Source organism: Acinetobacter sp. GG23, assembly GCF_057766365.1.
Map to the genome: position 1 here is coordinate 57,672 of NZ_JBYMDJ010000009.1, position 89,950 is coordinate 147,621.

The following is an 89,950-nucleotide window of genomic DNA, read 5'->3' on the forward strand; positions in this document are numbered from 1 at the left end:
GTCAAATCGGACATGCACTTAACCCAGTGGTTATGTTGGGCGGTCAAGGTTTGACTGAAAATGTCATCGAAGAAACAAACCGTGCTTTAAATGATCATGAACTGATTAAAGTTAAAATTGCCGGTGAAGATCGCGAAGCACGTGTTGCTGCAATTAACGAAATTGCTCAAGTGACTGGCGCTGAGATAGTACAAACGATTGGTAAAATTGCGTTGCTTTATAAAAAAGCTGCAAAACAAAATCCAAAACTTTCGAATCTTGTACGCCACGCACATTTGTCTAACTAAGCTTTATGGCCAGTTACGAACTTAATGCTTTCGATCGTCGCTTTCAATCCATCTCGTTAGTGGGAGCGATTGAACAACAAGGTCCATATGGTATAAATGTAGGCTATTGGTTACGTGATCCAAATCAATTCATGCAGTGGCCTGATTTGGTGCAAGGTAATCTACGTCAAGATTTCTTATGGGAACATACCTGTTATGAAATTTTTATTGGCGTGCATGGTGAAGATTTCTATCGGGAGATCAACCTCTCCCCTTCACAAGCTTGGCAGGCGTATCAATTCGAAGAATATCGTTATCCTGAAGATATGCCTCCGCAAGCTGCAGATGACATTGAACTCAATCAACTCAAACGTACACATTACGGTTTAAATGTAAGTCTGGATTTAACCGAATTTATGTTAAAGCATAAATTACAATGGTCAAATATGTTCTTGGGTTTAAGTGCTGTACTTAAAACTTCGCAAGGTACCCAATACTACGCAATGCAACATAGCAGTCCGAATGCAGACTTTCACAACAAACGTGATTGGCTACATCAGTTTTAAACCAGAACATTGATATTTGAAAAATAAAAAAGTGAGGCAGACGGCCTCACTTTTTTATGCTTTCAATTTTATGTTTTCAATACTTGGGTTCAGGAAATATTGTATATCCCTCTCTTAGTTTTGCATTTTGCATTTTGCATTGAACAATAAATCAGCTTTTTAATGTTGGTTTTTCTTCAGCTTTAACAGAAACCTTTTTCCATGCATCTAAAGTATGCTCTTTTGAACGCTTGAAGGTTTCAGTTAAATGATCTTTATGTTTAACAGAAATCTGGCTTACATCCTCTTTTAATTCTTTACCCAATTTGGATAAATCCTCAATCACTGCATTGAATTCGGTTTTCACAAACTCCTTCAACTCAGTTAAATCTTTTTGTGAAAAATTCAGTTGTTTTTTAATGGTATCAATGCGTTGTAACAGATCCTGTTTCAGATTTTGAACTTGATCTTGTACATTGGCCTGCAGTTCTTTGGCATCAGCCTTAATATTTTCAGCCGACTCAGTTACTGTTTCGGTTACCTTTTGCTTTGCCTCTTTAGATGCTTGCTCCAACTTTTCAGCACTATCAGCAACTACCTCTTTTAAGGCAGGTTTAGCTTTAACTTGTTTTTGTTCTGTAGTCATGGCCTTGTTCCTATCGTTATTGGATGAGAGCTATAGACTAGTCGATTTGATAAAATTTAAGTTTTGATTTGTCAGACAATTATTATTTGCTTACATTTTACATACACTGTCTACAAACAGACTTTTGTTTAAAACACAAGGTATTTATCTTTCATATTCGGGATAAATAGCATGGACTTCAACAGGTCGACTGCGTATAATGCCGTGTTAAGTTCAAGCGAGCAGACATAGGGAGGGTTGGTTAAAAAAATAGCCTTCCTTTTTTTTCGTCTTCTCGCTTTTTTACAGCCTAAATTTCAGGAGCTTTGGTTTGAGCACTCCCGCCATTTTAGCCCTCGCAGATGGAACGATCTTTAAAGGTACGTCTATCGGTGCATCGGGTAGTACGACTGGTGAAGTCGTTTTTAATACAGCAATGACTGGCTATCAAGAAATTTTGACTGACCCGAGTTATGCACAGCAACTTGTGACTTTGACTTACCCGCATATTGGTAATACAGGTTGTAATGATGAAGACGCTGAGTCAGGTCGAATTCATAAAGTATGGGCAAACGGTTTAATTATCCGTGACCTTCCTTTATTGCATAGCAACTTCCGTGCGAATCAATCTTTGGGTGAATATCTTCAACAACATAATGTTGTTGCAATTGCCGATATTGATACACGTAAATTGACCAGAATTTTACGTGCCAAGGGCGCGCAGAATGGTTGCATCCTTGCCGGTGAAAACATTACAGAAGAAGAGGCTTTAGAAAAAGCACGTGCATTTGGCGGTTTAAACGGTTTAGACCTGGCGAAAGAATGCTGTGACCCGGCCGGTTTTGAATGGACTGAAGGTTCTTGGGCACTTGGCCAAGGCTTCTCTCAACCTGAACTTAAATTCCATGTGATTGCATATGATTACGGTGTCAAAACCAACATCTTACGTATGCTGACAGATCGCGGATGCAAACTAACTGTAGTTCCAGCTCAAACGCCTGCAGAAAAAGTTCTCGCATTAAATCCGGATGGTGTGTTCTTGTCGAACGGTCCTGGCGATCCAGCTGCATGTGATTATGCAATTGAAGCGGTAAAAACGATTGTTGAAACCACCAACTTACCTGTATTTGGTATCTGTTTAGGTCACCAGATCCTTGCGCTTGCTTCTGGTGCTAAAACTGTGAAAATGCCTCACGGTCACCACGGTGCAAACCATCCTGTACAAAATCTTGAAGATGGTACAGTGATGATTACTTCTCAAAACCACGGCTTTGCAGTGGAAATTGATACTCTACCTGCAAACCTGAAAGCGACGCACATCTCATTGTTCGACCAAACCCTCCAGGGTATGCATCGCACGGATAAACCAGCGTTCAGCTTCCAGGGTCACCCTGAAGCGAGTCCTGGTCCACATGACTGTGCCCCTTTGTTCGATCATTTCATCGAACTTATCGAAGCGTCTAAGAAGTAATTAAGGAAGCGATCATGGCTAAACGTACAGACATTAAAAGCATCTTAATTATTGGTGCGGGTCCGATTGTGATCGGTCAGGCATGTGAGTTTGACTACTCAGGTGCACAAGCATGTAAAGCCCTTCGTGAAGAAGGCTACCGTGTTATTCTGGTGAACTCTAACCCAGCAACCATTATGACCGACCCGTCAATGGCTGATGCAACGTATATCGAACCGATTACTTGGCAGACCGTTGCACAAATCATTGAAAAAGAGCGTCCAGATGCTGTCCTACCGACTATGGGTGGTCAAACAGCATTGAACTGTGCGCTTGCACTTGATGAACACGGTATTTTAGAAAAATACAATGTTGAATTGATCGGTGCGAGTAAAGATGCCATTGAAATGGCTGAAGACCGTAAACTGTTTGATGACGCGATGCGTCGTATTGGTCTTGAATGTCCACGTGCTGCTGTTGCAAGCACCATGGAAGAAGCATTCGAAATCCAGGCAAAATTAGGCTTCCCTTCGATTATTCGTCCATCATTCACTATGGGTGGTTCAGGCGGTGGTATTGCTTACAACCGTGACGAATTCATTGAAATCTGTGAACGTGGTTTCGACCTGTCGCCGACTCACCAACTTTTAATCGATGAATCATTGATTGGTTGGAAAGAGTACGAAATGGAAGTTGTTCGTGACAAAAACGACAACTGTATTATCGTATGTGCGATCGAAAACTTTGACCCTATGGGCGTTCATACAGGTGACTCAATCACAGTTGCCCCTGCGCAAACATTGACCGACAAAGAATACCAAATCATGCGTAATGCATCGATTGCCGTTCTGCGTGAAATTGGTGTGGAAACAGGTGGTTCGAACGTTCAATTCGGTATTAACCCGAAAGACGGTCGTATGGTTGTGATCGAGATGAATCCGCGTGTATCACGTTCATCTGCACTTGCATCTAAAGCAACGGGCTTCCCGATTGCACGAATTGCAGCGAAACTGGCTGTGGGTTACACCCTTGATGAATTGAAAAATGACATCACTGGCGGTGCAACACCTGCGTCATTCGAACCTGCAATTGACTATGTAGTAACTAAGATTCCTCGTTTTAACTTCGAGAAATTCCCACAAGCTGAAGCAATTCTAACTACACAGATGAAATCTGTGGGCGAAGTGATGGCGATTGGCCGTAACTTCCAGGAATCTTTGCAAAAAGCGCTTCGTGGTCTTGAAGTGGGCGTATGTGGTTTTGACGAAAAACTCGAAGTCGGTGCTGATGGCGCACGCGAGAAAATTCTTCAAGAACTTAAAGTACCTGGTCCAGAACGTATTTGGTTCATCGGTGACGCATTCCGTCATGGTTTCACTTTAGACGAAGTGTTTGCAGCAACCAACATCGACAAATGGTTCTTGATCCAAATCGAAGACATCATCAAAACTGAAAACCAAATCAAAACCTTAGGTTTTGGTGATTTGAATGCGGACAATATCCGTTCGTTCAAACGCAAAGGTTTATCAGATCTTCGCATTGCAGATTTGATGGGCATTTCACAAAAACAATTCCGTAAACACCGTTGGAACTTGGGCGTAACCCCGGTTTACAAACGTGTCGATACCTGTGCAGCAGAGTTCGAATCTGATACTGCTTACATGTATTCAACTTACGACGAAGAATGTGAAGCAAATCCATCGAACCGCGACAAGATCATGGTCATCGGTGGCGGTCCTAACCGTATTGGTCAAGGGATCGAGTTCGATTACTGCTGTGTACACGCAGCGCTTGCAATGCGTGAAGATGGTTACGAAACCATCATGGTGAACTGTAACCCTGAAACGGTTTCAACTGACTATGACACTTCAGACCGTTTGTACTTTGAACCGATTACTCTGGAAGATGTGCTTGAAATCGTGCGTATCGAGAAGCCTAAAGGCATTATCGTGCAGTACGGTGGTCAAACGCCGCTTAAATTGGCTCGTGCTTTAGAAGAAGCCGGTGCACCAATTATCGGTACATCACCTGACGCGATTGACCGTGCAGAAGACCGTGAACGTTTCCAGCAAATGATTCAACGTCTGCAGCTTCGTCAACCAAGTAACAGCATTGTAAAATCTGCTGAAGAAGGTATGGCTGAAGCATCTAAAGTGGGCTACCCACTGGTTGTTCGTCCTTCATACGTACTTGGCGGTCGTGCGATGGAAATCGTATATAACGACGACGAATTGAAACGCTACTTACGTGATGCAGTTCAAGCCTCTAACGAAGCACCTGTATTGCTGGATCACTTCCTTGATGATGCAACTGAAGTCGATGTTGACTGTGTATCCGACGGTAAAGATGTGGTCATTGGCGGGATCATGCAGCACATTGAACAAGCGGGTATTCACTCGGGTGACTCAGCATGTTCTATTCCTCCTTATTCTCTATCTCAAGAGATTCAGGACGAAATGCGCCGTCAAACTGTTGCCATGGCGAAAGAGCTTGGGGTAATTGGTTTGATGAACGTACAGTTTGCGGTTAAAGGCAACGACGTTTATATTCTGGAAGTGAACCCACGTGCATCACGTACTGTGCCTTTCGTTTCTAAATGTATCGGTGAGTCTTTAGCGAAAGTGGCTGCACGTTGTATGGCGGGCCAGTCTTTGGAATCTCAAGGATTTACTAAAGAGATTATCCCGACTCACTTCGCTGTAAAAGAAGCGGTGTTCCCATTTGCAAAATTCCCGGGTGTTGACCCAATTCTTGGCCCTGAAATGAAATCTACGGGCGAAGTGATGGGTGTGGGTACAACTTTTGGTGAAGCATTCTATAAAGCTGTGTTAGGCTCGAATGATCGCTTGCCTGGTAAACCAACTGAAGGCGAAGTAAAACATGCATTCTTGTCTGTACGCGAGTCAGATAAACCGCATGTTGCACGTATTGCACAACAACTTGTTGATTACGGTTTCAAACTTGTAGCAACAAGTGGCACGCATAAAGTGATTACTGAAGCTGGTATTGAATGTGAACGTGTGAATAAGGTAACCGAAGGTCGCCCTCATATCGTAGATCGCTTGAAAAATGGCGAGATTCACCTCATTATCAATACATCTGAAGGTAAACAAGCTCAGCAGGATTCGTTCTCGATCCGTCGCTCTGCGCTTCAAGGTAAAGTGTATTACACCACAACCTTGAATGGTGCTGATGCTGTATGCCAAGCTTTAGCAATTAAATTGCCGATGGATGTATACCGCTTGCAAGATTTAACAGTAGGTTAATAAATTACCGATAAGTCCCGTCACCTTATTGGTGGCGGGATTTTTTCATTTATAAACCATTCATTTTTATACTCACTTAGAGGGACAACAATGCAACGTTATCCTATGACTCCTGAAGGCAAACTTGCCTTAGAGAAAGAATTACATCAGTTAAAAAGTATTGATCGTCCACGTATTATTGCAGCCATTGCTGAAGCGCGTGAACATGGGGATTTGAAAGAAAATGCGGAATACCATGCTGCCCGCGAGCAACAAGGTTTCTGTGAAGGCCGTATTCAGGACATCGAAGGTAAACTCGGTGCAATGCAAGTGATTGATGTTAAAACACTTGAACAAAACGGTCGGGTCGTTTTTGGGGTGACAGTAACGATTGAGAACTTGGACACTGAAGAACAAAAGACTTATCAAATTGTAGGCGATGACGAAGCAGACTTTAAGATCAACAAGATCTCTGTGAACTCCCCTATTGCTCGTGGTCTTTTAGGCAAAAGCGAAGGCGATGAAGCAAAAATTCAAACACCAAATGGTGAAGTGGAATACGAGATTGTGAAAGTTGAATATCTTTAACTTTAAAGATTGAATACTTTTAAAGCCCCTCTAATGAGGGGTTTTTTATTGCAAAATCTTCATTTCATCTTTAACTTATAGACTAATCACCAGATAAATAAAAAATGGATGATCGCGTTATACAAGCTTTTTACTATGCAATAGGTGGTTTGATACTGGGTATTGCGATCGCCATAAAATGGTCATATTTCATAGACATGCATACCAATTCCGCACTTATTATCTTTATTACTACAATCAGCTCTGCAATTTTAGGTTTTCTTTTTCCTAATAGTATAAAAGGCTTATTTATAAGTCTGTGGAATTTTTTTAGATAAAATTTTTCATAATTTTAATTTTCTTCCTTACTCTCTCCCAGAATAAGATCGTAATCATTACAAACTAAAATTCACAATTAAAGTTCCCTGTCATTAAAGGAGAAGGTTAAGGAGAGATTATAAAATTCAGCTATAATCCCTCAACCTCCCCTACCACACATTTATCTATGGATAATCTGATCAATTCCCCTGTCAAACACTGGTGCGAGTTCGAATTCATCTCTAAAACGGTGAAGAATTCGAATATTCACATTAAGGGAAATTACAGTTATTACAGCGCTTATTGGGATCAAGGTTTTGAGCGTTGTGTAGTGCGTTATTTACATGACAAGCCTGCAACTGTGGAGAAACCGATTGATCAGCTATATATCGGTAACTTTGTTTGTTTTGGGGCAGAATGCGTGATTATGATGGGTGGCAATCAGTTGCACCGTACTGACTGGATTTCAGCCTTTCCGTTCGATACACGCAGTTTTGTGCCTGCTGGAGACACAGTTATTGGCGATGGTTGCTGGATTGGCAGTCGCGCCATGATTATGCAAGGTGTAACGCTTGGTGAAGGTGCAGTTGTGGCAACAGGCGCAGTCGTGACAAAAGATGTACCACCTTATGCTGTTGTGGGTGGTGTGCCTGCCAAAATTATTAAATCTCGCTTTCTTGAAAAAGATATTGAAAAACTGCTTTCGCTTAAAATTTATGATTTGGATGAAAAGCAGTTTTTAAAGATGCGTGAGCAGTTGCAGACGGATGATGTTATATCGCTACTGCATGCCTTTAATGCGCTTGAATAAAAGGGATTAGTGTCAAACTCCGCTGTTTATATTCGTCGATTTTATTATTTTTAAGCCAGCTTATATTCAAATAACTTAAACGCCATTCATAATAAGCCAATCCTACATCTCTATAGCTGATCTTAAGTATGGTCGCCTTCTGATCTTCACAATAATTATTCTTTTCATCTTCCATATCTCGATAGCAGGAGAGTTGATTCTGGTATTCGTAAAAAGGTAAATGCTTAAAGACCAGTTTTGTTTTTCCTTTTGGAAGTAATTGAATAAAGTCCACATTTTGCTCACCACTATCATCCCCCAAAGAGTTTGAAATCCCACCATAAATTAAGGCAACGGCATAATTATGCTTATTTAGAGGGTAAAGTGCAGGATGGAGATAAATGATCGACTTATGATTTTCCTGAATTGCAAATACAGGTTTATGCTGATCTAAATCCCAATGCTGCATAATTCGATATTGCTCACGCTGCTTTAAAAGCTGTGTGATTCGTAATTTATCTTCTATCAAATAATAATATTTATTTTTTGCAATATTTACTGACCAGAGTTGAGCATGTATTTCATGACATTGGGATTCTAATTTTTGGCAAATTTTTCTTATTTCAGTTGCAGAAATATCTTCTTTTTGAAAAGGCAATGCTCGAATTGAATTTTTAGCAAAAACAGGCAAAGTAATACATAAAATCAATATATTTAAGATGATTTTTTTTATCATTATCAATATTCTTGGTATGGTTTTATTTGAGCGATTGTAAGGTATTTCAGGTCTACCTCCAAGTACACCTCACAGTTAAGGCATAAAAAAATCCACTCAATCGAGGGGTCTTTTTCATAACATGGTAGCTTTGAAAAGACCTGAATCCATGACCAAAGCATACGAGTGTAGGGTTCTAATCAACCGAGCTACCCTGTAATTTTTTATAGGTAGTAGGTTGAATAATTAAACTTTCCGATCCCACAAGTCGCCTTCCCAAACGTCTTGAATATTTTCAAAATTATCATGCTGCCAATTCAATTGCTTTATTTTCAGTCATTTCTACTTCATTATTAATAATTTAATACACTTATGATATGACAATTCTCAAAGTCAGTTTGCCTATATTTTTACATATAATTTCAAATTAAAAATCTGCTTACAATTTCATCAGACTTTAGTTTTAAACCTACTAATTTTCTATCCAATCCATGTTAGATTAACTTATAAAAATATTTAGCGGAGTTAATTATCCCTATGAAATTACTAGGTTTTATTCCATCAGGAATACAGCTAGTATTGGAGTGTAAATTGTTTTTATAAACCATAAATCATAGTGTTAAAAGCATCCGTGCAAGTAAAGATTATAAGGAGAAACACATGTCATATCATAATATTTTAGTTCCAGTTGACGGTTCAGAAACTGCATATGCAGCGGTAGCAAAAGCAGCTGAATTTGCGAAAGCATTTGGCAGCAAAGTTACAGTGGTACAAGTTTTATCACTTGACCCTTACATTGCAGCGGAATATATCTCTGCCAATCAAACCAATGATTTAATCGAACGCGCCCGTACCGCAATTATTGAATCCCTTGATGCTGCAAAAGCAAAATTTCATGAACAAGGCATTGAAGTAGAAACCAAACTACTGGAAGGACAAGTGGTTCATCGTGAAATTGTCAAAGCTGCCGAAGAGAATCATGCAGACCTGATTATCATTGGTTCACATGGTCGTACTGGCTTCAAAAAACTTTTCCTCGGCAGTGTCGCACAAAGCCTGTTGGGTGAATCCCATATTCCTGTACTGATTGTGCGTGAATAATAATGATCTTGGCCTTTCCCATCTCTGTCTAAAGGTGGGAAATCGCTAACTCCTAAGCATTTATTACTATTATTACTCATTTATCCATTGATATTGTTTTAAATTAATCTTGTCTCCAATCACCATCACTCCTTCTTCCAATAATTTTAAGCGTTGAATATTGTCACCATGATGATCAAGCTTACTTAGGCTAATTTTTCCTTGCGAATTAATCACTCTATGCCAAGGAATTTCTGCATCTGCCTCCAAATGCTTTAAAACATATCCTACTAAACGTGCATGTTTGGGCAATCCTGCCATCTTTGCAATTTGTCCGTACGAGGCCACTTTCCCATAAGGAATGAGAGCCACCACCTGCAAAATTTGACGGGCTAATTCATCACTAGAACGACTTGAATGTTGTGGCATAGATCGTCCTTCAATTATCCAATTTAAACTTGTGAACATAAAAAAACCTTTTAAAAGGCTTTTTTTATCAGCGTTAACGATTAGAAATTATCTGGACTTTCCAAGCGTTTCACAGCCTGTACCTTTTCCGGATTATGCATCACAGCAACCCCATCTTCAGCTTTTTCATCAATTAAGGCATCTGGGTTATATACTGTAATAGTTTCATTACCATTGGCGTCTTCACCCACAATATACTGAAAGCCTTTCTTGTTCATTTTATGACACATGCGTTGATACCAACCTTTAAAACCCGTCGTTTCTTCATTCGGGTTGTAATAGAACGCATTCATAACGGCGGGTAAACCGAGGCCACAAACCAGACCAGAAAGTAATACTGCAATAAAGGTATAACCAATTAAGATACTGCTATATTCGCTTAACTGCGGAATATTGGCTACTGCCAGAATCAAGGCAAGCGAAATTCCTCCGCGCACCCCGCCCCAAGATAATATAGCCAGACTGCCGTTATAACTTTTGTTTCTAAAACTCGGGAAAAATGCAAACGACAGATAGTTAGCAGCAAAGCGCGAAGCATGCAAAATAATAAAGGCAACAATACCGCCTAAAATGAGACTAATGCTTAAATCTAAAATAAACAGTTCCAGACCAATCAGCGTAAACAGGAATGAATTGATAATGCCTTCGACAGTATGCCAAAAATGGTTAACTTCACGAATTTCACGTTCTTGCAGAATTTCTTTCCATTTATTCCCCACCACTAAGCCACCAATGACGCAGGCAATAGGTGCAGAAGCATGTGCAAATAGGGCAACCAGATACGAGCCACAGGCCAGTAATGCCGTAGTTAGAATTAAAGACTCCATTTCATGTTTACCACGAAGCAATCTTAAAATTCCCAGACCAAAGGCCCAGCCAATAATGACCGCCACCACGATTTCGTAGAGCAAGGTTTCTAAAGTGCCAAGAATAGTAAAGTGTTCACCCTGCAATACATTCAACAAAGTCATGAATACAGCGATACACATGGCATCATTAAACAGTGACTCCCCTTCGAGTTTCACAATCAGATGATGAGGAGCACGCACTGAACTTAAAACACCTTTCACCCCAATCGGGTCAGTTGCACCAAGCGCAGCGCCTAATAACAGCAGAACCAGTATGTCGACATGCTTACCTATCAGGAATTGATAGCCATATAAAGTCATGCCAAAAAAGACTGCACAAAGTACCAGAGCAATACTGGCCAAAATACTAATCGGCTTCCAATGGCTTTTTAAATCGGATACTTTAAATTTTAAAGCTGAAGAGGTCAGAATAAAACAAATTACCCCATTAATTAAAAAGTCATAAAAATCAATATGACGAACCGCTTCTTCAATATTGTGAATATTAATTGTTATAAACTGATTACCGCTGAGTAAACTTGCGCCCCATTGTAAAATAAACACAAAAATCGCCGACACAATCGGTACACCAATCGCTTGCGGGAAACCCAGAATACGTTTATTAAAAATTGTCGTGGCAATAGAAAGTGCAAAAATGACAGTAAAGACTTGAAGAAAAAAGAAATTTCCCATTAAGGTTCCAATTTTAGCGATTCATTGGAATAAAGCGAATTTATCCAACTATTTCCCAGTAAAATAATTCATTAGATAACATTTATGAACTGAATCAGTTTAACGATTTTTTGTAGAGCAAACAAAATAGTTAAGTTTTTTTACATATTTTTAGCAATGATTTAATATAGACAAACATCTCAGCGTTTAGTGTAGCCACACTTTTTTTAATCTCCACATTAAGTTGAATTTATTCATGCATCAAACAGTGAAAACCATCTTTCGACTTTTTTTTGCAGTTGTCATTTTTCTCATTACCTTGGCTTTATTTTTCAGTGCCTATTCTAAAATCAAAGAAATTTTGCAAGCAGATCAGCAGTTCCAGCAAGCCAAACATATTTCACTCAAGTCGAGCGCTCAAGAGCAATTGGTTTTGGTTTCCAATAATAAACGCCCCGATCAAGCGATTTTTATTTTGATTGCCCAAAATGGTTATATTGCTAAATTAAACTGCATCCATTATCTGCAAAATATTTGTACCGATGAATATAACCAGTCACATACCCGACAAATCCAGCAGCTCGATTTATTAAAAGTGGGTCAGCAGCATTATATTGAAAATATTACTTATCAAGACAGCCGTACCCAAAAGCAGCAACAATGGTCTTATTCCAAGCAACAAATTCAGCAATTTTATCAGGTGGACATTGCTAGTTTAAAATACATTGTTTTTAGCATCCTTCTATTTGCACTAGCGGCACTGTATGTCTCCATTCGGATTCTCCGCAACTTTAAAAATTTTTTAACGCGTTAACAAGCCCAATAAAAAAGAGGATATGGAATCCTCTTTTTTAATCACTTTAAATAGCTTGATTGAAGGTATCGCAATCATTGATATTTCCCGATTTCAAACCAGTTTGAAACCATTTCATGCGCTGTTCGCTACTACCATGGGTAAAGCTGTCTGGTACAACCTGTCCTGTGGAACGTTTCTGTAAATAGTCATCTCCAATTTTGTGCGCTGCATCCATCGCTTCTTCAATATCGCCTTGTTCCAGGAATTGGGTACGTTGCTGATTATGATTGGCCCAAATTCCGGCAAAGCAGTCCGCCTGTAATTCCTGACGCACAGAGAGTTGATTACCCTGAACTTGACTAGATTGAGCACGTGCTTTTTGCACCTGATCTGAAATGCCTAACAGGGTTTGAAGATGATGTCCCACTTCATGCGCAACCACATAGGCTTGAGCAAAATCGCCGGCCTGATCTTGGCGGGATAATTCAGTGCTGTTCTGTTCACCGGAAATCCCCATTTGCTGACGCATATCTTTAAAGAAGGCCGTATCGATATAGACTTTTTGATCTGTTGGACAATAAAAAGGTCCCATCGCAGATTGTGCTGTACCACAGCCTGAATTCACCACCCCACTAAACATCACCAATTTAGGTGCCACATATTGGCTATTCAGTTGCTGCTGAAATACCTGAGTCCAGGTATCTTCGGTATCCGCCAACACTGTGCCAACAAAATCCATGGCTTCTTGCTGTTCTGGAGTTGGATTATCCAAGCCTCTGGTTTCAGCCAATTGTGATTGTGAGGTCACCTGTTTGGTGGCTTGATAAGCTTGCTGCGGGTCAACGCCAAAAAATTTCCAGGCTACGAACGCAACCACAAGTCCTAAAATACTAATACCACCTGCTTTCGCACCAGCTCCACCACGACGGTCCTCGACATTGGTACTTACACGACGTCCTTTCCAGCGCATAATGATATTCCTTCTAGTATGCTTTAATTAATTTTAGCGAGTTTTCTGATTATGCCTGCTTTGATTTTGGCCAAAACTTTTGGATTGTTGTAATCACTACAAAAACCAGTAAACCAGCTACAAAACCGATAGCAAGGTTGATTAAAGTCGGAGTAAGTGAACCAATAATATTGCCGACCGTAGGAATATGCTGAATTTGATCGACTGAATCTTCAGTAAAATGGTGTAATTGCGGAATAGCATGAGTAATAATACCGCCCCCCACCAAAAACATGGCAATTGTTCCAACAATGGTCAGGGTCTTCATTAGTTTAGGTGCAAAAGCCAGCAAACCATTACCTATACTTTGCTTTAGATGAGATGTCTGTTTGGTTAAATACAATCCCAGATCATCAATTTTTACAATCATGGCTACAAAGCCATAAACACCTACTGTCATTAAAATGGCGATAACTGACAGCACGAGAACTTTGGTACCAAAAGCAGCGGTAGCAACCGTACCCAGTGAAATCACCACAATTTCGGCTGATAAAATAAAGTCGGTACGAATCGCACCTTTGACTTTGTCTTTCTCGAACTTTGCCAAGTCGGTTTCAATGGCAGTAAATTCCGCTTCAGCAGCTTCTTTAGTTTTGGCTTTTTTATGCTGCAAACTGTGCAGCACTTTTTCCACCCCTTCATAACATAGAAATAACCCTCCAATCATTAATAAAGGGGTAATCAGCCAAGGAGCAACCACACTAATCAGTAAAGCTAAAGGAACAAGAATTAGCTTATTAACAAAAGAACCTTTGGCAACGCTCCAAACTACCGGAAGTTCACGCTCAGAACGTACACCGCTCACCTGTTGGGCATTGAGTGCCAAATCATCTCCCAACACTCCTGCAGTTTTTTTTGCCGCTACTTTGCTCATGACAGCAACGTCATCTAAAACAGTGGCAATATCATCTAATAATATTAATAAGCTACTCGCCATTATTTTTATCCTTAAAGTTACTATTCAATATCTTAAATAGAAATAGTTAAAAAAACTGTATCAACTTCATTAAATTATTCTTATTTTTTTCTATGTTCTGTTTTCATTGCGTCTGACATTCAAAAACATTATGCCGTACAATATGGCAAATTCATCGGCATATAAATGTAGTGCTAACTACTTTGGAATAGATAGATAATGAGTAATCAAGACAAGCGTCCTGTTATTTTGACTGGCGACCGCCCAACTGGACAACTTCATTTAGGTCATTTTGTAGGTTCTTTACGTTCACGAGTAGGGCTACAAGATTCTCACCATCAACATCTCCTCCTTGCTGATGCTCAAGCTTTAACCGATAACGCAGATAACTTTGAAAAAGTACGTCGTAATATTATTGAAGTGGCGACTGACTATTTAGCTGTGGGTATTGACCCAACCAAAACAACGATCTGTGTTCAATCCTGTTTACCGGCATTGAATGAACTGACCATGTTGTATTTGAATTTTGTCACGGTGTCACGCTTAGAGCGCAATCCAACCATTAAATCTGAAATTCAGATGCGGGGTTTTGAACGTGATATTCCTGCAGGTTTCCTTTGTTACCCTGTAGCACAAGCAGCTGACATTACCGCTTTTAAAGCGACAGTAGTTCCTGTGGGTGAAGATCAGATTCCCATGATTGAACAAACCAACGAAATTGTCCGTCGCCTGAATCGTCAAATTGGCTATGAGATTTTGCCTGAATGTAAAGCGCTGCTTTCAAATGTAGGCCGTTTACCTGGTTTTGATGGTAAAGCAAAAATGTCTAAATCTTTGGGCAATACCATTGTGTTAGATGCTTCGGATAAAGACATCAAAAAAGCAGTCAATGCGATGTATACTGACCCGAATCATCTTCGTGTTGAAGATCCGGGTCAGGTTGAAGGTAACGTGGTATTTACTTACCTCGATGCTTTCGATACTAATAAAGAAGAACTTGAAGAGTTAAAAGCTCATTATCGTCGTGGTGGTTTAGGTGATGGTACGGTGAAAAAACGTCTTGAAGGGGTTTTAAAGGAATTAATTACGCCCATTCGCGAACGTCGTATGGAACTGGCAAAAGATCCGGACTACATCATGGATATTTTAAAAACCGGTACTGATAAATGCCGCGATATTACCCAGCAAACCCTGGACGAAATTAAATCGGGCTTAGGGGTTTTCCACTTCTAAAGCAACTGATCTAAACAAATAGCCTTTCTTATAAAGAAGGGCTTTTTTATGCTAAAATAATGAGCAATAAATCACACTAACCAATAGTTATTAACCTGAATTTACACAACTTAACTGAAAACCTCATGAAATGACTGATCATTCATTTTATTATACTTTTAGTGCTTAGAGCTCATTAGAGTTCTAACATTCTCCTTAACCGAAACTGTGCAAACAGATTCGTTGTTCTACGCAGTGATCACCCCAATCATTGCGTATTTTTTTGTCTAAAATCTTTCTTATAAAAAATTTGAAAATTAGTACATAACTTTGATTATTTAATCCATATTTAAAAATAAGCTCAGATAAAAAAATCCTACATCTACGGGGTTCTTTATTTGCAGCTATACAAAAACCCTCGACACTTATATCTTGATCATTATCAATTTGTAAATCTCCCTCCCCATTTACACAATTTTTTGCATCCCCGCTCCCACCACCAGTATTAAACGCTAAGGCAGCTTGATATTGTGATTTTTGCTTATCTCCAAATGTGTGCGGGATATTCTTTTAATCCGATTCAGCAAATAAACTTATTTTAAAGTTATTATTATCCGCTTTAATTGCAGCTTGAACTGAATCAATGACTTTCTGTTGTGTATTATCTGATTTTTTTTGCCAAAACAATTGCACGCTGAATCTCGTCCTCATTCATTGGCCAAGTTGAGATACTGATGTGAATAACGATGAAGGCCTGCTGATTTAATCGGTTTATATCTGTTCTCAAATGATCCTCATTTAAAACACGTCCCTGAGCAAAAATTGTTGGTGATGCACTCATCATCATTGCTATAAATAGTATTTTCAACAAAAATTTTATTTATATTATAAAGCCTTAACCCTATAGGCACCTTATTTTCTTTAAGCCTTATTTCCAATATTTATAGTTTAGTGTGGTTATAATTATCCATAAAAAAACCCGCTCTAAAGCGGGTTTTTTGATATTCACAACTTAGTTTTTATGACGCATATGCGGGAATAAAATCACATCACGAATACTTGCTGCATCAGCAAATAACATGACCAAGCGGTCAATACCAATACCTTGACCTGCTGTTGGAGGAAGACCATATTCCAGTGCTTCAATGAAGTCTGCATCGTAATGCATCGCTTCATCATCACCTGCATCTTTCTCTGCAACTTGCGCTTGAAAACGTTCAGCCTGGTCAATCGGGTCATTTAATTCCGAGAAACCATTGGCCAATTCACGACCACCAATAAAGAACTCAAAACGGTCTGTAATGTGTGAATTGGTGTCATTACGGCGTGCAAGCGGCGAAGTTTCTGCTGGGTATTCTGTAATGAAAGTTGGCTGGCGAAGTTTAGTTTCTACCGTTTCTTCAAATACGATGGTTTGAAGTCTACCCAGACCAAAACCTGGTTTTACCTGTTCTTTCAATTCTTCCTGAATAAATTTAGCCAAGAACTCACGATCAGAAACATTTTCTGCTGTGAGTTGCGGGTTATGTTCAAGAATCGCATCAAACATCGAGATTTTCTTGAATGGGCCTTTGAAGCTGAAGACTTCACCTTGATAAGGCACATCAGTAGAGCCCAAAATATCAATCGCTAATTTTTCAAGCATATTTTCAGTCAAAGCCATCAAGTCTTTGTAATCGGCATAGGCTTGATAGAATTCGATCATGGTAAATTCTGGATTATGACGTGTCGAAATCCCTTCATTACGAAAGTTACGGTTAATTTCGAACACACGTTCAAAACCACCTACCACCAGACGTTTTAAGTAAAGCTCAGGCGCAATACGTAAGTACAATGGCATATCTAGTGCATTATGATGTGTTTCAAATGGACGCGCTGAAGCCCCACCTGGAATCACATGCATCATTGGCGTTTCAACTTCCATGAAGCGTTCATTGGCTAAATACGCACGCATCCCCGAAACCACTTTGGCACGGATTTCAAAAGTTTTACGTGTTTCTTCATTCACCATCAAATCAAGATAACGCTTACGATATTTGACTTCGGTGTCATTTAAACCGTGGAATTTATCTGGAAGTGGACGAAGTGATTTAGTTAAAAGCTCAAAATGTTCAATGTGAACATAAAGATCACCTTTACCCGAACGACCGATATAACCTTCAACCGCAATAATATCACCCAGGTCTAAACCTTTGATGGTAGCAACGACTTCTGGATCTAATTCTTTACGTGCAACATACAGTTGAATACGGCCAGTCATATCCTGAATCACCAGGAATGAACCTCGGTTCAGCATCACACGACCTGCAACTTTTACATAGACGCGATCATCTGCTTCAATTTCTTCTTTAGACTTGTCAGCAAATTGTTCTTGTAGATCTTGAGCATAATGTTCACGCTTAAATGTATTGGGCCAAGGGCTGATTCCCTTTTCCTTAGCATGTGCTTCAATATGCTTTAACTTGGCATGACGCTGTGCAATTAAATCGTTTTCGGAAATGTGTTGTTCAGAAGTCGATTGAGCGTTATGTTGCGTCATCTCTGCCTCGAATATGTGTAAAAAACGGAAGTTGCATAGCATAGCAGATTTAGTAAAATTTCGTATGACTTATTGCCAAACAAAAGCATTGATTTACTAAACCCAAATTCCTTAATTCATATTTTAAGCTTCAGCTAATTGCTTAACGATTTCAAATCCTCGCTTTAATCCATTATTCATCAATTCCACATGATCTTTAGAGGTTTCTAGCTCCACACCCAATATTGTTTGGCCATTAAAATCTTTAAGCTCATATTTTTCTAAGACACCGCTCCATTGTTTAACTTCTTCGCTATCTAGATCTTCAAGGCCGTCTTGCAACATTCCCAAGTGTTTAAAGGTCACGCTTTTAAATTCATCAAGTTCAGTAATTGTTGATACCATGCCTTCCCCATTGGCATCTAAGAATACCGTTTTACCATTGACGGTCCAGTCGGAATGCATGGATGAACCAGGTGAAAAATATTGTGTCCATTGCATATACGTTTCAGGATTCCATAAAACCTGCCAAACTTTTTCTGGCGTTGCAGCAATCAAAATTTCATATTTTAAAATTTCCATAGCTTTGCTCCCTAAAGTCATCGTCTACCTTTAAAATTATCCATCTTTATTTTTTCAGCAAATAAATCATTTGTTACTTAAATATCAATTCAGCCCAAAATATTTATAACCGAATATTTTTAATCAATAATTTATTTTGTAAGCTGTTTTATTCTATTTGGTCTAATGAGTGTCTTAGACCAAAAGCTAAGTTGTTTCTCTGGCACAGTCACCTACAATAAATTCAAGCAAAATAGTTGAAAACTAAACTATTCAACCCTTTCTATCTTTGTGATTAAAGACAGTCTGAACGATCAAACAATGAATACATGTACTTCGAAAATCTTATTTTTACATGGACTCGATTCCTCTCGTGAATCGACAAAATTCCATGCCATTGATGCCAATCAGAAATATTGCATCGATATAGATTATCGCAATCTAAATTTTCAAACCGTTGCCGATTTTTATCGCGATATTATTGCCAAAATTAAACCGGAAATACTGGTCGGACATAGCTTGGGCGCGTATTGGGCCTTAAAAATGTCAGCCTTGTGTAAAATTCCAACGGTTATTGCCAATCCGAGTCTTAGTCCAAACTTTCGCGAAGACTACCCCCCAATTAATGAAGATGATCTGGAACATGACATTGCTCAAATTGCCTATTTGGAATTAGGTGACGAAATACTGGATATGTATGCTGTTCAAGAACAGCTCGAACCTTATATGATTGTTCAAGCCTTAGAAGGCGGCCATCATCGCTTAGCGAGTCCAGAAAACATAAATGAATTAATTCAGCACATGCAAACGCATTTTCTGAAAAAATAAAAAAGCCTTGGTTAAACCAAGGCTTTTTTAGGACATAACATCAATTAAGCGACTGCTTGTTCTGGCTGAGATTTATCATCCAACACTGACCAAACTTCTAAACCTAAATCATTATGTAAATCGGGTAAATCGAGGAAAATGCTCGCTCCCAAAATTTCATGGTTACATTTATTGACCAGCTGTTTCACCGCTTTTAAAGTACCGCCTGTTGCCAATACATCATCTACAATAATAATTTTTTGCGGTTGGATGTTTGCAGACATTTCCAAACGGTCCATACCATATTCTAAGCTATAACCTACGCCCACAACCGGTGGTGGCAATTTTCCTGCTTTACGCACCAGTAACAAGCCTTTGCCTAAACGCTGAGCCAATAAACTTGCAAGTACAAAACCACGCGCTTCTACAGCAACAAAACTGTCTACTTGTTCCAGTTTTTCAACAGGAATACTGGCAATTAAAGCATCGGTTAACGGTTCAATATTGCTCATAAACAAAGGGGTTAAATCGAAGAAGCAAATACCCGGTTTAGGGAAATCTTGGACAGTACGAATGTGAGACCACAAAATTGTAGACAAATTGCTCATGGGAGAAAAGTAATTTAGAAGAGGATAGGTAATTTTAACGCTTTATCAGGTTCATGGCCAGTAAATGATCATGCTTACCATCCAGCAACACCTGCTAAAAAATTATAAGCCATTGATTTAATTATGTTCATTTTTTTAATAAATATTAAATATAGATTTATCTGATCTTAAATTAACAAACTTTGTCTATTTCTTCTCCCCGACCTTAGTCTAAACCTGACGTTTAACTCATAAAGTCATTTCTTGAGCTTCTCTATCTCATTCTGATTTATGCACTTTTTAAAATTCATACCCTGTTTAAATTGTTAGACAGAAACCATAATTACGTATTTCTATGACAAGTTTTGTCCTGCTCTGCAATTCTGGTTTCAAATTCACTGATTAAACTCGCATATTTGCTTTACATTAAGGCTAGAACTGCGTAAAAATTTGGTTGAATATGTACAATGAAAGTCATATTACTAGAGTCATGCTGTATATGGAATTTTACTGACTTCACTTCTTAAAAAGTCAGTGTTTTGGAGAGTCAAATGAAAAAGTATCAATGCATCGTTTGTGGATGGATTTATGACGAAGCTGAAGGTTGGCCACAAGATGGTATTGTCGCAGGTACAAAATGGGAAGATATCCCAGATGATTGGACATGTCCGGACTGTGGTGTATCAAAAGTTGATTTTGAAATGGTTGAAATCTAACAATTGATATCAAAGACCATAGTGAATGGTCTTTTTTTACGTCTTATAGAAAACAGTTTGGAGAAAACTATGCATCCTATCGTCATCATTGGTTCGGGTATGGCAGGATATACCGCAGCACGTGAGTTTCGTAAGCTAAATCCCGAGCATGAACTGGTCATGATTTGTGCAGATGATGCGGTAAACTATGCTAAACCCACGCTGTCTAATGCTTTAGCCGGAAAAAAAGCACCTGAGCAAATTGCTTTAGGTGATGCCAGCAAAATGAGTGATCAACTGAAGATGCGTATTGAAGCGCATACTCGGGTTAAAGAAATTCAAGCTGAACAGCATCAACTCATTTTAGAAAAAGATGGACAACAAATCACTCAACCCTATTCAAAACTGGTTCTAGCTGTAGGTGCAAACCCGGTTCGTCTGGCGATTGCTGGCGATGGCAGTGATGACATTCATGTGGTCAACAATTTGGATGACTACAAAGCATTCCGCAAAAACCTGGATCAACATCACGATAAACGCGTGGTCATTTTAGGTGCAGGTCTGATTGGCTGTGAATTTGCCAATGACTTGCAAAATACAGAACACCAAGTGACAGTGATTGATTTGGCTGCCCAACCTTTGGGACGTCTCATTCCTGACTACGTTGCCGCTTCGTTCCAAGAAAAACTTGAAGCTATTGGCATTCACTTTGTCTTGGGCACAACGGTTGAAAAAGTAATTAAAGTTGAAAAGGGTGACTATCAGATTACTTTAGCCAATGGTCAGTCTGTTGTTGCACACATTGTACTTTCAGCGATTGGCTTACAACCGAATTTGGAGTTGGCAAAAGCCGCGAATATTGATTGTAGTCGCGGCATTTTGACCAATGGTCATTTAGAAACCAATCAGGCAGATATTTACGCGATTGGCGACTGTGCAGAAGTCAATGGTTTACTGTTGCCTTACGTCATGCCGATTATGCAACAAGCACGCGCTCTAGCGAAAACCTTGAATGGTGAACAAACCCATGTTCATTATCCAGCGATGCCTGTTGCCGTCAAAACCCCAGCCGCTCCCCTCACGGTACTTCCAGCACCAGTGGGTGTGGATGTCAATTGGGAGACCGAAGAACTTGAAGATGGCATGATTGCTAAAGCTCTAGATGGTCAAAACACCTTGCGTGGTTTTGTTTTATTGGGCGCGACCGCAGCAAAACAACGTCTAAGTCTAACTAAACTGGTACCTGACTTGATTCCTGTAGCTGTTTAAGGGTTTAATAGTAAGGACATTTTTTAAGCAAAATGTCCTTTTTTGGGAAAATAACAATGAATCATAGCGCACTTAATTTTACAGGCTCACCCTATACTTCTTTTATGCACGAAACCAAAGTGACTTTAAGCAATGGAATAGAGCTGCATGTTGAAATGGGTGGAGATCCTGAACATCCTGCGATCATGCTGATTATGGGTTTGGGTGCGCAAATGTTGTTTTGGCCAGATTTTTTCTGTAAATCCCTGATTGATCAAGGTTATCGGGTTATTCGTTTCGATAACCGCGATATTGGGCTTTCATCAAAAATTCGGCATTCAGGGCCACGGCTCAATACCTTAAAACTGATGGGACGTTTTGCACTGGGCTTACAAAATCAAGGTGCGCCTTATAATCTGTATGATATGGCGGAAGATGCGGCCTTATTGATTGAGCATTTAGGACTAGAACAAGTCTCTGTAATTGGCGCATCCATGGGCGGCATGATTGCACAAATTCTGGCAGCCAAGCATCCTGAAAAAGTCAGCAATCTCGGTTTAATGTTCACCAGTAATAATCAGCCGCTCTTACCTCCGCCTTTTCCAAAACAGCTTTTTAGCCTGATTGGCCGGCCTGAGTCTACGGATGAAGAAGGTATCGTCAATCATAGCGTGAAAGTATTTAACATCATTGGCTCACCTGGATATATCAACCAAATCGAGATTATTCAGACCGCACGTAAACTATATCAACGAAGTTATTATCCAGCGGGTGTACTTCAACAATTTTTAGCAATATTATGTACCGGTTCTTTGCTACAATTGAGTAAGCAAATTCAGCAACCTACCCTTGTGGTACATGGCTCTCGTGATCGTTTACTGCCACCAAGCCATGGCAAAGCAGTTGCAAAGGCAATTACAGATGCTAAGTTTGAATTAATTGATGGAATGGGGCATGATATGCCTCCGCATTTTATTCCATATCTTAGCGGATTATTTGCTGATCACTTTAAATTAAAACATTAGGACACTATGGCTGCATTACCCTCTTTAAGACAGCTGTCATACCTCGTAACACTGTCTGAAACGCTACATTTTACTGAAGCTGCGCGCCGTTCATTTGTGACCCAATCGACTTTGTCAGGCGGGATCATGGAGTTAGAGCGTTTGTTAGGTGGAGTCCTCGTTGAACGTGACCGCCAAAATGTACGTTTAACTCCGCTTGGAGAACAGGTTGTGGCTCGAGCCCGTGTTCTATTGGCAGATGCTCAAGACTTGATGCGTTTAAGTCGTGAAATGAGTGAACCTTTAACGGGTGATTTGCATTTAGGCATTATTCCTACTATTGCACCTTTCATTTTATCGAAACTGCTTGATGAAGTGCATAAGCAACTGCCTAAAATTCAATTGCATTTGCATGAAGCGCAAAGTGAAAAAATTGTTGAAAAACTGGAACATGGCAATCTTGACATGATTGTTTTGGCACTTCCTTTTGACACTCGAGGTTTAAAAGTTGCTGAAATCGCCAAAGAAGATTTGTATTTGGTCTGTCACAAAAACGACCAAAATGCCAACACAGCAAAATCGCTGGATGACTTAGATTTATCCCGTTTAGTCTTGCTAGAAGAAGGTCATTGCTTACGTAATCATACTTTAAGTGCATGTCCAATTGGTGAACGTAAAAATGATCATCGCTTAAAAGCCAGTTCATTACCTACGTTAGTTGAAATGGTCTCTGCGGATTTAGGCTTTACTCTACTTCCTGAAATTGCCATTCATACCAATATGATTAAAGCGAATTCAGATTTAGTGGTGAAATCTATTGAAGCTGCACCAAGTCGTACGTTAGCTTTGATCACCCGTAAAAGTACGCCATTGCAAAGTGAATTTGATGTGTTATTGCAAATCTTGCAAAAAATCACCCAAAATCTTCATTAAAAAAGCGATAAACTAAAAGGAGCAGTTGCTCCTTTTTTTATTGCCCCATTCTTTTCCTAGCCAATATTTTACTTAAATAAATTCGAACATTTAATCTAAAAACAATAAGTTCTTTGTTTAAAGAAAAAAGTTTACTCCCTACGCTAAACTCATTTTGAAATTAAAATATAATGTCTCGTATTTGGATGAGCTAAGATATGAATGATTCAATAATTTTAAAAACAATTTAATTCAATCGTATACCATAAATTATTTTTTGATTATTATTCTATATAAGCTTAATTTAATTTCATCAATTAGCTAATTCTTAGCTTAGGACTTTTATAAGTTTATATAATGAAGTTGCTCAATAAAATCGAAACCCGTATGAGAATAGTCTAGCCGATGAATTGGTATTGCCTGTTCCCGTCCTATTAATAGAGAATCAATCCGCTTTTAACCCTGTATTAGAAACATTCTTCATTGGATTAGGCGGCTATCCTACAGAATTAATGATGAGCATGACTCATCTTATTGAAGCTGACTACTTATCATAACCACATTTGCCCAACCTGATTTCGATAGATTATCCCTCAATCAAACAGCAACGCTTACATTTATCAAGCAACTCAAAATTTCTCTTCCGATACGAGCAGGATAATGATCCTGGCCAACCATAGACCTCTTTACTGTTAAAGGCTATTTAGACAGTGCGCAGGATTATTTTTTATGTAAATACTGAGACAGACTTATTAAATAACATTAAAGGTATTCTGTACGGTAGAGCGCCGATCCATCATGTTTTAGCGCAATCAAATATAAAATTCTAAATTTGGTATCAGTGGATTTTAACCTACCGCATGTCACAGAACAGACTTCGACTTCTCTTCAAAAAATTGAAGGCTCTATTAAAAACACTTACAGGAAAATTGCATGCTTAGAAAGTTGGATTTTTTATTTTCAATATTTCTGTTGTATAAAAATAAAGGAGTCCAGAGACTCCTTTATTTCTTCTTTGAAAGTTGAAGGAATTATTTGATGATATCCAATAATATTCTTTGTGCATTATGCGGTTCTTGGCCTTCTGCAACCTGTGCACGAACCCAGTTTCCATCTCCTTGCAACAACCATGCTTGCTGATTGTCTTTCAAATACGTCAGTAAACCTTGCTGATAAATCCGTTTTTTCAGGGCTGGATCTTCAATTGGAAAACAGGCTTCAACACGATTAAACAAATTACGATCCATCCAGTCGGCACTTGAACAGTAAATCCGCGCGTTACCATTATTACCAAAATAGTAAACCCGGGTATGTTCCAGAAAACGCCCGACAATTGAACGCACACGAATATTTTCTGAAAGCCCCGGTAAACCAGGACGTAAACAGCAAATTGAGCGAATAATTAAATCAATTTTTACACCCGCTTGTGAGGCTTCATATAACTTGTTGATCAGCTGCCTTTCAGTTAAGGCATTTACTTTGACAATAATTTGTGCGGGCTTGCCTGCTTTAGCATTAGCAATTTCTTCATCAATAAAATTGATCAGTTGCGCATGTAGAGTAAATGGTGCATGCAGAAGTTTTTTCAGCTTCGCCATTTTACCCATACCCGTTAATTCCTGAAAAATGCGATGCACATCTTCACACAACTCTTTATCTGTGGTCAGCAAGCCGTAGTCAGTATAAATACGGGCATTGCCTGCATGATAGTTACCTGTACCTAAATGCACATAACGCACTAGCTTATTGTTCTCACGGCGCACCACCAGAATCATTTTGGCATGGGTTTTGTAGCCGACAATGCCGTACACCACTACAGCGCCGGCTTCTTGCAGTACATTTGCGACTTCAATATTCGATTCTTCATCGAAACGCGCACGTAATTCAATTACTGCTGTGACTTCTTTCCCATTTCGTGCCGCTTCTGCAAGCACTTGAACAATTTCAGAATCCGGTCCACTGCGGTATAAGGTTTGCTTGATCGCAAGCACTTGTGGATCACGTGCTGCCTCACGTAACAAATTAATCACGGGTGCAAATGATTCAAATGGATGATGTAATAAAATATCCTGCTTCTGCATAGCAGAGAAAATATTTTCCGACTTCTTTAGAATTTTTGGAATGATCGGTGTATGTGAATCATAACGTAAATGTGGACGTTTAAAATTTGACAATAAACGGGCAAGATTCACCGGACCATCGACCTTATAAAGTTGATCTTTTTCCAGATCAAATTCATCCAGCAAATAGTTATAAATATGTTCAGGGCAATTTTGAGTCACTTCCAGACGCACTGCACGGCCGAAACGGCGCGAATTCAACTCCCCTTTTAAAGCCTTGGCCAAATCTTCGACATCTTCATTTAAAGCCAAATCTGCATTACGCGTCACTCGGAACTGATAACAGCCTGTAGCGGTCATGCCGGGGAATAAATCTGAAACATGCTCATGAATAATGGCAGACAACATCACATGATGCTCTTTACCGTCAGTCAATTCATCCGGTAAACGCACTACACGTGGCAGTGAACGCGGCGCTGGCACAACCGCCAAATCAATTTGACGACCAAAGGCATCTTTACCTTCTAACGTCACAATAAAGTTTAAGCTTTTGTTGACCAAACGTGGAAATGGATGAGCCGGATCCAGGCTAATCGGAGTCAGTACCGGCGCCACTTGCTCTTGGAAATACTTCTTAACCCAAGCCGATTGAGCAGGCGTGAGTTCTCCACGGCGTAAAAAACAGATATCTTCTTCACGCAGTTTGGGCAGAATTTCTTCATTTAAAATACGGTACTGGCGTTCGATGGCAGCATGGGCCCTTTTAGAAATAATCTCTAAAACCTGTTTGGGGGTTAAACCATCCGGACTATGGCTTTCATTGCCTAAATCGAGCTGTTCCATCAGTCCCGCAAATCGGATTTCAAAAAACTCGTCCAGATTACGTGAGAAAATAAGCAGGAAATTCATGCGCTCAAGTAAAGGATGCAGTGGGTCAACCGCCTGTTCTAATACACGAAGATGAAAATCTAAAATAGAAAGTTCACGATTAATGTAGCGATCGTTATATGTATATTCTGTTTGTGTAGGAGATAAGCCTGCTGCAGTATTCATACCTAACCTGTGCTTCTTCGAATGTGATCCGTATCTTGATCAGTATGCTTCAAAATTATGACAATTTCATAAAAAAAGCCCAAAAAATTTGGGCTTTTTATTACACTGTTTCATTAAGGAATATTGCTATAACGCATATATTTCTGAATCATCCGTTTGCGGTATTTTAATTTTCGGTCATCACGGTGGTCTTGGTAATATTTTGGATTGGGTAAAATGGCCGCCAGGAAGGCTGCTTGTTCACGGGTTAGACTTCTCGCGCTTTTGCCAAAATAATGCTGGGTTGCGGCTTCCACACCATAAATATTGTCACCAAATTCAACCGAGTTTAAATACACTTCCAAAATACGCTGTTTGGTCCAGACGCGCTCCATCATCCATGTTGCAACAGCTTCTTGACCTTTACGCAGAAATGAACGCTTGTTATATAAAAATAGATTTTTGGCCAATTGCTGTGAAATGGTTGAACCGCCTGCAACCACTTTGCCTTTGTCTTTATTACGCTCCAAGGCAAATTGCATGCCTGCCCAGTCAAAACCATGATGCTGGAGAAACTTACCGTCTTCCGCGGCGACCACAGCATGTTTGAGATAGTCACTGATTTGATCGTAGTCGCGCCATTGATGTTTGATCGGTTTAGAGGGTTCGGACCAATAATCCAGACGCATCATCATGGTAGTGTCAACCGAATGGGTGCGCCACCACACCAGACTTGAAAAAATCCAAAGTTGTACTAAAAGCACCAAACTGACAAGTATTAACAAACTACGAACAATAAAAGCTTTCATGTCAGTGAGTTACTCCAAAATATCTGTTTTTTCGTGCTAAGCTTATCGCTGAATATAGCAAAGATTATAAAAGAATAGCATGGCTGAACTTTCACCTCCTTCCATTCAAAGTAAACTCGAGGTTCACCTTTGGTGGCTGACTGCACTTTTTATTGCCATCAATGTCGCTTTATTTCTCTGGCAAGTGCTTACCGGGGTCAATATTACCAGCCCAAGTCTGGTCGATGCTATTCGTTGGGGAGCTGATTATGCACCTTTAACCTTTTTAGAGGAACCCACTCGCCTGTTTAGCAGCATGTTTTTTCATTTTGGTTTGATCCATTTAATGCTCAATATGTGGGCACTCTATATTTTCGGCAGTGTGGCTGAACAGCTTTTTGGCCGCTTCTATTATTTGGGTTTATATATTCTTGCAGGCCTGATGGGAAGTTTGCTCAGTGGCTTTATCGATATTCAAAATACCTTTGAACTGCTGCAAACCAATGATCCCAAACTTTTTCCAACCGTCAGCGCCGGTGCTTCTGGCGCAGTCATGGGGATTGGTGGTGCATTAACGGTTTTGTCTTTATTACCCATCTTACCAAAACAACGCTTTATTTTAGATAAAAAAACCTTGGTCATGGTCATGGGAATTAACCTGTTCATTGGCTTCACAATGCCTGGTATTAACAATGCTGCCCATATTGGCGGCCTGCTGATGGGTGCCGTATTGGCTGCTATTTGGTATCTTGGACAACGGGTGCATAAACCTAATTTAGGCTTTACTCTAGGTTTAGTTGTCGGTGTAGTAAGCTGCTATGTATTTTATGATTACTGCATGCAACAGGTTCAAATCCTTGAACCTGTTTGGCGTCAAATCCTTGCAGCCATGCGCGCACAGCTGAATTTTTAAGGTGAATAAACTACCCGGTTAAGCGCTATTATTGAGTTGAGATGAGTTGTTTAATGATTCATCTCGCGCAAACTTTGTAATGGTGGAATATCACACAAATAACTCAAGCGATAGCGTCCAATCAAGGCACACACCACGGTCATTAAAATGGGTAAAATCAGCCAGATCTCCCAATGTGCCTGAATCAGTAAATTCATTTTATAGCTGGCAATCGCACTAATCACTTCTGCAAAGAAGCATGAAACTACACCTGCCATAAATCCAATAAAGCCGATCTCTACAGTCATCATCTGTTTTAATTTTTGTTTAGAACTGCCAAATGAGCGCAATAAAGCCACCTCACGTTTGCGTTCATCCATCAACAGGTTCAAACAGGCAATTAAAACCAAAATGCCAGAGACACTGACCAATAGCGCGAGTATGGTAATAATTTGCACCAGCACATTCACCACGCGTTTCACTTCATCCAGAATCAAACTGACATCAATAAAAACCGTATTGGAAAATTGCTGAATCACGGAAACCAGTTGTTTTTTATTCTGTTCGGGCACATAAAAACTGCCCAAATAACTGCCCGCATTTTCATCCATGGTTTTGGGTGCAAAAATAAAGAAAAAATTCGGACTAAAACTTTCCCATTCCACACTACGCAAGTTAATGACTTTGGCTTGAACTAATCCTTCAGGCAAACTAAAAGTCAGTCGATCGCCTATTTTAATGCCCAGTTCTTCTGCAGTTTTCACTTCAACAGACACATCACCGACATGACTCAATGCTGAAGTTCCCTGTACGATTTTATTGTCCGCAGGATATTCGGAGGTTTGGGTTAAATTGAGTTCACGGCGTAACGAGTTATTGTTTTCCAGCAATTCATTGGGAAAAGGTTGATCATTCTTTGCCACCAATCGCCCACGAATATTGGGATATAAAGGTGTGCTTGGCCACCTATGTTGCTCAATCTGAGCTTTGAATGAAGGCATATCAAACGTTGGCAAACCATAAACAAATTGATTCGGCGTACCTTCGGGTAATTGTTGCTGCCAGCGCTCAAGTAAGTCCGTTCGCAATACAGCTAACACCGTAATTAAACTGAGACCCAGTGCCAAAGCAGTAATTTGAAAAGCGGTTTGATAAGGCGCGCGGACATAGGCTGAAATGGACCATTTCAGGCTTTTAATTAATTTTAAGCAGCCCCAAATGATCATATAAAGCACAGTACACAAGATAATCATTGCACCTATGACCCAGGCAGTAAGCACAATATTTTCAGTTAGTACCACACTAAACAGCACCAGACTGGCTGTGCCCATCAGCAACATCCACAGCATAGACTGCACAGATTTTTCTTGTTGGCGAATCACCCGAATAGGGGGTGTATTCAGTAATTGCCATAAACTTGGCACGATAAAGCCCAGCAACACCACGGCACTGGTCAGCATGGCAATCGGTAAGGGACCAAGCAGCATATCCAAGGCAGAAAACTGAATTTGCAGATGTGGAATCAGTTTTAGCATCAATTGCAATAAACCATAGCCAAGCCCTACCCCTGCCAGACTACCAATCGCCATTGCGACAATTAACACCACACCCAACAAAGTCAGATATGCACTCAGAATTTGATTTTTTGTGGCACCAATACAGCGCATTAGCGCAATATTATCCTGATTTTGCTGCACATAACGCTGACTGGTTAAGGCAATCGCAATGCCGCACAGTAAAATGGTCAAAATATTGGCAAGTTGTAGGAATGTATCTAGATTGGCAACCGGCTTCATTAAACGGGTATTGCCTTCACTGGCATTACGTAACTTTAGACTATTCTGTTCATTGTCTATTTTGCTTTGAGCAGACCCATGCAGCTGGTTGAAATCTTGTTCAAACTGTTTGGTGTGTTGGGCAGACCCTGCCATCAATAAACGGTATTCAACCCGACTGCCAATTTGAATGGCATTGGTACGCGCAACATCGGCTTGGGAAATAATCACCGTAGGTGAAAAGCCGGAAAAGCCCAGTTCCTGATTGGAATCATGTTCAATTTCAGCAGTGACCTTAAAAGTTCCATCGGCAATATTAAGGCTATCCCCGACTTTGACATGCAACAAATCCATGGCACGATTACTGAGCCAAACCTCTCCTGGCTGAATTTTCTTTGCTGGGGACGCAACCCGAATTTCTCCGCGCAAAGGAAAGGCATCATCAATGGCTTTCACATTGACCATGACAAATTGCTCATGGGTATGCGCCATCGAACTGAAGGTGGTGACTTCAGATTGTTGTAGGGATAACTGGTTGGCTTTGTCGTGCCACTTGTGTTCAAGCGGCTGATTGTCGCTCAGGACCAAATCGCCTGCCAGCATTTCAGCAGCCTGTAATGCTACGGCATTTTGGATTTGTTCATTACTAAACTTTAGTGCCGTAGTCGCACTGATCGCCAAAGTTAGAGCAATGATCAGTAAGTAAACGCCTGTACTTTTAAAACTCTGGGTCAGTAAAGGTCGAAAGAGTGGATTCATTTCAGCCCTCACCGTTACGATGTTCAATTAGACGACCATCCAGCAATTCAAAATGTCGCTGACATTGCTCGGCCAGTTTTGGATTATGGGTTACCAAAACTAAGGTCGTCCCAAATTCACGGTTCAGCTGAAATAACAATTGCTCAATTTCACTGGCGGTTTGTGTGTCTAGGTTACCTGTAGGCTCATCTGCGAAAATGATTTTCGGGTCGCTAATTAAAGCACGCGCAATGGCCACACGCTGTTGTTCGCCCCCCGACAGCACTTTGGGAGTTTGGGTCGCCTGACGTTCTAAACCGACTTTTTTAAGTAGGGCCAATGCCTTTTTCTCAGCAGCTGCAAAATTAAAATTGTTCTGTAAGCGCAGCGGTAACATCACGTTTTCTACTGCTGTTAAATGCGGCAATAACTGGAAAGACTGAAATACAAAACCGATATATTTTAAACGTACCAACGCACGCTGTTCTTCATTTAATTCAGCGACAGACTCTCCACACACCACCAATTGCCCTGAGCTGGCTTGATCCAGAGTGGCTAAAATTCCAAGCAAGGTCGATTTTCCTGAACCTGAACGTCCGGTAATAGCCACTTGTTCACCCGTCTGGATTTCAAAGTTTAAATTTTCAAAAATGCACAGTTCTTTTTGTACAAGTTTTATCTTTTGTGTCAGTTGCTGGGCAGAAATAATCACTTGTGGCATGATGGAAGGGTCGCTCGTAACTTGGGTCATAAAATCCCTATATGCAAAATCGCAATTTAAGAACTCGTGTATTTGCTTGCTTGGCGATGTTCAGCCTGTGTCTTGCTCCAGTCGTGGTGTCTGCTAAAACCATTATGATTCTGGGTGACAGTATTAGCGCGGGTTATGGAATTCAGGCACAGCAAGGTTGGGTGCATTTATTACAAAAACGTTTAGAGCAACAGTATCCGAAACAACATAAAGTGGTCAATGCCAGTGTCAGTGGTGAAACCACCAGCGGTGCTTTGGCGCGCTTGCCTAAATTATTGCAAATCCATAAACCGCATATTGTAGTGATTGAGTTAGGTGGAAATGATGGTTTACGGGGTCAATCCCCGCTATTGATTCAAAAGAACCTGGCTCATCTCATTCAACAAAGTCAGCAAGCTAAAGCCACAGTGATTGTTTTTGGAATGAAAATCCCACCGAATTACGGTACAGCTTATAGCAAGGCCTTTGAAAAAAATTACCAGATTGTGAGTCAACAATATAAAGTAAAATTGATGCCATTCTTTTTAGAAGGAATTGCAGGCAAGAAAAACTTGATGCAACAGGATTTAGTTCACCCGAATGCCAGCGCACAAAGCATTTTACTGAACAATGCCTATCCCTATATAAAAGGCGCTTTATAAAGCGCCTTTTGTTCGATTTGAAGCTTGATTCAATTTTAAAAATCAAAAAACAAAACTTCACCCGTTTCTAGAGAGTATTCTGCACCAACAATTTTCAACTGCCCTTTGGCAATCAGGCATTCTAAAACTGCAGAACCATGGCGCAGCTGATTTACCGAGGCAAAGACATTAGAACGAACTGCATGTTTCGACAGTTTAGATAAATCGTTTTTCAATTCAGTTTGCATCAATGTCTCAACCGATGGGCGAACACGGTTTACAATAGACATCAGATTTAATGAGGGTGGATGATCCGGATTCATTAAGGTATCAATGGTCGCTTGAATAGCGCCACAATGACTATGTCCGAGTACAATCACAACAGCGCAATCATAACGTTCTGCAGCAAATTCCACGCTGCCTACCTGTGAGGGTGCAACCACATTCCCTGCCACACGGATCACAAATAAATCGCCTAGACCCTGGTCAAATACCATTTCCGCAGGAACACGAGAATCTGAACAGCCCAAGACGATGGCAAAGGGATTTTGATTTTCTGCCATCTCTGCCCTTTGCTGATGTGACAGTTGTTTGGGGTGTGTCGTTTCCCCTGATACAAAACGCTGGTTCCCTTTTTTTAAACGATCTAAAGCTTCTTCTGCTGTTAGCATGCTGGTCTTCCAATGTTTGAAGTTGCAATATTTTAATGCGATGAAATTGGAATGTCACTTGCAAAAAGAATAGCTGATTAATTAATAACAAAGTTACAAAATATTTTATTTCGCTCATAAATTTGATCTGGTGCACACTTTTATAGCTTCACGTAACGGACTTCAAGAAACAATTAAGTGACATTTCTACAATAATACTTACAATAAAATACAGACATTTTAAAAAAAATAAAATGCAGTCAAAATCAGATGATTTTTAAAGGGTAAGTTAGAAAAATGACCGTCATTTACACATAAGGATAATGATCAATGACACAGCCTCACTCGACTTTATCCCGCTGTTTGCAGATGGCCTGCTTAGCCATTTCAATCAGTGTGCCGCTTTTTTCTCATGCAACTATAAATAAAAAAATCTTCGTTGCTCAACCTTCATTCGAAAATTATTTAGTGAAAGAGCGTAGTGCGGCCGGCTTACGCAGTAAAACGATTAAAATTGATGATATTACCTGGAGCTACAGTGAAGGTGGCTCCAGCAATAAACCTGCGGTATTGCTTATTCATGGCTTGGCGGGAAATCGGGACAACTGGAATGGTGTGGCACATTTTTTAACCCCCTATTATCACGTAATTATTCCAGACCTTCCAGGCAATGGTGAAACCAAAGTTGCGGATAATTTTGATCTGTCTATTCCCAATGTCACGGAACGCTTGCGCCGTTTTGTTGAAGCCCTTGATGTGGAGGACAAGCTGAATATTGCAGGTCACTCGCTAGGTGGCTCAATTGCAACTGTTTACGCATCACAATATCCATTTGATACGCAAAGTCTTTTTTTACTTAATAGTGCAGGCATCTATAAACAGGCCAATACTGCCTATACCAAAGACCCTTATTTTTTAAAGCATCTGATTGTGTCCAAACCGGGGGATTTAGACGATGTCATGGCTCAAGTCATGCAGAATCCACCGGATTTACCCATTTATTTTAAAAAAGCCCAAGAAAAAATACTGATCTCTCAATCATTGCAATCCCGTAAAATGATTGATCAATTAATCACCCTAAGTCGTATTTATACCCCGGAATCCTTTGCTCGACTGACACGAACCATTGAAGCCCCCACGCTCATTCTTTGGGGCAAGCAAGATAAAATTATTAATGTGGAAGCGGCAAATGAATTACAATCTTTATTGAAGCGTGCCGAAACGCCTGTTATTTTAAATAATGTTGGACATATGCCTATTTTAGAAGCAGAACAACAAGTGGCGGACCACTATTTACCTTTTCTATCCAAAACCCAAAAGTTAAAAAATCCACTTGCTGATAAACTTATCCCTTTAAATTAGCTTATAGAGACAGTATGCCGAAACATCCGATGATTGAGCAATTGATCGAAGCTCATCTTGAATTTTTAGAACAAGAATTTTCACATACTGCCACTATTCAAAGCGAATTTTTAAATTTCTATCAGTGGTTTAGAAAACAGACCTTGCAGGATATCTGGTCATTTGAACAAATCAATGCACTCTTGCAAAAGCAGGTTTTAGCCACTCCCGCGAGTCACTTTTTAATTGAGCAAATTACCGAACATTTTCGTTTTGCTTTAATTCATCCTGCCAATGAAAACACGCAAATTGCAGATGTGATTCCGGTATTAACCGTCGATAAAATTGCCCAATATGTTGCGAGTAAAAGTGGTCATCGTCAACGTCTGATTAAAACTGTGGTCAACAGCTCTGCTTTTTCAGCCATGATCACACAGTTAATTCAACATTCAATACAGGATTATCTGGATAATTCGGTGATGGCAAAACGGGTTCCGGGTGTGTCGCGTTTTATGAAAATGGGCAAATCGGTTTTAGAAACCGTGACTGACTCAAATCTGGATGAAACTATCGGCCATTATCTACAAAAGAATATTTTAAAGCTCAGTCAAATGAGTGAGCATGTGTTAAATCAACATTTTGATGATGAAAAGCTATATCACTTCCAAGCCAATCTGTGGCATAAAATTAAAGATCTGCCTCTAACGGTTTTAAAGAATTATATTGAAATTCAAGACCTACCTCATACTGTGGGCTTAGGGCATGAAATTTGGGATCATCTGCGCCAGACAGAATACCTAAAACAGCAAGTTCATGATGGTATCTATGCCTGGTACACCCGTAATCAGGAACGTAGTTTTGACTTGTTAATGCGTGACTTAAATATTGATGAGGCTTTAATTCAGCATGAATTGCAGCATTTACTAAATCCTGTAATTCAAAAGCTAGTTTCATCTGAATACTTAGGCATGCGTGCACGCGCATATTTAGAAAAGTTTTATTATGCAGAAACTGCACAGAAGATTTTAAATATCCAGTCATGAGAAAAGCCGCTTCAAGCGGCTTTTTCTTTATTCAACTTATCAGAAATTGGCGACAAAACTAATGCCATAACGGCGTCCATCTAAAACCTGATCGCCATCTGCATCTTCTGCTTTTTCATCAAGGATGTTATAAACCCCGAATTTACCTTTTAAGCTTGGGGTAAATTGGTAGTTAAAACCGACATCCAAGAATTGATACGCAGGGGTCGGATCAGACATTGCTGCACGACCTAAATAAGAAGACGTTTCACTACGATAATGTAAGCGTGTCCAGACGTCCAGAGCATCATTGATGTTGTAATCCACGGTTGCATTAAATATATGCTTTGGCATTTGATTTAATGGCTGACCTTTTAAATCACCTGATTTCTGCTCGGTTTCCGTATAGGTGTAATTAGTATTTAGGTTTACCCCTTCCGCAAGCTCGGTGTCAAATGAAGCCTCCACACCTTGCATGATCGCTTCATCCACATTGATGCGTGAACTGATAAAGTTCCACAAGCGGACATTCCCCGTCGCTGCATCAATGCGACCAAATGGGTCTGCACAGGTCCATGTTGCCGAATCACTGTTACTCCCATTTGAAGATGAGCAATCGCGTATTTCTGTAATTTTATCTTTATATTCAGTATAGAAAGCAGTTAAAGAGGCTTTAGACTTGTCGCCCTGCCATGCGGTGCCAAGTTCATAGCTCAACGATTTTTCCGGTGTTAAATCGTCATTCCCCATAATAAAGGCACTGCCTTTACCGGTCACAGAGTGTACATCACTTGATGATTGTCTTAAGTCGGGTTGTTTATAACCGGTAGATACCCCGCCCTTAAATGTCCAGGCATCTGTCGGGTTATACACCCCATATAAACGGGGTGAAAAGTTGCCATCATAATTTTCATCGTGATCGTAACGCAAACCTGTGGTTAAATTAAAAGTATCGGTAATTGACCAGGTATCTTCTGCAAAAACTGCAAATCCCCAACGGTCTAATTCAGTTACAGGCATCTCTAGATTTTGATTGGTAGCACGGTCAACCAGTGACTCATTTTTAAAATACAGACCTGAGATTAAATTGTGATTGCTCAACTGCCAATTCCACTGGGTATTGGCCAGCCAAGTGTCGAGCTCGATTCCGCTTAAACCTGAAGTGCTGTTTTTGCGATCGGGATTTTTTGATTTTTCATATTGAATATAAGAACTGCTATTCAGTACATCGCTATATCGGCCATTATGAGTTAAGCCGAAGACTTCACGATAATTTCGACCGTATGAATCTGTTCCCGTACTTAGAATGGTTTGACCCGCGGTAGATTCAGATTCCTGTTTCGTGAAATTCGCGTCAAACTCTAAATCATGATTATCATTAATTAAATAAGTCAGTCTGGAATTTAGACTTTCCACTTCCGTACCGCGGAAGCCACCTACATAGCTGTCTTCTTCACGCTTTTGCTTATTCACTCCAAGCTGCATGCCGAGTTTATTTTCAATCAAAGGCCCGGCTAGATAGACCGAAGCATTTTTGATATCTCCAGAATTATTAGAATCCTGTAAAACTGTTCCGAGTTCAGCTGTTCCCGACCATTCATCACTGACTTTTTTGGTAATGATATTAATTACCCCCCCCATAGCATCACTGCCATATAAGGTAGATGCAGGTCCTCGAATCACCTCAATACGTTCAATCGATGCAATCGGCGGTAAGATATTTTTTTCAAAACCACTGTCATCGCCATTTGGATTCACGTCTTTAGAAGATTGACGTTTGCCATTAACCAAAAATAATGTGTAACTTGAACTCATACCACGAATACTGACCGTTTGTGCAGAACCGGCTCCCGAAATCACCACACCTGGCGTATTTCTGAGTACGTCAGTAATATCATTATACTGTCTTGCTTCTAGTTCTTCCTGGGAAATCACAGTCATGGATGCGGGAGCTTTACTTACATCCTGTTCATAGCCTGCTGCTGTAACAACTATTGTTTCTAACTTGACCGGATTAGCAACAATAGTTGTGTTTTGATCGGCTGCAAATGTAACTGAAGTGAGAACAGATAAAATTGAAAGTGACAGTGCAGATTGAACAATACGCTTGGTCATTCAAGTTTCCCCAAGTAGCAAAATAATAGATAAGTAATGAAATTTTCGTTGCACATTGTAACAAACAATAAACGTATTGCAATTATTATTGATAACTATTCTCAATATCAATTATATTTTAAGCAAAAAATAACCTCCATAAAGGAGGTTATTTTTAAAGTACTTTCAGATTTTTACTTAAAGTAAGCACCTTCAGTATTACTGTGGTCAGTTTGGTCAACCACACGTGACAACTCGGGAACATGTTGTTTTAAAGTAGTTTCAACACCTTGTTTCAAGGTCAAGTCAATTGATGAACAACCTTGGCAACCACCACCAAATTTCAATACAGCAGTTAAGCCATGTTCTTCATCTTCAATAATTTCAACTAAAGCACAGTTACCGCCATGACCTGCAAGACCCGGGTTAATTTCAGACTGAAGTACATAAGTGATACGCTCTTCAATCGAAGCATCGGCCCCTACGCGTGGCACTTTTGAATTCGGTGCGCGGAATGTCAATTGACCACCAAAACGGTCTTTATTGTAATCAATCACCGCATCCAGCAAATATGGAATTGATGGCGCATCAATATATGCGGCAAAGTTTGGATAATCTTGTTTATAGTCTGTAGGAATCACTTCTTCAGGTGCACTATATGCCATACAACATTCAGCACGAGGCGTACCTGCATTTTCCACAAAAATACGTACAGCAATGCCCGGAGTATTCTGTTTATCAAGCAAATCAAACAAATACTCTTGTGCCGTTGGCGTAATCAATAAATTTGGAATTTCTTCTGCAACTGCAGCGCTGATGTTATCAGTCGACATAATCATATTTCCTCAAGCTGAAGTTATCATTTTAACTGAAGATGCGGGGTAATAAAAAAAATTCAACTAAAATTGTCGGAATTATTATAAAAGTTCATCTTAACACTTCATTTAATGGCATTATTAGTTATAAATATTTAAAAGTTGAACTTTCACTTTATGCTAGATTTACCTTTTAACCATACTGTTTGCCTGATCCTGATTACAGTGGCTGTTTCACTGATTGCATTTTCAAATCAGAAGGTCATGAGCCGGCTTATTTTTTGGCCCCCTGCGATGCAGCGTGGACAATATGACCGCTTTATCACCCATGGTTTTGTTCATGCCGATGGCGCACATCTGATCTTTAATATGATTACGCTATTCTTTTTTGGGAGCGTGATTGAAAGTTTTTACCGACAGTATTTTTTTGATCTTGGCTTTGTATTGTTCTACTTAGGCGGCTTGATTGTTGCCATTGTTCCGAGTTATCTCAAACATAAAAATGACCATCGTTGGGCAAGTCTAGGCGCTTCCGGTGCGGTTTCGGCAGTCTTGTTTGCTTATATTTTATTTGAGCCGTGGAAACTGATTTTTGTATTCTTTATTCCTGTACCGGCAATTATTTTTGCAGTTTTATATGTCGCTTACAGTATCTGGTCAGGCAAACGTGGCAATTCCAACATCAACCATAGTGCACATTTATGGGGTGCGGCTTATGGGGTAATCATGACTATTATTCTTGAGCCTCGTATAGTGCCCCACTTTTTGAATAAGTTGATGCAATTACCTTTCTAAGCTAATTTGTTCAGCTATGAATAGTCCAAGACGCTGAATTTTCAGCGTCTTTTTTCCAATAAAAATAAAATAATTTCCATTTGTTAATGATTATTATTTAACAATATTCGATTCTCTGCTACTCTTTTGCACAAATTTAAGAGAACATGACTTGCGAATGAATACTAGAGTTTTATTTTTAAGCGCCATTTTGGCTTCAGTAGGATTAAATGGTTTGGCGCATAGTGCAAGTTTTAATCTGGCAACCAACAAACAAAACATTGAACTCAAACAAACGCCAAAAAAAATTGCAGTGTATGACCTCTCCATTTTAGATACTTTAAATGCTTTAAATATTCAGGCTCAAATTGTACCTAAAACTACATTTACAGGCAGCTTGACCTCATATAATCAAGCACAATTTGTTAAAGCAGGCAGTCTTTTTGAACCTGATTTGGCTCAATTAAAACAGTTAAAACCCGATTTAATTTTTGTAGGGGGTCGTTCAGCGAAAACGCTTGAAAGCTTGCAACCGATTGCCGCAACGGTCGACCTTTCTCCCAATACCGACCAGTACATGACTGATTTGAAAAATCGCACCTTGAATCTTGCTAAAGCCTTTAAGCGTGAAAATATTGCCAATAAAAAATTAAAAGATTTGGAACAGCTACAACAAAAAGTGCAGCAACAGACTGCAAGTAAATCAGCAATGATGCTCTTTGCTGGTGGAGATCATTATATGCCGCATGCAGCAAATGACCGTTTTGGTTTTATCTATGAGTTAACGGGTTTTAAATCTGTTCTTCCCCTGACTGAAAAAACCGATGCCGCTCGACCTGAAGCTGGATCAATACAGGCTTTAGCTGCCCAAAAGAAAAATGCAGAACTGTTAGAGTCTGCCATTCAACAGAATCCGGATTATTTAATTGTGCTGGATCGTGGCGCCGTAAATACCCAGAAATATGCTACAAAGCAAGGTATTAAAACCCATCCTATTTTAGGGCAGTCTCAAGCCGTGAAACAGAATCGGATTATTTTTGTGAATGCTGATGCCTGGTATATTACAGGTGCAGGTCTGGATAATACTGCATTCATGCTGAAAGAAATCGCTAAAAGCATTTCGAAATAATACTGAAATGATAAAGCTTATACATTAAGGAGCTTCGGCTCCTTTTTACTGGGTCTTTTGAAAAAGATTTACACAATTTGTCATTAAATGCTACCCATCAAATCAATTTGGCATAGATAATGTAGACATCTGTATATTAATGATCAAAAAAAACGAGATTTTTTGCATGTCTACTTCACTAGATGGTCTTCAATTCCCTATCAACCCAAGCAGCAATAAAGCCAGCAGCTCCCAGACAGGCAAAGAAATTATTGCTGAAGCTTTATCTATTGTTGACAACAAGTCATCTATAAATGCACTTGGGGAAAAAAACTGGCGTAAGCATTATCCTCTCTATTTTAAGGCCTTGGTTGAACAAGGTATTCGAACTCTCAATAATCCAATTACCATTGCCAAACAGGGCTTGCACAAGGCCCATCATAGCTTTGACTTTTATAGGAATGGTCAGCGCTATTTACTTAAAGATATTATGAAGGATATCGATACAGCCAATCTGTATACCATCCAGCTAAAAGGTGAAAGTGAGGCTGCCCCTGAATGGTATGTGCCTTATAAAGGGCAAAAATTACAGGGTCAGGCTTTACTGGATCAAATTCAAATCTGGCAAGATGCTGGCATTATAGAACCAAGCCATGCGGATGCTTTACGTGCGGCACATGCCCATCCCGAATGGTTTGATCTTTCTGATCGCACTATGGTCTTATTTGGTGCAGGTTCTGAAGCCGGTCCCCTAACCTGGCTATCCAAATGGAAAGCCAACATTGTAGCTGTCGATTTACCCAATAGTCGCGTTTGGGACAGAATTTTAAAGACCATTCAACAAGGCAATGCAACCCTGTATGCACCTTGTGCGGAAAAATTGGCGGAAGATACTCCAACTGCTACGCTAAAAGAAAAATTGGGGGCCGATTTACTCACTCAAACACCTGAAATTGCCCATTGGCTGATCCAAAGTGAACGTCAGCTAGACCTTGCAGCCATTGCCTATTTAGATGGTGAAAAACATGTCCGGGTATCCATGGCCATGGACAGCATTATGCAGTACGTGAGTGAGCAAAAGGCTGACACCAGTTTAATGTTTATGTGTACCCCAACCGATGTTTATGCCATTCCTAAAGAGGTTGTAGAAGCTTCAAATCTCAAGCTCCTACAGCGCTCAAAATCGCAACGTATTATCAGTGAAAGCATTTCCATGCTTTCTGCCCAGCACTTTTTCAAGAAAAACCTGGATGCATTAATCAGCTCTGATAATGGTCAAAAATATGGTATTGCAGACTGTCTGGTGGTTGAGCAAGGGCCAAACTATGCTTTGGCAAAACGAATTCAGCAATGGCGCGCAACGCTGGCACGTCATTATGGACAACGTGTCAGCATCAATATCGCGCCTTCTACCACTACCCGTTCAGTGACTAAAAATCCGTTATTGAAAGCCGCATTTAATGGGGCAAGTCTGTTTGATGTGGAATCATTTAATCCGGAAACCACCAATGCACTGATGGCTGCATTATGGGTTTATGACTTGCGTCATCCAGAATCGGTAGCCAACCCGGAAACACCTTTGGGTCATCCATTAGAATTGATGATGAAAGGTGCCAATCATGGCGGTTTATGGCGTGTAGCTTATTTGGCCCGTACCGCGCTGCCTTTTGCCGCACTGTATGGCTTTGCCAATGAAAAATTGCCCATCAAGAAGCTATTAAAAGTGTTTAGGAAATAGGATTATTCTCTATTATTATTATTTTAGAAAAACTCCCTTTCCTGTTAGGAGATGAGAATTCTCAGAATATATTCTAAGCTCGCAAGGGAGAGGCTTAAATCATATTTTATATTTAATTCTCTCCATGTCATACAGAATATATTCCTCCTCCCAAAGGGAGAGAGCAATAAGTATGAGCCATAAAAAAAAGCTGCAATTGCAGCTTTTTTATTTCAAACCGAGATCTTAAACAAACTGCAAGAACAACCAGAACAGACCACCTGATAAACAAATGGTAGCAGGTAGCGTGAAAATCCATGCTGAAAGAATGGTTCGTACCATCTGGAAGTTTAAGCCGGATTTGTTGGCCACCATGGTACCTGCAACCGCACTGTTTAATACATGTGTTGTCGATACCGGCATACCCAAGCCATCTGCTGCCGCAATAGTGGTCATGGCAACCAGTTCAGCTGACATGCCTTGGCCATAAGTCATGTGGTCTTTACCAATACGCTCACCCACAGTCACTACAATTCGCTTCCAGCCCACCATGGTTCCAAGACCAAGCGCAAGCGCTACTGCAACTTTTACCCAGGTCGGAATGTATTGCAAGAATGAATCGAGGTTTTTACGGTATTCCTTGACTGTCTTGGCTTGACTTTCTGACATTGCAGGAAGCTGCTTAGTTTTATCTAAACGCTTGAATGCAGTCGTGCTTAAGTACATATCATTACGGATAGTCGAAACTTGTTTTTCTGGAATATCTTTTAAATCACCATATTTGGCAACGTGATTACCCAAGTGATCGGTCAAACTTGCCAAAGCAGGCACCACTTCAGGTGACATTTCTTTAGTTTGAATATACTTGGTCAACACTTCACGCGCTTGTGTATCCGGAATATCTTGATGATTTGGATAAATAACTGCCGCAGTTTGCACAGATAACTGTTCAAATGATTGGATATGCTGGGTGTCCAGGTTTTTATTCAATGAGTACGCCAAAGGTACACAACCGATCAAGATCAGCATGATTAAACCCATGCCTTTTTGACCATCGTTTGATCCATGCGCAAAACTTACCCCAGTACAGGTAAAAATCAAGATGGCACGAATTAAAGGCGGTGGTGGTTTGTTGCCTTCAGGGGGTTTAAAAAGTTCAACTTGCTTTTTAAAGATTTTTTTTACCAATAAGAATACTATTGCAGCAAAAGCAAAACCAATTAAAGGCGAAAACAACAAGGCTTTACCGACTTTAATCACTTGGTCCATATCTACGCCACTGGCACCATTACCCATGTGCAGGAGGTAATTCATAATGCCCACCCCTAAAATCGAACCGATTAAAGTATGTGAACTAGACGCAGGAATACCCAAGAACCAGGTACCCAAATTCCACAGAATCGCCGCAATCAGCATGGCAAAAACCATGGCAAAACCAGCACCAGAACCGACATTCATAATCAGTTCGACAGGCAATAAAGCAATGATGCCGTAGGCTACTGCCCCACTTGCCACCATCACTCCAAGGAAATTACAAAAGCCTGCCCACATCACAGCAACAGGGGCAGATAAAGCATTGGTATAGATGACTGTCGCTACCGCATTGGCAGTGTCATGAAAACCATTAACAAATTCAAAGCCTAAAGCAATTAACAACGCAGTCGCTAAAAGAATAACGGAATATAAACTTAATGTCGGGACATGTGACAAATCAGCTGAAAGTTGAAAGCCGATGTACACCAAAGTAGAAATAATAACCGTGAGAAACACCGGCATAAAAAATTTCGGCGTAGCAACATGCACATTCGTCGATCTTGCTGGTGCTGATGGCACCTGGTCTTGGACGGGAGGAATATTAGAATTCATGCAGACGGTTCAAGAGGATAATAAAATCCCCTTATTGTTCAATTTAATTGTGACAATTATATGACAAAAGGATGCCATATAAAGCCAAATTTCAATAATTGGCTTAATTTAACTCATTCAACTTTATCTTGATGAGCCGAACTGTTTTAAATCCATCAATTTGCATTATTTAAAGCTAAAAATAGTTTGTGCCTCAATATTTCAAAATGCATGAATACCTTTAGACAAGATATTTCTAATAATCAAATTACCCAGCTTGTCGTTATCTGTAGCCGATCATAGCCTGCTGATATTTCAATTCGATGAAAAATTCGGCACTAACGGGCTTATTTTAAGCTGTGTGTCACGATGTCGGCTGAATATTCCTCAAAGGCAGTGTAATTCTGCTAAAATGATGCCCATTTTGTATTCCATCGGATTGGGGTTATTTATGTCCACGCTTGCCACCCTGAAAGAGCTTCTCGCCAAACGCATCCTGATTATTGACGGCGCTATGGGTACCATGATTCAACGCCATAAACTAGAAGAAGCGGATTATCGGGGTGAGCGTTTTGCTGACTGGGCATCTGACCTCAAAGGTAACAATGACCTTTTAGTCCTGACTCAACCGCAGATTATTCAAGGCATTCATGAAGCCTACCTAGATGCTGGTGCAGACATCATTGAAACCAACAGCTTTAACGGCACACGTGTTTCAATGTCTGACTATCACATGGAAGAACTGGTTCCGGAAATTAACCGTGAAGCAGCACGTATTGCTAAAGCGGCTTGTGAAAAATATTCAACACCAGATAAACCGCGTTTTGTTGCCGGTGTGCTTGGCCCGACATCGCGTACCTGTTCGATCTCGCCCAATGTAAATGATCCGGCATTTCGTAACATTAGCTTTGATGAACTGAAAGATAACTATATTGAAGCGGCCCATGCCTTAATTGAAGGTGGCGTCGATATTCTGCTCATTGAAACTGTATTCGATACGCTGAACTGTAAAGCGGCTATTTTTGCAGTCAAAGAAGTATTCAATCAGCTCGGTTATGAATTGCCGTTGATGATTTCAGGCACCATCACCGATGCTTCAGGTCGTACCCTGACCGGCCAGACTGCTGAAGCGTTCTGGAACTCGGTTCGTCATGGCGACTTGCTATCTATCGGCTTTAACTGTGCCTTGGGTGCAGATGCGATGCGTCCGCACGTTAAAACCGTTGCAGATGTGGCCAATACCTTTATTTCAGCACATCCAAACGCAGGCTTACCGAATGCTTTCGGTGGTTATGATGAAACCCCTGAACAAACTGCAGCATTTCTTAAAGAATTTGCAGAAAGTGGCTTGATCAATATCACGGGCGGTTGCTGTGGTACAACTCCGGATCATATCCGTGCCATCTACAATGCAGTAAAAGACATTGCGCCGCGTCAGATTCCTGAGATTAAACCAGCCTGTCGTTTAAGTGGTTTAGAGCCATTCAACATTGATGAAAATTCTTTGTTCGTCAACGTGGGTGAACGTACCAACGTGACCGGTTCAAAAAAATTCGCGCGTTTGATTCGTGAAGAAAACTATACCGAAGCTTTGGAAGTTGCCTTGGATCAAGTACAAGGCGGTGCACAGATTGTCGACATCAACATGGATGAAGGCATGCTGGATTCACAGGGAGCGATGGTTAAATTCCTGAATCTGATTGCCTCTGAACCGGATATTTCCCGTGTGCCGCTGATGATTGACTCATCAAAATGGGAAATTATTGAAGCCGGCTTGAAATGCGTACAAGGTAAACCGGTTGTAAACTCGATTTCCCTAAAAGAAGGTTATGAGGAGTTCGTACATAAAGCACGCCTGTGCCGTCAGTATGGTGCAGCAGTTATTGTCATGGCATTTGATGAAGATGGTCAGGCTGACACGGCTGCGCGTAAACGTGAAATCTGTAAACGTTCTTATGATGTGTTGGTAAATGATGTCGGCTTCCCTGCTGAGGACATTATTTTTGACCCGAACGTATTTGCGATTGCAACAGGTATTGAAGAACACAACAACTATGCTGTCGATTTCATTGAAGCAACCGGTTGGATTAAGCAAAATCTTCCACATGCCATGATTTCTGGTGGCGTATCTAACGTATCATTCTCTTTCCGGGGGAATGAACCGGTTCGTGAAGCCATTCATGCCGTGTTCCTTTACCATGCCATTCAACAAGGCATGACCATGGGGATCGTGAATGCGGGTCAGCTGGCGATTTATGATGACATTCCTGCTGAATTAAAAGCTGCGGTTGAAAATGTAGTATTGAACCAGAATCAGGGCGAAAGCGGTCAGGATGCCACTGAGAAATTACTTGAAATCGCGGAACAATACCGTGGTAAAGGCGGTGCGCAGCGTGAAGCTGAAAATCTGGAATGGCGTGAACAGTCTGTTGAAAAGCGTCTTGAATATGCTCTGGTTAAAGGTATTACCGCTTATATTGATATCGACACTGAAGAAGCACGCTTACAAGCCACTCGTCCTTTAGATGTGATTGAAGGTCCGTTGATGTCGGGCATGAACGTGGTGGGCGACTTGTTCGGTGCAGGTAAAATGTTCCTGCCACAAGTAGTGAAATCTGCACGTGTAATGAAACAAGCCGTGGCCTGGTTGAATCCGTACATTGAAGCGGAAAAAACTGAAGGTCAGACCAAAGGGAAAATCCTGATGGCGACCGTTAAAGGCGACGTGCACGATATTGGTAAAAATATTGTCGGCGTGGTACTGGGCTGTAACGGTTACGACATTGTTGACCTTGGCGTAATGGTATCTGCGGAAAAAATCCTGCAAACCGCGATTGATGAAAAAGTCGATATTATTGGTTTATCTGGTTTGATTACACCTTCACTGGATGAAATGGTCTTTGTTGCCAAAGAAATGCAGCGTAAAGGTTTCCATGTGCCGCTTATGATTGGTGGTGCGACGACGTCTAAAGCACATACAGCAGTAAAAATTGACCCGCAATATTCAAATGATGCAGTGATTTATGTAGCAGATGCTTCACGCGCAGTCGGTGTTGCGACTTCCCTGCTTTCACCTGAAATGAAACCCGAGTTTATTAAAGGTTACCGTGAAGAATATGCCAAAGTACGTGAGCGTATTGCCAACAAGCAACCAAAAGCAGCAAAACTGACTTATACCGCTTCAATTGCAAATGGCGTTAAAATTGACTGGACGAACTATGTGCCACCTAAGCCAAATGTTCTTGGTCAGCAAGTTCTAAAAAATTATCCGCTTGAAACTTTGGTGCCATATTTTGACTGGACACCATTCTTTATCTCCTGGAGTTTGGCAGGCAAGTTCCCTGCAATTCTGACAGATGAAGTGGTGGGTGAAGCAGCAACAGATTTGTATGAACAAGCGCAAATCATGTTGAAAGATATTGTAGAGAACAAGCGTTTTGATGCACGTGCCGTATTCAGTCTTGCTCCTGCAAAACGTACCGGTGCAGATACGGTCTCGATTTACGATGAAAATCAAACCGCAACACACAAGTTTGAACATACTCGTCAGCAGTCTGACAAAGTTTCAGGTAAACCGAATTTCTCTTTAGCAGATTTCATTGCGCCAGAAGATACCAAGCTTGAAGATTACTTGGGTGGTTTCACGGTATCGATTTTTGGTGCGGAAGAAATGGCGCATGAATACAAAGCCAAAGGCGATGATTATTCTGCAATTTTAGCTCAGTCTTTAGGTGACCGTTTTGCAGAAGCCTTTGCGGAGCATTTACATGAGCGTATCCGTAAAGAGTTCTGGGGTTATCAAGCGTCTGAACAATTGTCGAATGATGAACTGATTAAAGAGAAGTATGTCGGGATTCGTCCTGCACCGGGTTACCCTGCCTGCCCAGAACATTCTGAAAAAGCGACTTTGTTTAACTGGTTAGATTCGACCAATGCCATTGGTACCGAACTGACTTCTAGTTTTGCAATGTGGCCGCCTTCAAGTGTTAGCGGTTTCTATTACAGCAACCCTCAGTCTGAATACTTTAATGTTGGTAAGATTGCACAGGATCAGTTGGATAGTTATGCAGAGCGTAAAGGCTGGTCAATGGATGAAGCGAAGCGTTGGTTAATGCCAAACTTAGATGATTCGATTGAGATTTAATAATTTTGAGATAAAAAATCCCCTCAATTGAGGGGATTTTTTATATACAACTATTATATTTTTGCTAATATTTAAAAGAACCTTTGAGAATAAAATATGCAACTAACTAAAATTGAAAGACTTAATTTAATTCATCAATACTTAATTCTAGAAAAGCTATACCCTGAATCTCAACCCCATTATTCAGAGTTAAGACAAGCTTTAGAAGATGGATATTCACTACATTACTCTTGGTGCTTTGAATCTTTAGGAAATGATATGCCTGAAGATGAATGTAGAAAAGTTTTAGATATCCTTGATATGTACAGAGCAATTGCCTTCAGTTCTGAAAAAATCAAATCCACTAAAGTTACTGAGCATTATTATAATATCTTTAGAGGTTTTGATGGAAATGAAGAAGGTCAATATATGCAATACACCAATTTTTTTATTAAAAAATTAGGTCGATTTGATGAGCTGTTATATGGAAATGAAAATAGATCGTTCAACTCACATAGTAATATGCTTAAAAGATACTCAAGAATGCTAAATATTTGGATCAATGAAATGAATAAGAATTACGATTTAAACGAAGAACAAATATTAAAAATTCTAGAAGCTTAAATATGGAATTAAACACAGGACTTACATTGCTTTCCGTTGTTTGTACAGGGGCAACTGTTTATTATACTTTTACATCCAAGAAATACTTTACTGTTGTTCAAGAATACTTTCAAACTGTTAAAAAGCATGAAATAAATAACACTTTAAAAGTAGCTGCTGCTGAAATGAAAAAGTTCGGCGCTGGATGTACTGAAGCTAGTTTAAAAGGATTATCTCCTAAGTCACATTCTACAACTTGCTCAAAGGTACAAGATGTAATATCAGAACTTAGACGTAATCAAAAATCTTTACGTACTAAATCTTTTAAAGTAGATGAGATAGTGAATGAACTAGATAATCTTTTATTGATTTTCTCTAGAATTGCTGTTGTAGAGACTAGTTTGTTAATGACTAATGGCAAGCCATTGTACGATAAACTCAATGAATTAGAATCCCACTTCGACCCTTCAACCTCTATTCCAACTCATTAAAGTATGTAATCCCTCCTAACCTCCCTTTAAAAGGGAGGAACTCCTTGAATTCTATGTCGTCATTAAATTTGTGTGAAGTCCCCCTTTATCAAAGGGGGACTTAGGGGGATTCTAATAACCGAGTAATCACGTCATAAATTACTTGAACCACCACATCCGTTTCGTTCAAAATCTGCTGATTATCAAACCTCAACACCCTCAAACCTAACTCTGCCAAAGCAACATCACGAATAGAATCGGCTTTTAAACCTTCAATTGTATAGTGCTGCCCACCATCACATTCAATCACCAAATTGGCTACTGGACAGTAAAAATCCACAATGAAATTTAAAATTGGTTTCTGCCGATAAAACTGTAAGCCTGATATTTGCTTACTACGTAGCAGTGGCCACAACAGCTTTTCAGCTTCAGTCATGTTGTTACGTAAATCGCGTGAGGGTTGTTTTAAGTATTTATTGTGGGGTTTAATTTTTTCTCACTCTTATCTCGACCACATTCCAATGGTGCATCATTTCCCGTATAAAAATAAAATATACAAATAGATAAAAATGCTCGCTACTGTGCTGCTCTACATAATATTCAGTATGTTCAACAAATTCATTAAAGGCATGTTCAAGCTTTATTCGGTCTATGACTGTTTCATTGTTAAAGAACAGTTCTGATAACTGCTGCATAAATTCATCAGAAGTGTCAGCTACTCGCTGAATTTTATAATCGAATTTAAACTGTTCGAGTATTTCCTCAACCCTATAAATTATATTTTCTAAAGCCAAAGCATCCAGCTTTTTATCTCGAATACTTTCTGACTCAATATCATTTAAACCTTTAGCAACTTTAAACGGCTGTCCGTTAATATCAAACTGGACAGCATCTCGACCCAAAGAAAACTGGATTTTTTCCATGACAGCAATTCCAAAAAATTCATCTTTAAATAGTAGGCTCTAAGTTTAACTCCAGATAGTTTCTTACCTGATTCCTGCCCTGCCGTTTAGCGAAATATAATGCCCGATCGGCCAAACGAATGGTCTGTTCTTTATTTAAATGGCTTTGAGAGAGTGCTACACCAAAACTTGCACTCATTTTTAAAATCTCTTCTGTTTCTAGCTGAATTTCTTCCTGTTCAATTATTTTACGACAACGTTCTGCAATCTCTATGGCTTGCTGTAAATTTTGCTCTTTTAAAATCAAAATAAATTCTTCACCACCAAAACGCCCCACGATATCCTGCTCCCGTGTAGTAGCACATAAAATTGCAGCAACGCGTTGCAAAACCATATCTCCAACTTCATGGCCATATTGGTCATTAATTTTTTTAAAATGATCCAAATCCAGTAAAATTACCGCATACGCTGTTTTTTTCTTACGTTCTAAAGCGGTGAGCTGTTCACCAACATGACGACGATTAAATACATTGGTCAAGACATCGGTCTGGCTCATTCTTTTAATATTTCTTTCACGTCGACGCCATTGCGAAAGCAAAATTTCAAAAAACAAAATCGAAACCAGCAAGATCGGCAGATAGACTTCCGCCATACTTCCGATCCAGAATTCATTATGATAGAACTCCCCATGAGTAAGTGCATCACTAAACACAGGCGCGTAACGAATTATCCCATTAAAAGTTAAATAACAAACAATAATGGTAAATATAAGAGCAGGAATCGCAATACTATAAATGATGAGTCGTGAATAAAAGACCAAGCCAATCAGAACGATATTAACAAATCCGGCAATGGTAGCAGGGCTGTAAATACCCACGGTATAGCCTGCATAAATCATAGTGCCACCAAAAAATATCGGTGAAAAATGAGAAATAAATTTACGGAATCTTTTATTCCGCTTATATCTGAAACTCAGTACTACCAACAACATGAAAAACAATAAAGTAATAAACACGGTAAGCATACGGATGAAAAAAAAGTCCGTATTAATCCAGACAGCATTTTCTGCTGAGAAATAGCTCACCAGATACCATTTAATTGCACTGACTTGGCAAAATGCACCGAAAACCAGAAGCAATACCCCTTTATCAAAATCAGGCCAGTTAATAATTAAATTATCTGATTCGAGTAAGTGAAATCTAAATCTGCCCCAATAATGAAAAATCAATGTATATATTTTTCTAAACAAGTTCATAGACTTAATTACTATATTTATAATTTATAAATTTTTATTACTTTATCTTTATAGCACAAAAATTAAACAATGGAGAATTATATCCGCTGAGTAAACAACACCCCATCTAAATGATCCACTTCATGCTGCACAATTCTTGCAGGGAAACCGGTATAGATCATTTCTATTTTTTGACCTTGCAATGTTAGATAACGCACTTTAATCGTTTCTGCCCGTGCCACTTGCCCACGCTCATCTGGAACACTTAAACAGCCCTCTTCACCTAGAACCAGTAACTCAGATTTTTCTAAAATTTCAGGGTTTACCATCACCACCGCATCCATTTCAGGCGCATCGGGATAACGTAGGTTAGGGCGTGAAGCGACAATAATTACCCGTTTCGAGACATAAACTTGGGGGGCTGCAATACCCACACCATTACGCTGCATCATGGTGGTATGCATGGCTTCAGCAAGTTGATTTAACCAGTCACTATTCAGCTCCGACTTTGCAACTGTAGCCGCTGTTAAGGTCAAAATGATTTCACCACGCTGTGCAACAGGTAAAATGGTGCTCATAAATTTAATCCTGACTTTGCTATAAAGCTCAACTCTATATTATTTTAAACCACAAATTTTGTATAAATCTTAGCGTCAAAAAGCAGACTTTCATATTCTATTTTTGGATACTTTTATTTCACCTTTTCTGCACAACAGGGCGAGCTGTATATAAGCAAAAAAATTAAGCCCATTTTAATTTTAGCTGGTTATAATCAGGCTAAATCTTTTATAAATATAAAATAATGACCACAACCCAACTTCTTCTCGGCGTCCTGTTTAGCTCTCTTGGCTTAGGCTATTTTCTGTATGGAAAAAAGCAAAAAGTCACTGTGCCCTTGGTATGTGGCTTAGTCCTGATGATCTTCCCCTATTTTGTGGAAAATACCACGATGCTCACCCTGATCGGCATCATCCTCTCAATTTTACCTTACTTCGTAAAACTATAATATCTAGACAAATCATGAAGGACTATTCATAAATTTAAGTTGTCATACCTAAAAGAAAGATTGATTTTTTATATCAATAGCAATTGATTAAAATCAAAACTTTATCATCATTTGTAGCGCCAATGACCCATATAACCAGCACGGAAGCAGCTGCACGTCTAAGCAGTGAAGATAAACGCACCCTTGGACTTTCCTCACTCGGTGGCGCACTTGAATTCTACGACTTCGTCATTTATGTCTTTTACGCCAAAATTATCTCAGAGCTGTTTTTCCCGAGTGGCTTAAGTCCTTTTTGGGCGATGCTGAATACTTACGGTATTTTTGCCGCAGGTTACTTCTTCCGCCCTCTTGGTGGCGTCGTCATGGCTCATTTTGGTGATCTGATTGGGCGTAAACGCTTATTCAGCCTGTCCATTTTACTGATGGCACTCCCGACCTTAATGATTGGTGTAATGCCGACCTTTGAAAGTATCGGATATGCCGCGCCCTTATTATTATTGCTGATGCGCGTAGTACAAGGCATTGCCATTGGTGGAGAAATTCCTGCGGCCTGGACTTTCGTATCCGAGCATGTCCCCGCAAGAAAAATTGGTTTTGCTAACGGCCTACTCACCGCAGGCCTATCTTTAGGGATTTTACTCGGCGCCTTGATGTCCTTGTTTATTTCTATCAAGTTTTCAGAAACACAAATTCATGACTGGGCATGGCGTGTTCCTTTTATTGCGGGTGGTATTTTTGGTTTAGTCGCACTTTATTTGCGTAGCTATTTAAAAGAAACGCCCGTATTTAAAGCCATGCAGGCGCGTAAAGAACTTTCCAAAGAAATGCCGGTAAAACAGGTTTTGGCAGAACATAAAACCGCGGTGGTGGTTGGAATGTTGTTTACCTGGTTCCTGACTGCTTGCGTAGTGGTACTGATTTTAGCTATGCCTAACTTATTGGTCGGTGCTTTTGGTTTTGAACGCGCCGATGCCTTTAAAATGCAAAGTGCCGCAATTGTCATGCAAATGTTGGGTTGTATTGTGGCAGGATTGTTGGCTGACCGTTTTGGCGCAGGCAAAGTGATTTTATTCGGCTCACTTGCTGTCGCGATCATTGCGGGTGTTTTCTATAACAGCCTCGGACATGTCGCTCCATCCACCGTGTTTATGCTTTACATGTTGCTTGGATTATTTTCAGGAACTGTGGGCATGGTGTCTTACAGTATGGTGAAAATGTTCCCGGCTCAAATCCGCTTCTCGGGTATTTCATTTTCCTATAATGTTGCCTATGCCATAGCCGGCGGTATTACTTTGCCATTGGTGCAATGGTTAAGCCTGTATAGCAACATTGGCGCAATGTATTACATTTGGGTGGTATGTGTGGTCTCGTTCTTTACCGCGATGCTGTATAGAGCTAAATTTGAAAAAATGGACGTCGTAGCCTCTGCAGTTTCTACACCGCACAATCCAGTACAAGATTAATCACTAATAAAAGACCAATAAAAGAAAAGCCCTTCATTAAAATAGTGCTGATCAGTTAGGGAGTTTTTAAAATAAACTCCTTAACTTTTGGGTTATTCACTGCAGATTATTATTTTAAGTCAAAAATTTGAAGGTTTTTGCTTATTTGCGGAACAGTGTTTTTCCTTAACAATAATGATTAGCCCAAATATATATTTTGCGTGCGCAAGAACCGTATTTTTTCATCGCAAAACCCGTCTACTGCGTAAATTAAGAAAAATTGCGAAAACTGTATTTTTTAAATTTAGTTTTGCCTGGCGCTGTAAACAACGCATGATTTTGTTCTTGCTCAAGTTACGAATAACGTTTTCACGCATCAAATAACATGATGGATACAAAATAAAAAATGCCAGTCAATTTCTTAAAAGACTGGCATTAATTTATTAAAAGGCTTTTTTATCATTAAGCAGAGAGGTTTTTCTTTAATTCATCTTCAACAATCTGAATCTCCAAATCACTGAACTTACGAATTTCACCTTCCGCATGTTTTTCTAGCATACCGGCAATCAAAGGAACTTTGACTTTTACCTGCCAGTTTAATGTGAGGTGAATTTGCTGGTCGTCCCCAGTTACTGAACGTTCACAATTTGCTTCTAAAGGTAGATTTGCACCCAATTCTATGGTCGATGTTAAAGCTTCCAAATTAGTGATATCGGTACGCTTCAAACGGAAAGCATCTTTGAGCAGTTTTTTTGCGATATCCGGAATATTCACATCTAAATTATATGCACGGCGTAAAGTATAGGTACCGCCCTGAATCCTAGATTCAATAATTTCTAATTTTTCACCTGGAATACGTCTGCACACGGCTTCGTGCAAAGCTGTATCTGCTGCAAGTCTTTTAAAGTCGTCAATTGAAACGCCCTGAATTGTAGAGTTCACAGTAAAACGATGTGCCATCTTTCTATCCTTGTTTTTTATTGGTTATTTTGAATACTTATAAACCATTCAATCATCACTAAGCTAGTGCCTTTGGTCGCTGTTTATTTAATTGAATTTTAGTGACGCTGTCATTGACCGCCCATAACAAACTATTAATCATATATGCCACAGCGTATTTCAATTTGCTCAGAACAGGAAATACTGAGGAAATGGTTTCTATATTCAATGATTGCATAGAATTGCTCAGCACCATCATCCAGGCCTGTTGCTGCCCAGGTGCTGCCTTTGGGAAAATCATTCAACCATTCAGCCTTATAAAAATCAGAGACTGAATCGAAATTAATATAGTCAGCAGGCGCAGCTAGAATCCGAGATGCCGTTTCATCAAATTGCGTCAATTGATGTTGCATAAAATCAATCAGCATAGCTGTCAATCCAAGTGCGCCATAAAAGATTTATACACCCTTAAAATGAGTGATTGCCTGTTTCTTTTTCACTTGTTCCCACTGCCACCAGCCAAAAGCCGCCAAGCCGACAAAGGCGGCATATAATCCCGCAGTCAGGAATAAATCTTTATAAATAAACATACCCACATAAATGATATCGACAAAAACCCACAAAACCCAAGTGGCGATATGTTTACGACTGGTCCAATAGGTGGCCAGTAAACTAAACGCTGCCAATTGTGAGTCTAGCATCGGTACAGCTGCGTCGGTAAAGTGTTTTAAAGTTAAACCAAAAATCAAGCCACCCAATGCTGCAAGTGACATTTGTAGAATCACTATTCTACGCGCAATCGGTTCTATCCGAATTTCATGATCTTGCTGTTTGCCTTTCAACCAGTGATAAAAACCATAGAAGTTTACCACCATAAAAAAGAACTGCAGGATGGTTTCACCATACAGCTTAAATTCATAAAACAGGTAGGCATATAAAACAAAGGCTGCGAAGTTGAACCACCAACACCACATATTGCGTTTAATGGTCAATGTCACACCAATAAGACTAATAATGACAGCAACAATTTCTAAAGGTGACATAGCAATAAACAGACAGGCAAAGTGTGCTGCTATTATGAAAAAAATAACGCTGAACGCAAGATAAATTATATCAATTCAGTCCTTCAATCTGACAGATGCCACAGCCGTTTCGAACTCTAGGCGATCACTTCAATAGAGACTGAAATTAAATACCCAGATTTGACAGTTTTCTAAAGACCCTTTAAAAATATAAACAACGATCGAAGTAGAAGAATAAAAATGTCACAACAACATGGAAAAGTCAGCCGGGAAATTCGCGGGTCGCTGTTCTTGATTGGACTCGACCGAATCACCAAAAGAAATGCCTTTGATAGCCATCTGATTCATGATTTATCCTTGGCCTTAACCGAATATGAAGATCATGCCGAATTACGCTGCGTTGTGATCTTTGCTCATGGCGATCACTTTACTGCGGGTCTGGATTTGGTTGAATTACAACCCAGGCTGAGTAGCGGCATATTTAACTACAATGAGCATCAGATCAACCCATGGGGAACCAGCGGCCGTCAGCGAAAAAAGCCGATCATTGTTGCAGTACAGGGCTTTTGTTACACCGCAGGGATCGAGCTGATGCTAAATGCCGATCTTGTGATTGCTCAGGACAATAGCCAGTTTGCACAAATGGAAGTGCAACGTGGCATTTTACCTTTCGGCGGTGCAACGGTGCGTTTTGTACAGGCAGCGGGCTGGTCTAAAGCCATGCGCTACTTGCTTACTGGAGATACGTTTGATGCCCAAACGGCACTGAACTTAAACCTGATCAATGAAATCACCACTGAAATGCCTCTTAACCGAGCGATTGAACTGGCGGAACGTATTGCCCAAGCTGCACCACTGGCAGTACAAGCCACGCTTGCTTCTGCTAAAGAGGCTGCCGAACATGGTGCAGAAACTGCATTTTCTCATTTACAACAGCACCTTACCCCCCTATTAAATACCCAGGATGTACAGGAAGGTGTTATGGCGATGCTACAACGACGTACACCCGAATTTAAAGGTCAATGATTTATAAAAATGAACCATCCAAACTCCATAAAAAAGATTTTGCTATGCTACATCTGAACCCTACGCCCGAACCCCGACATTTTGAACAGTTTTATGAACATGCCGCGCAGTTTTTTAGTATGGGAGTCAAAGGTTGTTTAGTCATGAGGCTTTTTAATAAAGTCAAAATTTTAATCAACACAGTCTGGCCGATTATAAGGAGGCGATTTTAAGGTATCGCCTCAATGATGACCTGTTCTATCTCCGCCCGTAAAGCATATAGCCCTTTCTCATTGATCTAAAATATTTGACATTTGAATCCATCCTTTAATCAAACGTGGCTAAGTGCATCTTTCATTTCAAATTTATGCTCATCCCCAAAACGGTCGACATAGGTATAAAACACCCCATAACGTCCAACATAATATTCCAAAGACTGATCATAAAAAGTCCAGTAAATAGACCATTCATCTAAATCAAGTTTGCGAATTTGGCTGTGCGTTTTGGCTGGCATTTTTCTTAATACCTCTTCTTGAACTACGATTGCCTGACTCAAATTTCGTTCAGCCAATTCGCGTTCAAAAAATATTTGGCAGACATCATCAAATAACTGTTGTTCGTATTCCTCCACTTCCTCAATACGTACTTCGTGGGCAGATAATGGCTTGGTTGATGTCACTGCTTGTTTATCTAAATCCGCTAAATGCTTGATTTTGAATTGTTGAAAATGTTGATTAATCTGAAATTTAAGAACGACTTTCCAAAGCCCCATAAGCACAATGAAAAGACACAACCCCACGAGTATTTTTATCATAGCGACACTCTCACGAGTAAATAATTGTTATCTTTATGTTTATAAAACAAATTGAGTAAAAATCATACAATTTTTAAAATATTATGCAATAAAAAAATTTATGTAGAGAGTTTCTCTTCATGCTAGCCGTTCCATATTCTGCATATCTGCTTGTGCTCTGGTTTACTTTGGACATTCAAGTCATCAAGGCTACTTCATGACGTCTATTTTTTGCATGGGATGACTTTTTTTCTTGCCTGAAATAAGGAAAATCCAATCAATCCTGCCTCCAGTAAAAATTATTTTTCCTCATCACTATCCGAACAGATTATAGCCTCTGTTGTTTATTGCCTTTTTTCTGGCCACATCTACCATCATAGCTACTCTCATTACACACCCATATTACGCTGATCTATAGCGCTTTATTTTTCTCAGTAGTGGTGAGTTTTTTATCATCAACTGCTGAGCAAAGTCAATTCGACCCCCCTCATGCTGATTACAATCAATAATGTCTCTACTGGCTACGCTACGGGCAACATGGTTCAATCAGGAAGCTCTAGATTCACATTTAATTCTTGGACTGTTTTTACTATGTGCGGGATTGTCGTTATCTTTTTATTTCATCCGTAAAACAATATTAATTAAATGAAAAAATCCCGGGTATGATTTTTACTCGGGATTTTAAAAACACTTAACTGAAAACCCTGTTCATTATTCGATTCGAATGATTTTACCGTGATCATCATGATGAACCACACTGACTTTTTGTAGACGCCCCTGCTTAATGTCCTGAACAGGTAAATCAAAATGATCCACATAATCTGACATTTTTTTGGCTGGAGTTTTCTTGACAACTTTGGAAGGAATAAAATTTGACCACAATAATAATCCGACCACACATGCCAATAATGCACTAACCCCATGTTCAACCCCTAAACCAAAAGCTGAAAAAAGTTTATGAATCACATGCTGTTTTTGCAGACTCACCACACCCATCACAATTAATAATGGACGCCACAACAATAGCCATACTGCCCACATCATTGCTGTAGAGGTATTGGAGGCATAGCGTTTATGCCAGGGCAACAAACGGCGCACATCAATAATTAAAGAATTATTTTTCATTGAGGATACTCTTATTATTGACTGTTGAATTACGCATACCGCGGTCTGGACTGACCCAGCGTGCACGCTTACCATCACTACGGAATAAAACTTTTGGAAATGCCACAATACTGGCAGACAGCGTAATCAACCAGAAGACAAATGGATACCAGATCATCCAGAAGTAATTTTTGCCGAGTCCGGGTTCATAACGACTGTCCATCCATTTACTTAAAGCAAACTGAAGCAAACAGGTCGCACCTAATAACATACCGGTTCCGTAAGGCAGAAATGGAGAACTCAGCCCATTAATTCCAAGCGGAACAACAAAATGTATTAACCAGAGAATCGCCATAAACAGCATTAAATAAGACCAGACCAGTGTCAGGATGAGCTCAAACAGCAAGGGCCATAAAAAATTCAGCTGTGGTTTAAACAGTACATCCATGTTTTTTATCAGCACTTGTGCCCCGCCCATAGCCCAACGCAGGCGCTGTTTCCACAAACCATTAAAGGTTTCAGGCATTAAAATCCATACCAGGGCATTCGGTTCAAAGTGGATATTCCAGCCTGCCCGTTGCAGCTTCCAGGTAATATCAATATCTTCGGTCAGCATGTCAGGTGACCAATAACCGACTTCATGCACTGCACTTTTACGAAATGCAGTAATTACACCAGAAACCGTAAACAGTCGTCCAAAACTACGTTGTGCACGTTTGATCATCCCTACGATAGAAGAAAACTCTCCGACCTGAATACGACCAATTAAAGTGGAACGGGTACGAATCCGCGGATTACCCGTAACAGCAGCGACCGTTTCATCTTTCAGAAAATGACGAAGCATCCAGGTTGCTGCATGCGGATCAAGTAAGGCATCCCCATCGATGCCAATCAAATATTCAGCCTCGGTCAACAGGCTTCCCGCCTGTAAAGCCATGGCTTTGCCTTGATTGTGTGCCAAATGCACCACACGCAGCTTTTCATACTGTCCAGCCAAACGGTTTAAGACGTCTGCGGTGTTATCCGTGCTCCCATCATTAATCGCAATGACTTCAAAGTTTGGATAATCCAGTGACAAGGCATGACTTAAAGTTTCTTCAGCGTTATCACCTTCATTAAAGCAAGGCACGAGCACTGCCACTTTGGGATAAGCAGCCAGTGGCTTCGGTTGTTGATACGGTGGATCTTGTCGTTCTTTCCAATAGAAAAGCAGTGCACCAATCATCCATAAATACGACATGAACAAGGGATAATAAAAGACAAAGTGCAAAGCAGAATGCCAAAAGTGCTGGAGCGTTGACATATAAAATTCCTTTAAGGAACAAGTTTGCTTGATTTCAAATCAAAGGCTTTGCGTAACACTTGTGTATCGGGATGATCTTGAATCGGATCATCTGGATAGTAAGCCACGTGCATTGCACCTTGTTCATATAAAGATTGAATAGTCTGCGCCATCTCATCTGATGGAACTTTTTGATTGGTTCGCCAGTTCACTGCCTGCAATTCAAAGACGGTTTTTTTGATTCCCTTTGGAAATTGCTTCACGCGATGGACAATATCTTGATAAAAAGCATCGCTATTGGGTGCTTGCTCCATATACGGCATCGCCATAATGGCTGTGAAATCGTAACGGTTGATGGATTGTTCTAAAGACTGTGAGTACCAGTTTTCCGCATAAGGTTTAAGTGCAACTTGCGCATATAAATTACGTGCGGTGAGTAAAAAGGGTTGATACTGACGTACTTGTTGTGCCAGTTGCATGGCAAAGTCATCAATATATTTGGTTTTATAAGCGGTCCATTTTTGCAGATCTGCATCATTGCTACGAATTTTGGCTAAATCGGTCGGCAAACCAATAGCTGCATAAGCTTTCAAGGCTTCAGGACTGGCATCTTCATAGTCCGATAAAGTGGTATCGTCATGGAATAAAATACCGTTAAAAGGCACAGACTTGGCTAAGTCCTGATAAATCCCGCTAATGGTTTTGCGCGCCTCCGGTGAAAAGGGGCTTAATCGACGATAGCCCATATTCAGATGTTCTGTATCAATGGCTTGCTGGGTTTCAACCAGATCTTGGGACACAGGATTATTTTTAGGTAGTTCCCAGGCCAATAATGGCATCCAGGCATATACTCGCCCCACTTGAGTACGGGTCTGAATTTGCCAGGCGACCCGGTTAAACAGGTCTGCGCGCATTGGCAAATAATGATTGGGGAAATACACCATATCCGCTGAGCCATTGGCATCAGGATCGGAAAAGGCCTGTAAATACACGGTATTCACTTTCATCGCCATAATCCGGTCAAGCAAGTGGTCGAGATTACGTTCTTGCTGAATCGGATCTTTGTCGTAAATGTAATCTAAATCGATATGCATAATTTTTTGCGGACGATTATTATCGCCCAAATGCTGCTGTCGACTTTGAATTTCTCGTGCTAAATCCGCTGTGGTCATATTGCCTTCAATCAAAATACGATTGAGCTGACCCAGTGAACTTTTAGCCGAATCTGCACCATCATCCAGACTAATCGCAATAGGCATACCCAACTGTTTGGCAATCTTTACGAGCTGCATATTGTAGTGACCATAAGGCCAGACCATGACCCGTGGTGATTTCAAACCATGGGCTATCAGCAATTGGTTATTCTGTTTTAAATCATTGGATATACGCTGCTGATAATGGCTATCATCTTCATAGCTTGCAGACTTTGGATCATATAGGCGTGTGACAGCCGCAGGTTCCAGATTACCTTGTGGATTACCTAAAATACCGCGATGTAAATTATAACTGTGACTGGCAATTTCCACTAAACCACTGTCTTGCATCTCTCTCAATTCTGCCCAGGACAGCATTTCTTTACGTTGAATCTGCTCACCTGAAAAATCTATATTTTTCTCTTTCTTCGGCTCTAACCACGAACCGACCACTGCCAAAACCACAGGAATTTTATTGGCTTTAAGAATTGGATAGGCATTTTGATAAAAAGATGCATAACCATCATCTACCGTTAATAAAACCGGTTTTGTAGGCAAGCTATATTTCCCTTGATGAGCCTGGATAAGCTGATCAACATTAATAAAGTGAAAACCGTTTTTTTTCAGCCAATCAATATGTTGCTGAAATTGGGTCGTACTTACTGCATATTCAGGAATAAGTGCACTTTTAGTGTTGATAATTTCATGATAACCAATCACCGTTAGGGTTGGATTATGCACTGGCGTTTGACTCCAGGCTAAATGGGGAATCTGCAATAGAACTGCAGAAAGAGAGGTGGAAAGCAAAGTTGCAAGCAAGCGAGGTTTCATTAAAGGGTGCTCAAAAAATCATTTTATTCTCTGAACACCATCCATCGCCTATCCCTAGGGTGCTTTCCTTTTTATGATGTGTGACATTCAGTAGTTCAGCATGCTTTTTATCCCACTAAACTGAAATGAATCTTAAAAAATAATAGCGTAATAAAAAAATAAACCTTTAAAAAACACAATAGCATGCCTGTTTTTTAGTCATGCGATTAAATTTAAATAAACCACTTAGATTGATAAGAACATGACTTTAAAATATGAATGCAGTCCGATTAAACAATATACCTGTTGCTCTCATTAACGCTTCTGACGCCAGGAACGAAATGCTTGGTACTGATCTCGACCTGCGTTCTTTGCAGCATAGAGCTGAACATCCGCTGCTTTCATCAGTTCGTGAATATCGGCATACGGATGATTTTGGTCCATCCAGGATACTCCCATACTTAAGGTCACATATGGCTTTTGGTCAGGCCTATTTAAATGTTCTAAACCTGCTTGTCTTACTGCATTTAAAACCTGTTGCAATACATTTAACACCACCTCACTGGGAACATTATACAGAATAATTGCAAACTCTTCTCCACCATAACGTGCCACATAAGCTGAAGCTGGCAAGGCACGCTGTATAATCTTAACCAAATCCTGCAAGACCACGTCGCCCTTCAAATGCCCATAGAAATCATTATAATTTTTAAAAAAATCTACATCTAACATGGCAAATGCCAAAGTATGATTGGTGTGATTTTTTGTCAGGGTAAATAAACGCTGAATTTCAGCATTTAAAGCACGGCGGTTAAATGCGCCTGTTAATGCATCAATTTGAATTTGTAACTCTAGCTGTTGATTGAGCTGATTTAATTGCAAAGTGCGCTCTTGCACTTTCTGATCTAGAGAACTATTCAGCTCGAGTAAATTATTGTTGAGTTGCTCAATATACTGAGTATGTTTTGCATAATTTTTGGATTGCTGAAACATAATCAGCAAGGCATAAAAACTGGTTGAAATAAAAGACAGGTTAAATGAATCAATTAAATTAAGGGTCAGTAAAAAGTCATGCAAAAAAGTGGTACATAATAAAATTACGGCCCAGAAGTTAATCGTCGAATATTTTTCTTTTAATTTCACCGTTCGATAAAAACCGTAAGCAAAATTTAATAGCACCACCGGACTAAATAAAAAACTATAAAATATTAAATACTCAAAAATTTCCGGTTCAGTAAATAGGGTGATAATAATATCAACGACAAATATCGACATTGCGACAAAATAAACAATTGGATGTATATAACGCCAATTGAGCAAATACATATAAGTAAGAAAAAGTGCGATTGTAAAATAGGTAAACAGATACTCTAATCGTACTCCCCAAATCCAGCTAAGACTTGTAAATGTAGTATAGGCATAAGGTGCTGAAAATAAATTATGTAAGGCAAGGAACAAAATAAAAATACCAAACACAAATACTCTAATGCTGCTACGCGTGATTTTTCCCTGAAAAATTGAAAACATCAGGGTAAAGATACCGATCCCTAATACTGCACCGCATACCAGGCCAATACTCATCATCAGTTGCTGGAACTGACGAGAAATTGTTGTACCTAGCCCAATTCGCATCGGATTTTCTAAACCACCATGCAGAGTATTGAAATTGGATGCTTGAATGGTCAGGGTGAAATATTCTTTTTGTAAGACAAAAAAGGCTATTTTAGGTACATTTTCTGTCCGGTGACTGATTTTATCTTTTCCCACCTCCCCTAAACGTAGTATGAAATCACCATTTAAATACATCCGGTAAGCACCATATTGGTTGGGAATATAAATGGCAATACGACGTCCAATATATTGTTTCGGTATTTTAAAATGTCCAATAAAGGTACCGTAGTTTTTATTGGTACCCGTCAGCTGTTTAAAAGAAATCGGTAAACTTACCGTTTCAGATTTTAATACTGCATTGGGTTTAACGATTAGCTGTTGAGGATAATACTCCCATGATCCTTTTAAGGGGACGGTACTGGTTTCAGTAAACTCAAACGGAGTGAGTGATTTTTGTTGTAAATAATAAGAATCAGGCGCGGCATTATATTGTGCCCATGCATATTTTTGACACGCGAATATGCAGACCCATGCAATAATAAAAAACTTCAAAACATATATTAAATTATAGTTCTTATCCAAAAAGCGAATCATCCTTAAATTACGCTTAACCATTACCTAATGTAGCTATAAAAAATGAAAACTCAAACAATTATTCACCTATTCTGCAAGATTCATCCTTGTATCTTGCAAGATATTTATTAATTGGAAATTAATAAATTTTAATCACGGGTTTTCACGTCAAACAATTCAATTTCAAAAATTAGGTTTGAGTTTGCAGGAATGATTTTGCCCATTTTCCGTTCACCATAAGCCAAGTGCGCAGGAACAAGTAATTTACGCTTGCCACCTACTTTCATGCCCATAATGCCTTGATCCCAGCCTTTAATCACACGACCAGTACCAATCACGGTTTCAAAGTAACTGCCACGGTCAATAGAAGAATCAAACTTGGTACCATCTTCCAGCCAGCCTGTGTAGTGGGTAGTAATCAGTGCCCCTTTAACCGCTTCCTTACCTTCACCTACTTTTAAATCAATAATTTGTAATTCATTTGTCATTGTCATTTACCTGATCGGATTACTCAATTTTCAATGGCTATTATAAACCGGATTACATTGATTTCTTGATGATTTAAGGTTTCAATATTTAAAAACTCAGCTCTTGGATATTCGAATCGTTGAGTAAATAAGCGGTCAGTTTTTTATGATTTTCAGCGGAGCCGATTAAAATCCAGCGGCCACTCATTCGATGTTCAGTTTTATGTTGCACACTGCGAACCACCTTCATCTCGTAAGTCCTAAATAAATCTTCATACTGATCTAAAGTCTTGTGTTGATAAGGACAAATAATTCGATAGGTGCGGGCATGACTCAGGGCTTCTATTCGCTCCTGAACATAGATTAGAAAAATTAAAACGATCAGCACAATCAAGGTTGCAAACAGGCTTAGCAGTTCATAGCCGGCCCCAGCTGCCATTCCCAGCGCAGCAGTCATCCAGATTGTGGTCGCAGTGGTAATCCCGGAAATACGGTTCTCATCTTTAAAAATCACCCCTGCCCCGACAAAACCTAAACCCGTCAGGATATTGGCTGCAATTCGATCAGGACTATCAATACCAATTTTTAAAGACAGCATGGTAAACAAACAGGAACTGAGACTGACCATGATCATGGTTCGAAGGCCGGCAGATTTACTACGATACTCACGTTCAGCACCGATAATGGCACCAATACCTAGGGCTATAAGCAAACGATATAAATCAGGAGGCATATATTTTCCCCTTCTTCATTTTTATTATTTTAAGGTATACGCAATTTTTTAGTCAGGATGCAAGCCTAAACCCGCATCCTGCTTATATTTACTGTAACTGTTCCCATTCAACCAAGACTTGTGCATGCTCGCCAATCAGCGTCCATTCACCATCCATAACGTTGAGTTGTAATTGCATGGTACGTGCGCATAATTGTGCTAGTGCATCTGTTGTTGCTGTAGACAATTTCCACACTTCAACATTTCTTAAAGTTTTTAATTTGCTATTGCGTTTATACCATTCTTCGACTGAAGACCCATAAGTCACCACTGCGACTTGCTTGCAACGTGCGCTGGCTTTTTTAACTTTATCTTCATCGGGACTACCGACTTCAATCCATTTGACCAATTGACCGGTTAAGTCTTTTTGCCACAATGCTGGTTCATCGGTTTCAAATAGATCTTTGGTAAATTCTAGGGCTTCATCAGCAAAACGCGCATAGGCCAAAATACGCACCATCAATCGCTCAATGGTTTCCGATGGATGTTGAGCCATAGTCAGTTGATAATCAGCATATTGATGATCATCCATATTGGCAATATTCAAATCAGCCTTATAAATTGTTGCTTTAAGCGCCATAAAAGAGTCCTCAAATTTGGCGCTTAGCATATAAGATTTGCACTACTTTTGCTGAGTTGTTTTATCCGTTTCATCCAAATTCAGCTGACATTGTAACAATTGATCTTCAAAATATTGCCAATCACGCTGATCTCGTACAATGATTTCAATGCGGTTATCTATACCCTCCTCTGAGGACTGATAATTAAATTGCTCCGGATTGAAGTTAAAGACTTTCCAGCCCTGATTGGTATTAAAAATTGCTTTAATACGCAGCCAATCTTGTTGTTCACAAAGCAAATCCAATAAAAGATAGAAATCGAATTGCCAACGTTTGGGTAATTTCCAACCCGCCACACTATAGCCTTGCGTGGTCTCGACATAGTGATAAGGCAACTGTTTAATTTCAGGCAAAATTTGCCCTGCAGTATATGTTTTTTGAATTTTAAGCAGCGGCTGAATTTTACGTTCCGTACATACATATAAGATATCAATTTGTTCAAGTGAAATATGCGCCTGCCCACTCATCAGCCAAGTTTGCTGATAAGCCTGATATTCTTTCTTCAATACTTCCAAAGCTTGGCGATCTGCAACGTCCATGATATCAGCATGGGATACCACAAGAATTTGGGCAGCTTTTAGCTGATCTGCATACAGGTTTTGCTTGCTCCAATCAGCATCATGCAAACGCGAACCATCCACCACCGTGACTAAAGCCCGCATCGCAATATTTTGCTGCCAATGCGGTTCGGTCAGCTGTTCCAGTAATTGTGCAGGATGTCCCAAACCAGTCGGTTCGATAAACAAGCGATCCGGTTTACTCTCTGACAATAACCGTGATAAAGCGATTTGCATGGGTAATTGACTACTGCAACAGAGACAGCCGCCTAAGAGTTCTTTAACTTCATAACCTTGGGTTTGCGGTAATAACTGCTGATCCACCCCAATTTGTCCAAACTCGTTCATGAGCACTGCCCAAACTTCATTTTCAGGTTTTTGACTGAGTAAATGTTGAAGCAAGGTGGTTTTTCCAGCACCTAAAAATCCGGAAATGATATGCGTAGGGACAGCTTTTGTGGGAGAAATCAGTTTCAAAACTTACTCGCTATACATGGAGGGAAAATTAATACACATTGTGATAAGAGCAATTCACACAACTGAATTGCATAACACTTCACTTTAATTTTTTCCTTTCGCTCTGGCAACGTATTCATCTTATTTAAAAAATTAAACAGCGGGATAATTAAATTTTACTTATATAAATGAATTAAATATCTAAATTAAGTTCAGTATTAACACACTCTTTTTACTGCATTCCAAATGCAAAGTGATCAAAAACCCCATCGTAATCTGAAAAATTTATTTACATTTAATCTATTCAGCAATTTTATGAAAAACCGTCATTCTCTGGTGGTTTGTTTATTTTAAGTAAAAACATACTCTCAGAAAGCTGATCTAGAAATATCTCTATACATTTTTTATGCCTCTTTTTAAGTAATTTTTACAGTAAATGTACAGCAAATCCTTACTTGTGATTTTTATGTTAACCGACCTGTTTCACTTTGTTGCTTTGATTGCTCCCCTGTCCTAGGCTCTTTAGCATGAGCCCTGTCCATATTTATGTGATGATAAATATGGATCTAATCACTTTTTTAAAGAATAAAGGATGCCTAAAATGAAATTAACTCAACTATTACTTGCTTCTACTTTTACCATTGCTGCTGCAACCACCTTTGCCGCTAGTGCTGATAAACAACCTCAAGAAGAAAAAGTGATTGTCTCTACTCAAGAACAACCGGACACTGTAAGCTCTGAAAGTGCTGCTGCCAAGCCTACATCAGCTCAACCTGCTTCAGAAGTCGCTGTAGAAGAAGCACCGGCTAAACCTGCACAATAACCTTAAAACTCGATCTCTAAATTATTACCCCACCTTGTTTGCTCAAGTTAATATTTTAGAGATCAAAGCTGAATTATGTTAATAATTCAGCTTTTTATTTTAGGGAAGATTTCTATAAACGATAGAAATAAATGATCATTCATTTAAAAAACCATATAGTTAAATACACATATAATTATTAATTTTCAAATATTTAAAATATTAATAAAATTCTCCCTGTTTTGTTTTCATTCAACATATCTACTATGGCATAGCTTGTTTAGACCCTCAAATTCACCGTTAATACAGTTAAATGTGAATTGATTGAATGGACATTCGCTATGAGCAACAAAACAAATTACACCACTGAAGTGGCAATCTTGGGCGCAGGTCCGGTTGGTTTAACAATTGCGAACTATTTAAGCAAACAAGGTGTTCAGGTCACTATTATTGAGCAGCTGGATAGTTTGATTGACTACCCACGTGCCATTGGTATTGATGATGAATCTTTACGTACCATTCAATCACTCGGCTTAGTCGATCAAGTATTGCCGCATACTACTCCGAACCATGCAATGCGTTTCCTGACTCCTAAGGGTCGTTGTTTTGCTGACATTCAGCCGCTTACCCGTGAATTTGGTTTCTCGCGTCGTAATGCATTTATTCAGCCTCAAGTTGACAATGTATTACTGCAAGGTTTGAAGCAATACGATAAAACTGAAGTGCTTTTTTCACGTCAGCTGAATGAATTTAGCCAAGATGCAAATGGCGTAACGCTAAAGATTCAAGATAAAAACCAGAAACAAGAAACTGTTCAAGCAAAATATTTAATTGCCTGTGATGGTGGTAACTCAATTGTACGTCGTACTTTGGATATTGCTTTTGATGGCAAAACTGCACCGAACCAATGGATCGTAATCGACATTGAAAATGATCCTTTAGCGACTCCGCATATTTACTTATGTTGTGACCCAGTACGTCCTTATGTATCTGCTGCGCTTCCGCATGGTATTCGTCGTTTCGAATTTATGGTGATGCCGGGTGAAACTCAGGAAGAGTTAAGCCAGCCAGAAAATATCGCAAAATTGCTGTCCAAAGTTCTACCAAATGCTGAAAATATTGAAGTGATTCGTCAGCGTGTTTACACACACAATGCACGTATTGCGGATAAATTCCGTGTCGACCGTATTTTACTTGCCGGTGATGCAGCACATATTATGCCGGTATGGCAAGGTCAGGGTTATAACAGCGGTATGCGTGATGCCTTTAACCTGGCTTGGAAAGTTGCGCTCGTGGTACAAGGTAAAGCAACTGCTGATTTATTGGATTCTTACCAGATTGAACGTAAAGACCATGCCAAAGCGATGATTGATCTTTCTGTGATGGCAGGTCATGTGCTTGCACCACCTAAAAAATGGCAAGGTTTTGTCCGTGACGGTATTGCCTACGCATTGAATTACATCAAGCCAATTAAACAGTATTTGCTTGAAATGCGTTTTAAACCAATGCCAAAATATAATGACGGTGCCTTGCTTGCAGATGGTAAAAAAGAATCTCCAATCGGTAAAATGTTTATCCAGCCGCAGGTAAAACTTGAGTCTGGTGAAAAAGTTTTACTGGATGACGTGATTGGTAACGACTTTGCCATTATTGCTTGGGGTGTGGATCCACAATGGGGACTCAGTGCGACCACCATGCAAGTCTGGAAAAATTTAGGTGTTAAATTTATTCAAATCATTCCTGAAGTTCAGTTTGGCAATGAAAATCGCAAGAAATTTGACGGCGTGATTACCCTGGGCGATATTGGTACCGATATCCGTACCTGGTTTGGTAAAACATCAGAGTCGGTTGTAATTTTACGCCCTGACCGTTTTGTGGCAGCACTTGCAATTCCACAAACATTAGACCACGTAAGCCAGCAGTTATTCAAAAAGCTTCACGTAAAATAATCAGTCAACTGAATGATATTAAAAGATCTGACCACGTGGAAGCGTGGTCTTTTTTATTAATTTTTTCCTATTCGACTCAATATAAAAAATAAAGTTAGCTATTCAACTTTTGAAACCACGGTACATCTTTCATCGAATTCCGGCTTCCAATCAGTTGAATAAAAGGCTTGAACTCATCCAGATAAGGCAAGATTTTAAAAGAGATGGCAAAAACCAGCCAGTAAGCCAGATATAAGTCTGCTGCTGAAACTTTCTCGCCGAGCAAATATGGGTTGGCCTGTTGCATGCCCTGTTTTAGGAAAGCGAATAAAGTTTCCTCATGACCAAAAGCCAAGCCGGTTTTTCTCTTTTCAATTTGTTCTTTAGACACCTCAAGACTTTTTAAGTCCATATATTCGGTCAAGGGGCCATGACAAAAGAACATCCATTTCAAATATGCACCACGCTTAGGATCATCTAATGCCGGTGCCAAACCTTTTTCACTATATTTATCGGCCAGATAGGTGAATATTGCCGCCACTTCTGAAACAACCATTCCTTGATCGACCAGACATGGTACTTTTCCCATGGGATTAATCTTTAAATATTTAGCCTGATGCATGTCTTCATAGGGAACTTGGATCTGTTCAATCTGATCTTCAATTGCCAGTTCTTTTAGCAAAGGAAAAAGCGTCATTCCACGTGATTGAGTATTGTTATAGAGCTTCATCATTTTTGTTCAATCTATCTTGTTGTTTTAATTATTGAGTATAAAGTGATAAAACAGTTTGTGCATTGTTGTTCTGTGAATCGTTGTAATGCAAAGGATTGTTTTATGAAACACTGTGATGTTACGCAATATCTTTTATTTATTAAAACATGACGCAACATCTAGGTTTTTAATTTTTTAAAAGAATCCCATATAAAACTGTTCTTTCAATATTTTTAAAATCAGCTCAATGATTTGATTCTTTTGACCTTTACGGTAACTTGCATATAAGTCAATCATCGGCAAAGGCTCAATGGTGTTTTTCACCACAATTTTATCCCCTAACAGTGGAATAACATAAGCCGGTACCAGACTCCACCCCACACCCATCCCAACTAAATTTACATTCAATAAAATATTGGTCGATTGCTGCACCACATTGACATTCACTTTGGATTGCTTAAAAAAGTCGGTAATAATTTTATATAACTGCGGTGAAGCAATTTCATCACTGATAATGAAGTCTTGATCGTTAAAACTCTTGATACTGACGTGACGTTGCTCTGCTATAGGAGAATCTTTTGGAACAATTAAAGCCAAAGGCTCGCTAAAAATTTGTACATGCTCAAGTTCACTCGACTCATCAATATAGCGGGTAAAAGCAATATCAATATCGCCTTTCTTTAACGCCTTGAACTGATTTGCATCGGTCATACTGTGAAAGTTAATTTTGATATCAGGAAAGTGTGCCCGAATATTCGGCATGATATAAGGGAAAATTTTCATTTCCGCTACCGGCACAAACCCAATATTCAGCTGGTCTTTGTTTAAGTTGGCAATTTGACGGGCATCCTGAATAGCTTTCTCAGCATGTTCCAAACTTAACAAGGCCTCTTTTAAAAATGCTTTGCCTTCTTCAGTCAGTTCAACTTTACGATTTGACCGAATCAACAACTGCACTCCGACTTCTTGTTCAAGATCTTTTATTTGCTGACTTAAAGAGGGCTGTACCGTACACATGCGTTGTGCCGCCTTGGTAAAGTTCAGCTCTTCTGCCACTGCAACGAAATAGCGTAAATGACGTAATTCCACGGCCATACCTCTTTATTTGGATTGTTGAACTGCTGCTGATGCCACTGAGTATTTATAGACAAACAAGGTTGCCACAGTAATGCCAGCACAAAATAGATAAGTCATTTGATAACCATAACTCGCAATGATCAAACCAAGCACTACCGAACCAATAGCCATGCCTAAATCAAACAAGGTGAAAAAGGTTGAGACTGCATGTCCCATTCGCTGCTTGGGCACAGATTGAATCGCTAAAGTTTGAAAACAGGGAAATAATGAACCATAACCAATTCCAATAAATATGGCAGACAACCACAGTATCCATTGATTTGAAACAAAACTCACTACCAGCAAGCCTAGGGCAAAGAATATAAATGATGGATAAATAACGGCGCTAGGACCTTTACGATCATAAATTTTCCCAACCCAGGGCCGTACCACAATCATGGAAATTGCAAATACAATAAAAAATAAACTGGTATAGGCCAGTAAATCTTTAGATTCACTATATGCGGTAATGAAGCTCATAATGCTGGAATAGGCAAATGCAGTTAGCAAGGCTACAAAGCCAATCGGAACTGCGCGCATTTCAATAATATCATGAAAACCTAAACGTTTTTCTTCTACCGTGTTAGGTAACTTGTCGAGTTTATTTTCTTGTACCGGCACCATTAAGCAAAAAATAAAGCCCAGACAGATCACAGCGCTTAAAATGGCAAACAGCATCATAAAGTCGGTAAATTGAAGCACGGTTAAGGCAATCAAGGGGCCAAAGACCACGGCAAGATTGGTCGACATGACAAAATAGCCCATGCCCTCACCTTTACGGTGATCCGGAATAAAATCATTGGCAATCGGCACGGTGACGGTGGTTAATACACTAAACCAAATGCCGTGAACAAAGCGAATAATCAGTAAAGCCCACATACTATCTGCAAACAGATAACTAAAAGAAAAAAGGACAAATAAAAATTCGGAACCGCGAAAGGATATTTTTTTTCCCAATTTTTCAACAATCAATCCGGAAAATGGGCGAACTGCAATTGAAGACAGCAGAAATAAAGTGAGTGCCAAACCTGCTTCTTTGACCGACCCACCTAAATCCTTCATGATGTAAATCGGCAAAATGGTCAATAGCGCATAATAATACGTAAATAAAAACAGGTTATTGAACAGACACAATAGAAAAGAGCGATTCCATAAACGCCCGGTACTCGTTGCAGACATAATGACCCACTTCAGTGTAGCGCAGCGCTACTTTTGAATCACAACGGGTTGCATCAGCAAACCCACAAGATTTTGAATATACGTTTCATCGGGCATACGATTGAAGAAAATAATCTGATAATGAATAGGGCCATACAGCGCATCTAGCATCAGCTCAAATGGATAGTCAGCAATAATTTCATGACGTTGAATGGCGATTTGAATCAGCTTGCGGGTTTGCTCACGACGCGGCAATAAATACTGTTTAAAGAATTCACCCGCAGCTTCACGATGCTCTGCCATGACAACCAACAGTGCCCGTCCAACAGGATGATTCAATGCATGCGACAACTTTAAAAGCTGCTGATTCAGATTAAATTGCAAACTTTGTTGAAAATCCAATTCAAATACAGAAGCGGTGTGTTCTTTAAAGGCATCGAAAACCAAATCAGATTTATGCTTCCACCAGCGGTAAATTGTTGATTTTCCGACCCCTGCCCGAGCAGCAATATCTTCTACAGTCAAATGACTATAGTCATATTCTTCTAATGCTAAAGTCACTGCATTCAAAATACATTGCTTACGACGTGACGTTTTCTCTACTTCAGTCATAAAATCACCAAAACGATACGATACGTATCGTTTTATATTATGCCGATTGAGTTAAGTTGTATAGACATCCCGCCTCATTTCATATCAAAAAAAGACCGCTAAGTAGCGGTCTTTTTTCATTTGATATTTATTAACATTGTGAATTTTTCTTATAAATACTACAGGATGGATGATGATTTTCTTGCAGACGCGCTACTTTGCGATGTTCAGCCGCTTCAAAACGGCAACGCTTCCAGTCATTATCTAAATTGAGCGCTGGAATCTGTTGTGGCTTACCATTTTCATCTACAGCAACCATAGTGAAATAACAACTATTGGTGTGGCGAATCGTACGTTTTTGAATATTCTGCGCCTCTACACGAATCCCGATCTCCATAGAGGTGCGCCCTACATGGTTCACGCTAGCAAGGAAAGTGACTAATTCTCCCACATGAATCGGTTCTTTAAAATTGACTTTATCAACCGACAAAGTCACCACATAACTCCCTGAATAACGGCTGGCACATGCGTATGCGACTTGATCCAACAATTTTAAAATTGTTCCACCGTGAACATTACCTGAAAAGTTAGCCATATCTGGGGTCATCAAAACCGACATAGTTAATTCAGACTGGTCATCTAATGCTGGAGCAATTTGATCTAATGGGGACATCGCGTTCTCTAGACTCTTGGATAGACAATAGTATTAAGCCCTTATTATATCGTCTTTCTACGAAATAGAATGTCAAAATCGGCAATAAAATCATCATTATTATTTATAGTGATTTTAGTATCATTCAAAAAAATATATAACTGTTTATTTAACATACTGTATCTACTATATTTTTAATTTATCCTTGTTTTATAGAATAAATACTCAAAAATCGACTACAAAAAATACATTCGCATAAATTTTAAAGCATTCCATTTTTAAATAATGAGCTAGTGAATATAATTAAGACTCAATAAAAATCTATTTACCGATATTCTTTTAAGACTTTAATGGTTCAATAATAGAATACGGTCTGCTAAATAACATTAAGAAGCGATTTTACGTACCATCTCTCTGGAAATATTGCCATAACTAAGCACATTCTGCTGATCGAGCTGTGTTTCAATACTTAAGGTACCATCCGCATTTTCTGCAGTCACTGTAAAAACAAGATGTTCCATTGTCGCCATTTTGACTTTATGCCCGATGCTAATTGTTTCTATATTCATCCTGCTGTTATTCATTTAACGCCCCTTACAGAAATATATTTTCATATTGACTCTAATAAAATTGAGTGTATTGACTTTTAACTCAGCGGTAAACTTAAACAATTGAACAAAAAAACATTAATATAAAAATAGTATATTATAAAACTTTCAGGCACTTAATTAATTTTACTCAGCAATATCAATTAATTAATCTATCTTTACAATAAAATCCAGCTTAATTTGCACACTTATCAATCAAAATTAAAATACTTATGACACCATTAAAAACAGGAACAAGGCTTCATGATAAAAACTTATACCTCGTTCTTAGCATTCATTTTATTTAAACTTCCAATTAATCATGCACACTCAATTGTTGAATTGGAGTTGCAGTTGAATAGTGTTTTTGACTGAATACAATTGAAATAGTATTTAATTGATTGAGCGTTGCTTCAGCACCGGCTTGCATAGTCATTTCACGGCCTCTGACATCAAAAATATGTGCTTTTTCTCTTAAATCAGGCTGAATTACAATATCTGCATGTTTAAGTTCTTCTCTGGCTAAATGATTCTGCATGATATTAATATTTTGGTTAAACAAGCCCCAAACATTACTGGTTTCGGTATGCATGGGTTGAGCCAAAATGTCTACTGCAATAATGATATCTGCACCCAGGTCACGTGCCACATCTACAGGTACAGGACTGACCAAGCCACCATCGACATACTCATCTGTACCGATTTTAGTGGGAACGAACATGCTGGGAATAGACACTGAAGCGCGCACTGCCTGCCCGGTGTTGCCATAATTAAAGACCACTTTTTTGCCTTCTTTTAATTCTGTCGCCACCACATACATTGGCGTTTTAAGTAATTCTAACGGGGTATTATTCACTTGTTGATTGACGTAGTTTTCAACTTTTTTGCCGTCAAAAAAACCTTTTATATCCAGTTTTACATCACGCACATCATGGGCTTTCATATTCAAGGCAATATCACGTAATTCATTCGCAGTTTTACCGCTGGCATAAATTGAACCTACAATACTTCCTGCGCTAGTACCCACAATAAAATCAGGATGAATGCCTTGTTGTTCCAATACTTGAATTACACCAATATGCGCATAGCCCCGTGCACCGCCACTACCCAGTACCAAAGCAACAATTGGACGATTTTCCTGTTTTTTTAATTTTTTAAAATTAATGCGATCGGCATGTACTTGTGCATCTACACTGGGAGATTCAGATAAGCCTGTAGAGCCTACAGTAAGCTTAGAATGCGGAACACTTTGGCATCCCGCTACACTTATTACAGCTAAAGCAATATAACCAAATTTGATATTTATCATGAACCACCCAAAGATTGATCAGCTTATCTTTTAAAAGTCGTACAGTTTAAGAACTATATGTTTTTCACATTGTAGTATTTCGTTAAACTGCCATCAAAAAATATTAAACTTTAAAAGATCGACCTTAATGAATTTATCTATGCCATCCCTTCATTATCGCACTATTTTCCTGACTTTTCTAAAATTAGGTTGCCTTGCATTTGGGGGTCCTGCTGCGCATCTGGTGTTTTTTCATCACACCTTTGTGAAACAATTAAAATGGTTAGATGACCAACAATATGCACAACTGGTTGCTTTGGCACAAATTTTGCCTGGACCAACCAGCAGCCAAGTGGGTTTGGCGATTGGCTATGTGAAAAAAGGCTATGGAGGTGCGCTACTTGCATGGTTAGGTTTTACTCTACCTTCCGCAATATTAATGACTACGGTAGCAATATTAGGCCAACAATTTTCACCGCTGCTTTCTTCAGCGTTTTTTCATAGTATTCAACTTATTGTTTTGGCTGTGGTGACATGGGCTTTCTGGCAAATGCTTCAAAGCTTTTGTACCCAAATCTGGCAATACATTTTAATGCTCTGTTCCACAATCTTTATTTACACGGTTTCCCTGCCGATGAATCAAATCATAGTGATTTTTATCGCGGCATGGTTGGGCATATTCTTCACACAAAAAATTACTCCTGCCAAAGAAAACAAAGTAGAAGCCTCTTCTTTAACAGATACGATCTCTTCTACAAAAAGATCAAATGCTTATTTCTGGATCATTCTTTTTGTATTACCTTTTTTTATCTTTCTCTTTCTGAGCTTGCAGCAAAGCAATGTATTCATACAAGTTGTAGAAAGTTTCTATCGTAGCGCTTCTCTGGTTTTTGGGGGCGGACATATCATTCTGCCTTTTTTACATCAAGATTTCGTTGCAACTGGTTTAATTTCTGCCGAGAACTTTGATTTAGGTTATGCCTTGGCCCAGCTGATGCCTGGTCCTTTATTTAGCTTTGCAAGTTATGTGGGTGCACTCACACCTTTAACCCCATATCCGATCCTGAATGCCTGTGTCGCTACATTAGCTATATTCCTGCCCTCCTTTTTTCTTGTTTTTGGAACCTTACCCTACTGGTCATGGTTAATGAATCAGACTTATATTCGTCATGCGGTTGTAGGAATCAATGCGGCTGTGGTGGGACTTCTGCTTTGTATGGTCATACAAATGGCAGAGCATTATATTGTACAGATCACTGATCTTATATTTGTTGCTGTAGTCATCGCCTTACTCAAAACCAAGCTACCCGTCTGGCTCAGCTTAATGGGCAGTTTCATGGTCTACCAGCTCATTCTGACCTTTTTATAATTTTCAGTAATAAAAAAGCCCTAGATTCCTAGGGCTTTTTAGAAATACATTCAGACTTATACAAAAAACTTAAGAATCACCTGAATGACAGTGGCGTTAATTAAATCGACAAAGAATGCCCCACATAACGGAACAATCAAGAATGCCTTATGCGAAGGGCCATACATATTGGTAATGGCTTGCATATTCGCTACAGCAGTAGGTGTCGCACCCATACCAAAACCACAATGTCCTGCAGAAAGTACGGCAGCATCATAGTTTTTACCCATAACGCGGAAAGTCACAAATGCTGCATAAAGTGCCATAGTTAATGTTTGCGCACCCAGAATGACAACCAGTGGACCAGCCAAATCAGACAATTGCCATAACTTCAAAGACAGTAATGCCATAGCGAGATAAAGCGATAACGAGGCATTTCCGAATACATCAATTGCACGATCGAAAATTCCAACTTTAAATACCCCTTCCAGCACATTTCGCAGAATTACACCGCCGGCTAGAGTCCATACAAAGGTCGGAAGTTCAAACCAGGTTCCTTTACTAAAGCCAGTCATGAATTCAGCAAAAGCTAAACATGCCGCAAACATACCTAAAGTGGTAATCGCATTATCAGCCGTAATTAAACGCACCTGATGCGGATATTCAAATTGGGTAAATTCAGTTGAATCTGTATCGGCATTGAGTGTTGAATCACGGTCTTCTATTTGCTTATTGCTACGTGGCTGGGCAAGCTGATGACGGTTAATCAACATTTTAGCCAAAGGACCGCCAATGATGCCGCCAATGATTAAACCAAAAGTCGCACTGGCCATACCCAAAGCTAAAGCACCTTGAATGCCATGTTCAACTTCTAAAATCTCACCCCAGGCACCCGCTGTACCATGCCCGCCTGTCAAGGTAATTGAACCCGCAATTAAGCCAATTAAAGGATCGATTCCCAGTAAAGTCGCTAAGCTAATACCGACAAAATCTTGCACGATAATAAATGAAGCCACACAAACCAGGAAAATCACCAGACCTAAACCACCTTCTTTCAACTTGGCAAAGTTTGCACTTAAACCAATGGATGCAAAGAAAATCAGCATAAAGCTGGTTTGGAGTTCAGTACTTGTAGAGATGCTCAAACCCCAAATATTGTGCACAAATAGTGAAGCAATTGCAGCAACTAAGCCGCCCGCCACTGGTTCGGGTATATTGTAGCGTCTTAAAAAATCAATTTTATTGACAAGAAACCGTCCTAATAAAAGAACGATTACCGCTGCAATGAGCGTATAAAAGGCATTAAAAGTAAATTCCATCATCATTGTCCATAAAATAGTTGGATTCTTTTTGTTCTATAGCCTTAGTATTTTCTTGATTAAAAAATCTCAAGAACCATTTGGCAAAGACCAAACAAAATAAAAGCTGTACAACAAAAAGGAATAAAAAATTCATTTTTTGATGAAACCATAGACAAGGAGATTATTTTTCCATATAGATGGAAAAATAAAAAAGAGACGACGCAAGTTATTATATTTTTGGAATTCAAAGAAAGAACATTTCCTTAAATCCCTACTAACCCGCTTACTCATGAGAGATCGTCTCATTTAAAGCTTCTAGTCCTCATCATGCCATTTTTTGCAGGATACGCAAAAATAAACATGCATTTTCAGCAATGATAAAGCTATCACGCCAAGTAATGTTCAAAAAGAGCGTATATTATCCAAATTTTGTTATTAATGTCTCTATTTATTTACAATTTTGCCTATTACCCACAATCGGACTTTTTATATTTTAATTTATTAAATATATAGCTTTTATAAACAACTACTCATATTTTTCCAACTAGAAATAAAAAGAGGCGAATAAATCGCCTCTTTTTTTATTTTGCTGTCTAATTTTTTGATTAGAAATTGTATTTCGCCATTAAGCCTACACGGTTATCTTTAAATGACTGTCCGGCAAAAGTATCACGTTTACCGTTGACGTATTCAATACCCAAGTCAATCGGTGCAGCCGGTGAATAAATAAAGTTAATCCACGCTTGTTGAACTTTCTCATTTGCTACAAGTGCAGTTGAATTAGCTGTAGCATAATCATTGCCATCATCAGCAAAGATTGCTCCATAAGCCAAGGTTGAGCGTAATTGAGGAGAAATCTTGTAAGTCGCACCGACTTGTACTGCTGTAAATTCATTCTGCTCAATATCACCATTGACTACAGAATACGCACTATTACTGCCATATAAGTAATTACTATTACCCACTACATGTGAAACATCGGCAGACACTTTTAAAGGATCAGTGATTTGATAATTTACGCCAGCAGCAATCCCCCAACCTGTTTTATTATCGTCTGCTGTCGTCGATTTATAATTTTCAACTAAAGCACGTGCTGATGCTGAGCCTTTACCATCGGCAAAACCTTGAGTTAATTTTGCGGTTAAGTTTGGCAGACGGTATTTGATATCTGTAGCAGAGCTATCGCCCTCTTCAGCAGAGAAAAATAATTGAGTGGCAGGAGCGAGTTTAAGACCATAGCGTACTTGTGGAACACGTGTTGTACCACCACCAATGTTTGTAGCAAAGTCAATCATTTCAGGCGCATGATTTGACAAGAAATTAGAAGTGGTTTGACCAAACAACCAGTCGTTATAGGTCAAATAAGCATGACGGATACGTAAGTTTTCAGCCGCACTTGCAAAATCAACTTCAACTTTACCACCGACTTTTGCATCACCTACTGGCGAACTAAAATCTAAACCGATACGGGTGGTTTTAGCTGTAGCGCGCAACTTATCATTTACGGAACCAACGGTACCATTGCCAACTTTAGCAGCATTACCGAAGTCATCATCTGCACCTTCAATAATATAGTTGGCATCACCACGAACGAAACCATATAGGTTTACACTTGCGCCCGATTTTGTTTTAAAGCCCGTCGCTGGTGCTTCAGTTTTAGCTACTGGTGCTGCTGCAAGTTGAACAGGTTGAGCTTTAACTTGCTCAATTTGAGTTTGCTGCTGTTGTTGAACTTGATGTTGCTGTTGAATTAAAGATTTTAATGTTTCAACTTCTTGACGTAGTTCTTGAATTTGTTGTTGCTCAGCTTTTCCTGCATGTGCTGTGCTTACCATTACAGCAGTCACTGCTAATGCTAAACTTTTAGCCATAAATTTACCGTTGAGTAAGCGACTCATTCTAATCTCCAATTTAAATATTTCGCATCCGTGCATAACTGACCCTTAAAAACTCGAAAAATCAATGAAAAATCATGATTTAAAATTTTAAAAAGCTTTAAAAATCATTGCATTTTCTGCTTATTAGTACAGTGAAAAAGCTTAACGTATTATAAAAGTACAACATATGTAAACGATATGTTGCAAACAATCTATCAAGTTCTCTACTTTATTAAAATCAGTTTTCTTGAACAATGATTAAAAAACAATCTTGTTTTTTAAATATTTCTTTAAAATATTGAATATATTCTTTAACTTATGAAAAAATTGTACATAGTCGCAGGTTCAAATATTAGACTAATGTATATAGGACTTCGTTCTAAAAAACTCATTTCAAAAGGAATTTTTATGAATTTGCAACAAGTTCGCCATGTTGATGATGCGATTACTTCACGTCATTCTGTACGGGCTTTTTTAAATAAAGCAGTTGATCCGCAAATTATTAAAGACATTTTAACTGTGGCGAGTCGGGCACCTTCAGGAACCAATACACAACCTTGGAAAGTTTATGTAGTGACGGGGAAAAAACGTGATGAAATGGTTGAACGGGTATGTAAAGCACAGATTGAACTGGCTACCCAACCCGAACTTGCAAACCGATACCAAGAGACTTTTGCCTATTATCCTGAAAACTGGATTTCGCCCTTTATTGAGCGTCGCCGTGAAAATGGCTGGGGTTTATACGGATTATTAAATATAAAAAAAGGCGAAAAAGAAAAAATGGCGCACCAACAACTGCGCAACTTTCAGTTATTCGATGCGCCTGTCGCTCTATATTTTACTGTAAATAAAATTATGGGTATTGGTTCTAAAATGGATATTTCCATGATGATTCAAAATGTCATGATCGCGGCCAAAGCGCGTGGTCTGGATACCTGCCCTCAAGCAGCCTGGAATCACTTTCATCCCATCGTACTGGACGTACTGAATGCCCCTGAAGATGAAGAACTGGTTTGTACAGTTGCCTTGGGTTATGCAGATCCGGAGAATATCGTAAACACCTTTATTACCCCACGTATTGCGATTGAAGAATTTACCGTGTTTCTGGATGAGTAAGTGGGATAAATAAGCCGGTTCAATTAATCTAAAAATAAAAAGAGACCTTTAATCTTCTATTTAAGTCTCTTTTTATTATAATTTTTTGTTTTAGCTTTTAATCTTAAGTTTTTGCTTGCTCATGGGATGCAGGCGGATTTAATTGCATGATCGCCAGCAAAGTTATAGCTACAAACATGAGCATCACCAAGCCCATATTTAAAAGTGAATTCCAAATCAGGAAATTCAGGATCACACCACCGAGTAAACCACAGGCAAACTGCATGCTCCCCATAATGGCACTGGCAGTTCCTGCACGCGATCCTTGTTCCGACATTGCCAAGGCCATAGCATTCGGTCCTGTAAAGCCAATACCCGCAACCGCCAAAAACATGCCTGAGAGCACCATCCACAATGGGATCTGACCGATCAGACCGGAAATGGACAAAATAGATGCGCCTATCAGCTGAAGCACCCCCCCTATTTTCAAACGACCAAGTACCGAAAATTGATGTGCCAGTTTTTTATTTAGCGTAGATAACAACATAATACCAAAGGCATTTAAACCAAAGGCATAAGCGAATTGCTGCTGATTCAAACCATAATCATCCATCAATACCGAAGCCGATGAACTGATATAGCAAAATAATACGCCACCCGAAAAACAGCCCGCCAGCATCGGTAATCTAAAACTACGATCGGTAAAAATCACAGCATATAAATTGCATATCTGGCTTATATTCATTTTTAAACGGCGTTCGGGCGTCAGGCTTTCTTTAAAGAAAAAGTGTACGCACAGCAAGCAGATTATGCCCATCAGCGTTAAAAAGACAAAGACTGCTTGCCAGGCAAAAAACTTTAATACGATTGCACCCAAGCTGGGGGCAATAATCGGTGCAATCCCCATTACAATCATCATACTGGCAAAGGCTTGCGCAGAAGCTTGCATGTCCAAACGGTCACGAATGGCAGCCCGTGCAATCACTACCCCGACACAGCCCCCAACAGCCTGTAAAATACGCGCTGCAATTAAACTCCATTCATCGGTTGCAAAGACACATAACATACTTGCTAAGATATAAAGCACCAAACCAAAATAAAGGGGCGGTTTACGGCCAATTCGATCGCTCAAAGGACCATAAATCAGTTGGCCCAAGGCCAGACCTAAAAAATAGGCAGGTAAAGTATTGGCCATCATCTGGGTACTGATCCCAAAGTCATTGGCCATTTGTGGCAATGCCGGCAAGTACATATCGATGGAAAGTGGACCGAGTGAAGTCAGTAATGCCAGCAGCATGATCCATGTCGTAGAATATTGTTGAGTAGACTGTTGTTCAGACATATTGATATTTAATTTTTAAATGACGGCTTTAAAGACAAGCTTACACTGTACATAGTATTATTTCTCAGAATGGAGAGTGAAAAATCACATAATTCACCTCACTGATGCATAGATCACTTTGTGGTAAGGACATAATTTGAAATCTTGGCTCACACGTCTTAAACAAGCGACGTATAACACTACTTTCATGTATAACCTGCGCATGGTGATTGCATTCGCAGGTACTGCTTTTGTACCTTATTTTATGGGGCAACAACTGGCGACTATTCCTTTAACCTTGGGTGTGGTGGCTGCAGGCCTAAGTGATATTGACGACCGTTTTTCAGTTCGTATCATGAACCTGGTTTATACTTACATCGGTTTTTTTATTACCGCCACCTCGATTTATTTCTTATTTCTTTATCCGATTTTATTTGCCTTAGGCTTGATTGTTTCCTGCATTGGCTGGATTCTTCTTGGCTCATTGGGACGGCGCTACGCCACTATTTCCTATGGTTGCTTGGTAGTTTCCGTTTACTCGATGCTAGGTGTGGGATTATTTGATAACTGGTATACCCAAGCCTTGCTATTGGTTGCAGGTGCTGCATGGTATGGGCTGATTTCAACAGTCAGTTTTTTATTGTTTCCGGTTCGCCAAGTCCAAGATAAATTATCACAGTGTTATTCGTCACTAGGGGATTTCTTATTTGCGAAATCGAATCTGTTTGATGTCGATATGACACCAAGCAGTTATCAACAAAGCATGATTGAGCTGTCTTTGGAAAATGGCAAACTGGTCGGTATTTTCAATGAAATGAAAACTGCACTACTGACCCGTTTAAAGGGTGACCGTGGACAAAAAGATACCCGTCGCAGCTTGCAGTATTATTTTGTGGCTCAAGATATTCATGAACGTGCCGATTCAGCGCACATTGACTATCAGAAACTGGTTAAAATCTTTGAACATAGCGACATTTTATTTCGTTTCCAGCGGGTTTTATCCCTTCAGGCTAAAGCCTGTAAAGACTTAAGTTACAGCATTTTGCACCGTGAAACCTATCAACATAATAAGCGTTTTAAACATACTTTTACCAACTTGAGAATTTCTTTAGAAAAATTACGTGCTGAACAACAATATGACCCAGTCTGGATCAACGCATTATTTTCCCTCTATCAAAATTTAAAGTCGATTGATGCTCAACTCCGTAATGTAGAAACCGAACGTCATATCAAGCTTGATAAAACCAAACACATTGAAAACCAGTTGAAAGATGACGACTTGAAAGGCTGGGATGATGTGCTGATCCGCATCAAACAGCACTTAACCCCGGAATCTGTGCTGTTTAGACATGCAATACGGGTCTCGATTGTTCTGCTTATCGGTTATATTTTTGTTCAAGTGACCCAGATTGAATATGGTTACTGGATTTTACTGACTGCTCTTTTTGTCAGCCAACCGAACTTCAATGCCACCAAACGTCGTTTACGCCTGCGTATAGTCGGGACTTTAGTGGGTATTATTCTGGGCTATGCGGTTTTGTACTTTATCCCGTCGATTGAAGGTCAACTATTATTATTAGTGTTGAGTGGCGTGCTGTTCTTTGAATTGCGCAGTAAACAATATGCCCAGGCCACCGCGTTTATTACCATTCTTGCGCTGATTAATTTCAATCTGGATGGAATGGGCTTTGATGCAGCTTTGCCTCGCATGATTAATACCTTAATTGGCTGTGCAGTGGCATGGTTTGGAGTCAGTTTTATTTTTCCAGACTGGAAATTCCGTCGCCTGTCGCGCACCATCAATCGCTCACTCACCGCGCAATGTAATTATTTGGCAGAAGTGATCGAACAATATAAGCAAGGGCGTAATCATGGTCTGAAATATCGTGTAGTACGTCGTGCTGCACATAATAATGATGCTGAAGTTGCCTCCCTGATTTCAACCTTAGCCACAGAACCGGATTTCGATCCCACACAAAAAAGCCTGGCTTTTGAATTCTTATGTTTAAATCACACCCTGCTGAGCTATATTGCCGCGCTCGGGGCACATCGTGAAAAAATACAAGATCAAGAAGTGTTAAATCTTTTAGATCTGGCTTTAGAGAATATCCAAGGTTCTTTATTAAAAGATGAAGTTCCCGATCTGACAGCACAGAATATGTTGAATACCGCTCGTCAACGCTTAAGCCAAAATAATGAAGATGATCAGAAATCGTTGATTGTTTTACAGCAATTATCTTTGATGTTAAGTATTCTGAAACAACTCAGTCGCTTAAAGCAAAGTTTGAGTCATGACCGTGATGAGGAAGCCACCGAATTGGGCTCCTTATAATTCGAATGATTTTGGAACAATATACTCCCTGAATGGGGATAAATAATGCTAAACTTTTTACAGTTCTAGATTTGTTAATTCATTATGACCGCGAAAAATTTATACGCTTATACCCTACAGCCTGTGAACTATGAAATTTCAGAGGCTGAACAACGTCAAGCTCAACTTGCTATTTGGCGTAGTACCAACAAAATTGGCACCAAGACTTGGATAATTATGGCGGTTGTGGCTGCGCTATCTATTGTTGGTATTATCCTATTAAAGAATTATTCGACTATTTTTTGTTGGGTTGCATTAGTCTGCGTCGTGGCGTACTTCCTCATCCGTAAATTCGGACTGGAATGGTATGTAAAACGTAAAATGAATGAATTCCCAGTACAGGAAATTAAGGGCATTCGTTTAGGTGTGCAACCACACGGGCTTATCATGCGTCAAAAAATGGGTGCGCAGGAAGGTGTTGGTGCAATTGGCTGGAAAGATATTTATGAATGGTATAACACACCTGACTTTATGTTGATTAACTTCAAGGTTAAGGGTCAGCAAGGTGCTTATATTTTGCCAAAACGTATGGATTCGAAGAATTTTTCATTTAATACCATTCGCAAGCATTTAAAAGAAACAGTCGGCGAAGCAAAACAGGTCTAAGCTCTGTTTTAATCAAAACGATTTACCTAAAAACCTCCAAATAATTGGGGGTTTTTTAATTAAAATAAATACAAATGAGAATGAGAATAAATATTACCTGCAAAATCCTTATTATCTTCCAGAAGTTCAGTTATAATTCGCGCTAATATCGTCCACCTCCCACATCTTTTCAGCTATGTTAAAAAAAATCTTTTTTCAGATCCACTGGTTCCTCGGGATTACCGCTGGTTTAATTCTCTCGATTATGGGGGTTACCGGTGCCATTTATTCCTATGAACAACCGATTCAAAAATGGCTGAATCCAGATAGTTATACCGTACAAGCTGAAAATCGGGACAAGTTAACCCCTGCAGAACTTTATCAGCATTTCCATAGTACTGATCCAGAGATGAAAATTAATAGCATCACTGTGGCCAAAGACCCGAACGCATCTTCCAGCCTGAACATTGTCAAAGAAGGTGCACGCAAGGGTTATAACATGATGATAAACCCCTACACTGCCGAAGTTTTACCCGAAATTAAAGGACGCGAGTTCTTTCAGTTTATTCAGCAGTTACATCGTAACTTAACCATTGGACCAGTCGGCAAGCAGATTACCGGTGCATGCACCCTAATGCTGCTGATCTTTATATTCAGTGGTTTATACCTGCGTTGGCCTAAAAAGCATTCTTTTAAACAATGGTTCCTGATTAAACCTAAACTTAAAGGCCGTAATTTCCTGTGGGACTTACATGCGGTTGTGGGGACCTGGGTGGTTGTTTTCTTCCTGATTATTGCCTGTACTGGCTTAACCTGGTCTTATGGCTGGTGGCGTAGCGGTCTGTATACCGTGATGGGGGTCGAACAAAAAAAAGAATCAAAAGGTGAAGCTCCACAGCGTGGCGCTGGAGAAGGTCGCGGTGAACGTGGCGGAAACACCCCAAGCGGTGAAGGACGTGATGACGCTCAACAGGCACAATCTACGAGCAAAGATCGAGAAGGTTCTCGTGGTGAAGGTGGTGATAAACGTGGTCTAAGCGCTGAGCAAATCAATCTTGCGCTCACCCAGACATGGACTGGATTTAATGCCCAAGTCGGTCGTGATTATTCTAGTCTGACCCTGAACTTGCCGAAAAAAGCCAATGGCGAAGTTGAACTGACTTTTGTGGATGCTATCCCGCAACATGAACGTGCACGCAATAAAGCCACATTTGACTATAAAACTTCATCTATTAAAGACATGGAAATTTATGAAGATAAAAAGTTAAATGAAAAAATCATGAGCAGTATGCTGCCGGTTCACCGTGGAAGCTTCTTTGGCCCGGTGTACCAATTCCTGGCAATGTTAGCCGCCCTAGCCATGCCCTTATTCTTTGTTACAGGCTGGATGCTGTATCTTAAGCGCCGTAAACAAAAGAAACTCACGAAAGCTGCACGCAATAGCTTGACTGCTGTCAGTATTGATCCAAATGCAAAACCTTGGCTGATTGCTTATGCCACACAAACCGGCATTTCCGAACAACTGGCTTGGCGTACTGCGACCAGCTTACAAGAAGCTCGACAACCTGTAACAGTGAAAGGCGTACAAAACTTAAGCCTGGATGATTTAAAAAATACTGAGCAAGTCTTGTTTGTCGCCAGTACTTACGGCACAGGTGAAGCGCCAGATTTAGCTTCAAGTTTTACCAAGAAAGTACTTTCATCACAAATTGATTTAAGCCATCTAAAGTATGCTGTTTTAGCTTTGGGTTCCAGCGAATACTCAGACACTTTCTGTAGTTTTGGACATGAAATTGAGGCATGGTTAAAGCAAAATAGGGCGCAGCAATTGTTTGCGACCATTGAAGTGGATAATGCCAACAATCAACAGATTCAGGCTTGGAACAATGCTTTAGCCAAAGTCACTAAGCTTGAGTTGCAAGCCATGAATATCGAAAAAATATTCGATACCTGGACACTCACAAAACGTAATGTGCTGAATCCAGATAGTCTAGGTGCGCCTGCCTTTAATATTGAATTAAAGCCAACCCATGAAGTGATTTGGCAAGCCGGTGATATTGCAGAGATTCAACCGGGTAATAGTCCTGAACGTATTGCCCAGTTTATGCAAAAATATCAAATTCAAGCGCGTACACAAGTAGACTCATTACAGCTCAGTATTGAACAGGCACTATGGGATAAAGATTTAACCGTGGAGGTTGAACCTTTTGCCAATATGGAACATTTACTTGAACAGCTAAATCCTCTGCCTTCACGTGAATATTCAATTGCCAGTATTCCATCACAACAAGTGCTACGTTTAGTAGTTCGTCAACAATCGGACGCTCAGGGACAATTGGGCCTAGGTTCAGGCTGGCTGACTCAGCATGCAGTATTAAATGGCCCGGTTGCACTGCGTATTCGTACCAATGAATCCTTCCATCTGATTGATGATAACCGTCCTGTAATTTGTATTGGTAACGGTACAGGTATTGCCGGATTGATGAGTTTATTACACGTACGTACCCGTCAGGACTATACCCAGAACTGGCTGATCTTTGGGGAACGTCAACGTGAACATGACTTCTTCTATCAAAGTACCATTGAAGCGTGGCAAAACACCGGCATGCTACAGCGCCTCGATTTAGCCTTCTCTCGTGATCAAGAACAAAAAATCTATGTACATCACGTACTACGCGAGCAAGCTCAAGAACTTAAATCCTGGGTGGATCATGGCGCTGTGATTTATGTTTGCGGTAGCATCAATGGCATGGCCAGTGATGTTGATCAGGCATTGATTGATATTCTGGGGGAAGCAACGGTTGATCAGCTTCGTCAAGATGGTCGTTATCGTCGTGACGTTTATTAAATATTAAAGCCAATAAAAAACCGAGCCTTAGCGTTCGGTTTTTTTATACTTAAAACATCCAAATTGTTTAAACTAACAGCAACATTCATACAAAATCCTCTTATGTCTGATCCTCTAAAACGTAGCTTCAGCTTTATCATAGGCAGCTTATTGGCACTCGATGGTTTATGGTTACTATCACTCGATAAAATCCATTTGGGAATCATTCTTCCTGTTATTATCGGTATCGGGTTGATTCTGTATGCCATATGTTTTAAGTGGATTCAAAAATTTATCCAAATCAGTAAATTACGACAGACTATATGGCGTTGTACTTGGGCAGGATTCTTTATGTGGCTTGGTACATTACTGATTTTTTTCGTTTATTTACAATATACAATTCAGCAAAATCTTACTCCACAGCCAGCAGCCGCAATTATTGTATTGGGGAGTGGTATAGAAAATGGACAACCTTCCCCTACTTTAAAACAACGTTTAGAGGTCGCCGCAACATATGCCAAGCACTATCCTCAAACAATCATAGTGATGACTGGCGGTTTAGGTTTTAAAGAGCGGATGACTGAAGCTGAAGTAATGTCTGAATACATCCAAAAACATCATCAGGTTGAGCCATCTCGCATTCTATTAGAAGATCAAAGTACCAGCACTGAACAGAATTTGCGTAATACTCAAACCCTACTTTTGGAACATCACATTACCCTCGATCAGCCCATCGTCATTGCAACCAGTGATTTTCATATTTTACGTGCCAAAGCCATAGCCCGACATCAAGGCTATCAAAACATTCTAGCCCAAAGTGCTTCGACACCTTTATATATTCGCTACAATTCTTGGTTAAGAGAATACTTTGCTTTTATCAGTGGCTGGTTACTCAACGAATATTAAATTGCTAAAGAAATTTAAGAATCATTGATTTGACTCATTAATTTAAACGAATATTACGTGGCAAAGGCAACCTGGCGTCTTTGAATAATTCTGGTTTTTGCAAATAAATCCGATAAAGATATTTTTTTATGTCTAATAATAATTTTTCCGGTGCAACCAGAACATTTTGCCCTTCTGGCGTTAAATCCATCGATATACAGGTATTTTCTTGACGCAAAAAAGGAATAACTTTTTCAACAAAATCTTTTAGTGAAATATCCTGAATTTGATATCTTTCCCAATTATCTTTGATTAATAATTTTGCCAGGCTTTTATGTTGCCAAACGGCGAAAGCACGCTGACCGGTAGGAGTGGCACATAAAGCCCAACCGTCATCATATAATGCGCTGATAGAACCTTGAACGACGATGGTTTCAATAAATTGTTTATAAATATCTTGAGCATTATAGACGATATTTTGATTCTTTGACGCAGCCTTGCGTTGATATGGATTTCTCATAGTTTTTAATTTTTTTAAATTATTATAGTCGTAAGATTCTATGAAAAAAACAGGATTGGAGCAAGGATAATATATGGTGGGCGCTGACGGGATCGAACCGCCGACATTCTGCTTGTAAGGCAGACG

79 protein-coding genes and 1 pseudogene (1 of these 80 running past the window's edge) are annotated in these 89,950 nt (G+C 39.7%); 35 read left to right on the forward strand and 45 right to left on the reverse strand.

Features of this window, described 5'->3' with window-relative positions; genetic code table 11:
• Together yhbY and AC3CAU_RS13935 are read left to right on the forward strand one after the other, a co-directional pair.
• Positions 1-287 carry the 3' portion of a ribosome assembly RNA-binding protein YhbY gene (gene yhbY / locus AC3CAU_RS13930; protein ID WP_067868089.1) on the forward strand. The gene continues 37 nt to the left of window position 1, outside the view, so only the last 287 of its 324 coding nucleotides appear in the window; its start codon lies beyond the left edge, outside the window; it ends in the stop codon at positions 285-287.
• Between the two features lie 5 nt (positions 288-292).
• The gene (locus AC3CAU_RS13935) at positions 293-832 is read left to right on the forward strand and encodes a DOMON-like domain-containing protein (RefSeq protein ID WP_447053440.1); all 540 of its coding nucleotides are present in this window, start codon (positions 293-295) and stop codon (positions 830-832) included.
• A 151-nt stretch (positions 833-983) separates the two neighbouring features.
• Here AC3CAU_RS13935 and AC3CAU_RS13940 read toward each other — a convergent pair whose 3' ends face one another.
• A complete protein-coding gene (locus AC3CAU_RS13940) occupies positions 984-1,457 on the reverse strand; it encodes a hypothetical protein (protein ID WP_131215466.1) in 474 nt (157 codons plus the stop codon).
• Between the two features lie 310 nt (positions 1,458-1,767).
• On the opposite strand from AC3CAU_RS13940, the gene carA reads away from it, so the two are divergent.
• The 4 genes from carA (at position 1,768) to AC3CAU_RS13960 (ending at position 7,827) form a co-directional block, all read left to right on the forward strand.
• The gene (gene carA, locus AC3CAU_RS13945; RefSeq protein WP_131215468.1) at positions 1,768-2,907 is read left to right on the forward strand and encodes a glutamine-hydrolyzing carbamoyl-phosphate synthase small subunit; all 1,140 of its coding nucleotides are present in this window, start codon (positions 1,768-1,770) and stop codon (positions 2,905-2,907) included.
• 14 nt (positions 2,908-2,921) lie between these two features.
• Positions 2,922-6,152 carry a carbamoyl-phosphate synthase large subunit gene (gene carB, locus AC3CAU_RS13950; protein WP_447053441.1) on the forward strand — a complete coding sequence of 1,077 codons (3,231 nt, stop codon included), beginning with the start codon at positions 2,922-2,924 and terminating at the stop codon, positions 6,150-6,152.
• A 90-nt stretch (positions 6,153-6,242) separates the two neighbouring features.
• A complete protein-coding gene (gene greA / locus AC3CAU_RS13955) occupies positions 6,243-6,719 on the forward strand; it encodes a transcription elongation factor GreA (protein WP_131215472.1) in 477 nt (158 codons plus the stop codon).
• A 484-nt stretch (positions 6,720-7,203) separates the two neighbouring features.
• Positions 7,204-7,827: a CatB-related O-acetyltransferase gene (locus tag AC3CAU_RS13960; protein ID WP_447053442.1), complete on the forward strand. Its 624-nt coding sequence runs from the start codon at positions 7,204-7,206 to the stop codon at positions 7,825-7,827.
• On the opposite strand, the gene AC3CAU_RS13965 is transcribed toward AC3CAU_RS13960, so the two are convergent.
• Positions 7,811-8,542, reverse strand: coding sequence for a hypothetical protein (locus AC3CAU_RS13965; RefSeq protein WP_447053443.1), 732 nt, complete (start codon positions 8,540-8,542; stop codon positions 7,811-7,813). The genes AC3CAU_RS13960 and AC3CAU_RS13965 overlap by 17 nt on opposite strands.
• Positions 8,543-9,181: 639 nt before the next feature.
• On the opposite strand from AC3CAU_RS13965, the gene AC3CAU_RS13970 reads away from it, so the two are divergent.
• Positions 9,182-9,622, forward strand: coding sequence for a universal stress protein (locus tag AC3CAU_RS13970; protein WP_131215477.1), 441 nt, complete (start codon positions 9,182-9,184; stop codon positions 9,620-9,622).
• A gap of 72 nt (positions 9,623-9,694) precedes the next feature.
• Here AC3CAU_RS13970 and AC3CAU_RS13975 read toward each other — a convergent pair whose 3' ends face one another.
• The gene (locus AC3CAU_RS13975) at positions 9,695-10,030 is read right to left on the reverse strand and encodes an MGMT family protein (RefSeq protein WP_131215479.1); all 336 of its coding nucleotides are present in this window, start codon (positions 10,028-10,030) and stop codon (positions 9,695-9,697) included.
• A gap of 80 nt (positions 10,031-10,110) precedes the next feature.
• The gene (locus AC3CAU_RS13980; protein WP_131215481.1) at positions 10,111-11,610 is read right to left on the reverse strand and encodes a cation:proton antiporter; all 1,500 of its coding nucleotides are present in this window, start codon (positions 11,608-11,610) and stop codon (positions 10,111-10,113) included.
• 235 nt (positions 11,611-11,845) lie between these two features.
• On the opposite strand from AC3CAU_RS13980, the gene AC3CAU_RS13985 reads away from it, so the two are divergent.
• A complete protein-coding gene (locus AC3CAU_RS13985; protein ID WP_131215483.1) occupies positions 11,846-12,403 on the forward strand; it encodes a hypothetical protein in 558 nt (185 codons plus the stop codon).
• Positions 12,404-12,449: 46 nt separating this feature from the next.
• Here the strand turns inward: AC3CAU_RS13985 and ypfJ are convergent, their stop codons facing one another.
• Together ypfJ and AC3CAU_RS13995 are read right to left on the reverse strand one after the other, a co-directional pair.
• Positions 12,450-13,355 carry a KPN_02809 family neutral zinc metallopeptidase gene (gene ypfJ, locus AC3CAU_RS13990; RefSeq protein ID WP_424619747.1) on the reverse strand — a complete coding sequence of 302 codons (906 nt, stop codon included), beginning with the start codon at positions 13,353-13,355 and terminating at the stop codon, positions 12,450-12,452.
• A 49-nt stretch (positions 13,356-13,404) separates the two neighbouring features.
• On the reverse strand, positions 13,405-14,331 hold the full coding sequence (locus AC3CAU_RS13995) for a DUF808 domain-containing protein (protein WP_131215494.1): 927 nt from the start codon (positions 14,329-14,331) through the stop codon (positions 13,405-13,407).
• Between the two features lie 198 nt (positions 14,332-14,529).
• On the opposite strand from AC3CAU_RS13995, the gene trpS reads away from it, so the two are divergent.
• Positions 14,530-15,543: a tryptophan--tRNA ligase gene (trpS, locus tag AC3CAU_RS14000; protein WP_447053444.1), complete on the forward strand. Its 1,014-nt coding sequence runs from the start codon at positions 14,530-14,532 to the stop codon at positions 15,541-15,543.
• A gap of 381 nt (positions 15,544-15,924) precedes the next feature.
• Here trpS and AC3CAU_RS14005 read toward each other — a convergent pair.
• From AC3CAU_RS14005 to AC3CAU_RS14015, 3 genes and pseudogenes are all read right to left on the reverse strand, one after another.
• Positions 15,925-16,369, reverse strand: a pseudogene (locus AC3CAU_RS14005) (capsule assembly Wzi family protein); the annotation flags it as partial.
• 165 nt (positions 16,370-16,534) lie between these two features.
• On the reverse strand, positions 16,535-18,061 hold the full coding sequence (gene lysS / locus AC3CAU_RS14010; protein WP_131215498.1) for a lysine--tRNA ligase: 1,527 nt from the start codon (positions 18,059-18,061) through the stop codon (positions 16,535-16,537).
• Between the two features lie 123 nt (positions 18,062-18,184).
• On the reverse strand, positions 18,185-18,622 hold the full coding sequence (locus tag AC3CAU_RS14015; RefSeq protein WP_131215500.1) for an SRPBCC family protein: 438 nt from the start codon (positions 18,620-18,622) through the stop codon (positions 18,185-18,187).
• Between the two features lie 300 nt (positions 18,623-18,922).
• Between AC3CAU_RS14015 and AC3CAU_RS14020 the strand changes: the two genes are divergently transcribed.
• Positions 18,923-19,429: a YqiA/YcfP family alpha/beta fold hydrolase gene (locus AC3CAU_RS14020; RefSeq protein WP_131215502.1), complete on the forward strand. Its 507-nt coding sequence runs from the start codon at positions 18,923-18,925 to the stop codon at positions 19,427-19,429.
• 44 nt (positions 19,430-19,473) lie between these two features.
• Here the strand turns inward: AC3CAU_RS14020 and AC3CAU_RS14025 are convergent, their stop codons facing one another.
• The gene (locus AC3CAU_RS14025; RefSeq protein ID WP_131215504.1) at positions 19,474-20,016 is read right to left on the reverse strand and encodes an adenine phosphoribosyltransferase; all 543 of its coding nucleotides are present in this window, start codon (positions 20,014-20,016) and stop codon (positions 19,474-19,476) included.
• Positions 20,017-20,546: 530 nt separating this feature from the next.
• Between AC3CAU_RS14025 and rubA the strand changes: the two genes are divergently transcribed.
• The 4 genes from rubA to oxyR all read left to right on the forward strand — a co-directional run bounded on the left by rubA (position 20,547) and on the right by oxyR (position 23,875).
• Entirely contained in the window at positions 20,547-20,711 is a 165-nt protein-coding gene (rubA, locus tag AC3CAU_RS14030) for a rubredoxin RubA (RefSeq protein ID WP_005179369.1), read from the forward strand.
• A 69-nt stretch (positions 20,712-20,780) separates the two neighbouring features.
• Positions 20,781-21,959 (forward strand): NAD(P)/FAD-dependent oxidoreductase, encoded by a 1,179-nt coding sequence (locus tag AC3CAU_RS14035; RefSeq protein WP_447053445.1) that lies wholly within the window; start codon positions 20,781-20,783, stop codon positions 21,957-21,959.
• A 56-nt stretch (positions 21,960-22,015) separates the two neighbouring features.
• Positions 22,016-22,963, forward strand: a complete 948-nt coding sequence (gene estB / locus AC3CAU_RS14040) for an esterase EstB (RefSeq protein ID WP_131215508.1) — start codon at positions 22,016-22,018, stop codon at positions 22,961-22,963.
• Positions 22,964-22,969: 6 nt separating this feature from the next.
• Positions 22,970-23,875: a LysR family transcriptional regulator OxyR gene (gene oxyR, locus AC3CAU_RS14045; RefSeq protein WP_447053446.1), complete on the forward strand. Its 906-nt coding sequence runs from the start codon at positions 22,970-22,972 to the stop codon at positions 23,873-23,875.
• Between the two features lie 1,010 nt (positions 23,876-24,885).
• On the opposite strand, the gene ppk1 is transcribed toward oxyR, so the two are convergent.
• Entirely contained in the window at positions 24,886-26,967 is a 2,082-nt protein-coding gene (gene ppk1 / locus AC3CAU_RS14050; protein WP_447053447.1) for a polyphosphate kinase 1, read from the reverse strand.
• Between the two features lie 113 nt (positions 26,968-27,080).
• Positions 27,081-27,755, reverse strand: a complete 675-nt coding sequence (gene mtgA / locus AC3CAU_RS14055; RefSeq protein WP_370984544.1) for a monofunctional biosynthetic peptidoglycan transglycosylase — start codon at positions 27,753-27,755, stop codon at positions 27,081-27,083.
• 79 nt (positions 27,756-27,834) lie between these two features.
• Here mtgA and AC3CAU_RS14060 point away from each other — a divergent pair, with 79 nt between their 5' ends.
• On the forward strand, positions 27,835-28,647 hold the full coding sequence (locus AC3CAU_RS14060; protein ID WP_447053448.1) for a rhomboid family intramembrane serine protease: 813 nt from the start codon (positions 27,835-27,837) through the stop codon (positions 28,645-28,647).
• Positions 28,648-28,697: 50 nt separating this feature from the next.
• On the opposite strand, the gene AC3CAU_RS14065 is transcribed toward AC3CAU_RS14060, so the two are convergent.
• On the reverse strand, positions 28,698-31,160 hold the full coding sequence (locus tag AC3CAU_RS14065) for an ABC transporter permease (protein WP_447053449.1): 2,463 nt from the start codon (positions 31,158-31,160) through the stop codon (positions 28,698-28,700).
• A 1-nt stretch (position 31,161) separates the two neighbouring features.
• The gene (locus AC3CAU_RS14070; RefSeq protein ID WP_131215520.1) at positions 31,162-31,890 is read right to left on the reverse strand and encodes an ABC transporter ATP-binding protein; all 729 of its coding nucleotides are present in this window, start codon (positions 31,888-31,890) and stop codon (positions 31,162-31,164) included.
• Positions 31,891-31,946: 56 nt separating this feature from the next.
• Between AC3CAU_RS14070 and AC3CAU_RS14075 the strand changes: the two genes are divergently transcribed.
• A complete protein-coding gene (locus tag AC3CAU_RS14075) occupies positions 31,947-32,531 on the forward strand; it encodes an arylesterase (protein ID WP_447054331.1) in 585 nt (194 codons plus the stop codon).
• 35 nt (positions 32,532-32,566) lie between these two features.
• Here the strand turns inward: AC3CAU_RS14075 and AC3CAU_RS14080 are convergent, their stop codons facing one another.
• The gene (locus tag AC3CAU_RS14080) at positions 32,567-33,181 is read right to left on the reverse strand and encodes a carbonic anhydrase (RefSeq protein ID WP_131215524.1); all 615 of its coding nucleotides are present in this window, start codon (positions 33,179-33,181) and stop codon (positions 32,567-32,569) included.
• 309 nt (positions 33,182-33,490) lie between these two features.
• On the opposite strand from AC3CAU_RS14080, the gene AC3CAU_RS14085 reads away from it, so the two are divergent.
• Both AC3CAU_RS14085 and AC3CAU_RS14090 read left to right on the forward strand, forming a co-directional pair.
• Entirely contained in the window at positions 33,491-34,522 is a 1,032-nt protein-coding gene (locus tag AC3CAU_RS14085) for an alpha/beta fold hydrolase (RefSeq protein ID WP_424621086.1), read from the forward strand.
• Positions 34,523-34,536: 14 nt separating this feature from the next.
• Positions 34,537-35,544: a hypothetical protein gene (locus tag AC3CAU_RS14090; RefSeq protein ID WP_131215528.1), complete on the forward strand. Its 1,008-nt coding sequence runs from the start codon at positions 34,537-34,539 to the stop codon at positions 35,542-35,544.
• Positions 35,545-35,583: 39 nt separating this feature from the next.
• Here the strand turns inward: AC3CAU_RS14090 and AC3CAU_RS14095 are convergent, their stop codons facing one another.
• Together AC3CAU_RS14095 and nfuA are read right to left on the reverse strand one after the other, a co-directional pair.
• Positions 35,584-37,638 carry a TonB-dependent receptor domain-containing protein gene (locus AC3CAU_RS14095; protein WP_447053450.1) on the reverse strand — a complete coding sequence of 685 codons (2,055 nt, stop codon included), beginning with the start codon at positions 37,636-37,638 and terminating at the stop codon, positions 35,584-35,586.
• Positions 37,639-37,811: 173 nt separating this feature from the next.
• Positions 37,812-38,450: a Fe-S biogenesis protein NfuA gene (gene nfuA / locus AC3CAU_RS14100; protein WP_067868192.1), complete on the reverse strand. Its 639-nt coding sequence runs from the start codon at positions 38,448-38,450 to the stop codon at positions 37,812-37,814.
• Positions 38,451-38,609: 159 nt separating this feature from the next.
• On the opposite strand from nfuA, the gene AC3CAU_RS14105 reads away from it, so the two are divergent.
• The 3 genes from AC3CAU_RS14105 to AC3CAU_RS14115 all read left to right on the forward strand — a co-directional run bounded on the left by AC3CAU_RS14105 (position 38,610) and on the right by AC3CAU_RS14115 (position 42,052).
• On the forward strand, positions 38,610-39,227 hold the full coding sequence (locus tag AC3CAU_RS14105) for a rhomboid family intramembrane serine protease (RefSeq protein WP_131215532.1): 618 nt from the start codon (positions 38,610-38,612) through the stop codon (positions 39,225-39,227).
• A gap of 157 nt (positions 39,228-39,384) precedes the next feature.
• Positions 39,385-40,335: an ABC transporter substrate-binding protein gene (locus AC3CAU_RS14110; protein WP_131215534.1), complete on the forward strand. Its 951-nt coding sequence runs from the start codon at positions 39,385-39,387 to the stop codon at positions 40,333-40,335.
• A gap of 166 nt (positions 40,336-40,501) precedes the next feature.
• Positions 40,502-42,052, forward strand: a complete 1,551-nt coding sequence (locus tag AC3CAU_RS14115) for a hypothetical protein (RefSeq protein WP_447053451.1) — start codon at positions 40,502-40,504, stop codon at positions 42,050-42,052.
• A 225-nt stretch (positions 42,053-42,277) separates the two neighbouring features.
• On the opposite strand, the gene AC3CAU_RS14120 is transcribed toward AC3CAU_RS14115, so the two are convergent.
• The gene (locus AC3CAU_RS14120) at positions 42,278-43,897 is read right to left on the reverse strand and encodes an inorganic phosphate transporter (protein ID WP_447053452.1); all 1,620 of its coding nucleotides are present in this window, start codon (positions 43,895-43,897) and stop codon (positions 42,278-42,280) included.
• A gap of 430 nt (positions 43,898-44,327) precedes the next feature.
• Here AC3CAU_RS14120 and metH point away from each other — a divergent pair, with 430 nt between their 5' ends.
• The 3 genes from metH to AC3CAU_RS14135 all read left to right on the forward strand — a co-directional run bounded on the left by metH (position 44,328) and on the right by AC3CAU_RS14135 (position 49,093).
• A complete protein-coding gene (gene metH, locus AC3CAU_RS14125; protein ID WP_447053453.1) occupies positions 44,328-48,020 on the forward strand; it encodes a methionine synthase in 3,693 nt (1,230 codons plus the stop codon).
• Between the two features lie 96 nt (positions 48,021-48,116).
• Entirely contained in the window at positions 48,117-48,623 is a 507-nt protein-coding gene (locus tag AC3CAU_RS14130) for a YfbU family protein (RefSeq protein WP_447053454.1), read from the forward strand.
• 2 nt (positions 48,624-48,625) lie between these two features.
• On the forward strand, positions 48,626-49,093 hold the full coding sequence (locus AC3CAU_RS14135; RefSeq protein ID WP_447053455.1) for a hypothetical protein: 468 nt from the start codon (positions 48,626-48,628) through the stop codon (positions 49,091-49,093).
• A 100-nt stretch (positions 49,094-49,193) separates the two neighbouring features.
• Here AC3CAU_RS14135 and AC3CAU_RS14140 read toward each other — a convergent pair whose 3' ends face one another.
• The 4 genes from AC3CAU_RS14140 to def all read right to left on the reverse strand — a co-directional run bounded on the left by AC3CAU_RS14140 (position 49,194) and on the right by def (position 51,786).
• On the reverse strand, positions 49,194-49,562 hold the full coding sequence (locus AC3CAU_RS14140; protein ID WP_447054332.1) for an endonuclease domain-containing protein: 369 nt from the start codon (positions 49,560-49,562) through the stop codon (positions 49,194-49,196).
• On the reverse strand, positions 49,558-49,995 hold the full coding sequence (locus AC3CAU_RS14145; RefSeq protein WP_424621099.1) for a hypothetical protein: 438 nt from the start codon (positions 49,993-49,995) through the stop codon (positions 49,558-49,560). Before AC3CAU_RS14145 ends, AC3CAU_RS14140 begins: the two co-directional genes overlap by 5 nt.
• 25 nt (positions 49,996-50,020) lie before the next feature.
• Complete coding sequence (locus AC3CAU_RS14150; protein WP_447053456.1) at positions 50,021-50,872, reverse strand: GGDEF domain-containing protein; 852 nt, start codon at positions 50,870-50,872, stop codon at positions 50,021-50,023.
• A 434-nt stretch (positions 50,873-51,306) separates the two neighbouring features.
• Entirely contained in the window at positions 51,307-51,786 is a 480-nt protein-coding gene (def, locus tag AC3CAU_RS14155) for a peptide deformylase (RefSeq protein WP_424621103.1), read from the reverse strand.
• A 224-nt stretch (positions 51,787-52,010) separates the two neighbouring features.
• On the opposite strand from def, the gene AC3CAU_RS14160 reads away from it, so the two are divergent.
• The gene (locus AC3CAU_RS14160; protein ID WP_424621105.1) at positions 52,011-52,214 is read left to right on the forward strand and encodes an amino acid transport protein; all 204 of its coding nucleotides are present in this window, start codon (positions 52,011-52,013) and stop codon (positions 52,212-52,214) included.
• Between the two features lie 122 nt (positions 52,215-52,336).
• Positions 52,337-53,677, forward strand: a complete 1,341-nt coding sequence (locus AC3CAU_RS14165; protein WP_424621107.1) for an MFS transporter — start codon at positions 52,337-52,339, stop codon at positions 53,675-53,677.
• 441 nt (positions 53,678-54,118) lie between these two features.
• Here AC3CAU_RS14165 and AC3CAU_RS14170 read toward each other — a convergent pair whose 3' ends face one another.
• From AC3CAU_RS14170 to pnuC, 3 genes are all read right to left on the reverse strand, one after another.
• A complete protein-coding gene (locus tag AC3CAU_RS14170) occupies positions 54,119-54,616 on the reverse strand; it encodes a DUF2505 family protein (RefSeq protein ID WP_424621109.1) in 498 nt (165 codons plus the stop codon).
• 134 nt (positions 54,617-54,750) lie between these two features.
• Positions 54,751-55,023: a hypothetical protein gene (locus tag AC3CAU_RS14175; protein WP_424621111.1), complete on the reverse strand. Its 273-nt coding sequence runs from the start codon at positions 55,021-55,023 to the stop codon at positions 54,751-54,753.
• 30 nt (positions 55,024-55,053) lie between these two features.
• Positions 55,054-55,638 carry a nicotinamide riboside transporter PnuC gene (gene pnuC, locus AC3CAU_RS14180; protein ID WP_131215553.1) on the reverse strand — a complete coding sequence of 195 codons (585 nt, stop codon included), beginning with the start codon at positions 55,636-55,638 and terminating at the stop codon, positions 55,054-55,056.
• Between the two features lie 219 nt (positions 55,639-55,857).
• Here pnuC and AC3CAU_RS14185 point away from each other — a divergent pair, with 219 nt between their 5' ends.
• Positions 55,858-56,643 carry a crotonase/enoyl-CoA hydratase family protein gene (locus AC3CAU_RS14185; protein WP_447053457.1) on the forward strand — a complete coding sequence of 262 codons (786 nt, stop codon included), beginning with the start codon at positions 55,858-55,860 and terminating at the stop codon, positions 56,641-56,643.
• A gap of 310 nt (positions 56,644-56,953) precedes the next feature.
• Here AC3CAU_RS14185 and AC3CAU_RS14190 read toward each other — a convergent pair whose 3' ends face one another.
• The 9 genes from AC3CAU_RS14190 to AC3CAU_RS14230 all read right to left on the reverse strand — a co-directional run bounded on the left by AC3CAU_RS14190 (position 56,954) and on the right by AC3CAU_RS14230 (position 66,881).
• Positions 56,954-57,436, reverse strand: coding sequence for a hypothetical protein (locus AC3CAU_RS14190; RefSeq protein ID WP_447053458.1), 483 nt, complete (start codon positions 57,434-57,436; stop codon positions 56,954-56,956).
• Between the two features lie 690 nt (positions 57,437-58,126).
• A complete protein-coding gene (pgaD, locus tag AC3CAU_RS14195; protein ID WP_447053459.1) occupies positions 58,127-58,540 on the reverse strand; it encodes a poly-beta-1,6-N-acetyl-D-glucosamine biosynthesis protein PgaD in 414 nt (137 codons plus the stop codon).
• Positions 58,530-59,822, reverse strand: coding sequence for a poly-beta-1,6-N-acetyl-D-glucosamine synthase (pgaC, locus tag AC3CAU_RS14200; RefSeq protein WP_447053460.1), 1,293 nt, complete (start codon positions 59,820-59,822; stop codon positions 58,530-58,532). The genes pgaD and pgaC overlap by 11 nt, the downstream gene beginning before the upstream one ends.
• 11 nt (positions 59,823-59,833) lie before the next feature.
• Positions 59,834-61,825 carry a poly-beta-1,6-N-acetyl-D-glucosamine N-deacetylase PgaB gene (gene pgaB / locus AC3CAU_RS14205; protein WP_447053461.1) on the reverse strand — a complete coding sequence of 664 codons (1,992 nt, stop codon included), beginning with the start codon at positions 61,823-61,825 and terminating at the stop codon, positions 59,834-59,836.
• Between the two features lie 294 nt (positions 61,826-62,119).
• Positions 62,120-63,997 (reverse strand): GGDEF domain-containing protein, encoded by a 1,878-nt coding sequence (locus AC3CAU_RS14210; RefSeq protein WP_447053462.1) that lies wholly within the window; start codon positions 63,995-63,997, stop codon positions 62,120-62,122.
• Positions 63,998-64,137: 140 nt separating this feature from the next.
• Complete coding sequence (locus AC3CAU_RS14215) at positions 64,138-64,476, reverse strand: FKBP-type peptidyl-prolyl cis-trans isomerase (RefSeq protein WP_424620572.1); 339 nt, start codon at positions 64,474-64,476, stop codon at positions 64,138-64,140.
• A gap of 88 nt (positions 64,477-64,564) precedes the next feature.
• Entirely contained in the window at positions 64,565-65,188 is a 624-nt protein-coding gene (locus AC3CAU_RS14220; protein ID WP_424620574.1) for an MgtC/SapB family protein, read from the reverse strand.
• A gap of 88 nt (positions 65,189-65,276) precedes the next feature.
• Positions 65,277-65,807 carry a YaeQ family protein gene (locus AC3CAU_RS14225; RefSeq protein ID WP_424620576.1) on the reverse strand — a complete coding sequence of 177 codons (531 nt, stop codon included), beginning with the start codon at positions 65,805-65,807 and terminating at the stop codon, positions 65,277-65,279.
• Positions 65,808-65,849: 42 nt separating this feature from the next.
• The gene (locus AC3CAU_RS14230; RefSeq protein ID WP_447053463.1) at positions 65,850-66,881 is read right to left on the reverse strand and encodes a CobW family GTP-binding protein; all 1,032 of its coding nucleotides are present in this window, start codon (positions 66,879-66,881) and stop codon (positions 65,850-65,852) included.
• Between the two features lie 580 nt (positions 66,882-67,461).
• On the opposite strand from AC3CAU_RS14230, the gene AC3CAU_RS14235 reads away from it, so the two are divergent.
• Together AC3CAU_RS14235 and AC3CAU_RS14240 are read left to right on the forward strand one after the other, a co-directional pair.
• Positions 67,462-67,683, forward strand: a complete 222-nt coding sequence (locus tag AC3CAU_RS14235) for a hypothetical protein (RefSeq protein ID WP_131215580.1) — start codon at positions 67,462-67,464, stop codon at positions 67,681-67,683.
• 320 nt (positions 67,684-68,003) lie between these two features.
• A complete protein-coding gene (locus tag AC3CAU_RS14240; protein WP_447053464.1) occupies positions 68,004-69,611 on the forward strand; it encodes a bifunctional 3-(3-hydroxy-phenyl)propionate/3-hydroxycinnamic acid hydroxylase in 1,608 nt (535 codons plus the stop codon).
• Between the two features lie 94 nt (positions 69,612-69,705).
• On the opposite strand, the gene AC3CAU_RS14245 is transcribed toward AC3CAU_RS14240, so the two are convergent.
• The 7 genes from AC3CAU_RS14245 to AC3CAU_RS14275 form a co-directional block, all read right to left on the reverse strand.
• Complete coding sequence (locus AC3CAU_RS14245; RefSeq protein ID WP_447054333.1) at positions 69,706-70,320, reverse strand: glutathione S-transferase family protein; 615 nt, start codon at positions 70,318-70,320, stop codon at positions 69,706-69,708.
• Positions 70,321-70,497: 177 nt separating this feature from the next.
• Positions 70,498-71,391, reverse strand: a complete 894-nt coding sequence (locus AC3CAU_RS14250) for a LysR substrate-binding domain-containing protein (RefSeq protein WP_424620695.1) — start codon at positions 71,389-71,391, stop codon at positions 70,498-70,500.
• Positions 71,392-71,403: 12 nt separating this feature from the next.
• Positions 71,404-72,597: an MFS transporter gene (locus AC3CAU_RS14255; protein WP_447053465.1), complete on the reverse strand. Its 1,194-nt coding sequence runs from the start codon at positions 72,595-72,597 to the stop codon at positions 71,404-71,406.
• A gap of 27 nt (positions 72,598-72,624) precedes the next feature.
• Positions 72,625-73,188: a TetR/AcrR family transcriptional regulator gene (locus AC3CAU_RS14260; RefSeq protein ID WP_447053466.1), complete on the reverse strand. Its 564-nt coding sequence runs from the start codon at positions 73,186-73,188 to the stop codon at positions 72,625-72,627.
• Positions 73,189-73,318: 130 nt separating this feature from the next.
• A complete protein-coding gene (locus AC3CAU_RS14265) occupies positions 73,319-73,840 on the reverse strand; it encodes an acyl-CoA thioesterase (protein ID WP_131215592.1) in 522 nt (173 codons plus the stop codon).
• A gap of 365 nt (positions 73,841-74,205) precedes the next feature.
• Entirely contained in the window at positions 74,206-74,403 is a 198-nt protein-coding gene (locus AC3CAU_RS14270) for a hypothetical protein (RefSeq protein ID WP_447053467.1), read from the reverse strand.
• 319 nt (positions 74,404-74,722) lie between these two features.
• Positions 74,723-75,715 carry a patatin-like phospholipase family protein gene (locus AC3CAU_RS14275; RefSeq protein WP_447053468.1) on the reverse strand — a complete coding sequence of 331 codons (993 nt, stop codon included), beginning with the start codon at positions 75,713-75,715 and terminating at the stop codon, positions 74,723-74,725.
• 139 nt (positions 75,716-75,854) lie between these two features.
• Between AC3CAU_RS14275 and chrA the strand changes: the two genes are divergently transcribed.
• Positions 75,855-77,063 carry a chromate efflux transporter gene (gene chrA / locus AC3CAU_RS14280; protein WP_447053469.1) on the forward strand — a complete coding sequence of 403 codons (1,209 nt, stop codon included), beginning with the start codon at positions 75,855-75,857 and terminating at the stop codon, positions 77,061-77,063.
• A gap of 56 nt (positions 77,064-77,119) precedes the next feature.
• On the opposite strand, the gene gltS is transcribed toward chrA, so the two are convergent.
• Both gltS and AC3CAU_RS14290 read right to left on the reverse strand, forming a co-directional pair.
• A complete protein-coding gene (gltS, locus tag AC3CAU_RS14285) occupies positions 77,120-78,361 on the reverse strand; it encodes a sodium/glutamate symporter (protein WP_131215600.1) in 1,242 nt (413 codons plus the stop codon).
• A gap of 587 nt (positions 78,362-78,948) precedes the next feature.
• Positions 78,949-80,241 carry a DcaP family trimeric outer membrane transporter gene (locus AC3CAU_RS14290; protein ID WP_447053470.1) on the reverse strand — a complete coding sequence of 431 codons (1,293 nt, stop codon included), beginning with the start codon at positions 80,239-80,241 and terminating at the stop codon, positions 78,949-78,951.
• Between the two features lie 387 nt (positions 80,242-80,628).
• On the opposite strand from AC3CAU_RS14290, the gene AC3CAU_RS14295 reads away from it, so the two are divergent.
• Positions 80,629-81,336, forward strand: a complete 708-nt coding sequence (locus tag AC3CAU_RS14295; RefSeq protein WP_447053471.1) for a nitroreductase — start codon at positions 80,629-80,631, stop codon at positions 81,334-81,336.
• 103 nt (positions 81,337-81,439) lie between these two features.
• Here the strand turns inward: AC3CAU_RS14295 and AC3CAU_RS14300 are convergent, their stop codons facing one another.
• Positions 81,440-82,657 (reverse strand): multidrug effflux MFS transporter, encoded by a 1,218-nt coding sequence (locus tag AC3CAU_RS14300; protein WP_424620707.1) that lies wholly within the window; start codon positions 82,655-82,657, stop codon positions 81,440-81,442.
• A gap of 136 nt (positions 82,658-82,793) precedes the next feature.
• Between AC3CAU_RS14300 and yccS the strand changes: the two genes are divergently transcribed.
• From yccS to AC3CAU_RS14320, 4 genes are all read left to right on the forward strand, one after another.
• Entirely contained in the window at positions 82,794-84,968 is a 2,175-nt protein-coding gene (yccS, locus tag AC3CAU_RS14305; protein WP_447053472.1) for a YccS family putative transporter, read from the forward strand.
• A gap of 84 nt (positions 84,969-85,052) precedes the next feature.
• Positions 85,053-85,613, forward strand: coding sequence for a YcxB family protein (locus AC3CAU_RS14310; RefSeq protein WP_131215610.1), 561 nt, complete (start codon positions 85,053-85,055; stop codon positions 85,611-85,613).
• 175 nt (positions 85,614-85,788) lie between these two features.
• Positions 85,789-88,440 (forward strand): PepSY domain-containing protein, encoded by a 2,652-nt coding sequence (locus AC3CAU_RS14315; protein WP_447053473.1) that lies wholly within the window; start codon positions 85,789-85,791, stop codon positions 88,438-88,440.
• A 102-nt stretch (positions 88,441-88,542) separates the two neighbouring features.
• Positions 88,543-89,325, forward strand: coding sequence for a YdcF family protein (locus tag AC3CAU_RS14320; protein WP_447053474.1), 783 nt, complete (start codon positions 88,543-88,545; stop codon positions 89,323-89,325).
• A 37-nt stretch (positions 89,326-89,362) separates the two neighbouring features.
• Here the strand turns inward: AC3CAU_RS14320 and AC3CAU_RS14325 are convergent.
• Positions 89,363-89,950, reverse strand: a 588-nt coding sequence (locus AC3CAU_RS14325; protein WP_488368502.1) for a DUF2750 domain-containing protein, incomplete at its 5' end; no start/stop codon positions are given.

Coding starts and splice junctions, on each gene's coding strand:
- AC3CAU_RS14115 (WP_447053451.1), top strand. CDS start 40,502: ATGTCTACTTCACTAGATGGTCTTCAATTCCCTATCAACCCAAGCAGC.
- AC3CAU_RS14080 (WP_131215524.1), bottom strand. CDS start 33,181: ATGCTAACAGCAGAAGAAGCTTTAGATCGTTTAAAAAAAGGGAACCAG.
- pgaC (WP_447053460.1), bottom strand. CDS start 59,822: ATGTCAACGCTCCAGCACTTTTGGCATTCTGCTTTGCACTTTGTCTTT.
- AC3CAU_RS14060 (WP_447053448.1), top strand. CDS start 27,835: ATGGCTGAACTTTCACCTCCTTCCATTCAAAGTAAACTCGAGGTTCAC.
- ppk1 (WP_447053447.1), bottom strand. CDS start 26,967: ATGAATACTGCAGCAGGCTTATCTCCTACACAAACAGAATATACATAT.
- nfuA (WP_067868192.1), bottom strand. CDS start 38,450: ATGTCGACTGATAACATCAGCGCTGCAGTTGCAGAAGAAATTCCAAAT.
- AC3CAU_RS14245 (WP_447054333.1), bottom strand. CDS start 70,320: ATGAAGCTCTATAACAATACTCAATCACGTGGAATGACGCTTTTTCCT.
- oxyR (WP_447053446.1), top strand. CDS start 22,970: ATGGCTGCATTACCCTCTTTAAGACAGCTGTCATACCTCGTAACACTG.
- AC3CAU_RS13980 (WP_131215481.1), bottom strand. CDS start 11,610: ATGGGAAATTTCTTTTTTCTTCAAGTCTTTACTGTCATTTTTGCACTT.
- AC3CAU_RS14090 (WP_131215528.1), top strand. CDS start 34,537: ATGCCGAAACATCCGATGATTGAGCAATTGATCGAAGCTCATCTTGAA.
- AC3CAU_RS14025 (WP_131215504.1), bottom strand. CDS start 20,016: ATGAGCAATTTGTCTACAATTTTGTGGTCTCACATTCGTACTGTCCAA.
- AC3CAU_RS14255 (WP_447053465.1), bottom strand. CDS start 72,597: ATGTCTGCAACGAGTACCGGGCGTTTATGGAATCGCTCTTTTCTATTG.
- AC3CAU_RS14015 (WP_131215500.1), bottom strand. CDS start 18,622: ATGGAAATTTTAAAATATGAAATTTTGATTGCTGCAACGCCAGAAAAA.
- AC3CAU_RS14130 (WP_447053454.1), top strand. CDS start 48,117: ATGCAACTAACTAAAATTGAAAGACTTAATTTAATTCATCAATACTTA.
- AC3CAU_RS14020 (WP_131215502.1), top strand. CDS start 18,923: ATGAATACATGTACTTCGAAAATCTTATTTTTACATGGACTCGATTCC.
- AC3CAU_RS14225 (WP_424620576.1), bottom strand. CDS start 65,807: ATGGCGCTTAAAGCAACAATTTATAAGGCTGATTTGAATATTGCCAAT.
- AC3CAU_RS14260 (WP_447053466.1), bottom strand. CDS start 73,188: ATGACTGAAGTAGAGAAAACGTCACGTCGTAAGCAATGTATTTTGAAT.
- AC3CAU_RS14160 (WP_424621105.1), top strand. CDS start 52,011: ATGACCACAACCCAACTTCTTCTCGGCGTCCTGTTTAGCTCTCTTGGC.
- AC3CAU_RS14085 (WP_424621086.1), top strand. CDS start 33,491: ATGACACAGCCTCACTCGACTTTATCCCGCTGTTTGCAGATGGCCTGC.
- AC3CAU_RS14295 (WP_447053471.1), top strand. CDS start 80,629: ATGAATTTGCAACAAGTTCGCCATGTTGATGATGCGATTACTTCACGT.
- AC3CAU_RS14095 (WP_447053450.1), bottom strand. CDS start 37,638: ATGACCAAGCGTATTGTTCAATCTGCACTGTCACTTTCAATTTTATCT.
- lysS (WP_131215498.1), bottom strand. CDS start 18,061: ATGACGCAACATAACGCTCAATCGACTTCTGAACAACACATTTCCGAA.
- AC3CAU_RS13985 (WP_131215483.1), top strand. CDS start 11,846: ATGCATCAAACAGTGAAAACCATCTTTCGACTTTTTTTTGCAGTTGTC.
- AC3CAU_RS14135 (WP_447053455.1), top strand. CDS start 48,626: ATGGAATTAAACACAGGACTTACATTGCTTTCCGTTGTTTGTACAGGG.
- AC3CAU_RS14185 (WP_447053457.1), top strand. CDS start 55,858: ATGTCACAACAACATGGAAAAGTCAGCCGGGAAATTCGCGGGTCGCTG.
- AC3CAU_RS14315 (WP_447053473.1), top strand. CDS start 85,789: ATGTTAAAAAAAATCTTTTTTCAGATCCACTGGTTCCTCGGGATTACC.
- AC3CAU_RS13960 (WP_447053442.1), top strand. CDS start 7,204: ATGGATAATCTGATCAATTCCCCTGTCAAACACTGGTGCGAGTTCGAA.
- AC3CAU_RS14235 (WP_131215580.1), top strand. CDS start 67,462: ATGAAATTAACTCAACTATTACTTGCTTCTACTTTTACCATTGCTGCT.
- AC3CAU_RS14240 (WP_447053464.1), top strand. CDS start 68,004: ATGAGCAACAAAACAAATTACACCACTGAAGTGGCAATCTTGGGCGCA.
- AC3CAU_RS14290 (WP_447053470.1), bottom strand. CDS start 80,241: ATGAGTCGCTTACTCAACGGTAAATTTATGGCTAAAAGTTTAGCATTA.
- estB (WP_131215508.1), top strand. CDS start 22,016: ATGAATCATAGCGCACTTAATTTTACAGGCTCACCCTATACTTCTTTT.
- trpS (WP_447053444.1), top strand. CDS start 14,530: ATGAGTAATCAAGACAAGCGTCCTGTTATTTTGACTGGCGACCGCCCA.
- chrA (WP_447053469.1), top strand. CDS start 75,855: ATGCCATCCCTTCATTATCGCACTATTTTCCTGACTTTTCTAAAATTA.
- gltS (WP_131215600.1), bottom strand. CDS start 78,361: ATGGAATTTACTTTTAATGCCTTTTATACGCTCATTGCAGCGGTAATC.
- metH (WP_447053453.1), top strand. CDS start 44,328: ATGTCCACGCTTGCCACCCTGAAAGAGCTTCTCGCCAAACGCATCCTG.
- AC3CAU_RS14075 (WP_447054331.1), top strand. CDS start 31,947: ATGTTCAGCCTGTGTCTTGCTCCAGTCGTGGTGTCTGCTAAAACCATT.
- ypfJ (WP_424619747.1), bottom strand. CDS start 13,355: ATGCGCTGGAAAGGACGTCGTGTAAGTACCAATGTCGAGGACCGTCGT.
- pgaB (WP_447053461.1), bottom strand. CDS start 61,825: ATGAAACCTCGCTTGCTTGCAACTTTGCTTTCCACCTCTCTTTCTGCA.
- AC3CAU_RS14300 (WP_424620707.1), bottom strand. CDS start 82,657: ATGTCTGAACAACAGTCTACTCAACAATATTCTACGACATGGATCATG.
- carB (WP_447053441.1), top strand. CDS start 2,922: ATGGCTAAACGTACAGACATTAAAAGCATCTTAATTATTGGTGCGGGT.
- AC3CAU_RS14190 (WP_447053458.1), bottom strand. CDS start 57,436: ATGATAAAAATACTCGTGGGGTTGTGTCTTTTCATTGTGCTTATGGGG.
- AC3CAU_RS13940 (WP_131215466.1), bottom strand. CDS start 1,457: ATGACTACAGAACAAAAACAAGTTAAAGCTAAACCTGCCTTAAAAGAG.
- AC3CAU_RS14165 (WP_424621107.1), top strand. CDS start 52,337: ATGACCCATATAACCAGCACGGAAGCAGCTGCACGTCTAAGCAGTGAA.
- AC3CAU_RS13935 (WP_447053440.1), top strand. CDS start 293: ATGGCCAGTTACGAACTTAATGCTTTCGATCGTCGCTTTCAATCCATC.
- AC3CAU_RS14150 (WP_447053456.1), bottom strand. CDS start 50,872: ATGATTTATGCAGGCTATACCGTGGGTATTTACAGCCCTGCTACCATT.
- greA (WP_131215472.1), top strand. CDS start 6,243: ATGCAACGTTATCCTATGACTCCTGAAGGCAAACTTGCCTTAGAGAAA.
- pgaD (WP_447053459.1), bottom strand. CDS start 58,540: ATGAAAAATAATTCTTTAATTATTGATGTGCGCCGTTTGTTGCCCTGG.
- mtgA (WP_370984544.1), bottom strand. CDS start 27,755: ATGAAAGCTTTTATTGTTCGTAGTTTGTTAATACTTGTCAGTTTGGTG.
- AC3CAU_RS14320 (WP_447053474.1), top strand. CDS start 88,543: ATGTCTGATCCTCTAAAACGTAGCTTCAGCTTTATCATAGGCAGCTTA.
- AC3CAU_RS14110 (WP_131215534.1), top strand. CDS start 39,385: ATGAATACTAGAGTTTTATTTTTAAGCGCCATTTTGGCTTCAGTAGGA.
- AC3CAU_RS13970 (WP_131215477.1), top strand. CDS start 9,182: ATGTCATATCATAATATTTTAGTTCCAGTTGACGGTTCAGAAACTGCA.
- AC3CAU_RS14265 (WP_131215592.1), bottom strand. CDS start 73,840: ATGTCCCCATTAGATCAAATTGCTCCAGCATTAGATGACCAGTCTGAA.
- AC3CAU_RS14310 (WP_131215610.1), top strand. CDS start 85,053: ATGACCGCGAAAAATTTATACGCTTATACCCTACAGCCTGTGAACTAT.
- AC3CAU_RS14120 (WP_447053452.1), bottom strand. CDS start 43,897: ATGAATTCTAATATTCCTCCCGTCCAAGACCAGGTGCCATCAGCACCA.
- AC3CAU_RS14275 (WP_447053468.1), bottom strand. CDS start 75,715: ATGATAAATATCAAATTTGGTTATATTGCTTTAGCTGTAATAAGTGTA.
- AC3CAU_RS14215 (WP_424620572.1), bottom strand. CDS start 64,476: ATGACAAATGAATTACAAATTATTGATTTAAAAGTAGGTGAAGGTAAG.
- AC3CAU_RS14070 (WP_131215520.1), bottom strand. CDS start 31,890: ATGACCCAAGTTACGAGCGACCCTTCCATCATGCCACAAGTGATTATT.
- AC3CAU_RS14175 (WP_424621111.1), bottom strand. CDS start 55,023: ATGCTGATTGATTTTATGCAACATCAATTGACGCAATTTGATGAAACG.
- AC3CAU_RS14170 (WP_424621109.1), bottom strand. CDS start 54,616: ATGGCACATCGTTTTACTGTGAACTCTACAATTCAGGGCGTTTCAATT.
- AC3CAU_RS13975 (WP_131215479.1), bottom strand. CDS start 10,030: ATGCCACAACATTCAAGTCGTTCTAGTGATGAATTAGCCCGTCAAATT.
- pnuC (WP_131215553.1), bottom strand. CDS start 55,638: ATGTCACCTTTAGAAATTGTTGCTGTCATTATTAGTCTTATTGGTGTG.
- rubA (WP_005179369.1), top strand. CDS start 20,547: ATGAAAAAGTATCAATGCATCGTTTGTGGATGGATTTATGACGAAGCT.
- AC3CAU_RS14105 (WP_131215532.1), top strand. CDS start 38,610: ATGCTAGATTTACCTTTTAACCATACTGTTTGCCTGATCCTGATTACA.
- AC3CAU_RS14065 (WP_447053449.1), bottom strand. CDS start 31,160: ATGAATCCACTCTTTCGACCTTTACTGACCCAGAGTTTTAAAAGTACA.
- AC3CAU_RS13965 (WP_447053443.1), bottom strand. CDS start 8,542: ATGATAAAAAAAATCATCTTAAATATATTGATTTTATGTATTACTTTG.
- AC3CAU_RS14145 (WP_424621099.1), bottom strand. CDS start 49,995: ATGGAAAAAATCCAGTTTTCTTTGGGTCGAGATGCTGTCCAGTTTGAT.
- AC3CAU_RS13995 (WP_131215494.1), bottom strand. CDS start 14,331: ATGGCGAGTAGCTTATTAATATTATTAGATGATATTGCCACTGTTTTA.
- def (WP_424621103.1), bottom strand. CDS start 51,786: ATGAGCACCATTTTACCTGTTGCACAGCGTGGTGAAATCATTTTGACC.
- AC3CAU_RS14035 (WP_447053445.1), top strand. CDS start 20,781: ATGCATCCTATCGTCATCATTGGTTCGGGTATGGCAGGATATACCGCA.
- AC3CAU_RS14270 (WP_447053467.1), bottom strand. CDS start 74,403: ATGAATAACAGCAGGATGAATATAGAAACAATTAGCATCGGGCATAAA.
- AC3CAU_RS14220 (WP_424620574.1), bottom strand. CDS start 65,188: ATGCCTCCTGATTTATATCGTTTGCTTATAGCCCTAGGTATTGGTGCC.